At 72.7% G+C, this 115343-nt stretch carries 105 protein-coding genes and 1 pseudogene (1 of these 106 running past the window's edge); 30 read left to right on the top strand and 76 right to left on the bottom strand.

Features of this window, described 5'->3' with window-relative positions; translation table 11 throughout:
- Positions 1–39: 39 nt before the first annotated feature.
- The 12 genes from coaBC to pyrR all read right to left on the bottom strand — a co-directional run bounded on the left by coaBC (position 40) and on the right by pyrR (position 13314).
- The gene (gene coaBC / locus IGA62_RS23550; RefSeq protein WP_145818821.1) at positions 40–1248 is read right to left on the bottom strand and encodes a bifunctional phosphopantothenoylcysteine decarboxylase/phosphopantothenate--cysteine ligase CoaBC; all 1209 of its coding nucleotides are present in this window, start codon (positions 1246–1248) and stop codon (positions 40–42) included.
- 12 nt (positions 1249–1260) lie between these two features.
- Positions 1261–1524 (bottom strand): DNA-directed RNA polymerase subunit omega, encoded by a 264-nt coding sequence (rpoZ, locus tag IGA62_RS23545; RefSeq protein WP_091462737.1) that lies wholly within the window; start codon positions 1522–1524, stop codon positions 1261–1263.
- 49 nt (positions 1525–1573) lie between these two features.
- Positions 1574–2107: a guanylate kinase gene (locus tag IGA62_RS23540; RefSeq protein WP_145818822.1), complete on the bottom strand. Its 534-nt coding sequence runs from the start codon at positions 2105–2107 to the stop codon at positions 1574–1576.
- Positions 2108–2132: 25 nt separating this feature from the next.
- On the bottom strand, positions 2133–2450 hold the full coding sequence (gene mihF, locus IGA62_RS23535; RefSeq protein ID WP_088984943.1) for an integration host factor, actinobacterial type: 318 nt from the start codon (positions 2448–2450) through the stop codon (positions 2133–2135).
- Positions 2451–2599: 149 nt separating this feature from the next.
- Positions 2600–3466 carry an orotidine-5'-phosphate decarboxylase gene (gene pyrF / locus IGA62_RS23530; RefSeq protein WP_145818823.1) on the bottom strand — a complete coding sequence of 289 codons (867 nt, stop codon included), beginning with the start codon at positions 3464–3466 and terminating at the stop codon, positions 2600–2602.
- Positions 3467–3550: 84 nt separating this feature from the next.
- Positions 3551–4825: an adenosylmethionine--8-amino-7-oxononanoate transaminase gene (locus tag IGA62_RS23525; protein ID WP_145818824.1), complete on the bottom strand. Its 1275-nt coding sequence runs from the start codon at positions 4823–4825 to the stop codon at positions 3551–3553.
- Positions 4826–4951: 126 nt separating this feature from the next.
- On the bottom strand, positions 4952–5992 hold the full coding sequence (locus tag IGA62_RS23520; protein ID WP_145818825.1) for a quinone-dependent dihydroorotate dehydrogenase: 1041 nt from the start codon (positions 5990–5992) through the stop codon (positions 4952–4954).
- Positions 5993–6017: 25 nt separating this feature from the next.
- Entirely contained in the window at positions 6018–9365 is a 3348-nt protein-coding gene (gene carB / locus IGA62_RS23515) for a carbamoyl-phosphate synthase large subunit (RefSeq protein WP_145818826.1), read from the bottom strand.
- The gene (gene carA, locus IGA62_RS23510; protein ID WP_145818827.1) at positions 9358–10533 is read right to left on the bottom strand and encodes a glutamine-hydrolyzing carbamoyl-phosphate synthase small subunit; all 1176 of its coding nucleotides are present in this window, start codon (positions 10531–10533) and stop codon (positions 9358–9360) included. The genes carB and carA overlap by 8 nt, the downstream gene beginning before the upstream one ends.
- Positions 10533–11810, bottom strand: a complete 1278-nt coding sequence (locus tag IGA62_RS23505) for a dihydroorotase (protein WP_145818828.1) — start codon at positions 11808–11810, stop codon at positions 10533–10535. Before IGA62_RS23505 ends, carA begins: the two co-directional genes overlap by 1 nt.
- Complete coding sequence (locus IGA62_RS23500) at positions 11807–12733, bottom strand: aspartate carbamoyltransferase catalytic subunit (protein WP_091462746.1); 927 nt, start codon at positions 12731–12733, stop codon at positions 11807–11809. Before IGA62_RS23500 ends, IGA62_RS23505 begins: the two co-directional genes overlap by 4 nt.
- Positions 12730–13314, bottom strand: coding sequence for a bifunctional pyr operon transcriptional regulator/uracil phosphoribosyltransferase PyrR (pyrR, locus tag IGA62_RS23495; RefSeq protein WP_145818829.1), 585 nt, complete (start codon positions 13312–13314; stop codon positions 12730–12732). The genes IGA62_RS23500 and pyrR overlap by 4 nt, the downstream gene beginning before the upstream one ends.
- Positions 13315–13602: 288 nt before the next feature.
- Between pyrR and bldD the strand changes: the two genes are divergently transcribed.
- Positions 13603–14091 carry a transcriptional regulator BldD gene (gene bldD, locus IGA62_RS23490; RefSeq protein WP_018253136.1) on the top strand — a complete coding sequence of 163 codons (489 nt, stop codon included), beginning with the start codon at positions 13603–13605 and terminating at the stop codon, positions 14089–14091.
- Between the two features lie 112 nt (positions 14092–14203).
- On the opposite strand, the gene nusB is transcribed toward bldD, so the two are convergent.
- The 4 genes from nusB to aroB form a co-directional block, all read right to left on the bottom strand.
- Positions 14204–14614 (bottom strand): transcription antitermination factor NusB, encoded by a 411-nt coding sequence (gene nusB, locus IGA62_RS23485; protein WP_186500300.1) that lies wholly within the window; start codon positions 14612–14614, stop codon positions 14204–14206.
- Between the two features lie 23 nt (positions 14615–14637).
- Positions 14638–15195, bottom strand: a complete 558-nt coding sequence (gene efp / locus IGA62_RS23480; RefSeq protein ID WP_091462749.1) for an elongation factor P — start codon at positions 15193–15195, stop codon at positions 14638–14640.
- Between the two features lie 377 nt (positions 15196–15572).
- The gene (gene aroQ / locus IGA62_RS23475; protein WP_145818831.1) at positions 15573–16004 is read right to left on the bottom strand and encodes a type II 3-dehydroquinate dehydratase; all 432 of its coding nucleotides are present in this window, start codon (positions 16002–16004) and stop codon (positions 15573–15575) included.
- Entirely contained in the window at positions 16001–17080 is a 1080-nt protein-coding gene (gene aroB, locus IGA62_RS23470) for a 3-dehydroquinate synthase (protein WP_145818832.1), read from the bottom strand. The genes aroQ and aroB overlap by 4 nt, the downstream gene beginning before the upstream one ends.
- Positions 17081–17219: 139 nt before the next feature.
- Between aroB and IGA62_RS23465 the strand changes: the two genes are divergently transcribed.
- Entirely contained in the window at positions 17220–17735 is a 516-nt protein-coding gene (locus IGA62_RS23465) for a DUF2243 domain-containing protein (protein ID WP_145818833.1), read from the top strand.
- Positions 17732–18547, top strand: coding sequence for a cytochrome c oxidase assembly protein (locus IGA62_RS23460; RefSeq protein ID WP_186499926.1), 816 nt, complete (start codon positions 17732–17734; stop codon positions 18545–18547). Before IGA62_RS23465 ends, IGA62_RS23460 begins: the two co-directional genes overlap by 4 nt.
- A gap of 13 nt (positions 18548–18560) precedes the next feature.
- Here IGA62_RS23460 and IGA62_RS23455 read toward each other — a convergent pair whose 3' ends face one another.
- Together IGA62_RS23455 and aroC are read right to left on the bottom strand one after the other, a co-directional pair.
- Entirely contained in the window at positions 18561–19073 is a 513-nt protein-coding gene (locus IGA62_RS23455; RefSeq protein ID WP_145818834.1) for a shikimate kinase, read from the bottom strand.
- Positions 19070–20248: a chorismate synthase gene (gene aroC / locus IGA62_RS23450; protein WP_145818835.1), complete on the bottom strand. Its 1179-nt coding sequence runs from the start codon at positions 20246–20248 to the stop codon at positions 19070–19072. Before aroC ends, IGA62_RS23455 begins: the two co-directional genes overlap by 4 nt.
- Before the next feature lie 225 nt (positions 20249–20473).
- On the opposite strand from aroC, the gene IGA62_RS23445 reads away from it, so the two are divergent.
- Both IGA62_RS23445 and metK read left to right on the top strand, forming a co-directional pair.
- Positions 20474–21394, top strand: a complete 921-nt coding sequence (locus IGA62_RS23445; protein WP_145818836.1) for an FAD-dependent monooxygenase — start codon at positions 20474–20476, stop codon at positions 21392–21394.
- A 21-nt stretch (positions 21395–21415) separates the two neighbouring features.
- On the top strand, positions 21416–22609 hold the full coding sequence (metK, locus tag IGA62_RS23440) for a methionine adenosyltransferase (protein WP_145818837.1): 1194 nt from the start codon (positions 21416–21418) through the stop codon (positions 22607–22609).
- A gap of 58 nt (positions 22610–22667) precedes the next feature.
- Here metK and IGA62_RS23435 read toward each other — a convergent pair whose 3' ends face one another.
- From IGA62_RS23435 to IGA62_RS23395, 9 genes are all read right to left on the bottom strand, one after another.
- Positions 22668–23486 carry a shikimate dehydrogenase gene (locus IGA62_RS23435; protein WP_145818838.1) on the bottom strand — a complete coding sequence of 273 codons (819 nt, stop codon included), beginning with the start codon at positions 23484–23486 and terminating at the stop codon, positions 22668–22670.
- Positions 23486–24682: an endolytic transglycosylase MltG gene (mltG, locus tag IGA62_RS23430; protein ID WP_145818839.1), complete on the bottom strand. Its 1197-nt coding sequence runs from the start codon at positions 24680–24682 to the stop codon at positions 23486–23488. Before mltG ends, IGA62_RS23435 begins: the two co-directional genes overlap by 1 nt.
- Positions 24682–25140 (bottom strand): Holliday junction resolvase RuvX, encoded by a 459-nt coding sequence (gene ruvX, locus IGA62_RS23425; protein ID WP_145818840.1) that lies wholly within the window; start codon positions 25138–25140, stop codon positions 24682–24684. The genes mltG and ruvX overlap by 1 nt, the downstream gene beginning before the upstream one ends.
- A gap of 102 nt (positions 25141–25242) precedes the next feature.
- Positions 25243–27921: an alanine--tRNA ligase gene (alaS, locus tag IGA62_RS23420; RefSeq protein WP_145818841.1), complete on the bottom strand. Its 2679-nt coding sequence runs from the start codon at positions 27919–27921 to the stop codon at positions 25243–25245.
- Positions 27918–28223, bottom strand: coding sequence for a hypothetical protein (locus IGA62_RS23415; protein WP_091462760.1), 306 nt, complete (start codon positions 28221–28223; stop codon positions 27918–27920). The genes alaS and IGA62_RS23415 overlap by 4 nt, the downstream gene beginning before the upstream one ends.
- Positions 28224–28246: 23 nt before the next feature.
- Positions 28247–28708, bottom strand: a complete 462-nt coding sequence (locus IGA62_RS23410; RefSeq protein ID WP_088984965.1) for a DUF948 domain-containing protein — start codon at positions 28706–28708, stop codon at positions 28247–28249.
- A 148-nt stretch (positions 28709–28856) separates the two neighbouring features.
- Entirely contained in the window at positions 28857–29489 is a 633-nt protein-coding gene (locus IGA62_RS23405) for a hypothetical protein (protein ID WP_145822047.1), read from the bottom strand.
- 1916 nt (positions 29490–31405) lie between these two features.
- Positions 31406–32908, bottom strand: a complete 1503-nt coding sequence (locus IGA62_RS23400) for a replication-associated recombination protein A (RefSeq protein WP_145818842.1) — start codon at positions 32906–32908, stop codon at positions 31406–31408.
- Between the two features lie 75 nt (positions 32909–32983).
- Positions 32984–33205, bottom strand: coding sequence for a hypothetical protein (locus tag IGA62_RS23395; RefSeq protein WP_145818843.1), 222 nt, complete (start codon positions 33203–33205; stop codon positions 32984–32986).
- Between the two features lie 106 nt (positions 33206–33311).
- On the opposite strand from IGA62_RS23395, the gene IGA62_RS23390 reads away from it, so the two are divergent.
- On the top strand, positions 33312–34052 hold the full coding sequence (locus tag IGA62_RS23390) for a GNAT family N-acetyltransferase (RefSeq protein ID WP_145818844.1): 741 nt from the start codon (positions 33312–33314) through the stop codon (positions 34050–34052).
- A gap of 203 nt (positions 34053–34255) precedes the next feature.
- Here IGA62_RS23390 and IGA62_RS23385 read toward each other — a convergent pair.
- From IGA62_RS23385 to IGA62_RS23355, 7 genes and pseudogenes are all read right to left on the bottom strand, one after another.
- Positions 34256–35527 (bottom strand): annotated as a pseudogene (locus IGA62_RS23385) (MFS transporter); the annotation flags it as partial.
- The gene (locus IGA62_RS23380) at positions 35524–36114 is read right to left on the bottom strand and encodes a winged helix-turn-helix domain-containing protein (protein ID WP_145818846.1); all 591 of its coding nucleotides are present in this window, start codon (positions 36112–36114) and stop codon (positions 35524–35526) included. The pseudogene IGA62_RS23385 and the gene IGA62_RS23380, both read right to left, overlap by 4 nt.
- A 106-nt stretch (positions 36115–36220) precedes the next feature.
- Complete coding sequence (locus IGA62_RS23375) at positions 36221–37036, bottom strand: SDR family oxidoreductase (protein WP_145818847.1); 816 nt, start codon at positions 37034–37036, stop codon at positions 36221–36223.
- The gene (locus IGA62_RS23370; protein ID WP_186499928.1) at positions 36933–37733 is read right to left on the bottom strand and encodes a 4'-phosphopantetheinyl transferase family protein; all 801 of its coding nucleotides are present in this window, start codon (positions 37731–37733) and stop codon (positions 36933–36935) included. The genes IGA62_RS23375 and IGA62_RS23370 overlap by 104 nt, the downstream gene beginning before the upstream one ends.
- A gap of 38 nt (positions 37734–37771) precedes the next feature.
- Entirely contained in the window at positions 37772–39616 is a 1845-nt protein-coding gene (locus tag IGA62_RS23365; RefSeq protein ID WP_145818848.1) for an acyl-CoA dehydrogenase, read from the bottom strand.
- A gap of 33 nt (positions 39617–39649) precedes the next feature.
- Positions 39650–41116 (bottom strand): MFS transporter, encoded by a 1467-nt coding sequence (locus tag IGA62_RS23360; protein WP_145818849.1) that lies wholly within the window; start codon positions 41114–41116, stop codon positions 39650–39652.
- Between the two features lie 178 nt (positions 41117–41294).
- Positions 41295–41936 (bottom strand): hemerythrin domain-containing protein, encoded by a 642-nt coding sequence (locus IGA62_RS23355; RefSeq protein ID WP_232624754.1) that lies wholly within the window; start codon positions 41934–41936, stop codon positions 41295–41297.
- 510 nt (positions 41937–42446) lie between these two features.
- Here IGA62_RS23355 and IGA62_RS23350 point away from each other — a divergent pair.
- Both IGA62_RS23350 and IGA62_RS23345 read left to right on the top strand, forming a co-directional pair.
- Positions 42447–43469: an acyl-CoA desaturase gene (locus tag IGA62_RS23350; RefSeq protein WP_145818850.1), complete on the top strand. Its 1023-nt coding sequence runs from the start codon at positions 42447–42449 to the stop codon at positions 43467–43469.
- A gap of 37 nt (positions 43470–43506) precedes the next feature.
- Entirely contained in the window at positions 43507–45132 is a 1626-nt protein-coding gene (locus tag IGA62_RS23345) for an AMP-binding protein (protein WP_145818851.1), read from the top strand.
- 76 nt (positions 45133–45208) lie between these two features.
- On the opposite strand, the gene IGA62_RS23340 is transcribed toward IGA62_RS23345, so the two are convergent.
- The 3 genes from IGA62_RS23340 to IGA62_RS23330 are packed head-to-tail and all read right to left on the bottom strand — an operon-like array spanning position 45209 to position 48571.
- Positions 45209–46219: a 3-oxoacyl-ACP synthase III family protein gene (locus IGA62_RS23340; RefSeq protein WP_145818852.1), complete on the bottom strand. Its 1011-nt coding sequence runs from the start codon at positions 46217–46219 to the stop codon at positions 45209–45211.
- Positions 46216–46878, bottom strand: coding sequence for an SRPBCC family protein (locus IGA62_RS23335; protein WP_145818853.1), 663 nt, complete (start codon positions 46876–46878; stop codon positions 46216–46218). The genes IGA62_RS23340 and IGA62_RS23335 overlap by 4 nt, the downstream gene beginning before the upstream one ends.
- Complete coding sequence (locus tag IGA62_RS23330) at positions 46850–48571, bottom strand: thiamine pyrophosphate-binding protein (protein WP_145818854.1); 1722 nt, start codon at positions 48569–48571, stop codon at positions 46850–46852. The genes IGA62_RS23335 and IGA62_RS23330 overlap by 29 nt, the downstream gene beginning before the upstream one ends.
- Before the next feature lie 237 nt (positions 48572–48808).
- On the opposite strand from IGA62_RS23330, the gene IGA62_RS23325 reads away from it, so the two are divergent.
- Genes IGA62_RS23325 through IGA62_RS23305 form a run of 5 tightly spaced genes read left to right on the top strand, consistent with a single transcriptional unit; the run spans position 48809 to position 53276 of the window.
- On the top strand, positions 48809–49057 hold the full coding sequence (locus IGA62_RS23325; protein ID WP_091462768.1) for an acyl carrier protein: 249 nt from the start codon (positions 48809–48811) through the stop codon (positions 49055–49057).
- A gap of 3 nt (positions 49058–49060) precedes the next feature.
- On the top strand, positions 49061–49972 hold the full coding sequence (locus IGA62_RS23320; protein ID WP_145818855.1) for an SAM-dependent methyltransferase: 912 nt from the start codon (positions 49061–49063) through the stop codon (positions 49970–49972).
- A 37-nt stretch (positions 49973–50009) separates the two neighbouring features.
- Positions 50010–51329 (top strand): NAD(P)/FAD-dependent oxidoreductase, encoded by a 1320-nt coding sequence (locus tag IGA62_RS23315; protein WP_145818856.1) that lies wholly within the window; start codon positions 50010–50012, stop codon positions 51327–51329.
- A complete protein-coding gene (locus tag IGA62_RS23310) occupies positions 51326–52330 on the top strand; it encodes an SDR family oxidoreductase (protein WP_145818857.1) in 1005 nt (334 codons plus the stop codon). The genes IGA62_RS23315 and IGA62_RS23310 overlap by 4 nt, the downstream gene beginning before the upstream one ends.
- Entirely contained in the window at positions 52323–53276 is a 954-nt protein-coding gene (locus tag IGA62_RS23305; RefSeq protein WP_190289201.1) for an SDR family NAD(P)-dependent oxidoreductase, read from the top strand. Before IGA62_RS23310 ends, IGA62_RS23305 begins: the two co-directional genes overlap by 8 nt.
- Positions 53277–53350: 74 nt before the next feature.
- Here the strand turns inward: IGA62_RS23305 and aspS are convergent, their stop codons facing one another.
- A complete protein-coding gene (gene aspS / locus IGA62_RS23300) occupies positions 53351–55156 on the bottom strand; it encodes an aspartate--tRNA ligase (RefSeq protein ID WP_145818858.1) in 1806 nt (601 codons plus the stop codon).
- A 170-nt stretch (positions 55157–55326) separates the two neighbouring features.
- Between aspS and IGA62_RS23295 the strand changes: the two genes are divergently transcribed.
- Positions 55327–55914, top strand: a complete 588-nt coding sequence (locus IGA62_RS23295; RefSeq protein WP_145818859.1) for a DUF6892 domain-containing protein — start codon at positions 55327–55329, stop codon at positions 55912–55914.
- Between the two features lie 60 nt (positions 55915–55974).
- Here IGA62_RS23295 and IGA62_RS23290 read toward each other — a convergent pair whose 3' ends face one another.
- Positions 55975–57564, bottom strand: coding sequence for an MFS transporter (locus IGA62_RS23290; protein ID WP_145818860.1), 1590 nt, complete (start codon positions 57562–57564; stop codon positions 55975–55977).
- A 119-nt stretch (positions 57565–57683) separates the two neighbouring features.
- Positions 57684–58736: a S1 family peptidase gene (locus tag IGA62_RS23285; RefSeq protein ID WP_145818861.1), complete on the bottom strand. Its 1053-nt coding sequence runs from the start codon at positions 58734–58736 to the stop codon at positions 57684–57686.
- Between the two features lie 238 nt (positions 58737–58974).
- Here IGA62_RS23285 and IGA62_RS23280 point away from each other — a divergent pair, with 238 nt between their 5' ends.
- The gene (locus tag IGA62_RS23280) at positions 58975–59805 is read left to right on the top strand and encodes an SGNH/GDSL hydrolase family protein (RefSeq protein WP_145818862.1); all 831 of its coding nucleotides are present in this window, start codon (positions 58975–58977) and stop codon (positions 59803–59805) included.
- Between the two features lie 45 nt (positions 59806–59850).
- Here IGA62_RS23280 and IGA62_RS23275 read toward each other — a convergent pair whose 3' ends face one another.
- The gene (locus tag IGA62_RS23275; protein ID WP_145818863.1) at positions 59851–60327 is read right to left on the bottom strand and encodes a winged helix-turn-helix transcriptional regulator; all 477 of its coding nucleotides are present in this window, start codon (positions 60325–60327) and stop codon (positions 59851–59853) included.
- 56 nt (positions 60328–60383) lie between these two features.
- Here IGA62_RS23275 and IGA62_RS23270 point away from each other — a divergent pair, with 56 nt between their 5' ends.
- Complete coding sequence (locus IGA62_RS23270) at positions 60384–60920, top strand: PaaI family thioesterase (protein WP_145818864.1); 537 nt, start codon at positions 60384–60386, stop codon at positions 60918–60920.
- Between the two features lie 18 nt (positions 60921–60938).
- Here the strand turns inward: IGA62_RS23270 and IGA62_RS23265 are convergent, their stop codons facing one another.
- From IGA62_RS23265 to IGA62_RS23255, 3 genes are all read right to left on the bottom strand, one after another.
- The gene (locus IGA62_RS23265) at positions 60939–61883 is read right to left on the bottom strand and encodes an acyl-ACP desaturase (protein ID WP_091462774.1); all 945 of its coding nucleotides are present in this window, start codon (positions 61881–61883) and stop codon (positions 60939–60941) included.
- A 72-nt stretch (positions 61884–61955) separates the two neighbouring features.
- On the bottom strand, positions 61956–63287 hold the full coding sequence (hisS, locus tag IGA62_RS23260; RefSeq protein ID WP_145818865.1) for a histidine--tRNA ligase: 1332 nt from the start codon (positions 63285–63287) through the stop codon (positions 61956–61958).
- Between the two features lie 41 nt (positions 63288–63328).
- A complete protein-coding gene (locus IGA62_RS23255) occupies positions 63329–64042 on the bottom strand; it encodes an MBL fold metallo-hydrolase (protein ID WP_145818866.1) in 714 nt (237 codons plus the stop codon).
- 249 nt (positions 64043–64291) lie between these two features.
- Between IGA62_RS23255 and IGA62_RS23250 the strand changes: the two genes are divergently transcribed.
- Positions 64292–65179: a peptidylprolyl isomerase gene (locus IGA62_RS23250; protein ID WP_145818867.1), complete on the top strand. Its 888-nt coding sequence runs from the start codon at positions 64292–64294 to the stop codon at positions 65177–65179.
- Positions 65180–65237: 58 nt separating this feature from the next.
- Positions 65238–66068: a peptidylprolyl isomerase gene (locus IGA62_RS23245; protein WP_145818868.1), complete on the top strand. Its 831-nt coding sequence runs from the start codon at positions 65238–65240 to the stop codon at positions 66066–66068.
- Between the two features lie 87 nt (positions 66069–66155).
- Here the strand turns inward: IGA62_RS23245 and IGA62_RS23240 are convergent, their stop codons facing one another.
- The 8 genes from IGA62_RS23240 to ruvC all read right to left on the bottom strand — a co-directional run bounded on the left by IGA62_RS23240 (position 66156) and on the right by ruvC (position 75546).
- The gene (locus tag IGA62_RS23240) at positions 66156–68636 is read right to left on the bottom strand and encodes a RelA/SpoT family protein (RefSeq protein ID WP_186500303.1); all 2481 of its coding nucleotides are present in this window, start codon (positions 68634–68636) and stop codon (positions 66156–66158) included.
- Positions 68637–68907: 271 nt separating this feature from the next.
- Positions 68908–69471, bottom strand: coding sequence for an adenine phosphoribosyltransferase (locus tag IGA62_RS23235; RefSeq protein WP_145818870.1), 564 nt, complete (start codon positions 69469–69471; stop codon positions 68908–68910).
- Positions 69472–69577: 106 nt separating this feature from the next.
- Positions 69578–70765 carry a protein translocase subunit SecF gene (secF, locus tag IGA62_RS23230; protein ID WP_145818871.1) on the bottom strand — a complete coding sequence of 396 codons (1188 nt, stop codon included), beginning with the start codon at positions 70763–70765 and terminating at the stop codon, positions 69578–69580.
- Between the two features lies 1 nt (position 70766).
- Positions 70767–72662 carry a protein translocase subunit SecD gene (secD, locus tag IGA62_RS23225; RefSeq protein WP_186499931.1) on the bottom strand — a complete coding sequence of 632 codons (1896 nt, stop codon included), beginning with the start codon at positions 72660–72662 and terminating at the stop codon, positions 70767–70769.
- Positions 72663–72877: 215 nt separating this feature from the next.
- Positions 72878–73222, bottom strand: coding sequence for a preprotein translocase subunit YajC (gene yajC / locus IGA62_RS23220; protein ID WP_145818872.1), 345 nt, complete (start codon positions 73220–73222; stop codon positions 72878–72880).
- Positions 73223–73358: 136 nt separating this feature from the next.
- Positions 73359–74423: a Holliday junction branch migration DNA helicase RuvB gene (gene ruvB, locus IGA62_RS23215; protein WP_145818873.1), complete on the bottom strand. Its 1065-nt coding sequence runs from the start codon at positions 74421–74423 to the stop codon at positions 73359–73361.
- Positions 74420–75022 carry a Holliday junction branch migration protein RuvA gene (gene ruvA, locus IGA62_RS23210; RefSeq protein WP_145818874.1) on the bottom strand — a complete coding sequence of 201 codons (603 nt, stop codon included), beginning with the start codon at positions 75020–75022 and terminating at the stop codon, positions 74420–74422. The genes ruvB and ruvA overlap by 4 nt, the downstream gene beginning before the upstream one ends.
- The gene (gene ruvC, locus IGA62_RS23205; RefSeq protein WP_091644911.1) at positions 75019–75546 is read right to left on the bottom strand and encodes a crossover junction endodeoxyribonuclease RuvC; all 528 of its coding nucleotides are present in this window, start codon (positions 75544–75546) and stop codon (positions 75019–75021) included. Before ruvC ends, ruvA begins: the two co-directional genes overlap by 4 nt.
- 172 nt (positions 75547–75718) lie before the next feature.
- Here ruvC and IGA62_RS23200 point away from each other — a divergent pair, with 172 nt between their 5' ends.
- Both IGA62_RS23200 and IGA62_RS23195 read left to right on the top strand, forming a co-directional pair.
- Positions 75719–76501 carry a 3-hydroxybutyrate dehydrogenase gene (locus tag IGA62_RS23200; protein WP_145818875.1) on the top strand — a complete coding sequence of 261 codons (783 nt, stop codon included), beginning with the start codon at positions 75719–75721 and terminating at the stop codon, positions 76499–76501.
- 14 nt (positions 76502–76515) lie between these two features.
- Complete coding sequence (locus IGA62_RS23195; RefSeq protein ID WP_145818876.1) at positions 76516–78435, top strand: helix-turn-helix domain-containing protein; 1920 nt, start codon at positions 76516–76518, stop codon at positions 78433–78435.
- An 86-nt stretch (positions 78436–78521) separates the two neighbouring features.
- Here the strand turns inward: IGA62_RS23195 and IGA62_RS23190 are convergent, their stop codons facing one another.
- The 8 genes from IGA62_RS23190 to dnaE form a co-directional block, all read right to left on the bottom strand.
- Positions 78522–80060, bottom strand: a complete 1539-nt coding sequence (locus IGA62_RS23190) for an MFS transporter (RefSeq protein WP_145818877.1) — start codon at positions 80058–80060, stop codon at positions 78522–78524.
- A 161-nt stretch (positions 80061–80221) separates the two neighbouring features.
- A complete protein-coding gene (locus tag IGA62_RS23185) occupies positions 80222–81232 on the bottom strand; it encodes a branched-chain amino acid ABC transporter permease (RefSeq protein WP_145818878.1) in 1011 nt (336 codons plus the stop codon).
- Complete coding sequence (locus tag IGA62_RS23180) at positions 81229–82110, bottom strand: branched-chain amino acid ABC transporter permease (RefSeq protein ID WP_145818879.1); 882 nt, start codon at positions 82108–82110, stop codon at positions 81229–81231. The genes IGA62_RS23185 and IGA62_RS23180 overlap by 4 nt, the downstream gene beginning before the upstream one ends.
- Before the next feature lie 4 nt (positions 82111–82114).
- Positions 82115–83365, bottom strand: coding sequence for an ABC transporter substrate-binding protein (locus tag IGA62_RS23175; RefSeq protein WP_145818880.1), 1251 nt, complete (start codon positions 83363–83365; stop codon positions 82115–82117).
- 38 nt (positions 83366–83403) lie between these two features.
- Positions 83404–84096 (bottom strand): ABC transporter ATP-binding protein, encoded by a 693-nt coding sequence (locus IGA62_RS23170; RefSeq protein WP_091462791.1) that lies wholly within the window; start codon positions 84094–84096, stop codon positions 83404–83406.
- Entirely contained in the window at positions 84083–84868 is a 786-nt protein-coding gene (locus IGA62_RS23165) for an ABC transporter ATP-binding protein (RefSeq protein ID WP_145818881.1), read from the bottom strand. The genes IGA62_RS23170 and IGA62_RS23165 overlap by 14 nt, the downstream gene beginning before the upstream one ends.
- Before the next feature lie 224 nt (positions 84869–85092).
- On the bottom strand, positions 85093–86130 hold the full coding sequence (locus tag IGA62_RS23160) for an aminotransferase class V-fold PLP-dependent enzyme (RefSeq protein WP_145818882.1): 1038 nt from the start codon (positions 86128–86130) through the stop codon (positions 85093–85095).
- 71 nt (positions 86131–86201) lie between these two features.
- On the bottom strand, positions 86202–89732 hold the full coding sequence (dnaE, locus tag IGA62_RS23155; protein ID WP_145818883.1) for a DNA polymerase III subunit alpha: 3531 nt from the start codon (positions 89730–89732) through the stop codon (positions 86202–86204).
- Between the two features lie 221 nt (positions 89733–89953).
- Between dnaE and IGA62_RS23150 the strand changes: the two genes are divergently transcribed.
- Both IGA62_RS23150 and IGA62_RS23145 read left to right on the top strand, forming a co-directional pair.
- On the top strand, positions 89954–90517 hold the full coding sequence (locus IGA62_RS23150) for an RNA polymerase sigma factor (RefSeq protein ID WP_145818884.1): 564 nt from the start codon (positions 89954–89956) through the stop codon (positions 90515–90517).
- Positions 90514–91095 carry a hypothetical protein gene (locus IGA62_RS23145; RefSeq protein ID WP_232624753.1) on the top strand — a complete coding sequence of 194 codons (582 nt, stop codon included), beginning with the start codon at positions 90514–90516 and terminating at the stop codon, positions 91093–91095. Before IGA62_RS23150 ends, IGA62_RS23145 begins: the two co-directional genes overlap by 4 nt.
- A gap of 10 nt (positions 91096–91105) precedes the next feature.
- On the opposite strand, the gene IGA62_RS30645 is transcribed toward IGA62_RS23145, so the two are convergent.
- Positions 91106–92464, bottom strand: a complete 1359-nt coding sequence (locus IGA62_RS30645) for a serine/threonine-protein kinase (RefSeq protein WP_145818885.1) — start codon at positions 92462–92464, stop codon at positions 91106–91108.
- A 117-nt stretch (positions 92465–92581) separates the two neighbouring features.
- Here IGA62_RS30645 and IGA62_RS23135 point away from each other — a divergent pair, with 117 nt between their 5' ends.
- The 4 genes from IGA62_RS23135 (at position 92582) to IGA62_RS23120 (ending at position 95985) form a co-directional block, all read left to right on the top strand.
- The gene (locus IGA62_RS23135; RefSeq protein WP_145818886.1) at positions 92582–92923 is read left to right on the top strand and encodes a PadR family transcriptional regulator; all 342 of its coding nucleotides are present in this window, start codon (positions 92582–92584) and stop codon (positions 92921–92923) included.
- Positions 92920–93867, top strand: a complete 948-nt coding sequence (locus tag IGA62_RS23130) for an HAAS signaling domain-containing protein (RefSeq protein WP_145818887.1) — start codon at positions 92920–92922, stop codon at positions 93865–93867. The genes IGA62_RS23135 and IGA62_RS23130 overlap by 4 nt, the downstream gene beginning before the upstream one ends.
- A 330-nt stretch (positions 93868–94197) precedes the next feature.
- Complete coding sequence (locus IGA62_RS23125) at positions 94198–95034, top strand: nitroreductase/quinone reductase family protein (RefSeq protein ID WP_145818888.1); 837 nt, start codon at positions 94198–94200, stop codon at positions 95032–95034.
- A 237-nt stretch (positions 95035–95271) separates the two neighbouring features.
- A complete protein-coding gene (locus IGA62_RS23120; protein WP_145818889.1) occupies positions 95272–95985 on the top strand; it encodes a class I SAM-dependent methyltransferase in 714 nt (237 codons plus the stop codon).
- Between the two features lie 39 nt (positions 95986–96024).
- Here IGA62_RS23120 and IGA62_RS23115 read toward each other — a convergent pair whose 3' ends face one another.
- From IGA62_RS23115 to pgsA, 10 genes are all read right to left on the bottom strand, one after another.
- Positions 96025–96591: a GNAT family N-acetyltransferase gene (locus IGA62_RS23115; RefSeq protein ID WP_145818890.1), complete on the bottom strand. Its 567-nt coding sequence runs from the start codon at positions 96589–96591 to the stop codon at positions 96025–96027.
- A 40-nt stretch (positions 96592–96631) separates the two neighbouring features.
- Complete coding sequence (locus tag IGA62_RS23110; protein ID WP_145818891.1) at positions 96632–97120, bottom strand: S1 domain-containing protein; 489 nt, start codon at positions 97118–97120, stop codon at positions 96632–96634.
- Between the two features lie 412 nt (positions 97121–97532).
- The gene (locus IGA62_RS23105; protein WP_145818892.1) at positions 97533–97838 is read right to left on the bottom strand and encodes an Imm32 family immunity protein; all 306 of its coding nucleotides are present in this window, start codon (positions 97836–97838) and stop codon (positions 97533–97535) included.
- Positions 97839–98063: 225 nt separating this feature from the next.
- Positions 98064–98813, bottom strand: a complete 750-nt coding sequence (locus IGA62_RS23100; RefSeq protein ID WP_145818893.1) for a YebC/PmpR family DNA-binding transcriptional regulator — start codon at positions 98811–98813, stop codon at positions 98064–98066.
- A 300-nt stretch (positions 98814–99113) separates the two neighbouring features.
- Entirely contained in the window at positions 99114–99719 is a 606-nt protein-coding gene (gene pdxT / locus IGA62_RS23095; protein ID WP_145818894.1) for a pyridoxal 5'-phosphate synthase glutaminase subunit PdxT, read from the bottom strand.
- A 4-nt stretch (positions 99720–99723) separates the two neighbouring features.
- A complete protein-coding gene (gene pdxS, locus IGA62_RS23090; RefSeq protein ID WP_091462800.1) occupies positions 99724–100641 on the bottom strand; it encodes a pyridoxal 5'-phosphate synthase lyase subunit PdxS in 918 nt (305 codons plus the stop codon).
- Positions 100642–100790: 149 nt separating this feature from the next.
- Positions 100791–101294 (bottom strand): hypothetical protein, encoded by a 504-nt coding sequence (locus IGA62_RS23085; RefSeq protein ID WP_145818895.1) that lies wholly within the window; start codon positions 101292–101294, stop codon positions 100791–100793.
- Between the two features lie 83 nt (positions 101295–101377).
- Positions 101378–102538 carry a glycosyltransferase family 4 protein gene (locus IGA62_RS23080; RefSeq protein ID WP_145818896.1) on the bottom strand — a complete coding sequence of 387 codons (1161 nt, stop codon included), beginning with the start codon at positions 102536–102538 and terminating at the stop codon, positions 101378–101380.
- 108 nt (positions 102539–102646) lie between these two features.
- Positions 102647–103603: a phosphatidylinositol mannoside acyltransferase gene (locus tag IGA62_RS23075; protein WP_145818897.1), complete on the bottom strand. Its 957-nt coding sequence runs from the start codon at positions 103601–103603 to the stop codon at positions 102647–102649.
- Positions 103604–103724: 121 nt separating this feature from the next.
- Entirely contained in the window at positions 103725–104354 is a 630-nt protein-coding gene (gene pgsA / locus IGA62_RS23070; RefSeq protein WP_145818898.1) for a phosphatidylinositol phosphate synthase, read from the bottom strand.
- Between the two features lie 248 nt (positions 104355–104602).
- Here pgsA and IGA62_RS23065 point away from each other — a divergent pair, with 248 nt between their 5' ends.
- The gene (locus IGA62_RS23065) at positions 104603–106759 is read left to right on the top strand and encodes an elongation factor G-like protein EF-G2 (protein ID WP_145818899.1); all 2157 of its coding nucleotides are present in this window, start codon (positions 104603–104605) and stop codon (positions 106757–106759) included.
- Between the two features lie 57 nt (positions 106760–106816).
- Here the strand turns inward: IGA62_RS23065 and IGA62_RS23060 are convergent, their stop codons facing one another.
- Complete coding sequence (locus tag IGA62_RS23060) at positions 106817–107332, bottom strand: HIT family protein (RefSeq protein ID WP_186500305.1); 516 nt, start codon at positions 107330–107332, stop codon at positions 106817–106819.
- A 284-nt stretch (positions 107333–107616) separates the two neighbouring features.
- Here IGA62_RS23060 and IGA62_RS23055 point away from each other — a divergent pair, with 284 nt between their 5' ends.
- The gene (locus IGA62_RS23055; RefSeq protein ID WP_145822051.1) at positions 107617–108327 is read left to right on the top strand and encodes a D-Ala-D-Ala carboxypeptidase family metallohydrolase; all 711 of its coding nucleotides are present in this window, start codon (positions 107617–107619) and stop codon (positions 108325–108327) included.
- A gap of 63 nt (positions 108328–108390) precedes the next feature.
- On the opposite strand, the gene thrS is transcribed toward IGA62_RS23055, so the two are convergent.
- Both thrS and IGA62_RS23045 read right to left on the bottom strand, forming a co-directional pair.
- Positions 108391–110394, bottom strand: coding sequence for a threonine--tRNA ligase (gene thrS / locus IGA62_RS23050; protein WP_145818901.1), 2004 nt, complete (start codon positions 110392–110394; stop codon positions 108391–108393).
- Between the two features lie 285 nt (positions 110395–110679).
- Positions 110680–111600: an ADP-ribosylglycohydrolase family protein gene (locus IGA62_RS23045; protein WP_145818902.1), complete on the bottom strand. Its 921-nt coding sequence runs from the start codon at positions 111598–111600 to the stop codon at positions 110680–110682.
- Positions 111601–111673: 73 nt separating this feature from the next.
- On the opposite strand from IGA62_RS23045, the gene IGA62_RS23040 reads away from it, so the two are divergent.
- Positions 111674–112363 (top strand): response regulator transcription factor, encoded by a 690-nt coding sequence (locus IGA62_RS23040; RefSeq protein WP_091462808.1) that lies wholly within the window; start codon positions 111674–111676, stop codon positions 112361–112363.
- A gap of 20 nt (positions 112364–112383) precedes the next feature.
- Positions 112384–113787: a HAMP domain-containing sensor histidine kinase gene (locus tag IGA62_RS23035; protein WP_145822052.1), complete on the top strand. Its 1404-nt coding sequence runs from the start codon at positions 112384–112386 to the stop codon at positions 113785–113787.
- A gap of 240 nt (positions 113788–114027) precedes the next feature.
- On the opposite strand, the gene IGA62_RS23030 is transcribed toward IGA62_RS23035, so the two are convergent.
- Entirely contained in the window at positions 114028–115053 is a 1026-nt protein-coding gene (locus tag IGA62_RS23030; protein WP_145818903.1) for an adenosine deaminase, read from the bottom strand.
- Positions 115050–115343 carry the end of a trans-aconitate 2-methyltransferase gene (locus IGA62_RS23025; protein ID WP_145818904.1) on the bottom strand. 501 nt of this gene lie beyond the right edge of the window, so the window shows 294 of its 795 coding nt (coding positions 502–795); its start codon lies beyond the right edge, outside the window — the gene reads right to left on this strand; it ends in the stop codon at positions 115050–115052. The genes IGA62_RS23030 and IGA62_RS23025 overlap by 4 nt, the downstream gene beginning before the upstream one ends.

The following is a 115343-nucleotide window of genomic DNA, read 5'->3' as shown; positions in this document are numbered from 1 at the left end:
TGTAGTCACTACCGCCCGGCCGTGTGGGTGCTCTCCGGGTCAGGCAGGGGTGGTGAGACGGGGCACCACGAGGTCCCAGACGTCGTCGGCCAGGTCTTCCTTCGTCCGTTCCGGAATCACCCGGGTCGAACCGTCCGCGCCGATGACGGTCGCCGCGTTCGTCTCGGCACCGAAGACCTTGTCCACGCCGACCTCGTTGATCACGATGAGGTCCGCCCGCTTGCGGGCGAGCTTCGCCCGCCCGTTGGCCTCCGCGTCACCGGTCTCGGCCGCGAACACCACCAGCACCTGTCCCGGCCGGCGACGCCCACCCAGCTCCGCGGCGATGTCCGGGTTCGTCACCAGCTCGATGGTGGGCGCGCCGCCGTCCTCCGACTTCTTGATTTTGCCAGGCGCGTAGGTCGCCGGACGGAAATCGGCCGGAGCCGCCGCCATCACCACCACGTCGGCCGTCTCGGCCGCCGCCAGGGTGGCCGTGCGCAGCTCCTCGGTGGTGCCGACGCGGACCAGGTCCACCCCGGCGGGATCGGGCAGCGAGACGTTGGCGGCGATCAGTGTCACCCGGGCCCCCCGGGCGACCGCGGCGCGCGCGAAGGCGTACCCCTGTTTACCGGAGGACCGGTTGCCGAGGAAGCGCACCGGGTCGAGTGGTTCCCGGGTGCCGCCGGCGGTCACCACCACCCGGCGTCCGGCCAGGTCGACGGGGGCGTCGGGGCCCCGGCGCAGCGCGCGCCGCGCCACCGCGAAGATCTCCGCCGGGTCGGGGAGGCGGCCCTTGCCGCTGTCCGCGCCGGTCAGCCGGCCGACCGCCGGCTCGATCACCAGGACGCCCCGGGCCCGCAGGGTGGCCACGTTCGCCACGGTGGCCGGGTGCTCCCACATCTCGGTGTGCATCGCTGGCGCGAGCACCACCGGGCAGCGGGCGGTCAGCAGGGTGTTGGTGAGGAGGTCGTCGGCGAGCCCGTGGGCCGCCTTGGCCAGCAGGTCGGCGGTGGTCGGTGCGACCACGACCAGGTCGGCCCGCTGACCGAGCCGGACGTGCGGCACCTCGTGCACGTCGGTCCAGACGTCGTCGGCCACCGGTTGACCGGAGAGTGCCGCCCAGGTCGGCGCTCCGACGAAGCGGAGAGCCGACGCGGTCGGCACGACCCGGACCCGGTGGCCCGACTCGGTGAAGAGCCTCAGCAGCTCACATGCCTTGTAGGCGGCGATGCCGCCGCCGACCCCGAGGACGATCCCGGCGGACATCGGCGGGGTGGGTTACGGCTGGTCGGTCGGCTCGGCGGTGAGCAGACCGGCGTTGATCTCGCGCATCGCGATCGAGAGGGGCTTCTCCTGCGGGGTGGTCTCCACGAGCGGGCCGACGTACTCCAGCAGGCCCTCACCGAGCTGGCTGTAGTAGGCGTTGACCTGGCGGGCGCGCTTGGCGGCGAAGATCACCAGCGCGTACTTCGAGGAGGTCTTCTCCAGCAGCTCGTCGATCGGCGGGTTGGTGATGCCCTCGGGGTTGGCGATGGATCCCACGAATTTGAACCTCTGCGTCTGATTGGACCGGCCGCGGCGCGGCGGGCGGTCAACCGCGCGGTCGCGGCTGGACCGGTGCCGGAAAGGACGAACCGAGCAATCCTACCAGCTCGGCCGTGACCCGTTCGAGCAGGTCGTGCCGGAGGGTCAGCTCGAACGCGGCTGCGGTCCGCGCGTCGGGACGGAAGCCGGGCGGGGCCAGCAGTACCAGTCGGGCGTCCGGTTCGACCTCGCGGACGCGCAGCGCGCCGTCCGGGTCGATCGGGAGGAGGACCGGACGCCCGGCGAGGAGCCGGGCCCGTACCGGGCGGTGCGGTGTCCCCCGCCGGTACGGTCCGACCCGGCTCCACTCGAGCAGTCGCCCCTCGGCGACCAGGCGCTCGAATCCAGCCGGGTCCAGGAAGATCCGGTCCACCCCGTGCACTTCGTGCCCGCGTCGCGGCCGGGTGGTGGCCGGTACGGGCGTCCACGTCGCCGGGAAACGCGCCCGGACCGCCTCGACCACACTGGCCCGACCGGCCCCGGAGGGGCTGGCCAGGACAGTGAGCCGAGCCGCCGGGCGCGTCTCGTCAGCCGTGCTCACCGCTTGTTTGTACCCGAATCACGGGTCAGTTCCCGGCGAACTCTCCAAGCAGAGCCTTGCGCTGCTGGTCACCGAGGCCACGCAGCCGGCGGCTGTCGGCGATCTTGAGCTTCTCCATGATCTGGGTCGCCCGGATCTTGCCGATGCCCGGCATGGCCTGGAGGACGGCCGAGACCTTCAGCTTGCCCACGACGTCGTCGGCCTCAGCCCGCTCGAGGACGGAGGCGAGGGTGGTCTTGCCCTGCTTGAGCTGCTCCTTCAGCTCAGCACGGGCCTTGCGGATCTCCGCGGCCTTCTCCAGCGCGGCCGCGCGCTGCTCAGGGGTAAGTGACGGGAGCGGCACCAGTTCTCCTCAGGTCCCTATCGCGGCGGGCGGGACGCACCGCCGCTTCTGTGAAACGTGGTGTCGCTGGGCACCAAAGGGGTCAGTGGTTCCCAGCGCCGGGAAAACTAGCGGTCAGCGGAGCTTTCGGCAACGTGGACGCGCGCCCGTCACCCCGTGGTGACCGACCCGTCAGTCAGTTTCCCCGCGTCGAGGACCCGTCGACAGTCGGTCAGAACCTGTTCGGTCGCCGCCCGCAGCGCGGCCGGATCGGGACCGGCGGAGAGCACCTGGCGCGAGTACGACGGAAGTACCGCGGAGAGTGCGGAACCGAAGACGGTACGCAGATCCGCCGCCGTGCCGCCCTGCGCGCCGAGCCCCGGAGCGAGCAGCGGACCGCCCACCCGGGAGAGGTCGTGACCGGTGTCGCCGACCGTCGCCCCGACCACCAGACCGACGCTGCCGAGCGGCTCCGCACCGGCGTTGAGCTGGGAAATCTCATCGATGACGGCCTGCGCGACGGTTCGCCCGTCGGCGCCCCGCGCGCGCTGCACCGCACTGCCCTCCGGGTTGGAGGTCAGCGCCAGCACGAAGACGCCGCCACCGTGCCGGGCCGCCGTGTCGAACATCGGGGCCAGCGAACCTACTCCCAGGTAGGGGCTCGCCGTCACGGCGTCGACATACAGCGGACTGGATGGATTGAGGTACGCGTCGGCGTACGCGGCGACGGTCGACCCGATGTCGCCACGCTTGACGTCGAGAAGAACGAGCGCGCCGGCTTCCCGCAACTGTCGGATAGTTGACTCAAGCACGGCCACGCCCCGGGAGCCGTACCGCTCGAAGAAGGCCGACTGGGGCTTGACCACCGCAACCCGGTCACCGAGGGCTTCCGTGACGGTCCGGGTGAACCGGTCAAGGCCCGAGACGTCGTCCGGCAGGCCCCAGCGGGCCAGCAGTCCCGGGTGCGGGTCGATTCCCACACAGAGCGGCCCGCGTTCCCGCATCGCCCGGTGCAGCCGGGCTCCGAAGCTCTCCATCTGCTCTCTCTCCCTCTCGTGTGCCGCCCCGCGGCCACCCACCGGGCCGTCGGGGCCTCCGGTGTCCACCGGGGACGGTGGGCGTCAGCCCGCCGCCACCGCGGCGGCGATACCCGCGGTTATCCGGACCAGGTCCGCGTCGTCGGTCAGGTAGGGCGGCATGGTGTAGACCAGGTCGCGGAACGGCCGCAGCCAGACCCCCTCGGCGACCGCTGCCGCGGTCGCCGCCGGCAGGTCCACCTCGTGGTCGAGCTGCACCACGCCGATCGCGCCGAGCACCCGGACGTCCCGCACCCCGACCGCGCCCCGCAACGGCGCCAGACCGCTCCGTAACGCCCGTTCCACCCTGGACACCTCGGCGGCCCAGTCTCCGGCCCGCAGCAGCCCGATGGAGGCGTTCGCGACGGCACAGGCGAGCGGGTTGCCCATGAACGTCGGGCCGTGCGCCAGCACCCCGTCGGCGGAGATGCCCCGGGCGATCTCGGCGGTGCAGAGCGCGGCGGCCAGGCTCAGGTAGCCGCCGGTGAGCGCCTTGCCCACGCAGAGCACGTCCGGGGCGATCCCGGCGTGCTCGGCGGCGAACATCGTCCCGGTCCGGCCGAAACCGGTGGCGATCTCGTCGACTACGAGCAGGACCCCGTGGGCGCGGGTCACCTCGCGCAGCACCCGCAGGTAGTGCGGGTGGTGGAAACGCATCCCGCCGGCCCCCTGCACCACCGGCTCGACGATCACCGCCGCCAGCTCGTGCGCGTGCCGCTCGACCGCGTCGACCAGCGCCGCCTCGTACGCCGGGTCGACCGGGCCGTCGAAGCCGCCGGGCGGGGCCGGGGCGAAGACCTGACGGGGCAGCACGTCGGTCCAGAGATGGTGCATGCCCCCCTCCGGGTCGCAGACGCTCATCGGGTGGAAGGTGTCCCCGTGGTAGCCGCCCCGCCAGGTGCCGAGCCGGTGCCGTTCCGGCCGGCCGGTGGCCCGCTGGTACTGCAGGCACATCTTGACCGCGACCTCGACGGCGACCGATCCGGAGTCGCAGAGGAAGACCCGTTCCAGGCCGGGTGGGGCCAGTTCCACCAGGGTGCGCGCCAGACGGACGGCCGGCTCGTGGGTCAGCCCGCCGAACATCACGTGGCTCATCCGGCCGAGCTGGTCGACCACCGCCGCGTCGAGCACCGGGTGCCGGTAGCCGTGGATGGCCGCCCACCAGGACGACATCCCGTCGACCAGCTCCCGCCCGTCGGCCAGGCGCAGCCGCACCCCCCGGGCGCTCTCCACCACGTACGGCGGCACGGCCGGCGGCAGCGGGGCGTACGGGTGCCACACGTGTTCCCGGTCCCCCGCCAGGATCTCCTCGGGCGTCACGGCCCTGTCCGCCTCTCCGGCTTCTCGCCTCGTGCCCCCGCCGGTGGATCCACCGGCACTCGTCGTCCTGTCGGTCCACCTCGCAGGGCCCCGGACCACCCGCCCGGCGAGGTGGTCGGCACGCGGCTAGACCATCCGGGCCGCGCCGCGGTCCGCCCGGGCGACGGCCCGGACGGCGGCGCGCACCAGGGCCGGGCCGCGGTAGATGAAGCCCGTGTAGAGCTGCACCAGGCTCGCCCCCGCGTCGACCATCCGGGCCGCGTCGTCCGGATCGACGATTCCGCCCACCCCGATCACCGGCAGCCGGCCCCCGGTCTCCCGGTGCACGAAGGCGACCACCTCGCGGGCCCGGGCGGCGAGCGGACGGCCGGAGAGCCCACCGGTCTCCGCCCCCCGGGCCCGGTCGCCCGGAGCCAGCCCGTCGCGGGCCAGCGTGGTGTTGGTGGCGATCACCCCGGCCGCGCCCCGGTCGAGGCAGACCTCCAGCAGTTCGGCGACGGCCGGGTCGGTCAGGTCCGGCGCGATCTTCACCAGCACCGGCTTCTCCCCCACCAGGGCGGCGAGCAGCCCGTCGAGGTGCTCCCGGTCCTGGAGGGCGCGCAGTCCGGGGGTGTTCGGCGAGGAGACGTTGACCGCGAAGTAGTCGCCGTGGTCCCGCAACGCCCGGTAGGAGGTGAGGTAGTCCTCCACCGCCTCCGCCAGCGGGGTCACCTTGGACTTGCCGAGCGAGATGCCCAGCGGTACGCCGAGCGGGCGGGGCAGCGCGGCCAGGCGGGCGGCGAGCGCCCCGGCCCCGGCGTTGTTGAAGCCCATCCGGTTGACCACGGCCTCGCTGTCGCGCAGCCGGAACAGCCGGGGCCGGGGGTTGCCCGGCTGCGGGCGCGCGGTCACCGTGCCGACCTCGACGAACCCGAAGCCCAGCGCCGGCCAGGCCGGCAGCGCCACCCCGTTCTTGTCCATGCCGGCGGCCAGCCCGACCGGGTTCGGGAACCGGACGCCGAAGACGGTGCGCGGCGCGGACACCGCGTACCGCGACCGCACCCCGGCGAGCAGGGTCGGTCGCCCGGACAGCGCGGCGAGCCGCCGCAACGTCCACTCGTGCGCCGTCTCGGCGTCGCCGCCCCCGATCCGGAACAGCCCCGGCCGCACCACCCGCTCGAACATCACGCGGTCGCCTCCCGCCGGCCGGCGGTCATTCCGCGGCCCGCAGGGCGGCGTGGAGTTCCTGGAGGGGACGGACGGTCATGTCGCCCCGGATCCGCGCCTCGATGCCCATCACGGCCGCGGCCGCGCCGGGGACGGTCGTGATGCAGGGGATGTCGGCGGTGACCGCCGCGCTGCGGATCTCGTACCCGTCGGAGCGGGCGCTCGCCCCGGAGCCCTGCGGCGTGTTGATCACCAACGCCACCTCGCCGCCCAGGATCAGCGACACCGCGTCCTCCCCGGCACCGGCCTCGTAGTGCTTGCGGATCTGCTCGCACGCGATGCCGTACCGGCGCAGCACCTCGGCCGTGCCGGTGGTGGCCAGGATCTCGAAGCCCAGGTCGGCCAGGCGCTTCACCGGGAAGATCATCCCGCGCTTGTCCCGGTTCGCCACCGAGACGAAGATCCGGCCGGAGGTGGGCAGCGAGCCGTACGCGGCGGACTGGCTCTTGGCGAAGGCGTGCCCGAACGAGGTGTCGATGCCCATCACCTCGCCGGTGGACTTCATCTCCGGACCGAGCAGCGAGTCCACGCCCTTCCCGGTGGGGGTGCGGAACCGCTTGAACGGCAGCACCGCCTCCTTCACCGCGATCGGGGCGTCCGGCGGCAGCGTGCCCCCGTCACCGGAGGCCGGCAGCAGGCCCTCGGCGCGCAGTTCCGCGATGGTCGCCCCGAGCGCGATGCGGGCCGCCGCCTTGGCCAGCGGCACCGCCGTGGCCTTGGACACGAACGGCACGGTCCGCGAGGCGCGCGGGTTCGCCTCCAGGACGTAGAGCACGTCGTCCTTGAGGGCGTACTGCACGTTGAGCAGGCCCCGCACCCCGACACCCCGCGCGATCGCCTCGGTGTACCGGCGGACCTGCGCCACGTGCGAACCGGCCAGGGTGATCGGCGGCAGCGCGCAGGACGAGTCGCCGGAGTGGATGCCGGCCTCCTCGATGTGCTCCATCACGCCGCCGAGGTAGACCTCACCGTCGGCGTCGCAGAGCGCGTCCACGTCGATCTCGATCGCGTCGTCGAGGAAGCGGTCCACCAGGACCGGGTGGTCCGGGGAGATGTCGGTGGCCCGGCCGATGTAGTCGCGCAGCGTCGGGTCGTCGTAGACGATCTCCATGCCCCGCCCGCCGAGCACGTACGATGGCCGGACCAGCACCGGGTAGCCGATCTCGTCGGCGATCGCCTTCGCCTCCTCGTACGAGGTGGCGGTGCCGTGCGCGGGCGCGCGCAGGCCGGCCCGGGCCAGCACCGCGCCGAACGCGCCCCGCTCCTCGGCGAGGTGGATGGACTCCGGGGAGGTGCCGACCACCGGCACTCCGGCGTTCTTGAGCCGCTGCGCCAGCCCCAGCGGGGTCTGCCCGCCGAGCTGGACGACCACGCCGACCACACCCGGCCCGCCGGCCGCCCGCCCGGAGGTGTCCTCGGCGTGCCACACCTCCAGCACGTCCTCGAAGGTGAGCGGCTCGAAGTAGAGCCGGTCGGCGGTGTCGTAGTCGGTGGAGACGGTCTCCGGGTTGCAGTTGACCATGACCGTCTCGTAACCGGCCGCCCGCAGCGCCATCACCGCGTGCACGCAGGAGTAGTCGAACTCGATGCCCTGGCCGATCCGGTTCGGCCCGGAGCCCAGGATCAGCACCTTCGGCCGGTCCGAGCCGACCACCTCGGTCTCGGAGTCGTAGGAGGAGTAGTGGTACGGCGTGGTCGCGGCGAACTCGGCCGCGCAGGTGTCCACGGTCTTGTAGACCGGCCGGACGTCGAGGCGGTGCCGCAGGGTGCGTACGCCGTCCTCGGCGGCCAGTTCGGGCCGGAGCGCGGCGAGCTGTCGGTCGGAGAGCCCGGCCCGCTTGGCCCGGCGCAGCAGGTCCCCCTCGAGCACCGGAGCGGCGACGATCTCGGCGCGCAGCTCGACCAGGGCGCAGATCTGGTCCAGGAACCACGGGTCGATGCCACCGGAGGCCGTCGTGACCTCGGCGATCGACGCGCCGAGGCGCAGCGCCCGCTCGACGGTGTAGAGCCGCCCGTCGTGCGGCATCCGCAACGCGGCGAGGGTGTTCTCCTTCGTCGCGTCGGCCGGGTCGGGCAGGGTCCAGAACCCGGCTTCCTTCGTCTCCATCGAGCGCATCGCCTTGTTCAGCGCCTCGGTGAAGTTCCGGCCCAGGCTCATCGCCTCGCCGACCGACTTCATCGTGGTGGTCAACTCCCGGTCCGCGCCGGGGAACTTCTCGAAGGCGAACCGGGGGATCTTCACCACGACGTAGTCGAGGGCCGGCTCGAACGCCGCCGGGGTCTTGCGCGTGATGTCGTTGGGGATCTCGTCCAGGGTGTAGCCGATGGCGAGCTTCGCGGCGATCTTCGCGATCGGGAAACCGGTCGCCTTGGAGGCGAGCGCGGACGACCGGGACACCCGGGGGTTCATCTCGATGACGACGATCCGCCCGTCGGCCGGGTTCACCGCGAACTGGATGTTGCAGCCGCCGGTGTCCACGCCGACCTCGCGCAGCACCGCGATGCCGAGGTCACGCAGGCGCTGGTACTCCCGGTCGGTCAGGGTCATCGCCGGGGCGACGGTGACGCTGTCGCCGGTGTGCACGCCCATCGGGTCGACGTTCTCGATCGAGCAGACCACCACCACGTTGTCGTGCCGGTCCCGCATCAGTTCGAGTTCGTACTCCTTCCAGCCGAGCACGCTCTCCTCGATGAGCACCTCGTGCACCGGGCTGGCGGCCAGCCCGCTCCCGGCGATGCGCTCCAGGTCCTCGTCGGTGTGCGCCATGCCGGAGCCGAGGCCGCCCATGGTGAACGACGGCCGGATCACCACCGGCAGGCCCAGCTCGGCGGCGGTGTCCCGGACCTCGTCCATCGAGTGGCAGACCCGCGAGCGGGGCACCAGCGCGGACGGGTCGGCGAAGCCGAGGCGAACCCCGGCCTTGGCGACGATGTCCTTGAACAGCTGCCGGTCCTCACCGCGCCGGATCGCCTCGATGTTCGCGCCGATCAGCTCGACGCCGTACTTGTCCAGGACACCCGCCTCGTGCAGGGCCACCGCGGTGTTCAGCGCGGTCTGCCCGCCCAGGGTGGGCAGCAGGGCGTCCGGCCGCTCCTTGGCGATGACCAGCTCCACGAACTCCGCCGTGATCGGCTCGACGTAGGTGGCGTCGGCGAACTCCGGGTCGGTCATGATGGTCGCCGGGTTGGAGTTGACCAGGCTGACCCGGATCCCCTCACCGCGCAGCACCCGGCAGGCCTGGGTGCCGGAGTAGTCGAACTCGCAGGCCTGGCCGATGACGATCGGCCCGGAGCCGATCACCAGGATGTGCTTGAGGTCGGTCCGCTTAGGCATTCTGCCCGCCTCCACTGTGCTTCCGGTCGGAGCCGCGGCCCTCGATCAGTTCGGCGAAGCGGTCGAAGAGGTAGTCCGCGTCGTGCGGACCGGCCGCCGCCTCCGGGTGGTACTGGACGGTGAACGCGGGCACGTCCTTCGCCCGCAGGCCCTCGACCACGTTGTCGTTGAGGCAGACGTGACTGACCTCGACACCACCGAACTCGGTGTCGACGATCCGGTCCGGGACCACGGCCCCCGGCTCGGCTCCGGGGAACTGCACCGCGAAGCCGTGGTTGTGGCTGGTCACCTCGACCTTGCCGGTGGCCCGGTCCAGCACCGGCTGGTTGATGCCCCGGTGGCCGTACCCGAGCTTGTAGGTGCCGAACCCGAGCGCCCGGCCGAGCAGCTGACTGCCGAAGCAGATGCCGAACAGGGGCACCCGGCGGCGCAGCACCTCGCGGGCCAGGGCCACCGGGACGTCGGCGGTGGCCGGGTCGCCGGGGCCGGGCGAGAGGAAGACCGCGTCCGCGCCGGTGGCCAGCACCTCCTCGATGGTCGAGGAGGCCGGCAGCACGTGGGTGGTGACACCCCGCGCGGCGAGCCGGCGCGGCACGTTGCGCTTGATGCCCAGGTCGAGCGCGGCGACGGTGAACCGGTGCTCGCCCTCCGCCGGGACCACGTACGGCTCGGCGGTGGTCACCTCGGCGGAGAGGTCCGCGCCGACCATCGGCGGCGTCTGGCGGACCCGGGCCAGCAGGGCACGCGGGTCGTCGGAGACACTGGAGACGCCGACCCGCATCGCGCCGCGCTCGCGCAGGTGCCGGGTGAGCGCCCGGGTGTCCACCCCGCTGATGCCGACCACGCCCTCGGCTTCCAGGCGCTCCTCCAGACCGCCGGTGGCCCGCCAGTTCGACCCGATCCGGGCCGGGTCGCGGACCACGTACCCGGCGACCCAGATCCGGCCCGACTCGTCGTCGTCGCCGTTGACCCCGGTGTTGCCGATGTGCGGGGCGGTCTGCACCACCACCTGCCGGTGGTAGGAGGGATCGGTCAGGGTCTCCTGGTAGCCGGTCATGCCGGTGGTGAAGACCGCCTCGCCGAAGGTCTCCCCGACGCTGCCGTAGGCCTCCCCGTGGAACGTGCGCCCATCCTCGAGGACCAGGATCGCGGGCCTGCGCTGGGACATCATTTGACAGCCTTTCCGTCCAGGACCGTCGGCTCGCCGCGCAGGAAGGTCGCCACGATGCGACCCGGCAGCGTCATGCGGGCGTACGGGGTGTTGCGACTACGGCTGGCCAGGTCCGCCGGCTCGATCACGCGTCGGGCGGCCGGGTCGACCAGGGTGAGGTTCGCCGGCACGCCCGCTGCCGGGTCGAGACCGTGGCCGTCCAGGCCGGCGATGCGCGCCGGGGTGCGGGACATCCGCTCGGCGATCAGGTCCCACTCCGGGCCGAGCACCTCCAGGACGATCGAGAGCGCCGTCTCCAGCCCGAGCATCCCGGGTCGGGCGTACGCCCACTCGCACTCCTTGTCCTCCACCGCGTGCGGGGCGTGGTCGGTGGCGACGATGTCGATCACGCCCTCGACCAGGGCCGCCCGCAGGGCGGCGATGTCGGTGGCGGTGCGCAGCGGCGGGTTGACCTTGTAGACCGGGTCGTACGTCTCGGCGCGGGCGTCGGTGAGCAGCAGGTGGTGCGGGGTCACCTCGGCGGTGACCCGGACCCCGCGCGCCTTGGCCTGGCGCAGCACCTCGACGCTGCCGGCCGTCGAGACGTGGCAGACGTGCAGCCGACCGCCGACGTGCTCGGTGAGCAGCACGTCCCGGGCGATGATCGCCTCCTCGGCGACCGCCGGCCAGCCGGTCAGCCCGAGCCTCGTTGCGACCTCACCCTCGTGCATCTGGGCGCCCTCGGTGAGCCGGGGCTCCTCGGCGTGCTGGGCGATGATCCCGTCGAACGCCTTGACGTACTCCAGCGCCCGGCGCATCAGCTTCGGATCCGCGACGCAGTGCCCGTCGTCGGAGAAGATCCGCACCCGGGCCGCCGAGTCGGCCATCGCGCCCAGCTCGGCCAGGCGCTCGCCGGCCAGGCCGACGGTGACCGCGCCGATCGGCTGGACGTCGACCAGCCCGGCCTCCCGGCCGAGTCGCCAGACCTGCTCGACCACGCCGGCGGTGTCGGCGACCGGGGAGGTGTTCGCCATCGCGCAGACCGCGGTGTACCCGCCGAGGGCTGCCGCACGGGAGCCGGTCTCGACCGTCTCGGCGTCCTCCCGGCCCGGCTCGCGCAGGTGGGTGTGCAGGTCGACCAGTCCGGGGAGGGCGACCAGGCCGTCGGCGTCGAGCACGGTGGCGCCCGGCGCGTCCAGGCCCCGGCCGGTCTCCGCCACGACGCCGTCGCGCACCAGCAGGTCGGTGGGGGCGCCGCCGACGACGCTGACCCCCTTGATCAGGTACGTGGTCACTGGTTGTTCCCCCCGAGCAGCAGGTAGAGGACGGCCATCCGGACGGAGACCCCGTTGGTGACCTGTTCGACGATGGTGGAGCGGGGTGAGTCGGCCACCTCGGGCGTGATCTCCATGCCCCGGTTCATCGGGCCGGGGTGCATGACGATCGCGTGCTCCGGCAGGCGGCGCATGCGGGGGCCGTCGAGGCCGTAGCGGCGGGCGTACTCGCGGGCCGAGGGGAAGTAGGAGTCGGTCATCCGCTCCCGCTGCACCCGCAGCATCATCACCACGTCCGCCCCGGGCAGCACGGCGTCGAGGTCGTACGAGACGTCGGTGCCGGGCGCGAGGGCCGCCGCGATGTCCACCGGGATGAGGGTGGGCGGCCCGACCAGGGTCACCTTCGCGCCGAGGGTGGACAGCAGCAGGACGTTGGAGCGGGCCACCCGGCTGTGCAGCACGTCCCCGACCACGGCGACGTGCAGGCCGGCGATCCGACCCAGCCGGGAGCGCATCGTGTACGCGTCCAGCAGCGCCTGGGTGGGGTGCTCATGGGTGCCGTCCCCGGCGTTGACCACACTGCCGTCGACCCAGTTCGCCAGCCGGTGCGGGGCGCCGGAGGCCGGGTGGCGGACCACCACCGCGTCGGCCCCCATCGCCTGGAGGGTGAGGGCGGTGTCCTTCAGGCTCTCGCCCTTGGCGACGCTGGACCCCTTCGCCGAGAAGTTGATCACATCGGCGCTGAGCCGCTTCGCCGCGGCCTCGAAGGAGATCCGGGTCCGGGTGGAATCCTCGTAGAAGAGGTTGACCACGGTCCGGCCACGCAGGGCCGGCAGTTTCTTGACCTCCCGCCCGGCCACGGTGGCCATCTGGGCGGCGGTGTCCAGGACCAGGGTGGCGGTGGACGCGTCCAGGTCCGCGCCGGAGAGCAGGTGCCGGATCATGAGGGGGTACCCCCGTAGAGCTTGACCTCGTCGGTGCCGTCCACCTCGGCGAGGGTGACCCGGACGCTCTCGGCGAGCGCGGTCGGGATGTTCTTGCCGACGTAGTCGGCCCGGATGGGCAGTTGGCGGTGTCCCCGGTCGACCAGGACGGCGAGTTGCACGGAGGCGGGGCGGCCGACGTCGTTGAGCGCGTCCAGGGCGGCCCGGACGGTGCGGCCGGAGAAGAGCACGTCGTCGACGAGGACGACCCGCTTGCCGTCGATGCCGCCGGGCGGCACCTCGGTCGGGCCCACCGCCCGGACGGCGTGCCGGCGCAGGTCGTCGCGGTAGAGGGTGATGTCGAGCACGCCGACCGGTACGGCGACGTCCTCGAAGGCACTGATCCGGGCGGCGAGCCGGCGGGCCAACGGTGCGCCCCGGGTCGGGATGCCGAGCAGGACGGTGTCGGCGGCGCCCTGGGTCTTCTCCAGGATCTGGTGGGCGATGCGGTCGACCACGCGCTGCACGTCAGCGCTGGCGAGGATCACCTTTACCGAGGGTTGCCTCGGCACCGGGGATCGAGCAGCCGACGGGTAGGCCACGGCGGACCTCCTTCCCCGCCTCACGGGACGGGTCGTTAAAGGACGTCTGACTCCCCCGACACCGGCCGCGAACGGCCCCGACCGGGGGCTTCAGGCCACGTTACCAGTGGTCACCGCCGCCCCGGTCGGGCGGCTGCTGATTGGCAGATCAGTCCCGAAATATGGATGGATCGCCCCCGCGTTGCCAACAGGTGTGTCACGAGCACTTGACCACGTGTCGCAATCCCCGTACCGTCACGCTCCGTAGCGATAGCTGGGAGAACCCCGAGCAGCACTGGGAGTGTCCGAATGCCCTCTGAATACGCCAAGTCGCTGGGCGCCCGCCTGCGCTCCATCCGCCAGCAGCAGGGCCTGTCCCTGCAGGGCGTGGAGGAGAAGTCCAACGGCCGGTGGAAGGCCGTCGTGGTCGGGTCGTACGAGCGTGGTGACCGGGCCGTCACCGTGTCCCGCCTGGCGGAGCTGGCCGACTTCTACCGCGTACCCGTCTCCGAGCTGCTGCCCGACGGCAGCGGCGTCCGGCACGAGCCGACCAGCAAGATCGTGCTGGACCTGGAGCGGCTCTACGACGAGGCGTCGGAGGAGTTGGCGTACGTGGCCCGGTACGCCCGCGCCATCCAGCAGCAGCGCGGTGACTACAACGGCCGCGTGCTCTCGATCCGCGCCGACGACCTGCGGGCCCTGGCCATCGTCTACGATGCCTCGCCCTCCGGGCTGATCGAGCGGCTCAACGAGCACGGTGTGCTGGTCGCCGACCCCCGGGCGTTCTTCGCGTCCTGACAACCGCATCGCGCCCGAGGGGCCCGCGCCGGTCGGCGTGGGCCCCTCGGGCTCGTACGGGGTGCGCGACGCCCCGGCGAAACGGCGCGGCGCGGACGGGCTGCCGCGCGGTTCAGCGGCTGGCGTAGTCGGCGATCCGGCCGAGGAGGCCGTTGAGGAAGCGCGGCGAGTCGTCGGTCGACATCTGTCGGGCCAGCTCGACGGCCTCGCTGATGGCCACCGCGTCGTCGATGTCGTCGTGGTAGAGCAGCTCGCAGACGGCGATCCGGGCGAGGTTGCGATCGATCACCGGCATCCGCTCCAGCGTCCACCCCTCGGCGTAGCTGGCGATCAGCTCGTCGATCCGGTCGAGGTGCGCCGCCACCCCCTCGACCAGGCTGACGGCGTAGCCGAGGTGCTCCGGGCGCGGCTTCTCGATCCGCTCGATGTAGCCGGCGAGCACCTCCACCGGCGGCCGGCCACGCAGGTCGGCCTCGTAGAGCACGTCCAGTGCCCGCTTACGCGCCTTCCGGCGCGCGGGCATCTGCTGCTTGGGAGCCTCGGCCATCAGGCGCGGCCGAGGTAACGGCCGTCTCGGGTGTCCACCTTGATTTTCTCGCCGGTGGTGATGAAGAGCGGCACCTGCACGGTCGCGCCGGTCTCGACGGTGGCCGGCTTGTTGCCGCCGGTGGAGCGGTCGCCCTGCAGGCCCGGCTCGGTGTAGGTGACCTCGAGCACGACGCTGGTCGCCAGCTCGACGTAGAGCGGCACACCCTCGTGGGTGGCCACGATCGCCTCCGCCTCGGGGAGGAGGTAGTTCGCCGCGTCGCCCACGGTCGCACCGGGGACGGTGATCTGGTCGAACGTCTCCAGGTCCATGAAGACGTAGTCCTCGCCGTCGGCGTAGAGGTACTGCATGGTGCGCTTGTCGACGGTCGCGGTCTCGACCTTGGTGCCCGCGTTGAAGGTCTTGTCGACGACCTTGCCGGAGAGCACGTTCTTCAGCGTGGTGCGGACGAAGGCCCCGCCCTTGCCGGGCTTGACGTGCTGGAACTCCACGACAGCCCAGAGCCCCCCGTCGAGGTTGAGTACCAGGCCGTTCTTGAGGTCGTTGGTGGTGGCCATTTCCTGCCTTGATCATCAATTGGCGGACGGACCTGGCAAGTCTACTAGCTGCGCCGGAGAGCGCCCGTCGCCGTCCGGGCCGATCCGTCGACGCGATCCGCCCCCCTCATGGCCGGTCACTCTCCGACGTCGACAACGTCCCGCCGATGTCACCGGGTCGACGCTTTGCTCGGCACCCCGGGACGCGACAGCCACACAGAGCGAGGGGCCCGGCGATCGGCTTCCCCGTGCGCGCGGCCAAGAGCCCAGCTCAGCGCGGTGGCGCGTCCGTGGGTGCAGAGCAAAGGACGGCAGGGCGAGGTCGGGCCCGAAGCGAAGTGCAACCCACCGTGACGACAGCCGCGCAGACACTCAGCGTGACTGTTCGGCGGTGGCGTTCAGCCGGAAAGCGCGGCCAGGTGGTGCAGGGCCAGACGGTAGCCGTCCAGGCCCAGGCCACAGATCACCCCGGTCGCCACCGCCGAGACCACCGAGTGGTGCCGGAACTCCTCCCGGGCGTGGATGTTGGAGATGTGCACCTCGACCAGCGGCCCGCGCAGCATCGCGCAGGCGTCCCGCACCGCGATCGAGTAGTGCGACCAGGCCGCCGGGTTGAGCACCACCGCGGCACCCTCGTCGGCGGCGTCGTGCAGCCAACCGATCAGCTCGTGTTCGGCGTCGGTCTGCCGCACCGTCACCTCCAGCCCCAGGTCGGCGCCGGTGCGTTCGCAGAGCGCCACCAGGTCGGCGTAGCTGGTCGCGCCGTAGACGTCGACCTGCCGGGTACCCAGCCGACCCAGGTTCGGGCCGTTCAGCACGTACACCCTCACGCCGCCACCCCCTCGCGGAAGGCCGCGTGCAGCAGGTCGTCGTCCGGATCCTCGAGGATCGCCGGGCGGGCCAGCCCGTCGAGCACCACGAACCGCAGCCGGGATCCGCGCGCCTTCTTGTCCACCCGCATCGTGGCGAGCAGGTCCGGCCAGGCCGCCGCCGGGTAGCGCGTCGGCAGGCCCAGGGCCGTCACGACCGTGCGGTGCCGCTCGGCGGTCGCCGCGTCCAACCGGCCGGCCAGCCGGCCGAGCGTGCCGGCGTAGACCAGCCCGACCGAGACGGCGTGCCCGTGCCGCCAGCGGTACCCCTCCACCTTCTCGATGGCGTGGGCCAGGGTGTGCCCGTAGTTGAGCACCTCCCGGAGCCCCGACTCGCGCAGGTCACCGGAGACCACGTCGGCCTTGACCCGGATCGCCCGCTCGATCAGCTCGCGGGTCACCGCGCCGGCCGGGTCGGTCGCCGCAGCCGGGTCCCGCAGGATCAGGTCAAGGATCACCGGGTCGGCGATGAAGCCGCACTTGACCACCTCGGCGAGCCCGGCGGTCAGGTCGACGGCGGGGAGCGTGTCCAGCACGGTCAGGTCACAGAGAACGCCGGCCGGCGGGTGGAACGCGCCGACCAGGTTCTTGCCGGCAGCGGTGTTGATCCCGGTCTTGCCGCCCACCGCCGCGTCGACCATCCCGAGCAACGAGGTCGCCACCGGCACCCAGCGCACCCCGCGCAGCCAACTCGCGGCGACGAACCCGGCCAGGTCGGTCACCGCGCCGCCGCCCACCCCGACCACCGCGTCGTTGCGGGTGACGTTCGCCGCTCCCAGCCGGTCCCAGCAGTGGGCGGCCACGTCGATCTGCTTGCCGGCCTCGGCGTCCGGCACCTCCATCGGCAGGGGCTCCACGCCGGCCGCCCGCAGCCGGCCGCCGAGCGCGTCGGCCAACCGCCGCAGCGGCCGGGCGTACAGCACCGCCGCGCGGGTCACGCCGGGAAGCAGGCCGGGCAGCGCCTCCCAGAGGCCGCGTCCCACGAGTACGTCGTACGGGCGCTCGCCGCCGACCGGGATCCGGGTCATCTCGTCCATCGCTGCGGAGCCTAGCCGAGCGGCGGTCCGATCCGGCCCGACCGTCCACCTGGTGACCGCATACCGGACAACGGCGTTTAACCGACAGGGACCGGGCAGGTCCCGAGCCGGTCCGAATCGACGACGGTGGAGGTCCCGCATGGCAACCCGCACGATCGAGGACGCCGACATCCGGCTTCCCGCCATCCTGCTCGGCGTCGGCCTGGGCGGGTTCTTCGACGGCATCCTGCTGCACCAGGTGCTCCAGTGGCACCACATGCTCAGCGCCACCGGCAGCGACAACGCCGGCATCCGGGAGTACCCGGTGGACACCGTCCCCGGCCTGCGGATGAACACCCTCTGGGACGGGATCTTCCACGTGGTGACCTGGGTGGCGGTGCTCGCCGGTCTGGCCCTGCTGCACGCCCGGGTGACCCGCTCCCGGAGCCGGCTGTGGCGCTCCCGCACGCTCTGGGGCTGGGCGCTGGTCGGCTGGGGACTGTTCAACCTGGTGGAGGGAGTCGTCGACCACCACCTGCTCGGCATCCACCACGTCCGGGAGGGCGCGCACCGGCTCTGGTGGGACCTCGGCTTCCTCGCGCTCGGCGCGGTCCTGGTCGCCGGCGGCTGGCTGCTCCAGCGCGGTGGCGACGGGTCGCGGGACGACCTGCCGTGAACGTCGGAGCCCACGCCGACGGACACGCCGCGCCGCCCGGCGTGGACCCGACACTGGTCGTACCGCTGCTGCTGGTCGGGGTCTACCTGGCCGGAGTGATCCGGCAACGCCGCGCCGGCCGGCCCTGGAGCACCTGGCGGACCACGGCGTTCGGGACCGGGGCGCTGCTGCTCGGTGTCGGCCTGGCCGTGCCCGCGCACGACCTCGTCGGGCACATGTGGCAGCACCTGCTGCTCGGCATGCTCGCGCCACTCGGGCTGGTGCTCGGGGCCCCCGGGACGCTGACCCTGCGCGTCGTCGACCGGTCCGTCGGGCGGGCCGCGATCCGCTGGCTGGGCCACCCGCTCCCCCGGCTGCTCGCCCACCCGGCCACCGGTCTGCTGCTCACCGTCGGTGGACTCTGGGTGCTCTACCTGACCCCGCTCTACCGGGCGAGCCTCGACCAGCCGGCGGTGCACCACCTGCTCCAGCTGCACTTCCTGCTCAGCGGATACCTCTTCACCTGGTCGATCGCCGGCCCGGACCCGGGCCCGCACCGTCCCCGGGTGCCGGTGCGCCTGGTCGTGGTCGGCGTCGCGGTCGCCGGGCACGCCGCCCTCGCCCAACTCCTCTACGCCGGGCTGCTGGTCGACGTCCCGGCCTCCGTCGCGAAGCTGCGGGCCGGGGCGACGGTGATGTACTACGGCGGCGACCTGGCCGAGATCCTGCTCGCGCTGGCGCTGCTGGCCACCTGGCGACCGGAGGCGCGACCCGCCCGCCGGTTCCGCCCGGCGACGGTGGTGTCGGGCGAGCCGGCCGGCACCCACCCGTAGCGGCGGGCGGTCGTCAGCGGTCGAGCAGCGTCAGCACCTCGGTGACGATGTCGGCGGGGTCGCGCCCGTCGGTGACCACCGTGGCGGTCGCCACCTCCTGGTAGAACGGGCGGCGCTGGTCCAGCAGGTACCGCAGCGTCGCCCTCGGGTTGAGCGCCAGCAGCGGCCGGCCGACGCCCAGGTCGACCCGCTTGATCGCGTCGGTCAACTCGACGCTGAGATACACGACGGTGTGCCCGACCAGGGCGGCGCGGTTCTCCTCGGCCAGGACCGCGCCACCGCCGAGGGCGAGCACGCCGGGACAGGAGGCCAGCGCCGCCGCCACCGCCGCCCGTTCGAGGGCACGGAAGTGCGCCTCCCCCTCGTCGACGAAGATCTCCGGGATCGGCTTGCCGGCCATCCGCTCGATGTCCTCGTCCGTGTCGCGGAACTCCACCTCCAGCGCGCCGGCGAGTGCCCGCCCGACGGTGGTCTTACCCGCGCCCGGGGCCCCCACCAGCACGCAGACCGGCCGGTTCACCGTCATTTGATCACCAGGGCGTCGAGGTAGCCGGCGAGGTTGCGGCGGATCTCGGCCACCGAGTCGCCCCCGAACTTCTCCATGGTGGCCTCGGCGAGCACCAGGGCCACCATGGCCTCGGCGACCACCGCCGCGGCCGGTACGGCACAGACGTCCGACCGCTGGTTGATCGCGGTGGCCGGCTCGCCGGTGGTCACGTCCACGGTGGCGAGAGCCCGGTTCAGCGAGGAGATCGGTTTCATCGCGGCCCGCACCCGCAACGGCTCACCGGTGGTGATGCCGCCCTCCAGGCCGCCGGCCCGGTCGGTCAACCGGCGCACCCCGGTCGCGGTCGGCACCATCTCGTCGTGCGCCTCGGAGCCCCGGGAGCGCGCCTGCTGCCACCCGTCGCCGATCTCGACGCCCTTGATCGCCTGGATCGACATCAACGCGGTGGCCAGCCGGGCGTCGAGCTTGCGGTCCCACTGCACGTGGCTGCCGAGGCCCGGTGGCACCCCGTACGCCAGCACCTCGACCACGCCCCCGAGGGTGTCGGCGGCCTTCTTCGCGGCGTCGACCTCGGCGACCATCCGGGCGCTCGCCTCCGGGTCGAGGCAGCGCAGCGGGTCGGCGTCGATCCGTGCGGCGTCCTCCGGCCGGGGACGCAGCCCCGGCTCGGCCGCGACCGGGCCCAGCTCCACCACGTGCGAGACGATCTCGACGCCCAGGGTCTGCTTCACCAGCGCCTTGGCGACGGCCCCGACGGCGACCCGGGCGGCGGTCTCCCGGGCGCTGGCGCGCTCCAGGATCGGCCGGGCGTCGGTGTGCCCGTACTTCTGCATGCCGGCCAGGTCGGCGTGACCGGGACGGGGGCGGGTCAGCGGCGCGTTGCGCGCCTGCCCGGCCAGTTCCTCGGCGTCGACCGGGTCGGCGGCCATCACGGTGCGCCACTTGGGCCACTCCGAGTTGCCGACCCGGATCGCCACCGGGCTGCCGATGGTCACGCCGTGTCGGAGCCCCCCGATGATCTCGATCTCGTCCTGCTCGAAGGCCATCCGCGCGCCCCGGCCGTAGCCGAGTCGACGGCGGGCCAGCTCGGCGGAGATGTCCCCGGTGGTGACCTCCACCCCGGCGGGGACGCCCTCCAGGAGCGCGACCAGGGCGGGGCCGTGTGATTCACCTGCAGTCAACCAGCGCAACACCGGACCAGTCTGGCACGCCCCGCACCCGTCGCCCCGCACCGGCCACCGCGTCCCGCCCTGCGGACCGTCGGGCACTACGGCGACGCGGCGGGTTCGGCCCTCTGCGGTCTCGCCGGTCGAGAGCACGGTTCGAGTCAGCCTGGAGGAGCGCTCGTACCCGCTGGCCTAGCGTCGGGCCCGAACGACACCGGGGCCGGGGCGACGGGCCCGGAGAACGGACGTGACATGACGAGCAGACGACACCGGACGGACGTGCTGGTGGTGGGTACCGGCCCGGTCGGGCTGACCCTGGAGGCGGAACTGGCCCGGTACGGAGTCGACGCCACCGTCGCCGGACCCGAAGGTCGATGGCACGACCTGTCCTGCCGGGTCGACGCGGTCCGGCCGTACGACGACCGGGTGGAGGCCCGGCTCGTCGACCCCCGCGACGGCGCGGTGACCGTGGTGACCGCCGGCTGGCTGGTCGCCTGCGACGGTGCCGCCGCGCCGCTGCGCCCCACCCCGCGCCCGGCCGACGGCGGTCACCCGGCCCCGGGCGCCGGCCGGGTGTTCCGCTGCGGCGTCGACCGCCCCGGCGCGGGCGGGCACGAAGGCGTCGGCGACGCGGTCAACCTCGGCTGGAAGCTCGCCGCCACCCTGCGGGGCTGGGCCGGCGCGGTGCTGCTCGACAGCTACCACGAGGAACGACGGCCGGCGGCCACGGACGGGCCGGTCGGCCACCGCTACCGCTCGTCGATCGTGGCCGACGACGAGGCCGACGCCCCGCCGGACCCGTTCGACGAGGCGCTGCCCGGGATGCCCGCACCACCCGTCCCGCTGGCCGCGAGGGTCACCGTCCACGACGTCGTACGGCAGGGGTTCGCCCTGCTACGCCTCGCCGACCCCTGGTCGCCGCGCGCCGACGTCCCGAACCCGCCGGGCGTGCCCGCGCTGCGGGCCGCGTTCGCCGCCGCCGGGGTGCCGTTCGCCGTCCACGACTACCGCGACCCGGTGGTCGCCCACCGGTACCGGCAACCGTTCGTCCTGCTACGGCCGGACGGGTACGTGGCCTGGCGGGGCTGGCGCCCGCCGGCCGACCCGGTGGCCCTGGTGGATCTGATCCGGGGCGCGACCCCACGTCCCGCCCCCGTTCCGGTAAGCGTCTGAGTCGAACCTGAGAGGAACACTGTGACACGTCGCCTGTTCACGTCCGAGTCGGTCACGGAGGGCCACCCGGACAAGATCGCTGATCAGATCAGTGATGGGATTCTGGATGCGTTGTTGAGTCAGGATCCGCGTTCGCGGGTCGCGGTGGAGACGTTGATCACGACGGGGCAGGTGCACGTCGCGGGTGAGGTGACCACGAAGGCGTATGCGGATATCCCGTCGATCGTGCGGGAGACGATCCTGGGGATCGGGTACGACTCGTCGCGTAAGGGGTTCGACGGGGCGTCGTGTGGGGTGAGTGTGTCGATCGGGGCGCAGTCGCCGGACATCGCGCAGGGTGTGGACAACGCGTTCGAGTTGCGGACGGGGTCGTCGGAGTCTGCGTTGGATGCGCAGGGTGCCGGTGACCAGGGGATGATGTTCGGGTTCGCGTGTTCGGAGACGCCGGAGCTGATGCCGTTGCCGATCGCGTTGGCGCACCGGTTGGCGCGGCGGTTGTCGGCGGTGCGGAAGGACGGCACGATCCCGTATCTGCGGCCGGATGGTAAGACGCAGGTGACCATCGAGTACGAGGGTCTGCGTCCGGTCCGTCTGAACACGGTGGTGGTCTCCTCGCAGCACGCGGCGGACATCTCGCTCGACGGGCTCCTCGCCCCCGACGTGCGGGAACACGTGGTGAACCCGGAGCTGGAGTCGTTGGGACTCGATTCCGACGGGTATCGGTTGTTGGTGAACCCGACGGGTCGGTTCGAGATCGGTGGGCCGATGGGTGACGCCGGTCTGACGGGTCGGAAGATCATCGTGGACACCTACGGTGGGTACGCCCGGCATGGTGGTGGGGCGTTCTCGGGTAAGGACCCGTCGAAGGTGGACCGGTCCGCCGCCTATGCGATGCGGTGGGTGGCGAAGAACGTCGTCGCCGCCGGTCTCGCGGAACGGTGTGAGACGCAGGTCGCCTATGCGATCGGTAAGGCGCATCCGGTGAGTCTGTTCATCGAGACGTTCGGGACGGAGAACGTGCCGGTCGAGCGGATCGAGAAGGCCGTGAACGAGGTGTTCGACCTGCGTCCCGCGGCGATCATCCGGGACCTGAACCTGCTCCGCCCGATCTACCGGCAGACCGCCGCCTACGGCCACTTCGGCCGCGAGCTGCCCGAGTTGACCTGGGAGAGCACCGACCGGGCCGCCGACCTCAAGTCGGCCGCAGGAGCCTGACGCACCGGTCGAGAAAGCTGACGCCCCGTCCCGTGCTCGCGTCGAGCCCGGGGCGGGGTCAGCGGGGCAGCGGTAGCGCGGCGCGCATCGCCTCGACCGGGGCGGTGACGCCGGTGAAGTGCTCGAACTGGCCGACGGCCTGGGCCAGCAGCAGGTCCAGGCCGGAGACCACCGGGGCGCCGGCCGCCTGGGCGGAAGCGGCGAGCGGGGTCGGCCACGGGTCGTAGATGGCGTCGAAGCAGACCGTCCCGGGCCGCCAGGCGGCCACCTCGGCGAACGGGTCGGCGGCCCCCTTCGGCAGGGTGGAGACCACCACGTCGGCGTCGAGGTGCGCGGCGGCCTCGGCCCACGGGGCGGCGGTCATCGGCACGCCGAGCGCCCCGGCCACCGGCCGTAGCTCCGCCACCGCCTCCGGGCGGCGGGCCAGCACGGTCACCGACTTCGCGGCCAGCCGCGCCGCCGCCGCGACGGCCGCTCGGGCGGTGCCCCCGGCACCGAGCACGGTGACCGTGGCACCCGGGGCCACCCCGGCGGCGGTGAGCACCTCCACCATGCCGACGACGTCGGTGTTGTCCGCGTACCAGGATCCGTCGGGACGGTGGACCAACGTGTTGGCGGCACCGACGGCGGCGGCGACCGGCGAGACCTCGGTCGCCACCGTGAGCGCCACCTCCTTGCCCGGCATGGTCACCGACAACCCGGCCCACTCCGGGCCGAGCCTGGCGACCAGGCCGGGCAGCCCGGCGGCGTCGCACTCGATCCGGGTGTACGACCAGCCGGTCAGCCCGGCCGCCGCGTACCCCGCGTTGTGGATCGCCGGGGAGAGGGAGTGCGCGATCGGCGTACCGACCACCGCCGCCCGACGGGCCTGCGTCATCAGATGATGCCGGCCTCTCGCGCCTTGGCCTCGTTACGGAGCTGCTCCTCGTAGGTCTCGGCGAAGGCGGAGTGCCCCTCCTTGTCGATGGCCACGAAGTAGAGCCACTTCCCCGCCGGCGGGTCCATCGCCCCTTCCATCGCGTCCTTGCCCGGGTTGTTGATCGGGGTCGGGATCATGCCGCGCAGCTTGCGGTTGTACGGGTTCTTCGGGTTGTCCATGTCGGCCGCGGTCATCTCCTTGGAGGACTTGGTCCGCTGACCGGTCGACTCCAGGTAGTAGTTGACCGTGACGTCCATCTCCAGGCAGTTGCAGGGGAACTCACCGTAGGCGCGGTTGTAGGCCACCCGGGCGACCTTGCCGAGGTCGTCCTTGTTACCGGCCTCGGCCTGGGCGAGCGAGGCCACGATCAGGGCCTCGTACGGGCTGATCCCGCCGCGTTCCTTCTCCACCCGCTCGGCGAACTGCATCTTGCCGGTCACCGTGAGGAAGTTCGACACCATCTCCTTGAGGATGACCTCGGCGGTCGCCTTCGGCGGGATCTCGTAGGTGTCCGGGTAGAGGAAACCCTCGACCGACTTCTTGACCGGCTTGCCGTCGGTGCGCTTGAACCACCAGTCCGGGACGCCGAGCGCCTCCGGGTCCTTCGCCGCCGCCTCGAAGTCCTCCACCGGGATCTTGGTCTGCTCCGACAGGAGCTTGAACGTCCGCTTGGCGGTGGTCCCCTCGGGGATGGTGATCCCCTTGACGATCTTGTTCTTCAGGTCGAGGAGCATGCCGAGTGCGCTCTCGCCGCTCATCTCCTTGCGCACCTTGTAGGTGCCGGGCTGGATGTTCTTGCTGCGCGCGTTCTCCTCGGCGGCGTCGATGAACGCCTGGGCGCTCTTGACCACACCCGCCTCGTACAGCACGTTGGCGATGTCCGCGATCAGCGCGCCCTGCTTGACCTCGATGGTCACCTCACCCGTGCCGGTGCCGTCGTAGTCGGGGGTGACGAAGTAGCCCTGCACCCGGTCGAAGCCGTAGAAGGCGCCACCGCCGATCGCGCCGAGCAGCACGAGGGCCAGCATCAGGGCGAGGACCGTACGGCCACCACCGCCGGACTTGCCCTTGCGCTTACGCACGGCGCTGCGCCGGTGCTTGCCCTTGTCGCCCCGGTCGCGTTCGTCGAAACCGAGGTCCAGGTCGTCGATCATTACGTCCGCCTCCGCTGCGCGTCTAGCCAGCTCTGCAGAATCTCCACCGCGGCGGCCTGGTCGACCACCGCGCGTTGCCGTTTACCCCGGACGCCCCGCTCGGCCAGCCTACGAGAAGCCACCACGGTCGACATCCTCTCGTCCGTCAGCGTCACCGGAACAGGCGCTATTACATCAGCCAAACGGGTCGCGTACGACGTGGCGTGTACGGCGGCCGGGCCGTGCCGTCCGGCCAGGTTCACCGGAAGACCGACCACCACCTCGACCGCCCCGTGCTCGGCCGCGAGCCGGTGCAACTCGGCGATGTCGGTGGGCACCCGGTCGTCCTCGCTGGTCAGGTCACGGGCGAGGGTGACCAGCGGGGTGGCCAGGATGCCGTCCGGGTCGCAGATCGACACGCCGACCCGGACCTGTCCGACGTCCACCCCGAGGCGGACGCCCCGGACGAATTCCCTCACTCGGGTTCACTCCTCCACCGGCCCCACGTCGGGCCTTCCGCACCGCAGGAACGCGCCAGGGCGGACCGTCCGGCCCGCCCTGGTACCCCATCGACGGGGACGTCACGCCTCGCTGATCGCCTTTTCCACCGTCAGCAGCAGATTCGGCGCCTCGGCCGCCGGCAGGCCACCGCCCTGCGCCAGGTCGGGGCTGCCCCCGCCCCGGCCGGAGAAGGCCGCCTTGACCAGGTCGTTCGCGGCCAGGCCCCGGCTGCGGGCCGCACCGTTCACCGCCACCACCAGGGACGCCTTGCCGCCCGCCCGGGCCGCCACCGCGACCACCGCCGGCCGCGCCGCGTCGATCCGGCCCCGGATCTCCTGGGCGAGGGTCCGCACGTCGTTGCCGGCCGCGCCCTCCGGCGCCTCGGTGCCGACGTACGCGACACCGCGCACGTCCTTCGCCTGCGCGGCGAGCGCCGCCGCACCGCCGAGCACCAGCTGGGCGCGGAGCTTCTCCAGCTCCTTCTCGGCGTCGCGGAGCTGGGTGACGGTCTGCTCGACCCGGTCGGCAACCTGGTCGCTGGGCACCCGGTACAGCTCCGCCAGCCGCGCGACGAGCAGGTGCTCCTTGGCCAGGAAGCGGAACGCGTCCATGCCGACCAGCGCCTCGACCCGGCGCACGCCGGACCCGATCGACGCCTCGGAGAGGATCTTCACCAGCCCGAGCTGCCCGGACCGGTCGACGTGGGTGCCGCCGCACAGCTCGCGGGCGTAGTCGCCGACCTCGACGACCCGCACCTCGTCGCCGTACTTCTCGCCGAAGAGCGCCATCGCGCCGAGCCGGCGGGCCTCCTCCAGCGAGGTGATGAAGGCGTGCACCTCCAGGTCGGCCAGGAGCACCTCGTTGACCTGCTGCTCCACGTCGTGCAGCACGCTCGGCGCGACCCCGGTCGGGGTGTTGAAGTCGAACCGCAGCCGGCCCGGTGCGTTCAGCGAACCCGCCTGGGTGGCCGACTCGCCGAGGAAGTTGCGCATGGTCTGGTGCACCAGGTGGGTCGCGGTGTGCGAGCGGGAGATCGCCCGCCGCCGGGTCACGTCGATCTCGGCGAAGCCCGTCTCCCCGGCCCGTACCTCGCCCCGGCGCACCTTCGCCCGGTGGACCACCAGGCCGGGTACCGGCTGCTGGACATCGAAGATCTCGATCTCGCCGCCGCCGACGGTGACCAGGCCCTGGTCGGGCTGCTGCCCGCCGCCCTCGGCGTAGAACGGGGTCGCGTCGAGCACCAGCTCGATGGTGTCCCCCTCGACCGCCGCCGCGACCGGGGCACCGCCGGACAGCAGCGCCCGGACTCTCGCCTCGCGCTTGGTCTCGGTGTACCCGGTGAAGGTCACCGGGCCGCCGCTGTCCAGCACCGACCGGTACGCCGACAGGTCGGTGTGCCCGGTCTTGCGCGCCTTCGCGTCGGCCTTGGCGCGGGAGCGCTGGTCGGCCATCAGCCGGCGGAAGCCCTCCGCGTCGACGGTCAGCCCCTGCTCGGCGGCGATCTCCAGGGTCAGGTCGATCGGGAAGCCGTACGTGTCGTGCAGCTGGAACGCCTTGTCGCCGGAGAGCGCCGGCTTCCCGGCCTGTTTCGTCTCGCTGATCGCGGTGTCCAGGATCGTGGTGCCGGCCCGCAGGGTGGAGAGGAAGGCGTCCTCCTCCGCGTACGCGTACTGCGAGATCCGGTCGAACTCGGTGGCCAGTTCCGGGTACGACGGGGACATGCAGTCCCGGGCCACCGGCAGCAGCTCGGGCAACGCCCGGTCCTGGTAGCCCAGCAGCCGCATCGCCCGGATCGCCCGGCGCATGATCCGGCGCAGCACGTAGCCGCGCCCCTCGTTGCTCGGGGTCACCCCGTCGCCGATGAGCATCAGCGCGGTCCGCACGTGGTCGGCGACCACCCGCAGCCGGACGTCGTCCGGGTGCGACTCGGCGGCCACCTGCCCGGACCGGGCACCGTACCGCTTGCCGCTCAGCTCGGAGGCGCGGTCCAGGATCGGCCGGACCTCGTCGATCTCGTAGAGGTTGTCGACGTCCTGGAGGATGGAGGCGATCCGCTCCAGCCCCATGCCGGTGTCGATGTTCTTCTTCGGCAGCTCGCCGACGATCCGGAAGTGCTCCTTGCTGGTCACGTCCGCGATCTCGTACTGCATGAAGACGAGGTTCCAGTACTCCATGTAGCGGTCCTCGTCGACCTCCGGACCGCCCTCACGCCCGTAGGCGGGGCCCCGGTCGTAGAACAGCTCGGAGCACGGGCCGGCCGGGCCGGGGATGCCCATCGACCAGTAGTTGTCCTTCTTGCCGCGCCGGACGATCCGCTCGGCCGGCACGCCGACCGACCGCCAGATGTCGTACGCCTCGTCGTCGTCGAGGTAGACGGTGGGCCAGATCCGCTCCGGGTCGAGGCCGAAGCCGCCCTCGGCGACCGGCTTGGTGGACAGCTCCCAGGCGAGCGGGATCGCGCCGGCCTTGAAGTAGTCACCGAAGGAGAAGTTGCCGTTCATCTGGAAGAACGTGCCGTGCCGGCTGGTCTTGCCGACCTCGTCGATGTCCGGCGTCCGGATGCACTTCTGGACGCTGACCGCCCGCGGGTACGGCGGGGTCTGCTGACCCAGGAAGTACGGGACGAACTGCACCATGCCAGCGTTGACGAACAGCAGGTTCGGGTCGCTGATGGCGGGCAGCGGAGCGGACGGCACCACGGCATGACCGTTCGCCTCGAAGTGGGCGAGATACCGCCGCTTGATCTCCGCCGTCTTCATCGCTGGGGTTCCTCCGGAAAGATCTCTCGGTCGCCGATGCGCGGGTCCTCCCGCAGCTCGGCGAACTGGTCGTCGAACGCCTCGCCCCGGGCGAACGCCTCGTGGATCTCCTGCTCGCGTTCGGCCATCCCGATCCGGACGTCCTCCACGAAGCTACGCAGCGACTCCATCAGTCCGCCAGCCGATTCCGCCAGCGAGCCGGCGATGCCCTGCGGGGTGTACGCGTGCGCGGTGCGGGTGGCCTTGCGGACCACCATCACGCCGGCGGCGAGCCCGATACCGAGCCAGAACAGACGCCTCATGCCCTCTTCCTCCCGCTACCCGCTCAGCGGTCGCCGCGCTTGGCGGCGCGGCGCTGCTGCTTGATGGTGTCGCGCACCTCGCGCTCGGTCTCGGCGTGCCGGCGGGCGGAGGCGGCCTTGCGCACGCCGTACCCGAAGGCGGCGACCTTGACCAGCGGGTTGGCGGCGGCCGCGGAGACCACGGTGGCCAGGTTCGCCACGTTGGCGGTGACGTTCTGGGCGTGGCTGGTCATGGTGTCGACCTTGGCGAGCTGGAGGTTCACCCCGTCGAGCGAGGTCTGCACCTGGGTCAGGGCGGTGTTGACGTTCTCCACCGTCGTGTTGACGTTGCCGAGCAGCGGCCTGGTCTGCTCGTTGAGGTCGTTGATCATGCGGGTGGTGGCGTCCACGGTGTGCCGCAGTCGCAGGATGGGCAGCGTCAGGATCAGCACCAGCATCGCGAACGCGATCGCCGCCACCAGCGCCGCGACCTCTCCAAGCTCCACGCGTGTCCTCCTCAAGCAGTGTCCCGCCGACCCGTCGTCGGCGGGACGTGCGACCCTCGTACCCATTCCGGCACGTCGGCACCGACCTGGTCGGTGACGACGCCCGGTCCGCCAGCCCCAGACCCTACCGTCAGTGATGGACGCCGGCTCAGGACGGTGACGGTGCCGGTGTCAGATCGTCGAGCGGGTCGTCGGTGAAGGTGGGGAAGGGATCCTCGCCGGTGAGCGACGGGTCCGTGCTCGGCTGTGGCCGGGTCCGGTCGTCGTCGATGGCGTTGCGGACCTTCAACGACACCAACGAGCCGGCGCAGTCCCCGGCTGCGGCGGGAGACGGCAGTGGCGACGGCGGAACCGCCGGTTGGTCGTCGGCCGGCGGCGGCACACACGTCGGTGGACGGACCCACAGGTCGAGGGTCAACTCGTCCCGCCGCCAGCAGGTGTACGCCCCGGGGGCGGGCTGCTCCGGGCAGCGGTCGACCCGCCACCGCTGCCAGCCGGCGGCGGCCAGCGCCCGCTCGTACTCCGGCGCGGTCTCCTCCGGGGCGCGTTCCGAGGAGGCACTGCGTTCCCGCAGCCGACAGTCCTGGATGCACCAGCGGCTGCCGCTGACGTTGTCGACCGGGTCCTGGGCGGCCCAGGTCGGCACCGCCAACTCGTCCAGGGAACCGAAGACCGGGTCGCGGCTCAGCGTCCGGATGGCGAAGAAGGCCGGCACCGCGCCGAGCAGGAGCACGCTCACCGCGACCAGCACACCGAGTCGGAGCCGACGGCGCTCCCGCATCTGCCGCCGCAGTTCGGAGCGGGCCACGCGGAGCGGCCCGCCGGTGCGGGCACCGTCGTCGGACGGTGCGTCCCCGCCGGCGCTGCGCAGCGGCGGTGGTGCGTCCGGCGGCACCGGCGGCGCCACGGCGGCCCGGGCCACGGTCGGCGGACCGGACGGCGGCGCGGCCGTGGCACGCACCGGACCGGCCGGCGGTGCCGCCGGGGCGTGGGCCGGACCTGCCGGCGGACGGACCGGACCGGAGGACGGGCCGACGGACGGCGGACCGGACGGGTCGACGGGCGGTCCCGGGACGGCAGGAGCACCCGGACCGGACCCGGGGCGGGCCGCGCCCCGGGCACCCGGCTCGACCGGGGCCGGAGGACGGGCCGTTCCCCGCGGACCCGCGTCGACCGGGGCCGCGTGGCCGGCTGTCCCCCGTGGGGCCGACTCGACCGGAGCCGGCGGCCGGGCCGCACCCCGCACCGGGCCGACGGCCGGTTCGCCCGGCGTCACCCGTGGTCCGGGGACAGGGGCGCCCGGTGCCGGCCGGGCGGCGGTGCCCGGTGCGGACGGCGGCCCGGCACCCGGACCGGACGGCGGCACGAGGCCCGCTCCATACGGCGGCCCGACACCCGGACCGGACGGCGGCACGACGCCCGCTCCGTGCGGCGGCACGACGCCCGCTCCATGCGGCGGCACGACGCCCGGACCGGACCCGGCAGCCGGTCCGGACGGCCGGACCGGACCCGGCACGGGCGGAACCTGACCCGGGACCGGTGACGCCGGTCCCGGGCGGGCCGCGCCGCGCGCCGGGGCGGCCGGCTCGGGCCCGGGACGGGGTGGCGGGGCGACCGGGCCGGGCCGGGCGGTGCCCCGGGCCGGTGGAGTGGTTCGCGGGTCCGGAGCCGGCCCGGCCGGGCCGGGTACCGGAGGACGGGCCGAACCGGTCGCCGGTCGGCCGGGCTCGGTCGGATCGGCGGCCCGACGACGCCCGACCGGCCGGTCGTCGTCCGGCGTGGTGTGGCTGCGACGTCCCCCCGCACGCTCGTCGTCGTGGGCGCCGGCGCCATGTCGCCGGCCGAGGGCGGACGGTGGTTCCGGCCGGTCACCCGGACCGGGAGCCACCGGACCGGGAGCCACCGGACCGGGAGCCACCGGACCGGACGCGGCCGACGCCGGAACCGGCGGGGCGTTACCCGACAACGGAACCGGCGGGGCGTTACCCGACGCCGGCACTGCCGGGACGTCCTGCTCCGGTACCCGCCGCCGGGCCACCGGGCGCTCGTCCGGGGCGGGGGGACGCGCCACGCCGGCCGCGCCTTCGACGGGCACCCGTCCGGCGGGACGCGGCCCACCGGGCACCGTCCGCGGATCCGGTTCGGGCGCACCCGCCGGACGGCGCGCGCGGTCCACCGCCGGCGGGAGCCCGTGCCCGGGGCGGACCGGTGGCTGGGCCTCCGGGCCGGGACGGACCGGCGGTGCGACCTCGGGGCCGGGACGCGGCGCGGGGCCGGCGGAACCCGGCCACGGGCCGTCCGGACGGCCCGGCCGACGGACGGGGGCAGCAGGTGGGACGGTGGATGGTGGGACGGCCGTCGGACCACCGGGGCGGGGCGGGGCGGCGGGTCCAGGCACGGAACCGGCAGGCGGGGGCGGCGCGACGGGTGGCCGGGGGCCGGCGGGCGGGGGCGGCGCGACAGGTGGCCGGGGACCGGCGGGCGCCGGGTCGGACGCCTCCCGGACACCGGTCTCCGGGCCGATTTCGGTGCGCTGCCGCTTGGCGGTGCGCAGGTCGTCGATCCAGCCGAACTCCTCACCGGCGACCGGCTCCTCCGGCTCCGCCTCGGACCGGCTGCGCCCCCAGCGGCGTCCCCTGGCCTTGGGGTCCCGACGCTCGTCGGGGCCCTCCTCCGGCCGCTCCGCACCACGAGGTCTCACTGGTGACCCTTCCTGGCGGCGTCCGCGCCGCCCTCATCCGCCGGGACGCCGGTCGCGTCCGTCGTGCTCCGTCCGGCCCCCACCGGCGCGTCGGCGGTCGGGGGGGTCCGGCCTCTGACGATGCGGCGCAGCAGGGGCAGCCGGGCGGCCACCGTACGCTCCGCGCCGTGTTCGGTGGGCCGGTAGTAGTCGGTGCCGACGAGGTCGTCCGGGACGTACTGCTGGGTGACCACGCCCCGCTGGTCGTCATGTGGATAGCGGTAGCCGGTGCCGTGCCCCAGTCCCCGGGCACCGGCGTAGTGGCCGTCGCGCAGCGAGCGGGGCACCGGCCCGCCCCGGCCGGCCCGGACGTCCCGGATCGCCGCCCCGATCGCGGTGGTCGCCGAGTTGGACTTCGGGGCGCTGGCCAGGTGGATCACCGCCTGGGCGAGGTTGAGCTGGGCCTCGGGGAGCCCGACGTACTCCACGGCGTGCGCGGTGGCGGTGGCCACGGTCAGCGCCAGCGGGTCGGCCATGCCGACGTCCTCGCTGGCGAAGATGACGAGCCGGCGGGCGATGAACCGGGCGTCCTCCCCGGCGACCAGCATCCGGGCCAGCCAGTGCAGTGCCGCGTCGACGTCGGAGCCGCGCATGCTCTTGATGAAGGCGCTGGTCACGTCGTAGTGGGCGTCACCGGCGCGGTCGTACCGGACCGCGGCCACGTCCACCGCCTGCTCGGCCGTGGCCAGGTCGATCCGGTCGGCCCCGAGCGCCGTCGCGGAGGCGGCGGCCGCCTCCAACGCGGTGAGCGCCTTGCGGACGTCACCTGCGGCGAGGCGGACCAGGTGGTCCTCGGCCTCGGGGGCGAGGGTGGGCGCGCCGCCCAGGCCCCGCTCGTCGGTGACCGCGCGGCGCAGCAGGCCCCGCACCGCGTCCTCGGTGAGCGGTTGCAGGGTCAGCAGCACGCACCGGGACAGCAGCGGCGAGATGACCGAGAAGTACGGGTTCTCCGTGGTCGCCGCGAGCAGGGTGACCGTCCGGTCCTCGACCGCGGCGAGCAGCGAGTCCTGCTGGGTCTTGCTGAACCGGTGCACCTCGTCGATGAAGAGCACGGTGGGCGGACCGCCGGAGCGGCGTTGCCGGCGGGCCGTCTCGATGACCGCGCGGACGTCCTTCACCCCGGCGGTGAGCGCCGACATGGCGACGAAGCGGCGATCGGTGGCCCGGGCGACCAGGTGGGCGATGGTGGTCTTGCCGCAGCCGGGCGGTCCCCAGAGGATCACCGACATCGGGGTCGCGCCGCCGACCAGCTGCCGCAGCGGTGAGCCGGGGGCGAGCAGGTGCTCCTGACCGACCAGCTCGTCGAGGTTCGCCGGGCGCATCCGTACCGGCAGTGGGGCGTCGGCGCCGACGGTGTCGAAGCCGTCGACCCCGGACCCGGCGGGCGCGCCGCCGAATCCCGCGGGCGCGCTCGGCGCTGCGGCGGGATCACCGAGAGTGAACAGGGCGTCGGACTCCATCACGAGAACAGTACCGGCCCGGCCCCGTGCCGCCGGAAGCGCGGCAGGGGACGGGCCGGTGATGATCGGAAGCGGTCAGCCACGCCCCGGTCGGCGGCCCCGGTACCACCGGCCGCCGCCCCCGCCGCCCCCGCCGCGCGGACCCCGGCCGACCCCGGCCAGGTAGAGCGAGAGCAGGAGCAGGCCGATCAGGACCAGGGTGTTCCAGTTGAACAGGTCGGGTGCGCCGAAGTTGGTGTTGAGCAGGTCGATGAGCAGGGCGAAACCGAAAACGATGGCCGCGGCGATGGCGAGCATGTCGGTCCTCCGGTAGGGGTCGGGTACGTCGACCGTGATGTACCCGATCGGTCCGGCCGCCAATCTCCAGCATGGACGGCATCCACGCCCCGACTAGGCTGGCCGCGTGATCGGGACAGCGCGGGCGGCACACGGGCGGGCGGCGGTACTGGCGGCCACCGGTCACCACCCGTACGCCCGGCACGTCCTCGGCCGGGACGACGAGCCGCAGGCGTGGCTGCTCGACGGCACCACGGCGTGGCTGCTTCCGGCCGAAGGGGGTCCGGCCGGCGGGGCGTTCGGCGCTCCCGGGCCGGCGGTGGAACTGTTCGCGGCGCTCCTGGCCCGGGGGGTCGTCCGCTCCGGACAGTGGCTGCACCTGCCCCGGCTGGGCTCCGCCGACCTGGCCGGGCCGCTGCCGATCGCCCGGCACCACGACTGGGACTTCCTCTGGGCCACCGCCGCGCCCCCGCATCAGCCCGGCGAGGAGCGGGTGGTACGCCTCACCGCGTCGGACCTGCCGGCGCTCACCGCGTTGGTCGACGAGGCATTCCCCACCAGCACCTCACGCCCCGGCGACCCCCGGGTGGTCGACTGGTACGGCATCCGCACCGGTGACCGGCTGGTCGCTGCCGGCGCGGACCGCAGCCGGGGCGAGATCGGTTTCCTCGCCGGCCTGACCGTCGCGCCGGCCGAACGGGGACGGGGCCTCGGCGCGGCGCTGACCGCCGGCATGACCCGTGCCCTCTTCGCCCGGTACGACCACGTGGCGCTCGGCGTCTACACCCACAACGTCGGCGCCACCCGGCTGTACCGCCGGCTCGGCTTCACCGGAACCCTCGAGCGGACGTCCCTGGGCATCGGCTGATCCGGCCGAGGGCGCTCGGTCGATCCGGCTGAGGTGCAGGGGCTGGGGTGGTAGGAGGGGTCCCCTGTTACCGCTTTTTGATGAGGAGGGGTCCCCTCCTACCACCCGACGCACCCCGACGCACCGCGACGCACCGCGATGCACCCCGGCGCGGCCGGGCGCAGCCCGACGCAGTCGTCCGGCGAGGGGCGACGTCACCCGCTGGTGGCGGAGGCGGAGGCGGGTGCCGTGCTGGCCGGGGCCCGGCGACCGGCCCGCCACGCGGGCAGGTAGAGCGGGGCGGCGACGGCCAGCACCACCGCGCCGACCAGCATCGCGGCGCGCACGCTGGTGGCGTCCGCCAGGGCGGTGAGGACGACGCCGCCGAGCGCGCCGGCGGGCATGGCCACCATCGAGTTGAGCGACAGCACGCTGGTCCGGTACGGGCCGTCGACCTGGCGGTGCAGCAGTCCGGAGTGCAGCGGGTTCGACGCGCCGTGCACGGTGTAGCAGGCCAGGTAGGCGAGCAGCACTCCGACCGGCCCGGCGAACAGCCCCATCCCGACCACGGTCAGCCCCTGCACGACCCGCAGCAGCGCGGCCGCGGGTGCCGCACCCCACCAGCGCGTCAGCAGCGGGGTGAGCGCGGCGCCTCCGGCCGAGGCGAGCCAGGCCACCGAGCCGGCCGGCCCGAGCAGGGCCGCCGCCCGGTCGGCGTCACCGGCCACCTCGGCGAGGCGCACCGGCAGCAGGGTCTCGAAGGTGGTCATGCCGAAGCCCCAGAAGAGTTCCACCGCGACCAGGGCGAGCAGCACCCGGGATCGCCGCAGCAGCCCGAACGCCTGCCCGACCATGCCCGGGGCGGCGGCGATCGACGACCGCAGCGCGTCCCGGCTCCGGGACGGGCCGGGCTCGACCAGGAGCACCGCGAGCGCCACCAGGACGGCCACCTGCCCGACGACGGCCAGCAGCAGCGGCGTGGTCAGCGCGCTCACCGGGCCGATCGGGCCGAGTGCGACCAGCCCGCCGCCGAGTAGCGCGCCGGCGCTGATCGAGACCCCGAGGACGGTGCCACCCTGACCGAGCCCCTTCTCGTACGCCGCGTCGGGGTCGGCGGCGAGGCTGGCGTCGACGTACCAGGACTCCAGCGGACCGCTGTCCAGCGCCCGGTACACGCCTTGGAGCAGCCAGACCACGACGAAGACGGCGAACGCGTCGGCGACGGCGAAGAGCGCCAGTGAGACGAGATTGACCGCGGCGGCCGTGAGGAGCACCGGTCGCCGGCCGAGGGCGTCGGCGAGTCCGCCGGTGGGCAGCTCCAGCAGGAGCACGACGATTCCCTGGGCGGCGGTGACCAGCCCGATCTGGGCGAGGGTGAGGCCGCGCTCCTGCATCAACAGGACGAAGACCGGGATGAGCAGGCCGACCGGAAGCCACCGGAGCCCGTGCAGGAGCAGGAACCGGTGGCGGACCTGGCGGACGGTGAGGGCGTTCACCGAACCTGCTCCTGGGCGGGAAAGGCGGCGTGGATGAGGTTGACCGGTCGCGCGTCGGCCTCGTCGGGCGTCGACGCCTCGCGGTAGCGGAGGACGAGCTGCGAGATCTCCTGGTTGAGCGCGGCCAACCGGGCGGGGCCGATGACCAGGAACGCGTCGCTCATCCCGGCGGCGTCCCGCCACTGCGGCGAGTACGTCGCCCGCTCGGTGAGCCACCGTTCGGCCTGTTCGGTCATCCACCGCACGTGCTCGACCTGCATCCACTCCACGGCGGCCTGGGTGTCCGGGTCGTCGTCGTAGTCGCTCGGGTCCCAACTGCTCGTGTCGTGCGCCGCACGCCACCAGCGCTGCCGGGCGGTGCCCCGGTCGGGCTCCTCGGCCACCAGCCCGACCTCGGCGAGCTGCCGCAGGTGGTAGCTGGTGGCCCCGGTGTTGGTGCCGAGCGCCACGGCGAGCGAGGTGGCTGTCGCCGGGCCGTTGGTGCGCAGCGCGCCCAGCAGCCGCATCCGGAGCGGTTGCGCGAGGACGCGGATCTGCCGATGGTCCAACCTGACCGAGCGGACCTTCCCGCTCTGCTGGTTCGTCATGTCTGCACAATAAGTGTGCACAGATGTTATGCACAAGAGTTGTGCATTGCCCGCCCGCCGACACCCGGTGCCGGGGTTCGGACCGCCCGCGCGGGGCGACGGGTTGTCAGGGGGCGAGGAACTCGCGTACGCCACGCAGGCGGGTCGGGAGCAGGTGTGCCGCTCGGGAGCTGTCGAGGCGTACCACGCCGGGGCGGCGCAGCCCCGCCTCGGCGCTGGTCGTGGTCCTCATCCTGGCCGGATCGATCCCGTACCGGAGGGCGACCAGCAGACCCAGGTCGACCCGGCTGACCGCTTCCGGCCCGGCCACGTTCAGCGCACCGGAGTGGTCGGACGCGACGACCGCGAGCAGCGCGTCGGCCAGGTCACCGACGTGCACCGGGCAACGGACCTGGTCGGTGAAGAGGGCGGCCCGGCCGGCGAGCGCGTCCCGGCAGAGGCGGATCTGGCTGCTCCGCTCGTCGCCGAGGATCAGCGAGGTCCGGATCAGCGCGGCGGTGGGGTGGACCGCCCGGACCGTCGTCTCGGCCGCCGCCTTCGCCGCCCCGTACGGGAAGACCGGGCTGGGTGGCTCGTCGTCGCCGTACGGCTCGGGGCGCCCACCGTGCACGGAGTCGCTGGAGACGTGCACCAGCCGGGCGCCCACCTCGGCGGCGGCGACGGCGACGTGGGCCGCCCCGTCGGCGGTGACCGCCCAGTCGTCGTACCGGTAGCTGGTGCCGACGACCGCGTCGGGGCGTACCGCGGAAACGAGCGCGCGGACCGCCTCGCGGTCGCGGACGTCGAGCCGACGTGGCTCCACACCGGGGAGGGCCGGCTCACGGGAGTGGTACGTGCCGACCACCCGCTCGCCCGCCGCCACCGCCCGCCGGCACAACTCGCCGCCGAGATGACCGCTCGCGCCCACCACCAGCAGGGTCACCGGTCCGCCTCCCGTCTGCTCGTCGAGTGCGACGTCCGGACGACCGTACGGCGCGGTGCCCGGCCACCGGCCACCGACCGTCCCCGGTGAGCAGGTGGGACGCCGTCCGCTCGGCGATCCGCACCCGCGCCGGCAGGGGTGCCGGGGTGACCAGCGTCGCCGCCGCCAGGTATCCGGGTCCGGGGCGCAGGTCCCAGAGCCGGGCCCGCAGGCCGGGCCGCCCGGGGTACCCGAGCAACCGGGGCGGATCGGAGGGCGGGCTGATCCGGACGTCCCGGATCCGCACCCGCAGCCCGTCGCCGGTCGCCTTCACCACCGACTCCCGCCGGCACCACTGCGCCAGTTCCGTGGACGGGTGGTCGGCCCCGAGGCGTTCCACGTCCACGCCGATCTCCCCCCGGCCGGCGACCGCCACCACCACCCGCCGACCGGAGTGGGAGACCGAGACCGAGAGCCGGTGCCCGGGCAGTCGGGGCCGGCCGTGCGGCCCGGCGCAGGCCGGGCACTCCCGCACCACCCGGACCCGGTCGGCCGGTACGCCCCGGTGGTGGGCGACCACCAGCCGCAGCAGTACCGCGCCGAGGGTGGACTGCCGACGGTGGCGGGGATGCCCGATCGCGGCGAGCCGCCGTCGCTCGGTGTCGTCGAGCAGCCGGCCGTGCCAGCGGCGCAGCATCCCCAGGTCGGCCCACCACACGGTGCCCACCACGACGGGCCGGCGGGTCCGCCGGTGGATCAGAACGCCTCCTCGGGGACGTCCATCAGGTCGAGCTGGGCCCCCTGGACGATCTTGCGGTCGGCGGTGAGCCGGGGCAGCACCTCGCGGGCGAAGAACCGGGCCACCGCCACCTTGCCGGCGTAGAAGGCCCGTTCCCCGGCGGGGTGGTCGCCGCCGGCCAGGGCGCGCGCCGCGACCTCGGCCTGGACGAGGAGGAGCCAACCGACGAAGAGGTCACCGAGGGCCAGCAGGACCCGGCGGCTGTGCAGGCCCACCAGGTAGAGCTGCCGGGGCTCCCCGCCCTGGGCCGCACCCAGCCACTCCAGCATCGCGCCGAGGGCGCCCTGCACGTCGGTCACCGCCCGGCCGAGGGCGGTCCGCTCCGCCGCCAGCGGGTCGTCCTCGACCTCCGCGCCGACGAACTCGCCGATCTCGGCGGCCACCGCCATCAGCGCGACGCCCTGGTCCCTGGCGATCTTGCGGAAGACCAGGTCGAGGCTCTGGATCGCGGTCGTGCCCTCGTAGAGGGTGTCGATCTTGGCATCCCGGACGTACTGCTCCAGCGGGTAGTCGGTGAGGTACCCCGAGCCGCCGAGGGTCTGCAACGACTCGTGGCCGAGGATCTCGTACGCCCGCTCGGAGCCGAACCCCTTGACCAGGGGCAGGAGCAGGTCGTTGACCCGGGCGGCCAGCTCGGCGTCCGGTCCGAGGACCGTCCGGTCCTGCCAGCGTCCGGTGTAGACGAGCAGGGCGCGCAGCCCCTCGGCGTACGCCTTCTGCAGCATCAGCGACCGGCGGACGTCGGGGTGGGCGATGATCCGTACCCGTGGGGCGGTCTTGTCGGCCATCCGGGTCAGGTCGGCGCCCTGCACCCGATCCCGTGCGTACGCCACCGCGTTGCGGTAGCCGGTGCCGAGGGTGGCGATGGCCTTGGTGCCGACCATCATCCGGGCGTACTCGATGATCCGGAACATCTGCCGGATGCCGTCGTGCCGATCCCCCACCAGCCAGCCGACGGCCGGCACGCCGTGCTGGCCGAAGGTCAGCTCGCAGGTGTTGGAGACCTTCAGCCCCATCTTCTCCTCGACGCCGGTCGCGTAGACGCCGTTGCGCGCGCCGACCTCCCCCGTGGTCGGGTCGAAGTGGAACTTGGGGACGACGAAGAGGGAGAGCCCCTTGGTGCCCGGCCCGCCCACGCCGGGTACGCCGACCGGTCGGGCCAGCACGTAGTGGACGATGTTCTCGGTGAGGTCGTGCTCGCCCGAGGTGATGAACCGCTTGACCCCCTCGATGTGCCAGGAGCCGTCCGGCTGCGGGACCGCCCGGGTGCGCCCCGCGCCGACGTCCGAACCGGCGTCCGCCTCGGTCAGGGCCATGGTGGAGCCCCACTCGCGGTCCACGAATATCCGGGCCCACCGCTTCTGCTCCGGCGTCCCCTCGTGCCAGAGCACGTTGGCCAGGGGCGGGCCGGAGGCGTAGATCCAGACCGCCGGGTTGGCCCCCATCACCAGCTCACCGATCGCCCGCCAGAGCATCCGGGGCGCGGGCGTGCCGCCCAGCTCCGGGGCCAGGTCGCCGAGCCGCCAGAACCCGGCGTCCAGGAACGCCCGGTACGCCTTCGCGAAGCCCGCCGGCAGCGGCGCGGTGTGGGTCGCCGGGTCGAAGACCGGCGGGTGCCGGTCCCCCTCGGTGAACGCCTCCGCCAGCTCCTCCCGGGCGGAGCGGTCCACCTCGGCGAGGATCTGACGGATCGTGTCGACGTCCAGGTCGGGGTACCCGTCCGGGCCGAGGAACCGGTCGACGCCGAAGACCTCGAAGAGGTTGAACTCCAGGTCCCGCAGACTGCTGCGGTAGTGGCCCATCTGTGCGTGCTCCTGTCTGCTGACCGTGGCGACTCAGCCGCCGTGGATGGCCGCCATGTCGACCTTGGCGCGGTTGTTCGGAAGCAGGAAGGTGACCAGGACGGCGAGGGCGGTGAGGATCGCGGCCACCAGGAACGCGGCGTGCAGGCCGTCCAGGAGCGCCGACCCCTGGACCGCGCCCTCGCTGATCCGCCCCGACAGCCGCTCGTTGGCGACGGTGACCAGGACCGCCAGGCCGACCGCGCCACCCACCTGCTGCGAGGTGTTCATCAGGCCGGAGGCGATGCCGCTCTCCTCCCGGGCGACACCGCTGACCGCGGCGACCACCAGCGGCACCAGCGCCAGACCGAAGCCCGCGCCGGAGAGGATCAGGGTGGGCAGGAGTTCGCTGACGTACGACCCGTCGACCGTGCTGCGCAGCAGCAGCACCTGGCCGACCCCGACCAGCAGCAGACCGGCCATGATCAGGTTGCGGGTGCCCAGGCGGGGGGTGAGCTGCATGGCCGCCCCGGCGAAGACCGCCATGGTGAGGCCGAGCGGGGCCCAGGACAGGCCGGCTCGCATCGGCGACCAGCCGTTGATCACCTGCATGTAGAGGCTGAGGAAGAAGAAGGTGCCGTAGAGCGCGGAGGCGGCCAGCACGGTGAGGATGTTGGCCACCGCGATCTGCCGGTTGGCCAGGATACCGAGGCGTAGCAGCGGCTCCGGGGCGCGCTTCTCCCACCAGACGAAGACCGCGATCAGCACGACCGCCCCGGCCAGCCCGCCGATGGTGCGCGGGTCGCTCCAGTCACGGTGCGAGGTGTTCAGCATGGTGTAGACGAGCAGGAGCAGACCACCGGTGATGGTCGCCGCACCGAAGCCGTCCAGTCGGCGCGGGCCGCCGACCGTCTCGATGCTGGCGCCCCGGCGCAGGCCGGCCACGGTGAGGACGAGCAGCACCACGCCGACCGGGACGTTGATGAAGAAGACCCAGCGCCACCCGATCGTGTCGGTGATCAGCCCGCCGAGAAGCACGCCGGTGGTGCCGGCGATGCCGGAGAGGCCGCCCCATACGCCCAGCGCCTTGCCCCGCTGCTCGGCATTGGTGAAGGCGCTGACCAGGATGCTCAGCGCGGCCGGGCTGAGCAGCGCCGCGCCGAAGCCCTGCACGCCCCGGGCGATGATCAGCGCCGTGTCGGACTGGGCGAGCCCACCCGCCAGCGACGCGCCGACGAAGACGACGAGGCCGACGAGGAACATCCGCTGCCGGCCGAAGAGATCCGCGCCCCGCCCGCCGAGCAGCAGGAAGCCGCCGAAGAGCAGCATGTACGCGTCGACCACCCAGGCCAGGGAGGAGGTGGAGAACTCCAGGTCGGTCCGGATCGACGGCAGAGCCAGGTTGACCACCGTCTCGTCGAAGATGACGAGCAGTTGGGCGCCACAGGTGATGGCGAGCAGGAGCGCGACCCGCCCCCGGCTCAACATCTGGTCCCGTCGGGGCACGGCGGCTTGCACCATCACGACTCCTCAGCAGTGCTCGGTGGGTGGCGGGGGTGACGCCCGGCGGTCCGGGGCGGCACCGGCCGGGACAGGCGGTGGGGCCGGCACGCATGGTCGTCGGGTCCGGCCGGCACCGGTCGGACCGGACGGTCTCCGGAGCGACCCGCCCGGCTCGCGTGGCCCGCTCCGGCGCGGGTCAGTCGCCGAAGGCGCGCTGCTGGCGGCGGCGCAGCGAGCCGGCCATCAGCTTGGCCACCGGGCGGGCCGGCACACCCGCCCGTTCGGCCGGCTCGGCGACCGAGTCCAGCCAGGGCGGCATGAACCCGAGTGTCCACTTCGGCGCGGTCCTGAGCATGTTCCGCTCGAACCGGCTCCACGCGGACGCGTCCAGGGCCGGGGCCAGCCGGTCGGTCAGCTCGCGCTCCTCGTCGGCGCAGTGCGCGGCGAGCGAGTCCCGCAGCCGCTGCACCGCCACGCCGAACTCGGCCCACGCGGTAGCCGGGGCGCCGTCGAGGGCGACCAGCCGCCCCCGGACGTCCTTGAGATGACCGAGCAGCTCGGCATGCTCCTCCGTCATCAGGGTCAGCACGTCCTCGCCGGCACCGCGCTCCCGCAGCATCGGCCAGAAGAACTCGTCCTCGCCCTCGTGGTGGTGCTCGATGATCTGGAGGATCCGGTCGGCGTAGTCGGTCAGGGCCGCCGCGCGCGCCGGGTCGGCGGCGCGGGACAGGCCGGTGGCCGTGGTCGCGATACGACCCAGATCGCGCAGCATCGCCCGGTGTGCGAGCCGCATCGTGAGGTGACCGGAGGGAAGTCCGACGGCTGGCTGACTGGACATGATCAACTCCTTGCTGCGGCGGCGCTGAACGCACGCCGACCGTATCAGTTATTGACCCACACCGGCGTCACAATCCCCTAAGGCCTGACCGGAGCGTCGCATGTGGACCGATTGCCGGCGACCCTGATCGAGGCTGGCCTTTCTGACAGCACATATTGAATCGGACGGATCAGACGTTGAACGGTGAATCCAGAGTGGATTGTCGGCTCCGCAAACCATGGCCAATGCGATCCACTTTCGATAAAGTGCGGTACTGGTTTGCTGCGCGAGCCGTGGACGGGGACCGCCAGATGACAGTGCGTACACCACTCCGTTACCCAAACGGCATCGTCGGTGGTTCCAATCACCATTCCGTCAGACCCGTCGACCGCATTCCCCGCCCCGGGCCCGTCCGTTGCGCCGAGCGGCCCCGGGGCCGGCCCGGCACGCGTCCCTCGCCGACGACCGGCCCCGGAAACGGGGACGCGCCGCGATCGCACCGCTCGAACCCATAGATCAAGAGGTAGGTACATGGACGGCAGAGAACACCGCTGGTTCATCCTGACCGCGTCCGTGGCGCCGCTGATCGGCGTCGTGGTGGCGATGGTCCTGCTCTGGAACAGGCTGTTCGGCTGGTCGGATCTCGTGGCCCTGGTGGTCATGTACACGATCTGCGCCTTCGGCATCTCCACCGGCTACCACCGGCTGCTGACCCACCGGTCGTTCCGGACGACCCGTCCGATGTACCTCGCCCTGGCCACGGCCGGGGCGATGGCCGGGCAGGGCCCGCCGATCATCTGGGCCGCGCACCACCGCCGGCACCACCGGGTCGCCGACCGGGAGGGCGACCCGCACAGCCCGCACCTGGGCTTCGAGCCCGGCGTCAAGGGCATCCTGCGGGGACTCTGGCACGCCCACCTCGGCTGGCTCTTCGACGTCGACCTGCGCTCGGAGCCGATGCGCTACTGCCCCGACCTGGTCCGGGACAGGGCCCTGCGCTGGATCAGCGAGAAGTTCGTCCTGGTCGTCCTCGCCGGCATCGTCCTGCCCGGCCTGATCGGGCTCGCCCTCACCGGCACCCTCACCGGCGCGCTGACCGGTGCCCTCTGGGGTGGTCTGGTCCGGCTGTTCCTGGTCAACCACATGACCTACGCGGTCAACTCGGTCGGGCACTACTTCGGCCGCCGCCGGTTCGGCACCCTGGACCACTCCCGCAACGTGGCCTGGCTGGCCATCCCCTCCTTCGGCGAGGCCTGGCACAACAACCACCACGCCTTCCCCCGCTCGGCCCGGCACGGCATGAAGTGGTGGGAGGTGGACCTCAGCGCCATCTTCATCTGGTCGCTGGAGAAGGTCGGCCTGGCCACCCACGTGATCCGGATCGACCCGGAGCGGCTGGCCATGCGCGAGGGCGGGGTGAGCCTGGTCGGCAACGTCAAGCCGGACCAGACCCCGGCCACCACCGCGGAGGAACTGCTGACCGCACCGGCGGCCCCGCCGCTGTCCGAGCGCCGGTCCGCCTCCGAGCTGGTCTCGGTCACCGACGTCGAATGAGGACACCGACCGCCGTACCGGCCCGGAGGGGGACGCCATGCAGCTGTGGGAGCGACTGACCGGAGCCGGAAACCAGGGCCGGTTGCACGCCTGGGCCGGCAACCGCTTCACCGCGACGCCCTGGTCCGAGGTGGTCGCCGACGGCCGGGGCGCGGCGGCCACGCTCCGCCGGGCCGGGGTGCGCCCAGGCCGGCAGGTGGCCGCCGTCCTGGACAACTCCCCGGAGGCGGTGCGCGGCCTGCTCGGGGTCTGGCTGGCCGGCGGGGCCGTCGCGTCACTGCCGGTGCCCACCCGGGGCATGGACCGGCAGGAGTACGCGCGGCACCTGGAGACCCTGGTCGGTAACCTGGACGCGCCGGTGCTGCTGGCCGACGAGAAGCTGGTGCCGCTGCTGCCGGAGTCGGTGCACCGCCGCCTGGCGGTGCGGTCCTGGCAGTCGCTCGCCAGCGACGGCCGGATCGACGAGAGCCCGCCGGAGGCCGACGGGCTGGCGTTCGTCCAGTACTCCTCGGGCAGCACCAGCGTGCCCAAGGGGTGCGCGCTGACCACCCGGGCCATCGGCCGCCAACTGGAGATGATCCTGGCCATGGCCGGCGGGGTGCCCGGCGAGGAGACGGTCGCCTCCTGGTTGCCGCTCTCCCACGACATGGGCATGTTCGGCTGCCTGCTCTACGCCTGGGCGCACGACTTCGGCCTGGTGCTGTCCACCCCGGAGCGGTTCATGATGTCGCCCCGGACCTGGTTCCGGGACATGGCCGAGTACGGCGCCACCATGACCGCGGGCACCAGCACCGCGCTGCACCTGGCCGCGCGGGGGCAGGGCAGTGGCGCGCTGTCCGCCCCACTGAGGCTGCGGGTCTGCGTGGTCGGGGCCGAGCGGGTGGAGTGGGAGGCACTGCGGCGCACGGTGGCCGCGTTCGGGCCGCAAGGGCTGCGGGCGGAGGCGCTGATGCCGGCGTACGGGCTGGCCGAGGCGACCCTGGCGGTGACCGCCTGCCCGCACGACGAGGCACCGCGCTTCCTCGACGTCGACGGCAACCGGCTGGCCGACGGCGAGGTGGTGGCGTGCGCCGCCGACGACCCGGCGGCGACCCGGGTGGTCTCCACCGGCCGGCCCTGCGCCGGAGTCGAGGTGGACGTCGCCGAGCCGGGACGCCTCTCCGAGATCCGGATCGCCTCGCCCAGCCTCGCCAGCGGCTACTTCGCCGACCCGGAGCGCACCGCCGACCGGTTCGTCGACGGCCGGCTGCGCACCGGCGACCTGGGCTTCCTGCACGACGGCGAGCTGTACGTGGTGGGCCGCTCCGACGACCTGCTCCAGGTCGGCGGACGCAACGTCTACGCGCGGGAGATCGAGAGCACGATCGACGGGTTGGAGTCGGTCCGCAAGGGCTGCGCGGTGATCGTCGACGTGGCCGAGGGCGGCCGGAGCGAGTTGGTGCTGCTCGTGGAGCTGCGCAGCCGCAGCAACGACTACCGGGCCTTCGCCGACGAGGCAGCGGCGATCGCGATGACCAAGGCCGGGGTGCCGCTGGCCGAGTGCGTCTTCCTGGAGAAGGGCACGCTGCCGAAGACACCCAGTGGCAAGATCCAGCGGTTCCGGTGCCGGACGCTGCTGGCGTCCGACGCGTGGCGTCCGCTGGCCCGGGTCACCGTGGGCTGAGGACCGCTGTCCGCAGACGACGGAGCCGGGGTGGGGATGTGCTCCCCACCCCGGCTCTTCCGTCGGGCCCGGTCGGCTACCCGCCGGCCCCCCAGCGGACGGCGGCGGCGCCGGCCATGTCCCCGGCGTGCGCGAAACCGGCCAGGACCAGCAGGTCGCCCGGGCGCACCCGGCCGTCCCGGACGGCCTCGGTCAGCGTGATCGGCACGGCGGCCCCGAAGAGGTTGCCGTACTCGTCGAAGGTGTCCAGGTGTCGCTCCGGCTTGAGCTGCAACGCCTCCCGCCAGTTGCGCAGGAACATCCGGTTCGGCTGGTTGGTGATCAGCACGTCGATGTCCGGCGTACGGGTGCCGATCCGGTCGCAGAGCGCGGTGACCACCTGGGGAACGAGCTGGTTGCCCCGGCCGATGATCTTCGCGACCTTGGAGTCGGTGAAGCTGACGTCCATCTCGCTCTGCCCCGGCTGCCAGTACTTCCGGTCGTCGTCGAAGGCCAGGCCCACGTCGGTGGCGTACTCGACGTACTGGCGGACCTCCACGTCGAGGATCGGCGACTCGTCCCCGATCCTCAGGTAGCCGACCCCGCAGCCGTCGCCCGGGACGGGCGCGTGCGACCTGGTGCGGATGGTCGGCTGGGTGAAGACCTGGCCGGCGCTGTTCTGCACGTTGCACAGCAGCGCGGTCCTGGCCCCGCCGGACTGCATGATCTGCTTGGCGAGCTTCAGCATGTAGACGAAGGAGACGCAACCACCGTTGTGCACGTCGAGCACCCACTCCGGGCGCTCACCGAGCCGGTGGGCCACCTCCGCCCCGGCTCCGGTGAACGGCAGGTCGGGCAGGAGCACGTTGGTGATGAGCAGGTCCACCGGCCCGTCGCCACGCTCGCGCGCCCGCTCCAGCACCGGCCGGGCCGCCCGGACGATCAGGTCGGCCGCGGTCTCGTCCGGCCCGATGTGCCGGCGGTACTTCGGCGACTTGAACATCACGCTGTCGTCGAGCGCCGCGTCCGCGCCCCGGTAGAACTCGGTGCCGACCCGGTTCTCCGGCAGGGCGCTGGCAACGTCGACCAGGCTGACCGGGGTGGTCATACCGACGCTCCCGCCCGCACCACGTGGCCGGTCACCGGGATGCCCCGGCTGTGCCGGTACTCCAGGATCGACTTGAGGTTGTCCAGCTCGGCCCGGTGCCCGGCGTAGAACAGCGGCCACATGTCCCCCACCCAGACCCGGTTCGGGTCGGCGACCAGGTGCCGGTTCGGGTTGTCGTCGTAGTACGGGTGCCGGCAGTTGGTCCAGACCAGCACCGAGCCCGGCTTCTTGAGCACCAGCTCGGCGGGGATGATCCGGTTGATGTAGATCATCCACAGCTCGTCGCCCTGGTCCCAGGCGCAGTGGTAGTCGACGGTCAGCGCCTCCCGGTTGGCGACCACCTTCGCGTAGATGCGGGTGTCGTCGGCCAGCGTGTCCCAGCCGACGTGCAGGCCGTCGGTGGCACCGGGAACCGGCTCGAAGTGCCGGGTGCTGTACGTCCACTCGTCGAGGTTGCGCAGGTCGGCGAGGTAGTCGAAGACGTCCTCCGGCGGGCAGTCGATGTAGTCCTGCACGGTGCAGAACTGCCCGTACACCGCGTCGTGCGGGTAGACCGCGTGGGTCATCTCCGCGGCCTTGGCCAGCGCAGCCTCCCTGGGGGTGGTCTCGCAGCGCAGCAGGTTCGGGATGTCAGCCAACGGCGACGACGGGCTGGTCATGAGGTGCTCCTTGGGGACTGACGGTGTCGAGATGGTTGAGGAACGGTACGAACGGCGGGATCTCCCGCGGACTCACGTCGACGCAGACCACGGCCGGCGACCGGGTCGACCGGTGCGCGACCAGGGCCTGCCGCAGTTCGTCCGCCGTCCGGGCGTGGGTGACCGGCAGCGTCGGGAACATGCCCCGGATCCCGGCGGCCAGGTCGGTCGGTCGGAACTCGTTGAACGTGTACGCGTCGTCGTAGTAGAGCTGTTCGCGGGTGACGCACATGCCGTGCGCGTTGTTGTTGACGACCACGAACGTCACCGGCAGGTCGTGCTCGACCGCGGTGTGGATCTCCATGCCGTGCATGAGGAATCCGCCGTCGCCGATCACCACGTAGCTGCGCTCGCCGGTGGCGAAGGCGGCCCCGATGCCCGCGCCGAGGCTGTGCCCCATGCCGCCCATGCCCAGCGCGACGACGAACCGCCCGTCGCGCGGCGTGGCCACGTAGTGGATGACGCCCGCGGCGGCGTTGCCGGCGTCGGCGACGACGGTCGCCCCGTCCGGCACGGCCGCGCCGATCGCCTCCACCGCGTCGCGCAGGCGCACGCCCTCCCCCTCGAACGGCGGCACGCTGAGGAAGCGCAGGTCCGCCCGGTCGGGTGGTGGTGGGGCCGGACGGGCGGCGCGCAGCCGCGCGGTGACCGCCCGCAGTTCGGCGCGCAGGTCGCCGTCCACGTGCAGGGCGTCCGGGTCGCAGAAGGCCGGCTCGGCCCCGAAGCAGACCAGCTCGGTGCCGGCGAGCAGGGCGTCCAGGCCGCCGCGGGCCATCACCGGCAGTCGGGTGCCGACCAGGACGCAGAGCCGGGCCCGGCGCAGGGCGTCGGTGACGCTCGGGTGCCCGATCACCCCGGCGACGCCGACGAAGCGGGGGTCGTGGTTGGAGAAGACGTCCTTGCCGTCGGGCACCACGGCGACCCGGGCGTCCAGCGCGGCGACGAACTCGGCCAGCTCGGCGCGGGCACCCCGGCGGGCCACCTCGTCCCCGGCGATGACCAGCACCGGTTCGCCGGCCAGCTCCGCCAGCCGGTCGGCGGCGCGTTCCCGGGCCGCCGCGGCGGCGACCGGCACCCGCCGGGCGGCGAGCAGTTCCTCGATCGGCGGCGGGTCGGCGAGGACGGCCTGCTGCACGTCCTTCGGCAGCAGCAGCACCGCCGGCCCACCGGGCAGCGCCCGGGTGGCGGTGAGCGCGTCGGCCAATGCCGGGGCGAGGTCCGCCGGGTCGTCGACCCGCGCGCAGTACCGGCTGATCGAGGAGAACAGCTGGTACGCGTCGAACGAGCCGGCCAGTCCGCTGGTGTCCTGGAAGGCCCCCCGACCCTCCAGCGGGCGGGGCGGCTGCCCCACCACGGCCAGCAGCGGCACCCGGGAGGCGTACGCCTCGGCGATCCCCGGGACCAGGTTCATCGCCCCCGCCCCGGAGGTGGAGACGGCCACCGCGAGCCGCCCGGTGGTGCGGGCGTACCCGTCGGCCATGGCGGCGGCGGAGTACTCGTGCTTCGCCACCACCGCGCGGACCGCCCCGTCGCAATGGTGCGCCGCGTCGTACAGATCTTCAATGTTGGCGCCGCCGACGCCGAAAATGTGCCGCACCCCGACTCGATGCAACGATCTGATCAGATAATCGACTACCCGGTACGGTCTGTCCATTATGGATGGCCCCCGCGCGGCACCTCGAAACCTATGTCCCCCCAGAGTTGCTCATCATGCCCCGGCCCATCGTCCACACACAAGGTCGCAATGGAGGGTCGCCCGAACTCATCCACTGTGGCATGATCCAGCGGACCGACCTTCCGAGGGTTGGCGATACGCATTCTCGATGCGGCGGTCAGTGACACCTCTCGCTGTCGAATGCGCAATCACACCACGTGTACGAGGAGTGACGCAGTGATTACTGTTGAACAGGTCTGCGAAATGGTGCAGAAGAAACTGCGTGGAAAGAACGCCGACGAGATGTCGCTCGGCGCCCAGACCGCCTTCGACGACCTGGGACTGTCCAGCCTCCAGGTGGCCGACATCGTCTACGGCATCGAGGACCAGCTCGGCATCGAGTTCGACCCGTCCCGCGCGGCGGACGTGAAGACCATCGGCGACCTGGTGGACCTGGCCAACTCCACGGCCCAGCTCCAGGCGTAGGTCATGTCCGTCCACGCACCGCTGGCCGACGCCCCGGCGGCCGGAGCCGACAACGGCCGCTACGACGGCGCGTCCATGGACGCCATCCAGCAGCACTACGACCTCTCGAACGACTTCTACGCGCTCTGGCTCGGCCGGTCGATGGCCTACAGCTGCGCGATGTGGTCGGGGCCGGAGGACGACCTCGACGCCGCCCAGCTCCGCAAGTTCGACTACCTCATCGAGGGGGCGCGGGCGACCGGCGCGCGCCGGGTGCTCGACGTCGGGTGCGGCTGGGGCGGGTTGATGGAGCGCCTGGTGGGCGCGCACCGGGTGGAGCAGGTCGTCGGGTTGACGCTCAGCGACTCGCAGGCCGAGTGGGTCCGGGCACGCGCGTCGGACGGGGTCGAGGTGCACGTCCAGAACTGGCTGGACCACACCCCGACCGAGCCGTACGACGCGGTGATCTCGATCGGCGCGTTCGAGCACTTCGCCCGGGAGGGGCTGACCCGGGCGGCACGCGTCGCCGCGTACCGCGAGTTCTTCACCCGGTGCCGTGGCTGGCTGCGCCCCGGCGGGCGGATCGCCATCCAGACCAACATCAAGGGCAACAACGTCCGGATGGACCGGCAGACCGTCTCCGACCTGCTCTTCATCATCGAGCGGATCTTCACCGAGTCCGAGATCCCGGCGCTGTCCGAGGTCATTCAGGGCAGCGAGCGGATCTTCGACGTGGTGTCGGTCCGCAACGACCCCGACCACTACGCGCGGACCTGCGCGCAGTGGCTGGACGGCCTCCGGCGCAACCGGGAGCGGGCCCTGGAGCTGGTGGGCGAGGAGCAGGTCGCCGAGTACGAGCGGTACCTCTCCGCCACCGTCGGACACTTCGAACGCCGGCACCTCGGGCTGGCCCGACTGGTCCTCGAGGCGGTCTGAGACGTCGCTGCCGCGACGGATCAGCGATTGGAGCGCTGTGCCGAACTATCGACATGAGGTCTACTGGCAGACCACCGAGGCCGCCGAACCGCAGGACGCCCTGACCGGCGACGTCGAATGCGACGTCGCCGTCGTCGGTGCCGGGTTCACCGGTATGTGGACCGCGTACTCGCTGAAGAAGGCGCGCCCGGAGCTGTCCATCCACCTGCTCGACGCGGGGCTCGCCGGGGGCGCGGCCTCCGGCACCGCCGACGGCTTCGTCACCCCCACCCTCGGCAAGGACCTGGACCAGTTGATCCGGGTCTACGGGGCGGAGGCGGCCGGCCGGGCGTCCGCGATCGTCGGTCGGTCCATCCTGGAGATCGGCCGGTTCTGCCGCCGGGAGAAGGTCGACGCCGAGTACGAGGCGAACGACTACCTGATGGTGGCGCTCAACGACGGGCAGCTCGCCCGCCTGGAACACGACCGGCGGCTCGCCCTCAAGCTGGGCAGTGACACCAAGATCATGGACGCGGCGGAGGCCCGCGCCTACGTCGACTCCCCCGAGATCAAGGGGGCGGTCCGGGTCGGCGGGGCGCTGGTCAACCCGTTCAAGCTGGCCCGTGGCCTGGTCCGGACGCTGCGCGCGGCGGGCGTGGCCATCCACGAGCGCACCGCCGTGCAGCGGGTGGAGCCGGCGGCGACGCCGGGTGCCGCGCACACGGTGGTGACCGCCGCCGGACGGGTCCGGGCGCCACAGGTGGTGCTGGCCACCAGCGCGTCGCAGTACACCTTCCCGGAGTTCCGGCGCACCGTGCTGCCGATGTGGAGCTACGTGCTGATCAGCGAGCCGCTCAGCGAGGAGCAGCTCGGCCGGGTGCACTGGCCCGGACGGGAGGGCCTGGTCGAGGCGAAGACGTTCCTCCACTGTGGTCGGTTTACCGCCGACAACCGGTTGATGTGGGCCGGCGGACGGGCCTACTACTACCCGCGCAGCCCGTTCGACCGGGCCCACCAGGAGAATCCGGCGATCTACCGGGAGCTGACCGAGTCGTTCGCCCGGTTCTTCCCGGCCTGGCGGGACGTGCGGTTCGAGTTCGCCTACGGCGGGGTCATCGACATCACCCGCGACATGATGCCGCACTTCGGCACGCTCCGGCCCGGCCTGCACTACGGGTACGGCTACTGCGGCAACGGCATCGCCGCCACCCACACCGGGGGGCGGATCCTGCGTGACCTGGTCCTCGGCGAGAAGACCGACTACTCGACACTGGCCCTGGTCGACGCGCCTCGACCGACCTTCCCGCCGGAGCCGATCAGCTTCGCCGGCTACCAGGTGCTGTCCCGGGTGTACGAGTGGAAGGACCGGCGCGGATGAGCCGGCAGAAGATGATCGTCCTTACCGGGGCGTCCGGAGTGGTCGGGCAGTCGATCGTCCGGGAGCTGGCCGGTCGTCCGGTGCTCTGCCTGGTCAACTCGGGCAGCGTGGCCGGTCCCGGAGTGGAGATGCTGCGGGTCGACCTGTCCCGCCCGCAGCTCGGCCTCGACGACGACAGCTACGCCGACCTGGTCGCCCGCACCGGCGCGGTCATCCACTCCGGCGGGCTGACCGACTGGGGGCAGTCGCCCGAGCGGTACCAGCGCACCAACGTGGACGGCACCCGCGAGGTGATCGAACTGGCCCGCCGGGCCGACGCGTCGATCTACCACCAGAGCACCTCCTTCGTGCACGCGCTGGCCGCCTCCGCCCCGCTGCCGCTGCGCCCGACCAACGTGGTCACCGCGTACGTCCGCTCCAAGCTCGCCGCGGAGGAACTGCTGCGGGCCTCCGGCGTGCCGTACGTGATCTTCCGGCCGACGAACCTGATCGGTGACGCGGCGACCGGGCTGACCTCGCGCGGGCAGATCGTGCAGCTCATGTCGGACTGGATCTGCCGGGGCCGGGCGAAGCTCTTCCCGGCCCACCCCGGCAACCTGGTGGACATCGTCCCGCAGGACACCCTGGCCCGGGCCACCATCGCCGCGATGGACGCGGGCGACCACGGCCAGGAGTACTGGGTGACCTACGGCAAGGAGGCGATGACCGTCGACGAGGCGGTGGAGATCTGCGTCGAACACGCCCGCCGACGCGGCAAGGAGATCACCCGCCCCCGCGTGATCCACCCGGACGACCTGACCGAGGCGGAACTGGCCGCTTTGGCCCCGATGTCCCGCCGGTACGTGGAGGTCCTCGCCGATGTCAGCGAGGTGACCGCGTGCTCGGGCGGGGCCCTCCCCTCCTCCCTGGACGAGCTGCGCAGCCGCTACGGCCTGCCGCACGTCTCCGACCGGGACGCCTACCGACGAAGCCTCGAGTACTGGAGCGAGCAGGGTGCCTGACGACACGGAGCACACGTCCACCGACGGCCGGTGGGAGCCGCCGGCGCTGGCCGGCAGCGTCGCCGTGGTGACCGGCGGCAGCCGGGGGGTCGGGCGCGGCGTCGCCCTGGCCCTCGGCGACGCCGGGGCGACGGTCTACGTCACCGGGCGCAGCACCCGGGCCGACGGGCGCACCGAAGGGCTGCCCGGCACCGTCGACGACACCGCCGACGAGGTGACCCGGCGCGGCGGGCGGGGCATCGCGGTGCGCTGCGACCACCACGACGACGCACAGGTCGCCGCGTTGTTCGCGCGGATCGCCACCGAGCAGGACGGCCGGCTCGACCTGCTGGTCAACAACGCCTGGAGCGGGTACGAGCGCTCCGACGAGGCCCGCTTCGACGCCCCGTTCTGGCAACAGCCGATGTGGCGGTACGACGCGTACGCGGCGTCGGTGCGGGCGCAGTTCACCGCCAGCCGGCACGCGGTGGAGCTGATGCTCCCCCGGGACGCCGGCCTGCTGGTCACGATCAGCTACACCGACGGGGACACCTACCTCGGGCAGGCGGCGTACGACATGTTCAAGGCCGCCTCCGACCGGCTCAGCCGGGCGATGGCCGGTGACCTGCGCAAGACGAAGATCACCTCGGTCGGGCTGCACCCCGGTTTCGTCCGCACCGAGCGGGTCGAGGCGGCCTGGTCGGCGCTGGGCAGCGGCCCGGCGGCCGTGGTCCACTCCGCCGAGTACGTCGGTCGGGCGATCGCCCACCTGCTGGCCGACCCGTCCGTGCGGGAGGAGTCCGGACAGGTCCTCGCCTGCGGTGACCTCGCCCAGCGGTACGGCTTCTCCGACGTCGACGGCCGCCGCCCCCCGGCGTTCAAGCTGGAGGGCATGATGAGCCTGGCCACCCGGATGGAGCGGCTGAACAAGGTCATCGCGGCCCAGAGACGCACCGCCGAGGGCTGAGGCGGCGCCGGATCCGACAGAGCCGGGGTGGACGGTGAGGCGTCCACCCCGGCTCTCGTCGTCCGGGCGGTGGATCAGGTCGGGTCGGCCACCGGGGCGGCCGGGCCGGCGGTGCCGGTGTGCGCGGCGGCCGGCGCCTTCGGCTTGGCGTCGATGCCCGCCTCGGTGCGCTGCTGGGCGGTGATCGGGGTCGGTGCCCCGGTCAGCGGGTCGAAGCCGCCCCGGGTCTTCGGGAAGGCGATCACCTCGCGGATCGAGTCCGCTCCGGCGAGCAGCATGCAGACCCGGTCCCAGCCGAACGCGATGCCGCCGTGCGGGGGCGGGCCGTACTTGAACGCCTCCAGCAGGAAGCCGAACTTGTCCTGCGCCTCCTCCGGGGTGATGCCGAGCAGGTCGAAGACCCGTCGCTGCACGTCGCCCCGATGGATACGGATCGAGCCGCCGCCGATCTCGTTGCCGTTGCAGACGATGTCGTAGGCATACGCCAGGGCCCGGTCGGGGGCCTGTTCGAACCGGTCCACCCACTCCGAGTTCGGCGAGGTGAACGGGTGGTGCACCGCCGTCCAGCCGCCCTCGTCAGTGCGCTCGAACATCGGCGCGTCGACCACCCAGCAGAACGCCCAGGCGCTCTCGTCGACCAGCTTGGCCCGCTTGGCGATCTCCACCCGGGCCGCGCCGAGCAGCTCCTGCGCCTCGCGGGTGTTCGTGCCGGCGGCGAAGAAGACCGCGTCACCGGGCTTCGCGCCGACCGCGTCGGCCAACCCGGCGAGGTGCTCGGCGGAGAGGTTCTTCGCCACCGGGCCGCGTGGCTCGCCGGTCTCGGCGTCGAGCACCACGTACGCCAGGCCCTTCGCGCCGCGCGCCTTGGCCCAGTCCTGCCAGCCGTCCAGCTCCTTGCGGGTCTGCGCGGCCCCGCCCGGCATGACCACCGCGCCGACGTACCCGCCCGCGTCGATCGCGCCGGCGAACACCCGGAACCCGGTGCCGCGCAGGTAGTCGGTCAGCTCGGTCAGCTCGACGCCGTAGCGCAGGTCCGGCTTGTCGGAGCCGTACCGGGCCATCGCGTCGTGCCAGGTGATCCGGGGGATCGGCCGGGAGATCTCGTGGCCGGCGAGGTCCCGCCACAGCTCCGCGACGATCGCCTCGCCGAGGTCGATCACGTCGTCCTCGGTGACGAAGGACATCTCGATGTCGAGCTGGGTGAACTCCGGCTGCCGGTCGGCGCGGAAGTCCTCGTCGCGGTAGCAGCGGGCGATCTGGTAGTACCGCTCCATGCCGCCGACCATGAGCAGCTGCTTGAACAGCTGCGGGGACTGCGGCAGGGCGTACCAACTGCCCGGCTGGAGCCGGACCGGCACCAGGAAGTCCCGGGCGCCCTCGGGCGTCGACCGGGTCAGCGTCGGCGTCTCGATCTCCAGGAAGTCCCGCTCGTGCAGCACCTTCCGGGCGAGCTGGTTGGCCCGGGAACGCAGCCGCATGGCGTTGGCCGGGCCACCCCGGCGCAGGTCCAGGTAGCGGTAGCGGAGCCGGACGTCGTCGCCCGCCTCGACCTGGTCGTCCACCGGCAGCGGCAGCGGCGCGGCCTCGGAGAGCACCTCCAGGCCGGTGGCGGTCACCTCGACGTCGCCGGTCGGCAGCTCCGGGTTCTCGTTGCCCTCGGGGCGGCGGGTCACCTCGCCGGTGACCTTGACACAGAACTCGTTGCGCAGCGCGTGCGCGTCCTCCTCGCGGAAGACCACCTGGACCACGCCGGAGCCGTCGCGCAGGTCGACGAAGATGACGCCGCCGTGGTCGCGCCGGCGGGCGACCCACCCGGCGAGCGTCACCGTGGTGCCGGCGTCCGCCGCGCGCAGGCCGCCGGCGTCATGGGTACGGATCACGACTTGCGTCTCCTCATCTGCGGTCCAGCTTTACCCCTCGCATTGTGTCAGGGGCACCCGGTGCGGACCGGCACCGGGCGGCTCCCGGCCGGGAGCGGCACCGGTGCGGCCCCGGCCGACGACCCGCTCCCCGTCGGGGGCCACCCCCGCGACGGGATACGGTCGAGATCATGACCATCGTCTTCGCCGACCGCGGCCTGCACCTCGGCGTCCTGAACGCCCTCCTGACCAACGGTGTGATCGCCGCCGCCGACCTCGGCGCGATCGTCGAGTCGACCGGCCCGGACGGCCCGGACGACGGCTATCCGGGCCCGGGCCCACGCCTGGCGGCGTCGCTGGACCTCCTGCACGCCGTCACGGTGCCGTCCGCCGCGGCTGCGGCGATCAGCCACCTGGACTTCGACGGCGGCAACGAGATCTACATGCTCGTCGAGCAGACCCTGGACATCGACACGGGCGGCGAGTCCGACGACTACAACGTGACGTCGCTGGAGGGCATCCAGGCGCTGTCGGGCCTTCAGTCGTTGGATCTGGACGGCCACGGCTACCACCCGGAGCCGCTGGACCTGACCCCGCTGACCGGCCACCCGACCCTGTCGGAGCTGTTCCTGACCGGCGACTGCACCGGGGCGGGGGCGCTGGAGTCGCTGCCGGCGCTGCGCAATCTGGACATCACCCTGGCGCACCTCGACGACCCCGACGTCCCGACCCGCCTGGAGGCTCGCGGGGTGACGGTCCACCACCGCGGGCGCCGTTGACCACACCGCAGCAGGGGCCGGTCGAGCGCGCCGGAGCAGCGGTACGGATCGCCGGCCCGGTCAGTCCGGGTCGGCCGGAAGCAGGTGGGTGACCTCGGGGTCGCCGTCGACGAGGCCCCGGGCGCGTTCCTCGACCACCCGGTCGGCGCCGGTGAGCCGGCCCGTGTGCTGGCGCAGGTGCTCCGCCCAGGACGGGACCTGGTAGACCTCGACGAACCCGTGCTCCCGCTCACCGGCCCGGAACAGTCCCCACCGGATCGCTCCGGTGCGTCGCCGCGACCGCCCCACCGCCCGCATCGCCTCGACGAACGCCTCCTGCCGCTCGGGCGGCACGGTGTACGCGACGGTCACCACCACCGGCCCGGTACGCGGGTGCGCGGGCAGCGTCAGGTGCGGCTCCGGCCAGTAGACCGCCGGCTCCCGGTTCACGCCCCGCGTGTCGCGCAGCGGCCAGACCAGCACGGTCAACGCGCACAGCGCCATCACCGCGCCGGCCGCCGCGAGCGCGGTCACCAGCCCGGCCAGCTCGCTGAGGGCGCCCCAGGCGAGGGCGCCGAGCGCCTGACCACCGGCGAAGACCATCTGGAACACCGACAGCCCCCGGGCGCGCACCCAGCCGGGGAGGAAGAGCTGCATCGCCGCGTTGACGCTGGACATCACGGTCATCCAGGCCAGTCCGGCGGGGGCCAGCGCCACGACGACCGGCAGCGCGCGGGGCACCAGGGCGAGCACCAGCAGCGCGCCACCGAAGATCAACCCGGCCAGGAGCAGGAGCTGACTGTCGGAGAGCAGGCGCCGTAGCCGGGGCAGGACGACCGCGCCGGCCACCGCGCCCAGGCCGAGGGCGGCGAGCAGGACGCCGTACCCGCTGGAGTCCAGGCCGAGCCGGCGGCTGGCGACCAGTGGCAGCAGGGCCCACAGTGCGCTGCCCGGCACCACGAACAGGGCGGCGCGCAGCAGGATCCGGCGGACCACCGGGGAGTGCCGGACGTACCGACCGCCGGCACGCAGCGCGGCGGTGAACCGCTCCGGATCCGGGTCGCCCCCGGGGTGTTCCGGCCGCCACCGCAGCAGGGCCACGGCGAAGACCGCGAAGGAGAGGGCGTTCAGACCGAAGACCGCCGCGACACCGGCCTGCGCGACCAGCACACCGGCGATGGCGGGCCCGACGGCGCGGGCCAGGTTGACGCTGATCGAGCCGAGTGCGGAGGCCGGGACGAGCTGTTCCCGGGGCACCAGTTCGGGGATGACCGCCTGCCAGGCCGGCAGGGTCAGCGCCTGTCCGACGCCGATGGCGAACGTGAGGGTGAGCAGCAGCGCCGGGGGCATCCGGTCGGCGGCGGTCAGTCCGGCGAGCAGCACGCCGGTCACCGCCAGGAAGCACTGGACGGCGATGAGCAGGCGGCGGCGGTCGAAGATGTCGGCCAGCGCGCCGGCCGGCAGGGCGAGCAGGAGCACCGGCAGCATGCTCGCGGTCTGCACCAGGGCCACCAGGGTGGCCGCTCCGGGTTGGTCGACCAGGAGCCACTGCGCCCCGACGGTCTGCATCCAGGTGCCGATGTTGCTGGCCAGCACGGCGAGCCAGAGGCTGCGGAAGGCGGCCAGGCGCAGCGGGGCCCAGGCCGGGGTGCTCGGTGCGGAGAGGCTCACCGGCCGGACGGTACCCCGTCGGCGACCAGGCAGTCCCGGCGTCCCGACAGACGGAAGCGGGCCGTCGGTGTCCCGACGGCCCGCTCGCGCTCCGTACTACCGGATCGTCCGGGTCCGGATCAGAAGACGGCGACCCCGTAGCGGCTCAGGGCCTCGGTCACCGGCTGGAAGTAGGTGGTGCCACCGAAGGAGCAGTTGCCGCTGCCGCCGGAGGTCAGGCCCAGGGCGGTGCTGCCGCTGAACAGCGAGCCGCCGCTGTCGCCCGGCTCGGCGCAGATGTTGGTGCGGATCAGGCCGGAGACGGAGCCCTCGGCGTAGTTGACCGTCGCGTTGAGGGCGGTCACCGAGCCGCTGCGCAGGCCGGTGGTGCTGCCGGAGCGCTGCGCCGACTGGCCGACGTAGGCGTTGCCGGCGGCGGTGATGTCCCGGTAGGTGCCGTTGTACAGGGAGACGTTGCCGGCCGCGTTGGCGCTGTTGTTGTGCCGGACGATGCCGTAGTCGTTGCCCGGGAAGCTGGTGCCGGTCCGGCTGCCCAGCAGGTTGGTCTGGGCGGAGTTGCTGTACCAGCTCGACGAGATGTTGGTGCAGTGGCCGGCGGTCAGGAAGGAGTAGGTGGTGCCGCTGCGGACGTTGAAGCCCAGCGAGCAGCGGCCGCCGCCGCCGGCGTAGATGGCCTGGCCGCCGGAGATCCGGGTGCTCAGCACACCGGCCTCCTGCTCGATGCGGACCGCGCCGTTGAGCTTGGTGGCGACAGCCTGGACCTTCTCCAGCTTGGCGCCGGTGACGGTGCTGTCGACGGACACCACGACCTGGTTGCTGACCGGGTCGGTCCACCAGGCGGTGCCCGGGATCTTGGCGAAGCGGTCCAGCTCGGCGGTGGCCCGCGCGAGTTCGGCGGCACCGCGCTTGACGATCTTCGGGGTGGCGCCGGCGGCGGTGACCTGGCGGGCGGCCGCGGCGTCGGTGACGGTGACGACCATCTTCCCGGTGGCGTCGGCGTAGACACCGGCGGACCGGTCACCGAGGCGTTCGGCCAGGCTGGCCGCGCTGTCGGGGGAGGCAGGCGAGACGGGGGCGGCCTGCGCGGGCGCGCCGAGGAGTGAGCCGGCGACCAGGGTGCCGGCCATCGCGACGGTGGCGGCGCGGCGGAGCGTTGACCTCGTGGGGCGCATGAACATCCTCCAAAGAGGGGGCGGGGGCAAGCCGTTCGGCGCTGCCCGGGAGCACCAGGCCGACCTGGGGGGAGCCGGTCGGATGAGCTGAAGTATTCACATATCTAAGTTCATCTGCAAGGGTTCCCGCACCGTTCAGATACGTCATAACACGGCAACATTGTCGATATAGACACACATCTATAAGCTCTGGTCACCGCAGGCATCCCCGTCGGAACCCGTGATCCGGAGGCCCCCGATGACCCCCATCCGCCGCGTACTCACCGTCCTCACGGCACTCGTCGCCACCGTTCCCCTCCTGGCCGCCCCGGCCGCCGCCGACCCCGGCCCACCACCCTCCTCGATGGCCAGTCTGGGCGACTCCATCACCCGGGGCTTCAACGCCTGCGGCTGGTACGTCGACTGCACGTCGCGCTCGTTCAGCACCGGCGACGACTCCGGTGTCAACAGCCACTACCTACGGATCCGGGCGGTCAACCCGGCGATCAACGGCCGCAACCACAACGACGCGCGCACCGGCGCGAAATCCGCCGACCTGCCCGGCCAGGCGGCTACCGCGGTCAGCCAGGGCGTCGGCTACGTGACCATCCTGATCGGCGCGAACGACGCCTGCACCAGCTCGGAGTCGAGCATGACCCCGGTCGCCACCTACCGGGCGAACATCGACGCCGCGCTCAGCCGGATCAAGTCCGGCCTGCCCAGCGCCCGGGTCGCACTGATCAGCGTCCCGGACATCCAGCGCCTCTGGTCGGTCGGCAAGGGCGACCTGGCCGCCCGTACCGCCTGGTCGCTCTTCGGCATCTGCCAGTCGATGCTGGCGAACCCCACCTCGACCGCGCAGGCCGACGTCGACCGGCGGGCCCGGGTCCGGCAGCGGGTGATCGACTACAACCGGCAGCTCGCCGAGGCGTGCGTGGCGTACGGCAGCACCTGCGACTTCGACGACAACGCGGTGTTCAACTACCCGTTCGCGCTGAGCCAGCTCTCCGGCTGGGACTACTTCCACCCGAACACCAGTGGCCAGCAGGTGCTGGCGAACGTCTCGTACGCCGCCGGTTTCCGCTGGTAGCACGGTCCTCCTCCGGGCGGACGGCGACGGCCGCCCGCCCGGTCCTCACTCCCTGCGGCGGCGCGCCCCCGGACCGGGCCGCGGCACCAGGTCACGCGGCTCGGTCACCTCGTGTCCGGCCGCGCACCGCAGCTGCACCCGCACCGGCTCGTCGCAGTCACGGTGGCGCACGCTGAGCGGGGAACCCTCCGGGTCGGCGAGGTGGCGGTCCCCCCAGTCGAGCACCGCCACCAGCACCGGCCACAGGTCGAGGCCCATCGGGGTCAGCCGGTACTCGTGCCGCGCCCGGGCGCCGGGTTCCCGGTACGGTTCGCGCCGTAGCACCCCCTGCTCGACCAGCGTGGCCAGCCGGTTGGTGAGCACCTGCCGGGGGATGCCGGTGCGCACCCGCATGTCGTCGAAGCGGCGCACACCGTTGAACACCTCGCGGAGCACCACCACCGTCCACCGCTCGCCGAGGATCGCCATCGCCCGGGCGATGGTGCAGTTCTCCACCGACCAGTCCAGTGCCACGGGTCTCATGCCGACCAGGCTAGGTCTCGTTGACAGACGCAGCAACGCGCTGCCAGGCTGGGTCCGTGACACAGACCCAGGATCCGACACGCAGCCGCACCTTCTCCTGGTCGGACCCGGCCGCCAGCGTCGACCACCTCGGCCGCCGCGGCGGGTTGGACCTGATCCAGGCGATGATCACCGGCGAGGTGGCCCCGCCGCCGGTGATGCAGCTGATGGGCATGGCCCGGATGGAGGCCGACCAGGGGTGGGTGGCCGTCGAGCTGACCCCGCAGGAGTTCCACTACAACCCGCTCGGCACCGTCCACGGCGGAGTCATCTCGACCCTGCTCGACACCGCCGCCGCGTGCGCCGTGCACACCACCCTGCCGGCCGGGGTCGGTTACACCTCGCTCGACCTGAACGCGAGGTTCCTGCGCCCGGCCACGGTCGAGTCGGGCCTGCTGCGCTGCGAGGGCACCGTGCTGCAACGCGGTCGCCGCACCGCCCTGGCCGAGGCCCGCCTGACCGACGCGGCGGGACGCCTCGTCGCCCACGCCACCTCCACCTGCCTCCTGTTCGACCTGCCCGGCGCGCCGGCGGCCCCGCCACCGAGGGGCTGACCACCGGCGCGCGACGGGTCAGGACGAGGCGGCGAGACGGGCGGCGCGGGCCGCGCGCCGCTCCTCGAACCGGGACGCCTGGCGCTCCAGCGTGTCGAGCTGGGCGGCGATCTGGTCGCGGGCCGCCTCGCCGTCGGCGTCGAGCCCGGAGACGTTGAACACGTCCCACTGCCGCAGCACCGGGACCACCACGTCGTCACGGTGCTGGCGCAGGTCGTAGATGCCGGCGAGGGCGATCGCCACCGACTTGCGGGCGAAGCCGTCGATGCCGGCACCGGGCATCTGGAAGTCGGCCAGCACGTCGGCCACCGCGCGCATCGCCTGCCCCGGGGCCAGCTCGAACGCCGCGGCGAGCAGGTTGCGGTAGAAGACCATGTGCAGGTTCTCGTCGGCGGCGACCTTGGCCAGCAGCGCCTCGCACGCCGGGTCGCCGGTCACCCGTCCGGTGTTGCGGTGCGAGATCCGGGTCGCCAGCTCCTGGAACGACACGTACGCCAGCGTGTGCAACACCTCGCTGTCGTGGGCGTTGGAGTAGCCGGCCGTCATGTGCGTCATCCGGGCCCGTTCCAGGGCCACCGGGTCGACCGCCCGGGTCACCGTCAGGTAGTCCCGGATCGCGGTGCCGTGCCGTCCCTCCTCCGCGGTCCAGCGCCCCACCCAGGTGCCCCAGGCCCCGTCCGGGCCGAACAGCGTGGCGATCTGGTGGTGGTACGAGGGGAGGTTGTCCTCGGTGAGCAGGTTGACGACCAGCGCCGTGCGCGCCACCTCCGACATCGTCGAGTCCGACTCCGACCAGGCGTCGCCGCCGAGCGGGCCGTCGAAGGTGCGCCCCTCGCTCCACGGCACGTACTCGTGCGGGAACCACTCCTTCGCCACGCTCAGGTGGCGGTTCAGGTTCTTCTCGACGACGGGCTCGAGCTCCAGGAGCAGGGCGGTCTGGCTGAGAGCGGTGCTAGCGGTCACGGGTTCTCCCTACGGTGGCGTAACCTACGCCACCGTAGGGACTTTATCGCGTACGCGCCAGTAACGTCCCGGCTAGCTGACCAGCGGTTTGAGGTCGGCCCGCGGCGGGGTCCACTCCCCCGCGTCAGCGGTCACCTGCTCGCCCGAGCGGATGTCCTTGACCTCGTCCGGAGCCCCGTCGACGCCCGGGAACCAGACGTACGGGATGCCGCGTCGCTCGGCGTACCGGATCTGCTTGCCGAACTTGGCGGCGGTCGGCGACACCTCGCACGGAATGCCCCGCCCGCGCAGCGCCTGGGCGATCCGGTCGGTGGCCGCCCGCCGTTCCTCGGTCGGCACCGCCACCAGCACACACGTCGGCACACTCCGCGAGACGGTGAGCCGGTCCGTCCCGAAGAGCAGGCCGAGCAGGCGGCTCACCCCGATCGAGATACCCACCCCGGGGAAACGGCTCGCACCCGAGCTGGCCAGGTTGTCGTACCGGCCGCCGGAGCAGATCGAGCCGAACCTCTCGAAGCCCACCAACTGGGTCTCGTAGACGGTGCCGGTGTAGTAGTCCAGCCCGCGCGCGATGCGCAGGTCGGCCACGCAGAGACCGGGCGCGTGCGCGGCCGCGGTCTCCACCACCCGGGTCAACTCCTCGATGCCCTCGTCGAGCAGCGGGTGGGACACCCCGAGGGCACGCACCTGCGCGGCGAACGCCGCGTCCGGCGCGGAGATCCGGGCCAGGGCCAGGCACGCCCGGGCCTGGGTCTCACTCGCCCCGGCGGTGTCGGCGAGCAGTTCCGCCACCCGGTCCGGGCCGATCTTGTCGAGCTTGTCCACCGCGCGCAGCGCCGCCTCCGGGTCGGTCAGCCCGAGACCCAGATAGAAGCCCTCACAGACCTTGCGATTGTTCACCTGGATCCGCACCGGCGGGATCGGCAGGCCGCGCAGGGCGTCCCCGATCACCAGCGGCATCTCCGCCTCGTGGTGCGCGGCCAGGGTGTCCCGGTCGACGATGTCGATGTCGGCCTGGAGGAACTCGCGGTAACGGCCCTCCTGCGGACGTTCCCCCCGCCACACCTTCTGGATCTGGTAGCGGCGGAACGGGAACTGGAGCCGGCCGGCGTTCTCCAGCACGTAGCGGGCGAACGGCACGGTCAGGTCGAAGTGCAGGCCGAGGGTGTCGTCGGCGGCGGGGGCGGTGCCCTCCTCCTCGTGCAGCCGCCGGATCACGTAGACCTCCTTGGAGGTCTCCCCCTTGCGCAGCAACTGGTCCAACGGCTCGACCGCGCGGGTCTCCAGCGGGGCGAAGCCGTACAGCTCGAAGGTGTCGCGGAGCCGGTCGAGGACGTACTGCTCGATCATGCGCTGCGACGGCGTCCACTCCGGGAAGCCGGAGATGGGCGTGGGCCTGCTCATTGGGCGCTCCTTGACCTCCCGCGCGTCGCGCAGGTGCGGGACTACCAGCCTCGGGTGGGGGCGACCGGGCTCGCGCCGCCACCCGCCTCGATGAGGTACGGGTTGCTCAGGCGCTCGCGACCGATGGTCGTCGCGGGGCCGTGGCCGGGCAGCACGACGGTGTCGTCGGCCAGCGGGAGGATCTTCTCCCGGAGGCTGGTCACCATCGCGGGCATGCTGCCGCCCGGCAGGTCGGTGCGACCGATCGAGCCGGCGAAGAGCACGTCACCGGAGAGGCAGATCTGCTCGGCCTCCCAGGGTGAGCCGGCGCCGGGCATCCGGAACAGCACCGACCCGCCGGTATGGCCCGGGGCGTGGTCGACGGTGATCTCCAGACCGGCGAGGGCCAGGGTCGCGCCGTCGGTCAGCTCGGCGACGTCCTCCGGCTCGGTGTACGGCAGGCGACCGCCGAAGAGCTGGCGCAGGTCCATGGAGAGGCCCTTGGCCGGGTCGGCGAGCAGCTCCCGGTCGTCCGGGTGGACGTACGCGGTGATGCCGCGCGCTCCGCAGACCGGGGCGACCGAGAAGGTGTGGTCGAGGTGCCCGTGGGTGAGCAGGACGGCGGCCGGATGCAGGCGGTGCTCGGCGAGCAGCGCGTCGAGGCGGTCGAGCACGCCGATGCCCGGGTCGACCACCACGCACTGCTCCCCCGGCGCGGTGGCGACCACGTAGCAGTTGGTGCCGAAGGCGTCCGCGGGAAAGCCGGCCACGAGCACGTCCGCTCCCCTTTCTCGTCGATGCGTTACCGCTTCGCAGCCTAGCGGCGCGGGCCTGCGCGGCCACCCCGGGTGGGCGGGGCCGTACGGCCAGTGAAAGATGACGATAGAACCCTTACCCGACCTGGTACACCACATTCCCAGCCGGTACCCGTACACTCTGGCGGGCGTGTGGCGTGGCGCACTTGCGCCCGGCGGCGCCCGGCGCCCGTCCGCCATGACGACCAGGGTAGAGGAAGGGGAGCGCGGGTGGCTTCCAGCAGGGACCGGCAGCGCAGACTCGCACGGGAAAAGCTCGACCGGCAGATGGCCCGCCGGGCCGCCCGGGCCAAGCGCCGCCGCCAGATCCAGGCGGGTGTCGGCGCTTCAGTGGTGCTCGCCCTCGTCGTGGTCGGTTCGGTCTGGGCGCTCGGCGGCTTCGACCGGGACCCGGAGGAGAACCGGGCCGAGCCGGACGTGTGCGCCTGGACACCGCAGAACGCCGAGGGCAACGGCGACCTCAAGGACGTCGGAACCCCGCCGACCAAGGGTCTGCCCACCTCCGGCACCCGCCCGATGACGGTGACCACCAACCAGGGTGCCCCGATCACCGTCGAGCTGGACCTGGCCGGCGCGCCGTGTGCCGCCGCGAGCATCGCCCACCTGGCGGGCCGCTCGTTCTACGACAACACCAAGTGCCACGAGATCACCGCCGAGGGGGCGCTGCGCTGCGGCGACCCGAGCGGCAGCGGTCTCGGCGGCCCGACCTACTCGTTCTACGACGAGAACGTCCCCGACACGCCGTCGCCCAGCCCGGCCGCGGACCAGCCGCCCGCGTACCCGAAGGGCACCGTGGCGATGATCGCCAGCCCGCCGGGTGCCAACAGCAGCCAGTTCCTGATCTTCTTCAAGGACTTCAACCCGACGGAGCCGGCGTACTCGGTCATCGGAAAGGTCACCGGCGGGCTCGACGTGGTGGAGAAGGTCGGCGCCCTGGAGACCGTGGACAATGGGTCGGGGGCGAAGGTCAAGCCGAAGACCGACGTGGTGATCCAGAGCCTGACCGTCGGCGAGCCGGCAACGACGCCGGCGGTGACGCCGGCCCCCGCTCCGAGTAGCCCGGCCGCTGCGCCGTCGGCGACTCCGAGCGCCGGCTGACCGCCGGCCCACACCACATCAGCGGCAACTGACCGCCGAAACATGACGAGGAGTGACCGTGACGTCCACCAGAGAGCGGCAGCGCGCGGCGGCGCGGGCCCGACTCGAGCGGGAGATGGCCGAGCGCGCGGCCAAGGCCCGCAAGCGCCGGCAGATGCAGGCGATCGTCGGGGCGGGGGCGGCCCTGCTGCTCGTGGTCGCCGGCACGGTATGGCTCGTGACGAGCCTGGGCGACGACGAGACCGACACCACGGCCACGTCCGGCACCGCCCTCTGCGTCTGGAACGAGTCGCCGGCCGAGCAGCGGACGCCGCAGACCAAGGATGTCGGCCTGCCCGGCACGCAGCAGCCGAAGGTCGGCACCCAGACCATGACGATCGACACCAACCTGGGGCCGATCACCGCCAAGGTCAATCTCGCCGACACGCCCTGCACGGCGGCCAGCTTCACCCACCTGGCCAGCAAGAACTTCTTCGACAACAGCAAGTGCCACCGGCTGGTCACCGAAGGGCTGAAGGTGTTGCAGTGCGGTGACCCGAGCGCCACCGGCAAGGGCTGGCGGGAGACCGACGGCACCGGCGGCCCGCACTACCGCTTCGCCGAGGAGAACCTGCCCACCGACAAGCGGCCGCCGTACCCGGAGGGCGTCATCGCGATGGCCAACTCCGGTCAGCCGGGAAGCACGGGCAGCCAGTTCTTCATCGTGTACGGCGACTCGCAGCTCGACGCGAACTACACCGTGCTCGGCACGATCACCTCGGGGATGGACATCGTCAAGCAGGTCGGCGCGGCCGGGCACGACAACGCCTTCGGCCAGCAGGCCGGTGGCGGCCACCCGAAGAAGGAGGTCGTCATCAAGAAGCTGACCATGAGCGCGGCCCAGGGCTGACGCAGCCTCCGCTCCGCCACGAGAACGCCCGCCGGCCCTGCCGGCGGGCGTTCCGCGTACGTCGGCCGGCAGGGCCGGGACGCAGGGTCAGGCGCCGGATGTCACCCGGTACGCGTCGAAGACTCCGTCGACCTTGCGGACGGCGGCCAGCAGGTGACCGAGGTGCTTCGGGTCGGCCATCTCGAAGCTGAACCGGCTCACCGCCACCCGGTCCCGGGTGGTGGTGACGGTGGCGGAGAGGATGTTCACCCGCTCCTCGGAGAGCACCCGGGTCACGTCGGCGAGCAACTTGTGCCGGTCGAGGGCCTCGACCTGGATGGCGACCAGGAACGTGGAGGCGGAGGTGAGCTTCCAGCTCACCTCGACCACCCGCTCCTGCTGCTCCTTCAGGTCCTCGGCGTTGGCGCAGTCGTCCCGGTGCACGCTGACCCCGCCGGAGCGGGTGACGAACCCGAAGACCGCGTCCGGCGGAACCGGCGTGCAGCAGCGGGCCAGCTTGATCCAGACGTCGCTGACGCCCCGGACCACCACCCCGGGATCGTGGCTGCTGGCCCGGCTGCGCGGCGGACGGGTGGCGACGGCGGTCTCGGCGATGTCCTCGACCGCGCCCTCCTCGCCGCCGTACGCGGCCATCAGCCGCTGCACCACCGACTGCGCGGAGACCTGGCTGTCCCCCACGGCGGCGTAGAGCGAGGCCACGTCGGCCAGGTGCAGGTCCCGGGCGATCGTCATCAACGCGTCCGAGGTGAGCATCCGCTGCAACGGCATGCCCTGCTTGCGCATCGCCTTGACGATCGAGTCCTTGCCGGCCTCGATCGCCTCCTCGCGCCGCTCCTTGTTGAAGTACTGCCGGATCTTCGTCCGTGCCCGGGGGCTCTTGACGAAGCCGAGCCAGTCCTGCGTCGGGCCGGCGGTGTCGGACTTCGAGGTGAAGATCTCGATCACGTCGCCGTTGGAGAGCGTCGACTCCAACGGCACCAGCTTGCCGTTGACCCGCGCCCCGATGCACTTGTGCCCCACCACGGTGTGCACCGCGTACGCGAAGTCCACCGGTGTCGAGCCCGTCGGCAGCGGGATGACGTCGCCCTTGGGGGTGAAGACGTACACCTCCTGGCTGGACAGGTCGAAGCGCAGCGCGTCGAGGAACTCGCTCGGGTCGGCCGCCTCCCGCTGCCAGTCCAGCAGCTGCCGCAGCCAGGTCATCTCGTCGATGTGCGCGGGCGGGCCGACGATCTGGGTGCCCTTGTGCTCCTTGTACTTCCAGTGCGCCGCGATACCGAACTCGGCGGTGCGGTGCATGGCGTACGTGCGGATCTGCATCTCGACCGGCTTGCCGGTCGGCCCGATGACCGTCGTGTGCAACGACTGGTACATGTTGAACTTGGGCATCGCGATGTAGTCCTTGAACCGGCCCGGCACCGGCTGCCAGTTCGCGTGGATCACACCCAACGCGGCGTAGCAGTCCCGCACCGTGTCGACCAGGATCCGCACGCCGACCAGGTCGTAGATGTCGTTGAAGTCCCGCCCCCGCACGATCATCTTCTGGTAGATCGAGTAGAGGTGCTTCGGCCGGCCGGTGGTCTCCGCCTTGATCTTGGCGACCTTCAGGTCGGTCTGGACCTTCTGGGTCACCTGGCGCAGCAGCGCCTCCCGCTGCGGCTGGTGCTCCCCGATCAGGCGGTTGATCTCCTCGTACCGCTTCGGGAAGAGCGTGCCGAAGGCCAGGTCCTCCAGCTCCCACTTGATGGTGTTCATACCGAGCCGGTGGGCCAGCGGGGCCAGGATCTCCAGCGTCTCCTTGGCCTTCTGCTCCTGCTTGGGGCGGGGCAGGAAGGTGAGGGTACGCATGTTGTGCAGCCGGTCGGCGAGCTTGATGACCAGCACCCGGGGGTCTTTCGCCATGGCGACCACCATCTTGCGGATGGTCTCCGCCTTGGCGGCGTCGCCCAGCTTGACCTTGTCGAGCTTGGTGACCCCGTCGACCAGGAGCGCGACCTCGCCGCCGAAGTCGACCTTCATCTGGTCCAGGGTGTAGGCGGTGTCCTCGATGGTGTCGTGCAGCAGCGCCGCCACCAGGGTGGTGGTGTCCATGCCGAGGTTGGCCAGGATGGTGGCGACCGCGAGCGGGTGGGTGATGTACGGGTCGCCGGACTTGCGGTACTGCCCCGAGTGCCAGCGGGCGGCCATGTCGAAGGCGCGCTGGAGCAGACGGGCGTCGGCCTTGGGGTGGTTCTCCCGATGGGTGGAGATCAGCGGCTCCAGCACCTCGCTGACCTGCGAGGTCTGCCAGGGCGCGTTGAACCGGGCCAGCCGGGCCCGGACCCGCCGGCCGGTGGGCGCGTCAGCCAGGGCGAACCCGCCGGACGTGAGGTCGGACGGGTCGTCAGCCACCAGCGGACCTGGCAGGGAAGGCGTCCCGTCGCCGTTGCGCGGCACCGGGGTCGCCGGGACTCCGGCCCCGCCGGTGCCGGCCGGAGCACTGCCGCCGGGGAGCCGGGCCGGACCGACACCGGTCCGGTCGGTCGCCGAGCTGTCCGCGTCGCCTGTCGGATGCACCGTGCCCTCCACCGGAGGAACGACATCGTTGGACACCGGCCTCCTCACCCTTCGCCGGAACAGGCCGACCGTGACCGGTCGACCCGGGTACGCCGCCGGCCTGGGCCGGCGGTTCTGCTCTGCTCGCGCCACCGTCGTCGGCCACCGCCTCCCGGGCGGGTGCCGCGCTGGTGCCACCGGCGGGTCACCCCGCCCGGTCAGCAAAGGGCAATGCTACCCGCCGGGGACCTGGTGTGCCGCTCCGCCGGACGGCCCGCGTCGGGTCCGTCCGGCGGCCGCCGGATCAAACGGTCAGCAGGGCATGGACCGGACGCGGGGCCAGTCGCTGCCGGCCGCCGAGGAAAGCCAGTTCCATCAGGACCGTGAAGCCGGACACCGTGCCACCGGCCCGCTCGACCAGGTCGAGGGTGGCCCCGGCGGTGCCCCCGGTGGCGAGGACGTCGTCGACCACCAGGACGCGGTGGCCGGCGGTGAACGCGTCCTGGTGCACCTCCAGGGTCGCCTCGCCGTACTCCAGGGCGTACGAGGCCGAGTGGGTGGCCCGGGGCAGCTTTCCCGCCTTGCGCACCGGCACGACGCCGACACCGGTGGCGTACGCGATGGCGGCGGCGACCACGAACCCGCGGGCCTCGATGCCGGCCACCACGTCGAAGGACTCCCGCCCGTGGTGGGCGACGATCCCGTCGACGACCTCACGGAAGACCGCACCGTCGGCGAAGAGCGGCATCAGGTCCTTGAACACGATCCCGGGCTTCGGGAAGTCCGGTACGTCGAGCACCCGACCGGCCACCAGCTCGGCGACGGCGGGACCGCTGTCCCCGCGTACCCCGGTGTGGGTCTGCGTCACGATTGCCCCCTAAACGACACGGCGTCCTTCATGCTGTGCGCACAGCATGAAGGACGCCGCGGCGTCGATCGTCGGCGGGTGGGGCGGTGTCGCCCCACCCGTTGGTTCAGCGGCGCTTGCCGCCGGGTCGGTTGCCCCCGCCGCCAGCGGGGCGACCGCCCCGCGCGCCGGTGGGCCGCTTGCCGGCCGGCCGGGCACCGACCTTCGGGGCCGAGCCCGCCAGCGCTGCGGCGTCCGAGTCGATCGGCTCCTCGCCGTCCTCGGCGGAGCGCGGGGTCCCCTTCGGGGTGATCTCGCCCCGGGCGATCGCGCCCCGGCGGGCCAGGATCCGCTTGTTGTGCGCCTGGATGCGGGGCTCCTGGTTCTTCAGCACGACCAGCAGCGGGGTGGCCACCAGGATCGAGGTCAGGAAGGCCACCGCCATACCGACGAAGAGCACCAGGCCGAGGTCCTTCAGGGTGCCCGCGCCGAGCAGGCCGGCACCGATGAAGAGCAGACCACCGACGGGCAGCAGCGCGACCACCGAGGTGTTCAACGACCGCATCAGGCTCTGGTTGACCGCCAGGTTGGCCGCCTCGCCGTACGTCTGGTTGTTGTTGGCGGTGATCCCCCGGACGTTCTCCTGCACCTTGTCGAAGACGACCACGACGTCGTACAGGGCGAAGCCGAGGATGGTGAGGAAGCCGATCACCGTCGAGGGGGTCACCTCGAAGCCGATCGCCGAGTAGATGCCCGAGGTGAGCACCAGGTTGAGGAAGAGCGAGCCGACCGCCGCGGCGGCCATCCGCCACTCGAAGCGCAGGATCAGGTAGACCGTCACCAGCGCGACGAAGATGACCAGGCCGAGGAGGGCCCGCGAGGTGACCTGGCCACCCCAGGCCGAGCTGACCCGGTTGGCGCTGATCTGGTCGGCGTTGAGACCGAACTCCTCGGCCAGGGCGACCTTGACCGCCTCGGCCTCCTCGGCGTCCAGCTCCGAGGTGCGCATCTCGTAGAAGTCACCGCTCGGGCCGCCGACCTTCTGGGCCGTGACCAGTTCGGCGCCGCCACCGGCGCTGGCGAGCGCCTCCTCGGCAACGATCTCGGCCCGCTCCAGCGTGCCGACGCTCGCCGGGACCTGGTACGAGTTGCCGCCGCTGAACTCGATGCCGAGCTTGAAGCCGCTCACCAGGAAGCTGAGCACCGCGAGCAGGACGAGCACCCCGGCGATGCTGAACCAGAGCTTGCGCCGGCCGACGACGTCGAGACCGGCCTCGCCCCGGTACAGCCGGGTGGCCAGACCACTACGAGCCATCTCAGGCCTCCTTGACACGCGAGTTGCGGGCGGTCGGCTGGTCGGTGCCCTTGGCGGGGAGCACCCGGCCGAGGCCGCTGACCCGGGGCGACAGGAACGCCCGGGTACGGGCGAACATCGCCATGATCGGGTGCCGGAAGAGGAAGACCACCACCAGGTCGAGCACGGTGGCCAGCCCCAGGGCGAAGGCGAAGCCCTTCACCGCGCCGACCGAGACGATGTAGAGCACCACGGCGGACAGGATGGTGATGGCGTTCGCCGAGATGATCGTCCGGCGGGCCCGGACCCAGGCGCGGGGCACCGCGCTACGCGGGCTGCGTCCCTCCCGGATCTCGTCCTTGAGCCGCTCGAAGTAGATGACGAAGGAGTCCGCCGCCACACCGAGCGAGACGATCATGCCGGCGATGCCGGCGAGGGTCAGCGTGAAGCCGATCTGTCGACCGAGGAAGACCAGCGCACCGAAGACCAGCAGCGCCGACAGCACCAGGCTCAGGAAGATCACCGAGCCGAGCAGCCGGTAGTAGAAGAACGCGTAGATGATGACCAGCAACATGCCGATGCCGGCGGCGAGCAGACCGGCCCGCAGGTGGCTCTCGCCCAGGGTGGCGGAGACGTTCTGGGCCTCCTGCGGCTCGAAGGTCACCGGCAGGGCGCCGTAGCGCAACGTGCTGGCCAGGTCGCTGGCGGTGCTGTTGTTGAAGCTGCCGGTGATCTGCGAGTCACCGGTGAGCACGCCCTGGATCTCCGGGGAGGAGATCACCTTGTTGTCGAGCACCACGGCCACCCGGCACTTGCCGTCCTGGCCGAGCGCGGTGGCGTCGCAGGCCTGTCCCTCGTTGTTGAAGGCCTCCCGGGTCAGCGCGGTCCACTTCTCCTGGCCGGGGCCGGTGAAGTCGAGGCTGACCACCCACTGGCCGGTCTGGTCCAGGGCCGGGTCGGCGTCCTCGACGTCGGTGCCCTCCACCTTGGCGATGTCGAGCAGGTACTTCGCGCCGGCCTCGCAGGCCACTTGCGGCTGCTTCGGGGCGCTGATCGAGCCGGCCGGCCGCGTGTCGAGCTGCGCGCAGGTGATCGTCGGCACGTTGAACTGCATCTGCGCCGGGAGCACCGCGACCTCGCGCGAGGTCAGGGTGCCGAAGGGCTTGAGCCGCTCGGCCAGCGCCGGGTCGGCGCTGACGTCGGCCGGGGCCTGGAGGCCGCTGGCGGCCTGCCACGCGGCAGCGCCGACCTTCTGCTCGACGGCCTTGCGCTGCTCCTCGATGCCCGGCGGCACCGGCTCGGCGCTGGCGCTCGGCGAGGCCGGCGCGCTCGGGGCCGGGCTCGCGCTGGCGGAGGGGACGGGCGCGCCGCCGCCCTGGCCGCCGGTGCTCGGCGAGGCGGTGGCCTTCGGGGCCGCACTGCCGGACGGAGCCGGGGCGGCACTGCCGGACGGGGCGGGCGCCGGGCTGCCGGACGGGGCCGGGGTGGCCGGCGGCGGGGTGGCGGAGGCGCCGCTGCCGTCGGCGACCTTGAGCACCTTGCGGAACCGCAGCTCGGCGGCGGTCCCCACCTCGCTCAGGTCCCGGTTCTCGCCGGGGAGCGAGATGACGATGTTCCGGTCGCCCTCGGTGACCACCTCGGCCTCGGCGACACCGAGCGCGTTGACCCGGTTCTCGATGATCTGCCGGGCCCTTTCGAGGCTCTCGGCGTTCGGCGGCCGGCCGTCGACGGTATTGGTCGCCTCCAGCGTGAGCCGGGTGCCGCCGACCAGGTCCAGGCCGAGCTTGGGCTCGAGCCGGTCCTTCCAGCCACCGCTGGCACCGCCCGCGAAGAACACCAAAAGATAGAGGACGACGAAGATGACGCCGAGCACGGCGAGCTGCCGTCCCGGCCGCATCTGTCCCTGAGGTGGTGCCACGGTTGTCCTGTCTCCCTGTGCGGTCGCGCCGCTGGTGGTAGGCGGCGGGGGTCAGGCCGGGAATCCGGCCACACGTGTCGAGGGTGGACGTCGGTGCCGTCCCGGGCGGGCACGAAGCTGGCCGAGGCCCGTCGTCACGTCCGTCCGGGTCGACACCGACGTCGACCTACTATCCACTTATTTCGATCCGCGCGCTGCCCCGTCGGGCCCGCGGGTCACTCCTTGACGTCGACGTCCTCGACGACCTGCTCGGTCGACTCGCTCCGGTCGGCCCGGCTGACCACCCGGGCGATGGCCGGGCGGGCGTAGCGGGTCTCGACGCCGGGGGCGACCTCGAGCAGGACGGTGTCGTCGTCGACGCTGGTGACCGTGCCGTACAGCCCGCCGATGGTGACCACCTCGTCACCGGGGCCGAGCGCGGACTGCATCGCCTCGGCCTCTTTGCGGCGCTTCTGCTGGGGGCGGATCATCATGAAGTACATGACGCCGAAGAGCAGAGCGATCATGAGGATCGGCGTCAGACCGCCGGCTCCCCCACCGCCCTCTGCTGCGTAAAGCACGGTAAAGACCTTCCCATTGGCCACCGGCCCGACGGGGGGCGCCGGAGCGGAGGCATGTTCTCACGTCCTGTACAGACCGCGGCGAGTCTAATCCCTGCACCTGAGAACGCCGAACGCCGCACGGATCACGTTCGCATCACGGCTGATCGGGCTCGACGGAGAAGAGATCGGGCACGGAAGGGGCGCTGCTGCCAAATGTACCATTCGGCGGGGTACGCCCCAGATGGTGCCAGGCCGCCTCGGTCGCCACCCGGCCCCGGGGTGTCCGGGCCAACAGGCCGGCCCGGACCAGGAACGGCTCGCAGACCTCCTCGACCGTGTCCGGCTGCTCGCCGACCGCGACCGCGAGGGTGGAGAGCCCGACCGGCCCGCCCCGGAACGAGTCGACCAGGGCGGTGAGCACCGCCCGGTCCAGCCGGTCCAGGCCCAGGGCATCCACGTCGTACACGGTCAGGGCGGCCCGGGCGGTCTCCAGGGTGACCACGCCGTCGGCCCGGACCTCGGCGAAGTCGCGTACCCGGCGGAGCAGGCGGTTGGCGATCCGGGGCGTGCCCCGGGAGCGGCCGGCGATCTCGGCCGCGCCGTCGTCGGTGATCGGCACCCCGAGGATGCGCGCCGAGCGGTGCAGCAGGGTCTCCAGGTCCGCCGGGGAGTAGAAGTCGAGGTGCGCGACGAACCCGAAGCGGTCCCGCATCGGCCCGGTCAGCAGCCCGGACCGGGTGGTCGCGCCGACCAGGGTGAACGGCTCCACGTCCAGCGGGATCGCCGTCGCACCGGGCCCCTTGCCGACGATCACGTCGACCCGGAAGTCCTCCATCGCGCTGTAGAGCAGCTCCTCCGCCGGCCGGGCGATCCGGTGGATCTCGTCGATGAAGAGGACGTCGCCCTCGGCGAGGCTGGTCAGGATCGCCGCCAGGTCCCCGGAGCGCTCGATGGCCGGGCCGCTGGTCACCCGGATGCCGGAGCCCAACTCGGCGGCGACGATGTTCGCCAGGCTGGTCTTGCCCAGGCCGGGCGGCCCGGAGAGCAGGATGTGGTCGGGCGGGGAACCGCGCCGCATCGCCCCCTTGAGCAGCAGGTCGAGCTGGTCGCGGACGCGGTCCTGGGCGATGAACTCGTCGAGCCGCTTCGGCCGGACGCTCACCTCCAGGTCCCGCTCCGCGTCCTGGACGTACGCCGAGACGAGGTTCCCGTCGCTCATCGGGTCCGGCCCAGCAGCCGGATCGCCTGCTTGAGCAGGACCGGCACCGGCGGGGTCGGGCCGTCCACGGTCTCCGCCACGGCGGCCACCGCCTGGTCGGCCTGGCCCGCCGTCCAGCCCAGCCCGACCAGCGCCTGACGGACCTGCTCGGGCCAGGCACCGCTGGTCACCCCGGCCGCGCCGTCGGGGCCGACGGCGACCGGACCGATCCGGTCCCGCAGTTCCAGCACCAGACGCTCGGCGCCCTTCTTGCCGATGCCCGGCACCCGGGTCAGCGCGGCGGTGTCGCCGTTGGCGATGGCCTTGCGCACCGCGTCCGGGGTGTGCACGGCCAGCACCGCCTGGGCCAGCCGGGGACCGACCCCGCTGGCGGTCTGGAGCAGCTCGAAGAGCGCCTTGGCGTCGTCGTCGGCGAAGCCGTAGAGGGTGAGCGAGTCCTCCCGGACGATCAGGCTGGTGGCGAGCCGGGTCTCCTGGCCGACCCGCAGCTCGGCGAGGGTGCCGGGGGCGCACTGCACGGCGAGGCCGACCCCGCCGACCTCCACCACCGCGTGGTCCGGGCCGGTCGCGGTCACCGTGCCGCGCACGCTCGCGATCATCGTGCTCCTCCTCGTCGTACCCGGTCGGCGGCGGCGGCCAGCTTCGAGCGGGTGCCGCCACGCCAGATGTGGCAGATGGCCAGGGCGAGCGCGTCGGCCGCGTCGGCCGGCTTCGGCGGCTCGGCCAGCCGCAGCAGCCGGGTCACCATGGCGGTCATCTGCGCCTTGTCCGCCTGGCCGGAGCCGGTGATCGCCGCCTTGACCTCGCTCGGCGTGTACGTCTGCACGGGCAGCCCGGCCCGCGCCCCGGCGAGCACGGCGATCCCGCTGGCCTGGGCGGTGCCCATCACGGTGCGGACGTTGTGCTGGCTGAACACCCGTTCCACGGCGACGCTCTCCGGCCGGTGCTCGGCCACCAGCTCGGTCAACGCGCGGTCCAGCAGCAGCAGCCTGCGCGGCAGCTCGTCGTCCGGGTCGGTGCGCACGACGTGGTACGCCACCAGGGTGCAGGGCCGCCCCGGCACGCCCTCGACCACGCCGACCCCGCACCGGGTCAGCCCCGGGTCGACGCCCAGCACCCGCACGCCGCCTCCTCCCCGAGCCCGCCGGCAGTACGTGTGTTCGACACCCTACTGCTCCCCGCCGACGGCCACCGCCGGGGACACGCCGGACACCGGCCGGGCCACATAGTCCGCCGGTGGAGTATGTGCGGGCCGCCCATGTGCCGCCGGGCACACAGCTCGTAACTTCTGCGCCATGACGGCTGAACCCGTGGCGTTCACCCACGTAGTCCAGGTCGACCTCACCGGTCGTACCGCGCTGGTCACCGGTGGTGGCAGTGGTATCGGCCGGGCGTGCGCCCTCCGGTTGGCGGCGGCCGGGGCGGCGGTCCGGGTGGTGGACCGCGACGTCGAGGCGGCCGAGGCGGTCGCCGCCGAGACCGGCGGGCGGGCCGAGGGTGTCGACCTGGCCGACCCGGAGGCGGTCGCCCGCCTGGACGCCACGGTCGACATCGTGGTCAACAACGCCGGCCTCCAGTACGTCGCACCGGTCGCCGAGTTCCCCGTCGAACGCTTCTCCCACCTGCACCGGGTGATGGTGGAGGCGCCGTTCGTGATCGTCCGGCGGGCGCTGCCGCACATGTACGCCCGGGGCTGGGGGCGGATCGTCAACATCTCCTCGGTGCACGGGCTGCGCGCCTCGCCGTACAAGTCGGCGTACGTCTCGGCCAAGCACGCGCTGGAGGGGCTCTCCAAGGTCGTCGCGCTGGAGGGGGCGCCGCACGGGGTCACCGCCAACTGCGTCAACCCGGCGTACGTGCGCACTCCCCTGGTGGAGAACCAGATCGCCGAACAGGCGGCCCGGCACGGCATCGGCGAGGACGAGGTGATCGACAAGATCATGCTGGCCCGGGCGGCGATCAAGCGGCTGATCGAGCCGGAGGAGGTCGCCGAACTGGTCGTCTACCTCTGCTCCCCACCGGCGGCGTTCATCACCGGATCCTCGATCGCCCTCGACGGGGGCTGGACTGCGAACTAGGGGTGACCAGCACAATGGCGCTCATGTCGTCGCCGATCGAGTTCCTGGAGCTACTGGCGCGGGAGGCCGCGTCCGTCGAGTTCGAGGGGCCGTTGATCGCCGCGCGCTCGGCCGGCCTGCCCGCCGACAGGATCGCCGAGTTGGAGCAGGCGAAGGTGGTGGCGCTGCGGGTCCGCGCGCTGTTGGAGCGCCGCCGTCGCCGCGAGACCGAACTCTCCGGTCTCTACGACACGGCCAGCGACCTGGCCGGGCTGCGCGACTCCGACGACGTGCTGCGGGCCATCGTGCACCGGGCCCGGAACCTGCTCGGCGCGGACGTCGCCTACATGACCCTCAACGACGACGACCGGGGTGACACGTACATGCGGGTCACCGACGGGTCGGTCTCCGCCCGGTTCCAGCGGCTGCGGCTGCCGATCGGAGCGGGGCTCGGCGGGCTGGTGGCCCAGTCCGGCACCCCCTACGTGACCGCCAACTACTCCGAGGACGAGCGCTTCCACCACACCGGCGAGATCGACGCCGGGGTGCGCGAGGAGGGCCTGGTGGCGATCCTCGGCGTGCCGCTGCGCCTCGGGTCGACCTCGATCGGGGTGCTCTACGCGGCGAACCGGTCCGCCCGGCCGTTCGCCCGGGAGGAGGTGGCGCTGCTGGTCTCGCTCGCCGCGCACGCCGCGGTGGCCATCGACACCGCCCGGCTGCTCGCCGAGACCCGGGCGGCGTTGGCCGAGCTGTCGGCGGCGAACACCACCATCCGCGCGCACAGCGCCTCGGTGGAGCGGGCGGCGGCCGCGCACGACCGGATGACCGCGCTGGTGCTGCGCGGCGGTGGGGTGGAGGACGTCGCGGCGGCGGTCACCGACGTGCTCGGTGGGGCGCTGCTGGCACTGGACGCCGAGGGGCGGCTGCTGGCCCGGGTCGGTGAGATCGACGAGCCGGACCGCGCGGACATGGTGGAGGCGGTGGCCGCGTCACGGACCGAGGGCCGCAGCGTACGGCGGGGCCGGCTCTGGTACGCCGCGGTGGTGGCCGGCGCGGAGAACCTCGGCGCGCTGGTGCTGCGCCCGGAGGACGAACTGGTCGACGCCGACCAGCGCATCCTCGAACGGGCCGCCCTGGTGACCGCGCTGCTGCTGCTGTTCCGGCAGACCGTCGCCGAGGCGGAGGGCCGGGTCCGGGGCGAGCTGCTCGACGACCTGATCGCCCGGCCGTTGGCGGACGCGGAGGCGCTGCGCAGCCGGGGCCGGCGGCTCGGCGTCGACCTGGACGCCCCGCACGTGCTGGTGGCGGTCGGCGACGACGTGATCGCCGCCACCGGGTCGGCGCGGCAGCGGGTGGTCTCCTGGGCCACGACGTACGCCTCGACCCGGGGCGGGCTGGCCGCCGCGCGCGACGGCCGGGTGGTGCTGATGCTGCCCGGACAGGACGCGGGTGCCGCGGCCCGCGCGGTGGCCCGGGACCTGTCCCGGGTGACCGGCCGGCCGGTGACCGCCGGAGGCAGCGGACCGGCGCGCGGGCCCGCGTCGCTGGCGGCGACGTTCCGCGAGGCGGACCGCTGCCTGACCGCCCTCGGCGCGCTGGGCCGGACCGGTCAGGGGGCGAGCACCGCCGAGCTGGGGTTCGTCGGGCTGCTCCTCGGCGCGGTCGGCGACCAGGGCGACCGGGACGTGGCCCGGTTCCTCACCGACACCGTCGGCCCGGTCGTCGACTACGACGCCCGCCGGGGCACCGCACTGGTGAAGACGCTGGAGGCGTACTTCGGGGTCGGCGGGAGCCTGGCCCGGGCGGCGGAGCAGCTGCACGTGCACGTCAACACGGTCACCCAGCGTCTGGAACGGGTCGGGCAGCTGCTCGGCGCGGACTGGCAGAAGCCGGAACGGGCGCTGGAGGTGCAGCTCGCGCTCCGCCTGCACCGGTTGCGCGACCCGGACCGCTGAGCCCGGACCGCACCCCGGCGGGCGACCCGGACCGCTGAACCCGGACCGCGACCGGGCGGGCGGCCCGGACCGCCCGTGCAGGACGACTACCGTGGCCGCCCGCTCCCGGTCGACGTGGGGCGGCCGGGCATCCAGCGCAGCACCCCGAGCAGCCCGAGACCGGCCACGGCGGCGGCGAGCAGCGCCACCACGTGCATGGCGGTGACGAAGGCGCGGTCCGCCGTGGCCAGCAGGGCGGCGGCGTCCGGGCCGAGCCGGGGTGCCACGCCGTACGCGCCGGCCAGGGAAGCCTCGGCCGGTTCCCGGACCCCGTCGGGCAGCGCCTCGGTCGCCGGGGCGACCCGGACCCGGTAGACCGCGCCGAGCACCGCGCCGAGCACCGACACCCCGAGGGCCGCGCCCACCTGCCGTACCGTGTTGCTGACCGCCGAGCCGACCCCGGCCTTCTCCCGGGGCAGCGCCGCCAGGACCGACTCGGTGGCCGGGGCGGTGATGTGCGCCATCCCGGCACCCTGGACGCCGAGGAGCACGGCGATCACCCAGGTCGGGGTGACCGCGTCGACCAGGGCCCAGCCCGCCAGCGCGATCCCGACCAGGCCCAGCCCGCCACCGCAGACCACCCGGGTACCGTACCGGCGGACCAGCGTGGCGCTGCGCGGGGCGAGGACGAGCTGGGTCAGGGCCAGCGGCAGGAAGAGCAGGCCGGTGTGCAGGGGCGAGTGGCCCCGGACCAGTTGCAGGTGGAAGGCGCTGACGAACATCACCCCGGCCCCGGTGAAGAAGACCAGGCCGACCAGGGCCACCGGGACGGCGAACCCGGACACCCGGAACAGCCGTACGTCCAGCGCGGGGTGGGCGGTGCGCCGCTCGTGCCAGCCGAACGCGACCAGCACGGCCAGGCCGGTGAGCACCGCCGCCCAGACCAGCGGCCGGTCGAAGCCGTGCTCGCCACCGTCGATCACGCCCCAGGTGAGGGTGACCAGGCCGACCACGGAGAGCGCGACGCCGGGCAGGTCGATCCGGCCGGGGCGGGGGTCGCGCGACTCGGGCACCAGCAGCGCTCCGGCGACCAGCCCGGCGAGCGCCACCGGCACGTTGACCAGGAAGACCGATCCCCACCAGAAGTGGGCCAGCAGGACCCCGCCGAGGACCGGGCCGGCCGCCACGGCCAGCCCGACCGAGGCGGACCAGTACCCGATCGCCCGGGGCCGCTCCCGGGGGTCGAAGACGCCAGCGATGACCGACAGGGTCGCCGGCATGATCGCCGCACCGCCGAGCCCCATCACCGCGCGGGCCAGGACCAGCTGCGTCGGGTCCCGGGCGTACGCCGACAGCAGCGAGCCCAGCCCGAACACGGCGAGCCCGGCCAGCAGGAACCGCCGCCGGCCGTAGCGGTCGCCGAGCACGCCGAGACTGAACAGCAGCCCGGCGAAGACCAGCGTGTACGAGTTGACCGCCCACTCCAGCTCGGCCTGGCTCGCGCCCAGGCCGTGCACCGGGTCGGCCAGGGTGCGCAGGGCGACGTTGAGGATGGTGCTGTCCATGACCACCAGGAGCAGGCTGACCACGGTCACCCCGAGGATCGGCCACCGCCTCGGGTGCCCGGTGTTCGCGTACGCCGGCACGGCACGCCCTCCCCTGCGATCCTGCCGGGGGTGGGGCGGTGGGATCCCGCGCCCAGCCTAGGGCGAACCACCCCCGGCAGGGAACCGGCAAGGGGAGCGTTTTGGCTGGTCAGGCACGTTTTGCTGGTCAGGCACGGTGTCCCGGCGAGGGGACGGCCGGGTCACCCGCGACGTCCGGGGCGCCAGCGGGCGGCCAGCGCCGCCACGGTGCCCCAGATGCCCCGCCGGAACAGCAGCACGACGAGGACGAAGATGCCACCGGTGACCAGGCCGATCGCCTCGAAGCCGGAGAAGGACAGCCAGTCCTCCAGCCGGACCAGGACGGCCGCGCCGAGCACGCCGCCCCAGAGGGTGCCGATGCCGCCGAGCACCACCACGATCACCGCCTTGCCGGAGGTGGTCCAGTGCAGGGTGTCCAGCGAGACGAACCGGTGCCCGACGGCGAACAGGCCGCCGCCCAGCCCGGCGATGAAGCCGGAGAGGACGAACGCGGTCAGCTTGTACCGGCGGACCGGGTAGCCGAGCGCGCGGGCGCGGGCCGGGTTGTCGCGGATGCCGACCAGCACCCGACCGAACGGCGAGTGCACGATCCGCCAGGCGGCGGCGAGACCGAGCAGCGCGATCGGCAGCGCCGTGTAGTAGAAGTAGTAGTCGTCGGTGAGGTCGAGCCCGAAGAGTTCCCGGGGCACCCCCTGGAGGCCGTTCTCGCCCCGGGTGACCGAGCGCCACTCGTTGGCGACGTAGTAGACCATCTGCGCGAACGCCAGGGTGACCATGGCGAAGTAGATGCCGGTGCGGCTGACCGCCAGGTAGCCGATGGGCACCGCGAGCACGGCGGCGGCGAGCGCGCCGAGCAGCACGGCCACCGGGAAGGGCAGCCCGGCGTGGATCGCGACCAGCCCGGTGACGTACGCCGAGGTGCCCCAGAAGGCGGCGTGCCCGAAGGACATCAGCCCGGTGAAGCCGAGCAGCAGGTCGACCGAGACGGCGAAGAGCGCCCAGCAGAGGATGTCCACCGCCACCGCCGGGTAGAGGCCGTTGGGCAGCCAGAGGGCCACGGCCAGGCCGGCGGCGAGCAGCGCGTACCGCAGCCAGCGCGGCGAGGCGGCGACGGCGGCCAGCGCGGAGGGGGTGCGCTTCGCGCCGGGCTCGGTGTCGACCACGGTGGTCATGCGGGTGCCTCCTCACGGCCGAACAGCCCGGCCGGACGCCAGAGCAGCACCACGGCCATCACGATGAACACGGCGGTCTGGGCCAGGATCGGCCAGTCCGACAGGTACGCCTCGCCCCACGCCTGGATCAGCCCGATGCCGAAGCCGGCGGCGACCGAGCCGAAGATGGAACCGAGCCCGCCGATCACCACCACCGCGAAGACCACGATGATCAGATCCGCCCCCATCAGTGGGTTGACCGCCCGCATCGGCGCGGCCAGCACCCCGGCCAGGGCGGCCAGGGCGATGCCGAAGCCGAAGACCGGCGTGATCCACCGCCCGACGTCGATGCCGAACGCCCGGGTCAGTTCGGGGCGCTCGGTGGCGGCCCGGACGACCATGCCGACCCGGGTGTGGCCGAGCAGCCACCAGGCCCCGACACAGACGGCCACCGCGAAGCCGAGGATGAACACCCGGTACGTGGGGAAGTCGAACAGCCCGAAGTCGACCGATCCGGACAGCTCGGCCGGGGTGGCGTACGGGCTGGACTGCACGCCGTACCGGAGCTTGACCAGGTCCTGGAGGATCAGCGTCAGCCCGAAGGTGAGCAGGAAGTTGTAGAGCGGGTCGAGCCGGGTGAGCCGGTGGATGAAGGCTCGTTCCAGGGCCATGCCGAGCAGGCCCAGCCCGACCGGCATGATCACCAGAGCCGCCCAGAACGGCACCCCCGCCTCGGTGAGCAGCACGTACGCCCCGAACGCGCCGAGCATGTAGAACGCGCCGTGGGCGAAGTTGACCACCCGCAACATGCCGAAGATGACCGCGAGCCCGAGGGCGAGCAGGGCGTAGAACGCCCCACTCACCAGCCCGTTGAAGGTGTTCTGGAGGAAGCCGGTCACGGCGTCACATCCGGCAGTCCGGGGACGGGGCGCGGAACGCCTCCGCCGCCGGGATGGTCTTGAGGACCTTCACGTAGTCCCACTCCTCGGTGACCTCGGCGGCCGGCTTGACCTGGGCCAGGTAGGCGTCGTGCACGACCCGGTGGTCCTCGGCGCGGATCTTCCCGTTGCGCAGGAAGACGTCGTCGACGGTCTTGCCCTCCAGGGCCTTGACGATGGTGTCCGCGTCGTCGGTCCCGGCGGCCTGCACCGCCTCCAGATACTGCGTGGCGGCGGAGTAGTTGGCCGCGTGGGCGAACGTCGGCCGGGTGCCGGTGGCGGCCTTGAACCGGTCGGCGAACTCCCGGTTGCGCTGGTCGAAGTTCCAGTACCAGGCGTCGGTGTAGGTGGTGCCGGCGAGCGCGTCCGGGGTGAGCGAGTGGATGTCGGTGAGGAACATCAGCCCCACCGCCAGGCCGACGCCCTTCTCCCGGAGCTTGAACTCGTTGTACTGCTTGACCACGTTGACCAGTTCGGCCCCGGCCTGCATGGTGCCGAGCACGTCCGGCTTCGGGTTCAGCGTCGGGGCCTTGAGCAGGTACGTCGAGTAGTCGCCGCTGGTGTTCGGGAACGGCGCGGCGTCCTTCGCCACCACCCGGCCGCCGGCCGCGGTGATCGCGTTGGAGAAGCTGCGCTCCATGTCCTGCCCGAACTGGTAGTTCGGGTAGAGCACGTACCAGTTCTTCGCGCCCTGCTCGGTGGTGTTGCGTCCGGTGCCGTTGGCCAGCATGTACGTGTCGTACGCGTAGTGGAAGGTGTACTTGTTGCACTTCGCGCCGGTGAGCGTGGTGGTGGCGGCACCGATGTTGAAGTAGAGCTTCTTCTTCTCCTTCGCCACGTCGGCCACCTTCTCCGCCGCCGACGAGGTGGGCACGTCGAGGATCAGGTCGACGTTCTTGCGGTCGTACATCTCGGCCGCTTTGGTGTTGGCGATGTCCGGCTTGTTCTGGTGGTCGGCGGTCTCCACGGTGATGTCCTTCGTCACCGCGTCGTCGCCGTACTTCTTCTTGAAGTCGGCGATCGCCATCTCGACGGCCTTCACCGAGTTCTTGCCGGACAGTTCGAGGTAGACCCCGGACTGGTCGTTGAGCACGCCCAGCACGATCCGGTCACCGCTGAGCTTCCCGTCGCCCGAGGACTGCGGCCCTCCCCCGCCGCAGCCGGCCACCAGCAGCGCGGCCGCCGACCCGGCGGCCATCAACATGGTCCTGCGCATGGTCTTCCCTCCATCCGCGCGCGGTGCGCGGGTCGTCGTCAGATGCCGAGGTACGACAGCAGCTCGCGCTCCCGCGAGCGCACCTCGGAGTTGTCCATCGCCTCCACCACCCGTCCCTCGGCCAGCAGGTAGTGCCGGTCGGCGACGCCGGTGGCGAAGTGCAGGTTCTGCTCGACCAGCAGCACGGTCACCCCGTGCTCCTTGGCCTGCCGCAGGATGTCGCCGACCTGTCCCACCAGCAGCGGCGAGAGCCCCTCGGTCGGCTCGTCGCAGAGCAGCAGCCGCGCGCCCATCCGCAGCACCCGGGCCAGGGCGAGCATCTGCTGCTCCCCACCGGAGAGGGTGGTGGCAGCCGAGTCGCGGCGGGCGTACAGGGCGGGGAACGCCTCGTAGACCCGCTCCAGCGGCCACGGGTCGGGGCCGACCGTCGGTGGCAGCGTGAGGTTCTCGGTGACGCTGAGCGTGGCGTACGCGCCCCGGTCGTCGGGGACCCAGCCGAGGCCGAGCCGGGCCCGCCGGTGGGCCGGCAGCCGGCCGACGTCCCGGCCGTCCAGGGTGATCGTGCCGCTGCGACCGGGGTGCAGCCCCATCACGCAGCGCAGCAGGGTGGACTTGCCGGCCCCGTTGCGCCCGACCAGGGTGACCACCTCGCCGGCGTCGACGGTGAGGTTCACCCCGCGCAGCACCCGCGCCTCGCCGTACCAGGCGGACAGGTCGTCAACGCGCAGCATCGGTCGCTCCGTCGGTGGCTCCATCGGCGGCTCCCAGGTAGGCGGTGATCACGCGTTCGTCGGCCCGGACCTGCTCGTACGGGCCCTCGACGAGGACCTTGCCGGCCTGGAGCACGGTGACGGTGTCCGCCAGCCGGCCGACCACGCTCATGTTGTGTTCGACCATCACCACCGTCCGGCCGGCGCGGACCCGGGCGATCAGCTCGACGGTGCGGTCGACGTCCTCCAGCCCCATCCCGGCGGTCGGCTCGTCGAGCAGCAGCACGCGGGGTTCGAGGGCGAGGGCGATGGCCAGTTCCAGGGCCCTCTTGCGCCCGTACGCGAGGGCGTCGGCGGGGGTTTCGGCCAGTTCGGCGAGACCGACCTCGGCGAGCAGTTCGTCGGCGCGGGCGGTGTAGCGGCGCATCAGGCGGGCCGAGCGCCAGAACCGCCAGCCCAGCCCGCTGGGGCTCTGCAACGCCAGCGTCACGTGTTCGCGGGCGGAGAGCTGCGGGAAGAGGCTGGTGATCTGGAAGGACCGGGCGACGCCGAGCCGGGCGACCCGCTCCGGAGGCAGGCCGGCGATGTCCCGTCCGTCGAGCAGGATGTGCCCGCCGCTGGGCCGCAGGAACCCGGTGAGCAGGTTGAACAGGGTGGTCTTGCCGGCACCGTTCGGGCCGACGAGGGCGTGCACGGTGCCCTCGACCACGTCGAGGTCGACCCAGTCCACGGCCCGGAAGCCCCGGAAGTCCCGGGTCAGCCCTCGCGCCGACAGCAGTCCCTGCCCGACCATCGCCACACCCTCCGCAGGTCGACGGCGACGACCGGTTCGGTGACCACGGTCACAGGATCGTCGCGTGCAGGAAACCTACGGCGCGGCGGCAACGCTGAACTATGTCGATGTCACATACATTCGGGTACGACCACCCGGGCCCGTCCACCATGGGGGAACGGACCCGGATCGTCGCCGCACCGGCGGGCCACCCCGTGGACATGTGGTGGCGCCACCGGTACCCATCAGCCGGTAAGCGCGTTCAGGGCGAGGTCCACGTCCTCCTCGGACGTGTAGACGTGGAAGGACGCCCGGACCCGACCGGCGCGGACGGCGGCCCGCACCCCGGCCCGCTCCAGCTTCTCCTGCGCCCCGGGGACGTCGACGGTGACGATCGCGCTCTCCCCCGGCGGTCGCCCGAGACCGGTGAGGAACCGGTTGGCCAGGGCCACGTCGTGGTCCCGGATCGCGGGCACTCCGATCTCGGCGAGGAGTTCCAGCGCGGCTGCCGCGCCGACGTAGCAGAACCAGGCCGGGGAGATGTCGAAGCGCCGGGCGTCGTCGGCCAGCCGCAGCGGTGGCCCGTAGTAGGAGTCGTACGGGTCCCGACCCGCGAACCAGCCGGCGGCGTCCGGTCGCATCCGCTCCCGCAACCGCGGCGCCAGGTAGCCGAAGGCCGCACCGCGCGGCGCGGCCAACCACTTGTACGCCCCGACCACCACCGCGTCGGCCCGGCTGCCGTCGAAGGGCAGCCAGCCGCAGGCCTGGGTGGCGTCGACCGACACCAACGCGCCGTGCGCGCGGGCGGCGGCCACGATCTCGTCGTACGGGGCGATCCGGCCGTCGGCGGACTGCACCAGGCTGAACGCGACCAGGTCGGTGCGCTCGTCGATGGCGTCGACCAGCCCTTCCAGCGGCACCGTCCGCACCTCGACGCCCCGCTCGGCCTGCACCAGCCAGGGGAAGAGGTTGCTGGTGAACTCGACCTCCGGCACCACCACGGTCGCGCCCGCCGGCAGCGCCGCCGCGACGGGGGCCAGCAACTGGGACACCGCGCTCCCCACCGCCACGTCCCCGGCCGGTACGTCCACCAGCCGGGCGAACGCCGCCCGCGACCGGTCGGTCGTCGCGTTCCACAACTCGACGGCGTTGCGTCCGGCCCGCCACTGGCCCAGCGCCTCCTGGAGCGCCGCCCAGGTCGGCTCGGCCGGCAACCCGTAGGTGGCGGTGTTCAGCCAGCCGGGCTCCGGCTGCCACAGCTTGCGTGCGTCGTCCAGATCCATGGGTCCGACGCTAACCGCGCGGTCACGACTCGGTCACAGCCAATTCCCGGTCCCTGGCTCCCGGTCGGCGGTCAGCTCACGTTCGCCGGGCCGAGCACGCTCTTCAGGTCACCCATCAGCGCGGTGGTCGCGGCCACCCGGAACGGCCCGAGCCGCAGCGTGGTGACCTTGCCGCCGTTGAGGAGCTTGACGTGCACCTCGGTGTCGCCGGGATGCAGCACCAGGGTCTCCTTGAGCCGTTCCACCAGCGGCGGCGTGCACCGGTGCACCGGAATGGTCAGGGTGACCGGCTTGCTGCCCGGATTGCTGGTGACGTCGGGCAGTTGCATGTCCATCGCCATGATCCTGGGGGTGTCGTCCCGGCGGTCCACCCGGCCCTTGACCACCACGATCGCGTCCTCGGCGATGTACTGCCCGATCACCTCGTAGGTGTTCGGGAAGAACAGCGTCTCCACCCCGCCGGCCAGGTCCTCCAGGGTGGCCGACGCCCAGGCGCGGCCCTGCTTGGTCACCCGGCGCTGCACCCCGGAGAGGATGCCGGCGAGGGTGACCACCGCACCGTCGGGCACCGAGCCCTCCTCCGACAGTGCGGCGATGGTGCAGTCCGCCGCCGCGCCGAGGACGTGTTCCAGCCCGAACAGCGGGTGGTCGGAGACGTAGAGGCCGAGCATCTCGCGCTCGAAGGCGAGCTTGTCCCGCTTGTCCCACTCGCCGTCGCCGATCACCGGCATCACGGTCGTGCTGGTGGTGTCGGCGTCACCGAAGCCGGCACCGAAGAGGTCGTACTGGCCGACCGCCTCCTTGCGCTTGACGTCGGCGTACGCGTCGATCGCCTCGGCGTGCACGGCGAGCAGGCCCTTGCGGGGGTGCCCCAGCGCGTCGAACGCCCCGGCCTTGATCAGGGATTCGATGGTCTTCTTGTTGCAGACCACCGCGTCGACCTTCGACAGGAAGTCGTAGAAGTCGGCGTACTCGCCCTTCTCCTCCCGGCAACGCATGATCGCGGCGACCACGTTCGCGCCGACGTTGCGGACCGCCGCGAGCCCGAACCGGATGTCCTTCCCGACCGGGGTGAACGGCCCGGCGGAGGTGTTCACGTCCGGCGGCAGGACCTGGATCCGCATCCGGCGGCACTCGGAGAGATAGAGCGCCATCTTGTCCTTGTCGTCGCCGACCGAGGTCAGCAACGCGGCCATGTACTCGGCCGGGTAGTGCGCCTTGAGGTACGCCGTCCAGTACGACACCAGCCCGTACGCCGCGGAGTGCGCCTTGTTGAAGGCGTAGCCGGCGAACGGGACCAGCACGTCCCACACCGCCTGGATCGCCTCGTCGGAGTAGCCGCGCTCGCGGCAGCCGTCCCGGAACGGGATGAACTCCTTGTCGAGGATCTCCTTCTTCTTCTTGCCCATCGCCCGCCGGAGCAGGTCGGCCTGGCCGAGCGTGTAGCCGGCGAGGATCTGCGCGGCGCGCTGCACCTGCTCCTGGTAGACGATCAGGCCGTGGGTGGGGGCCAGGATCTCCCGGAGCGGTTCCTCCAGCTCCGGGTGGATCGGGGTGATCTCCTGGAGGCCGTTCTTGCGCAGCGCGTAGTTGGTGTGCGAGTCCACGCCCATCGGGCCGGGCCGGTAGAGCGCGAGGACGGCGGAGATGTCCTCGAAGTTGTCCGGCTTCATCAGCCGCAGCAGCGACCGCATCGGCCCGCCGTCGAGCTGGAACACGCCAAGCGTGTCGCCCCGGGCCAGCAGCTCGTAGGCGGCCTTGTCGTCCAGCTCCAGGCCCAGCAGGTCGAGGTCCTTGCCGTGGTTGAGCTGGATGTTCTTGACCGCGTCGTCGATGATCGTCAGGTTGCGCAGGCCGAGGAAGTCCATCTTCAACAGCCCGAGCGACTCGCACGTCGGGTAGTCGAACTGGGTGATGATCACCCCGTCGGAGTCCCGGCGCATCAGCGGGATGTGCTCGATGATCGGCTCGGCCGACATGATCACGCCGGCCGCGTGCACACCGGTCTGCCGGATCAGCCCCTCGATGCCCTTGGCGGTGTCGATCACCTTGCGGACGTCCGGGTCGGACTCGTACAGGCCCCGGATCTCGCCGGCCTCGGCGTACCGGGGGTGCTTCGGGTCGAAGATGCCGCCGAGCGGGATGTCCTTGCCCATCACCGCCGGGGGCATCGCCTTGGTGATCCGGTCACCCACCGCGTACGGGTACCCGAGCACCCGGGCCGAGTCCTTGATCGCGGCCTTCGCCTTGATCGTGCCGAAGGTGGCGATCTGGGCGACCTTGTCCTCACCCCACTTGTCGGTGACGTACTTGATCACCTCACCGCGCCGACGCTCGTCGAAGTCGATGTCGACGTCCGGCATGGAGACCCGCTCGGGGTTCAGGAACCGCTCGAAGATCAGGCCGTGCGGGATCGGGTCCAGGTCGGTGATGCCGAGCGCGTACGCGACCAGCGAGCCGGCCGCCGAGCCACGGCCCGGACCGACCGCGATGCCCTGGTTCTTCGCCCACTGGATGAAGTCGGCGACCACGAGGAAGTACGACGGGAAGCCCATCTGGATGATGACGCCCAACTCGTACTCGGCCTGGACGACGTGCCCCTCCGGGACACCGTTCGGGAAGCGGCGCGCCAGTCCCTTGAAGGTCTCCTTGCGGAACCAGGACTCCTCGGTCTCCCCCTCCGGCACCGGGAACCGCGGCATCAGGTTGTGGAACTCGAACATCCCCGCCGGGTCGACCCGTTCGGCGACCAGCAGGGTGTTACGGCAGCCCTCCAGCCACACGTCCGAGCCGTCGACCGCGCGCATCTCCTCGGCGGACTTGATGAAGTAGCCGCTGCCGCCGAACTTGAACCGGTTCGGGTCGGCGATGTTGCTGCCGGTCTGGACGCAGAGCAGCACGTCGTGCGACTCGGCCTGCGCCTCGTGGGTGTAGTGCGAGTCGTTGGTGACCACCGGGGGGATGGCCAGCTTCTTGCCGATCTCCAGCAGCCCGTCCCGGACCCGCTTCTCGATGTCCAGGCCGTGGTCCATCAGCTCCAGGAAGTAGTTCTCCCGGCCGAAGATCTCCTGGTACTTCGCCGCCGCCTCCAGTGCCTGGGCGTCCTGGCCGAGACGCAGCCGGATCTGCACCTCACCCGACGGGCAGCCGGTGGTGGCCATCAGGCCCTCGGCGTGCGCGGCGATCAGCTCGGTGTCCATCCGGGGCCACTTGACGAAGAATCCCTCGGTGTACGCCTTCGAGGTGAGCGTGAAGAGGTTGTGCAGCCCGGTCCGGTTGCGCGCCCAGATCGTCTTGTGGGTGTAGCCACCACTACCCGAGACGTCGTCGCTCTTCTGCTCCGGACGACCCCACTTCACCCGCTGCTTGTGGAAGCGCGACTCCGGCGCCACGTACGCCTCGATGCCGAGCACCGGGGTGATCCCGGCGGCCATGGCCTGCTTGTAGAAGTCGTGCGCGCCGTGCATGTTGCCGTGGTCGGTCATCGCCACCGCCGGCATGCCCAGTCGGCTCGCCTCGGCGAAGAGGTCCTTGAGACGGGCCGCACCGTCGAGCATCGAGTACTCCGTGTGCACGTGCAGATGCGCGAACGAGTCGGCCATGCAGAGCGCCCCCCGGGTCTGATCTTTGGCAGTCGGCCTAGCCTAGTCCCGTCCCGAGGGCCGCTTCCACGGCGCCGCGCGGGGCGCCACGGGTGGCGCTGGTCGCGTCCACCGGCGGTGGGCGTCGGGTCGACAGTCGGTTGCCGGACTCGACCGGGCCCGCCGGGCGGCGGCCGTCGTAGCCTGGGCCGGACAGCACCCGGCGAGCATGGGACGACCCGATGGCCCTTCCGGACGGTATCGAGGAGCTGGCCGGCGCGGCGTCGCGGGGCGACCCGGCGGCGCGGGACGCGCTGCTGGCCGCGGTACGCCCGGAGGTGCTGCGCCTCTGTGCCCGGCTGCTGCCGCACCGGGAGGACGCCGAGGAGGCGTGCCAGGACGCTCTGCTGGCGCTGGCCCAGGGCATCGGCCGGTTCGAGGGGCGGTCGTCGTTCCGCACCTGGCTCCACCGGCTGACCGCCAATCGGGCCCGCTCGACCTACCGGGTGCTGCGCCGACGGTGGCTGGTGGAGGCCGGTGGCCTGCCGCTGCCGGAGCGACCCGACCCGCGCCGGACGAGCGTGGTCGCCGGCACCCGGCTCGATCTGCTCGACGCGCTCGACGCGGTCCGCCCCGAACTCGCCGAGGCGGTGACCCTGCGCGACGTCCTCGGGCTGGGCTACCGGGAGATCGCCGAGCTGCTCGGCCTGCCCGAGGGGACGGTCAAGTCGCGGATCCACGAGGCCCGCCGGCAAGTGCGGGCACGGCTGTCCGGAGAGCCCTCGACCGCCGAGGGGCGGCGGTGAGCGTGCCGACCCACCGGGGACCCAACGGCCGCCGGGGCCGGGTGGGCGGCCGGCTGGCCCCGGTCACGGTGGTCGTCGTGGCGGTGGCCGGGATGGTCGCGGCGTGCGGCGGCGACGTGCCCGTCTCGCCGCTGCCCGTCCAGCCACCGTCCGCGGTGGCCACCCGCACGCCCACTCCGCCGGTGACGTCCACGCCGTCGGCCTCCCCGCCGCCGGGTACGCCGGTCGTCGTCCCCACGTCCCGCCGCCCCGCGCCGGTGACGTCGACGTCCGTGCGGACCCCGCCCGCGACCCGGTCGCCGAGTGGGTTGCCCGGCACCTGCCACGGTGCGGTGCGGTACGACCTGGTGCTGGCCGAGACCGAGTTGGCGCTGCTCACCTCGCTCTGCTTCGCCACCGGCGGGGTGCTGCGGATCATCGGGATCGGGCCGGGCGAGGTGACCGTGGACCGGGAGGACCTGGTCTCCCGCAGCTACGAGGGTGGGGTGGTGGACGTCCGGTTCGTCCGGCCGGGCACCGTGGTCGTGCGGATCCCGCAGGGCGGTACGACGTACCCGATCACCGTGGTGGTGCGGTAGCCGGCGGGGTCTACCGCACCCGCACCCCGGCGAGCAGCCGGTCGACGAAGTCGGCCGCGCCGCCATCCGGGGGCACGACCTGCACGTAGACCAGACCGGTACGGCCGGGGCCGAGCCCGGCGGCCTCGACGACCACCGGCCGGCCCCGGTCGCAGGTGAACCGGGCCACCACCCAGTCCACGCCGGCCTGCCGGGTGCGCCGCAGGGGCGCGGCGACGCAGGCCGCGTGCGGTCGTTCGGCGACGAAGCCGGCGGGGGTGGTCCGCGCGGCGGTGCTGGCGGAGAGGCCGACGAAGGCCCCCGGCACGGTCGGGTCGGCCGCCCACCGGTGCGGGTCGGGTGACATCACCAAGGCGGGTTCGAGGGTGCCGTCGGCACCGTACTGGCCCGCCCAGCCGGTGCCGACGGCTCGCCATCCGGGCGGCAGCGCGACGGTGATCGGTCCGTTCGTCCCGGTGCCGGCGTCCCGGCCGGCGGTGGCGGTGTCCCCGGCCAGGGTCCCGACGGCGACGAGCACCGCCACGCCCACCGCCGTGGCCCCGAACCGCCGCTCGCCGGCCGGCCGCGCCCCGGACCGTCCGGTACGGGGCGCGGCGGCGTGCCGCAGGGCCGCGCGGAAGGCTGCGGCGTCGGGGTGGCGGTCGGCGGGACGGGCTGCGGTGGCCCGGCGCAGCACGTCCGCCACCTGCGGCGGGACGCCCTCCCGGAGCCGGACCGCTCCGGCCGGGTCCGGGCGCGGCGGCGGGACCGCGCCCAGCAGCCGGACGCCGAGGCGACCCAGCCCGTAGACGTCGGCACGGGTGTCGACGACCGCGAGCGGGTCGTCCTGTTCCGGCGCCATGTAGCCGGGGGTGCCGGCCCGGGCGGTGAGGCCGGAGGCGGCGGCAAGCGCCTTGGCCAGTCCGAGATCGGCGACCAGTACGCGCTCGCCGTCGGGGTGGGACCGGAAGAGGATGTTGCCGGGCGTCAGGTCACGGTGCACCACGCCGTGCCGGTGCAGCACAACGACGCCGGCGGCGATCTCGGCCAGCAGGTCCAGGGCGACGGGCACGGGCAGCGGACCGGCCGCCAGCCGGTCGCGCAGGCTGCCACCGTCGGCCAGGGCCATCACCGAGTACGGTCGCCCGTCGGGCAGTTCCCCGACCCCGTGGACCCGGACCAACCGCTCGTCGTCGAGTCGGCGCAGCAGGCGGGCCTCGTCGAGGAACCGTTCCCGGACCCGCAGGTCGTGGTGCCAGTTCTCGGCCAGCACCTTGATCGCCACCGGGGAGTCGAGCCCCGGGTCGTGGCCCAACCAGACCGTCGCGAACGAGCCCGTGCCGAGCAGCCGCTCGATCCGGTACGGCCCGATCCGTTCCGGACTGGTCACCCACACCACCCCCGCCGCCGGCCCCTCCACCTCTGGTGCGCCGGAACACACTGATCCTACACGGCACGATGATGCGTCAGTGGACAATGGTGTGTGGCACACAGTATCGTGTGACGCATGGTCAGCGATGAGATCCTGCGAACGCACCTCCAGGAGCTGCGTCGGGGCACCGTGGTGGTGGCGAGCCTGGTCGCCCTGCGCCGCCCCAACTACGGCTACGCGCTGCTCCAACGCCTCTCCGACCACGGGTTCCCGGTCGACGCCAACACGCTCTACCCGCTGCTGCGGCGGCTGGAGGAGCAGGGGCTGCTGACCAGCGAGTGGAACACCGAGGAAAGCCGGCCCCGCAAGTTCTACCGAACCAGCGAGGAGGGCGCGGCGGTGCTGGGCCGCCTCCTGGACGACCTCGCCACCGTGCAGACCTCCCTCAACGGCCTGATCGAAGGAGCCGACCGATGACCTCCCTGACCGACCGCTACCTCGCCGCCACCCTGCGCTCGGTGCCGGTGGCACGGCGCGAGGAGATCGCCACCGAGCTGCGCGCCTCGATCGACGACATGATCGAGGCACACACCGCCGACGGGCAGGACACCGCCACCGCCGAGCGGGAGGTGCTCACCGAACTGGGCGACCCGGCCCAGCTCGCCGCCCGCTACGCCGACCGTCGGCTGTACCTCGTCGGCCCGAGGTACTACCTGGCCTGGGAGCGGCTGCTGAAGCGGCTGCTCACCTTCCTGCCGGCGACGGTCGGCATCGTCGTCGGCCTCCTCGAGGCCCTCGACGGCAACGCCGGCGGGGCGATCGGCACGGGCATCACCACCGCCCTCTGGGTGGCGGTCCAGCTCGCCTTCTGGGTCACCCTGGTCTTCGCGGTGCTGGAGCGCACCAACGTCGACCTGAACCTGCCGGGGTGGAGCGTCGACCGGCTGTCGGAGGAGCGGGCCGACCGGCATATTCCGTTGACCGACACGTGTGCGTCGATCGTCTGGCTCCTGCTCGTCATCGCGTACCTGCCGTGGCAGCACTACCGGTCCTTCGTCCCCGACGGTACGGGCGGCGACGTACCGGTCCTCGACCCGGCACTGTGGAACTTCTGGCTGCCGATCCTGATCGCCGTACTGGTCCTCTGCATCGGCCTGGAGATCGTCACGTACCGGGTCGGCCGCTGGACGTGGCCGCTGGTCGCGATGAACGCGGTCCTGAACCTGGCGTTCGCCGCACCGGTGGTCTGGCTGCTGTCGACCGACCGGCTGATCAACCCCGAACTCGTGCAGCGCGTCGACTGGCTCGCCGAGGGCGACAACCTGGACACCGTCACCGCGGCCGTGGTGTCCGGCACGGTGCTGGTCGCGCTCTGGGACGTCGTCGACAGCGCCGTCAAGGCGTACCGCAGCCGCACCTGACCCCACCACGTCCGGCCCGGCACGTCACGGGGCGTGCCGGGCCGGACGCGCACCTGAGCCGGCCCCGCCGCGCCGTGGTGGTCTAGAGTCACCAGGGTGACTGCCGGGTCGGCCGTGGGCCATGAACGAGTGGGGTTCCCGGCCCTGGCGTGACCGCCGGGTCGGCGAGAGGGCCGCCTCTCCCCCGTTTCCTTCGTCTTCTCCACCACGACGGCTCCGCCCTGCCCCGAGGCCGGGAGTACCGGCGGAGCCCTCCTCCTCTCGCCGCGCCGGTGTGCGATGTGCACCGGCGGCCGGCGACCCCTGACGCGGAAAAAGAAGGAACAGGAATTGCCGAACCACTTCAACGACGCCATCATCGACGAGTTCCGGGCCAACCACGGACGGGTCGGCGGCCCGTTCGCCGACAGTCGCCTCCTGCTGCTCACCACCGTCGGAGCGCGCACCGGACGGCCGCACACCACTCCGCTGGGATACCTGCCCGACACCGGCGACCGGCTCCTGGTCGTCGCCTCGGCCGGCGGGACGCCACGGCACCCGGCCTGGTACCACAACATCCGGGCCAACCCGCTCGTCACCGTCGAGAACGGCGCCTTCACCTACCAGGCCGAGGCGACCGTCCTCACCGGCGCGGAACGGGACCGGATCTTCGCCCGGATCGTCGAGGTCGCCCCGGGGTACGCCGACTACCAGGCGCAGACCACCCGCGTCATCCCGGTGGTCGCACTGACGCAGGTCGCCCCCGGACCACCGAACGCCTCCTCGTTCGGCGAGGGACTACGAGTCGTCCACGACGCGTTCCGGCTGGAACTCGCCGCGATCCGCCGCGAGGTCGCCGACTCGGGCCCGGCCCTCGGCGCCCAGCTGCGGATCAACTGCCTGAGCCTCTGCCAGGGGCTGGGGTACCACCACCGGATGGAGGACAACGGGATCTTCCCGGCCCTGGCCGGACAGCCCGGCACCGCCGCCGTCCTGGACCGGCTCCGGGTCGAACACGAACGGATCGCCGCCCTCCTCGCCCAGCTCCAGCACCTCATCGCCGACCCCACCGCCGACGCGGCGCGGCTGCGCGCCGAGGTCGACCGGCTCACCGGTGAGGTGGAGGAGCACCTGGCGTACGAGGAGGAGCACCTCATCCCCCTGATGGAGGGTCCCGGACAGGGCTGACCGTCCGACGTGGTCCCGGAGTCCGACCGGTCCCGGTCGGACTCCGGGGCGTGACCGCGCCCTCGGTCATGGGGATCGACGGCCGCGGCGCCACCGCCCGACCGGTGGCAATTCCTGACCGGGTGGACAGGCCGAACACTCTGGACAGTGGCCGGACGCCGCCCAGATCATGAAGCCAACCGGTCGGGTGGCGTGTGGGGCTCCACCGACTCCGTCACACCCCTGAGCAGGTGAAGAGTGCTGAGCATCGCCGAACTACGCACCGACTGGAAGATCTTCCGGCAGACCATGCGGGACTCCACCCTCAAGGAGGCCCTGGTCGACAGTGCCGAGTACATCCGGATCCGTCGCCACGAGCGGCGGGAGCGCTTCGACGAGCGGTTCGGCACCGAGACCAACGGCATCGTCGGCCTGGCCGACATCGACGGGATCGGGCCGCACCTGGAGGAGGCCAGCCACTACCTGCCCACCCGGAAGCAGGAGTTCGACCGGATGATGGCCACGGTCGGCGAGATCGACCACACCGAGCACGTCTTCGTCGACCTCGGCTGCGGCAAGGGGCGGGTCGTGCTGCTCGCGGCGGAGCAGCCGTACAAGAAGGTGATCGGGGTGGACTTCTCCCCCACCTTCATCGGGCAGGCCAAGGAGAACGTGGAGCGCTACACCGGGCCGATGGCGACCCGGGAGATCGAGCTGCTCGCCATCGACGCGGTCGACTTCGTCGTCCCGCCGGAGAACCTGATCGTCTACCTGTTCTCGCCGTTCGGGCCGCCCGTCTTCGACACCGTGATGCGGAACCTGGTCGCCGCGACGAAGACGCGGAAGCAGAAGATCACCATCGTGTACTACTCGCCGGACTACGACGACGTGGTCCGGGAGGCGGGCTTCACGCTCGTCGCCCAGGGCAAGGGCGACCACTGGCCGTGGAGCATCTACTCCGTCGGGGAGTGAGCCCGCCCCGCACTCGCACCCGGCCGCCGGTCGGCCGCGCTACGCCGGCCGGCGGGACTCCCACTCGCGGGCGAGCATCGCGTAGACCACCTCGTCGGTCCACTCGCCCTTGACGAGCTCGCTCTCCCGCAGGTGCGCCTCGCGCCGCATGCCCAGCCTCGCCAGCACCCCCGCCGAGGCGGCGTTGCGGGCGTCCAGCCGGCCGACGATCCGGTGCAGGCCCAGCAGGTCGAAGCCGATCTCCAGCATCATCCGGGCCGCCTCGGTCGCGTACCCCCGACCGCCGTGGTCGGGGTGGAAGACGTACCCCACCTCGCCCTGACGGTGCTCCACGCTGACCCAGCAGAGCAGGACGTCCCCGACGAGCTGCCCGGTCTCCCGGACCACCACGGCCAGGTTGAGCACGTCGCCGGAGTTCCGCAGGGCGGTACGGCGGCACTTGCGCGCCAGCGCCTCCCGGGTGGCCTGCTCGTCGTGCGGCTCCCAGTAGAGGTAGCGAGCGACGTCGGCCCGGGACTGGTAGGCGTGCAGCGCCGCGAAGTCGCCCTCCGTGAACGGGCGCAGGTCGAGCCGCTCGGTACGGATCGGGAAGTCGGGAATCAGCACCCCGGCAGGGTACGCCCCGCGCCGTCGAGCCGAGCCACCGCTACTCCGCCCCGCTCCGAAGGGGCAATCTGTCGACCAACCAGCCGGGTGCTTCCGCGACGATCTCGACCACGCGCGAGTGATCCACCGACCCGACAGGTCGACGCAGCGCCCACCGGAGAGTGGCTTCCGCGTCCCGCGGCGCAAGGAAGTCCTCCACCTCTGCACGCCCGACTCCCTCGTCGCGCACCTTCCGCCAGAGCGTGAGCGCGGCTTCGAGATCGCTCACGGCGGCTGCGTACGCCACGTCACGGGGACGGCAACTCAGGCGGAGTCTGCCATCGCGCAGGTGGTCGAGAACGACGCACGGAATCACGTCTCCCACGCCCGGCCACCGCTCTTCCGGAACGGAGGGTTCATCGGATATTGCGATTCTGTCGACGTATCCGGGACTACCATCAGCAACAACGCACATCACCAGGCCGTAATGCTGATGGCGCACCACCCGACACTCGATCAGCGAGTATTTGGGATCCTTGACACCACGCACGTAGCGCCACCCTCACGCCACAATTCATCGAATTTTCGCAGAGCGAGCAATCCGCCGTCAGTCGAGTGGCGGGCGATGCTCCGCGATCCAGCGCTCCACATCCTCCGCGAGCCACACGTTGCCCATCTCCAGCTTTGCCACGGGTTCCGGGAAGTCACGTCGCGCGAGAACGTTGTTTCTTCGACAGCCTGCGGTGACGGCAACCGCGACGGCAACGTAGGTCGACTACTACGCACCACCTCCACCGGAAACGACCGTCGCCCGCCGATGCACGCTTCAGGCGGCCGAGAGCCGCCACACAGGCACACCCCACGAGAGCCAGCGTCGGAGATCACTCACCCGCCCGAAACAACCTCCGCGTAAACCGAGTCGCACGGATCTGGATCAACGACCAGGCGTTGACGGAAAACCGCTACTCCAGTTCGATCCGGACCCCGAACGAGCCTTCCTCGAACCAGCCGCAGTAGTCGTCAAAGTCCAGGTGTGACCCGGCCGGCGCACTGGGCTGCGCGAGGGTGAGCAGGTGACGGGCGAGCGAGGTGAGCCCGGCCGCGTTGCCCGAGATGAGGATCGTCTTCGCCGTCGTCTCGAGCACCTCTATCCGCAGCACGGTGTCGTCGTCCCAGTCGCTGATCAGGCCACGCCGGGGGTCGTACGGGATGACTCCGACGACGACGGGCTCCTTCGGCGGCTCGTCGGGGTCGTTCACAGCTGGCATACCTGACACGGTTGCCACCCTTTCTCCTCCGGTAGATAGACGTGATGGCTGCTCACGGGAACGGTCGCCGGCCGGATCGCGACGACCCGGGCGACGGGTGGCCGATCACGGTGAAATTTCGTTACTGGACGGCAGCTCGACGACACAAAAAAAGACGGCGGCGGCACCGATCACGGTGCCGCCGCCGTCGAGCAGGAGGAGCGAGTCGTCGACGATTGGCGGGAATCAGTCGACGGCGGCCATGACCTCGTCCGGGACGTCGAAGTTGGCGTACACGTTCTGCACGTCGTCGCAGTCCTCGAGGACGTCGATCAGCTTGAAGACCTTGCGCGCGCCCTCCTCGTCCAGCGGCACGTTCACGCTGGGGATGAGGGAAGACTCGGCGGACTCGTACTCGATGCCGGCGTCCTGGAGGGCGGTGCGGACGGCGATCAGGTCGCCCGGCTCGGAGACCACCTCGAATGCCTCACCCAGGTCGTTGACCTCCTCGGCACCGGCGTCGAGGACGGCCATCATCACGTCGTCCTCGTTGGTGTCGGCCTTGGGCACGATCACCACGCCCTTGCGGGAGAACATGTACGACACCGATCCGGCGTCGGCGAAGGAGCCGCCGTTGCGGGTCAGCGCGGTCCGCACCTCGGTGGCCGCGCGGTTGCGGTTGTCGGTCAGGCACTCGATCAGCAGCGCGACGCCGTTCGGGCCGTACCCCTCGTACATGATGGTCTGGTAGTCGGCACCGCCGGCCTCCAGGCCGGAGCCGCGCTTGACCGCGCGGTCGATGTTGTCGTTCGGTACGGAGTTCTTCTTGGCCTTCTGGATGGCGTCGTAGAGGGTCGGGTTACCGGCCGGGTCGCCGCCACCGGTCCGCGCCGCCACCTCGACGTTCTTGATCAGCTTGGCGAACATCTTGCCGCGCTTGGCGTCGATGACGGCCTTCTTGTGCTTGGTGGTCGCCCACTTTGAGTGGCCGGACATCTCGTACCTCCGTCTGTTGACCCACGCCTGCGTCGACTGCCCGCGCCTGCTCCACGACACCTCGACGCCGGCGGCGGGGGCGGCCGGTCGGCTCCGCGTGGAGGGCTACGGCGGGCGATGGCCCTGCCGAACCGCGGCAATCCTACCGAGCTTCGGCAGGTCGGTGTCACACCACCACCACGGGGCGGGTCGACACCCGGAACCGACGACGTCGCGGTGCCCCTCGCAGGGGCACCGCGACGTCGTCGGAACACCATCGGTCCGGGGCCGAAGCCACCCGACCCGGCCAGGGACGCCCGGTCAGGCGGCGGCGCGGACCAGGTCGACGAAGTAGGCGTGCAGCCGCAGGTCGCCGGTCAGCTCCGGGTGGAACGAGGTGGCCAGCAGGTTGCCCTGCCGGACGGCGACGATCCGCCCGGCGGCCGGCCCCTCGGTGACCGTGCCGAGCACCTCGACGCCGTCGCCGACCCGCTCGACCCAGGGGGCGCGGATGAAGACCGCGTGGAACGGCTCCCCCTCGATGCCGGTCAGGCTCACCGGCGCCTCGAACGAGTCGACCTGCCGGCCGAACGCGTTGCGCCGGACGGTCATCTCGACCGCTTCGAAGCCGCGCTGGTCGGGGCGGCCGTCGAGCACCTCCCGGGCCAGCATGATCATGCCGGCGCAGGAGCCGTAGACCGGCATGCCGGCGGCGATCCGCTTGTCGATCGGCTCGCGCATCTCGAAGATGTCGGCGAGCTTGCTGATCGTGGTGGACTCCCCGCCGGGGATGACCAGTCCGTCGACCGCGTCCAGTTCCTCGCGGCGTCGGACCGGTCGGGCGTCCGCGCCGCAGCCGGCGATAGCGTGCAGGTGCTCGCGGACGTCACCCTGGAGCGCGAGCACCCCGATCGTGGGTGCCGTCACCTGGTCACCAACCCCGCTCGGCCAGGCGGTGCGGCTGCGGGATCTCGTCGACGTTGATGCCGACCATCGCCTCGCCCAGGCCCCGGGAGACCTTGGCCAGCACGTCCGGGTCGTCGTGGAAGGTGGTGGCCTTGACGATCGCGGCGGCCCGCTGCGCGGGGTTGCCGGACTTGAAGATGCCCGAGCCGACGAAGACGCCCTCGGCGCCGAGCTGCATCATCATCGCGGCGTCGGCCGGGGTGGCGATGCCACCGGCGGTGAAGAGCACCACGGGCAGCTTGCCGGTCTCGGCGATCTCCTTGACCAGCTCGTACGGGGCCTGGAGCTCCTTCGCCGCGACGTACAGCTCGTCCTCGGGCAGCGACTGGAGCCGACGGATCTCCTGGCGGATCTTGCGCATGTGGGTGGTGGCGTTGGAGACGTCACCGGTGCCGGCCTCGCCCTTGGAGCGGATCATGGCCGCACCCTCGGTGATGCGCCGCAGCGCCTCGCCGAGGTTGGTCGCGCCGCAGACGAAGGGGACGGTGAACGCCCACTTGTCGATGTGGTTGGCGTAGTCGGCGGGGGTGAGCACCTCAGACTCGTCGACGTAGTCGACGCCGAGGGACTGGAGGATCTGCGCCTCGACGAAGTGGCCGATCCGGGCCTTGGCCATGACCGGGATGGAGACCGCGTTGATGATGCCGTCGATCATGTCGGGGTCGCTCATCCGGGAGACCCCGCCCTGGGCGCGGATGTCGGCGGGCACCCGCTCCAGGGCCATCACCGCGACCGCGCCCGCGTCCTCGGCGATCTTGGCCTGCTCGGCGTTGACCACGTCCATGATCACGCCGCCCTTGAGCATCTCGGCCATGCCGCGCTTGACGCGCGCGGTGCCGACGACGGGCGTGGCGGTGGCGGGCTGGGAGGTGGATTCGGACACGGGTGATCGCTCCTCGGCGGGTCGGGGGGTGCTGGGTCACGGAAATGCTACGTCCGGGTCAACACCCGACCGACAGCCAATCACGCCCCGGGTGGCCTGCTCTGTGACGACCGTCACCGCCGATTCCCGCCCCCGGTGAGGCGGACGGCTCAGCCGGCCGGGACGTCCGTCGGCAGGGCCAGGGTGGGGTCGTCCACGTCGAAGTAGCGCGGGCGGTCGTGTCGGCGGGCCATCCGCAGCAGGCGCACCAGCGGCCGGCGACGGGCGGTGAGCGCGTCCCGGACGAGGTCGGTGTGGACCTGCCTGGCCAGCGCCAGACGCCGGCTCGCCGCGATCACCGCCTCGCAGGCCGGGTCGGCCGGGTCGAGCCGCACCGCGCGCAACTGCCGGGTGAGGTCGTTCTCGGCGGCCTCGCGCTCCTCGGGGCCGGCGTCCAGGGCGATCCGCGCGGCGGCGTAGAGCTCCACGCCGTACCGCTGCTCGGCCAGGACCGCCGCGGCCGCCGCGCGGCGCAGCAGGTGCGCGTCGAGCGCCCGCGCGGCCGACTCCGCGCGCAGGTGCAGCCGCTCGACCCGGGAGGCCGTCCAGACCAGGTACGCCGACACCAGCACGACGAACGCGACCGCGCCCACCACCCACCACATGCCCGGCATCGTAGTGCTGCTCCCGTTCCCGTCCGCCCGGACGCGGAGGCCGTCGTCACGCAGGCCACCCGCGCACCACCGTCACCACACTGTCAGCCGAGCCCCACCCACTCCTGGTCGATCACCCGCCCGTCGGTGGCCTCGATCGCCGCCGCGTACACCTCCAGGACCCGGCGGGCGACCACCGGCCAGTCGAAGGTTGCCACCACCTGGTCCCCGCAGGCGGTCAGCTCCGCCCGCCGCGCCGGGTCGTCGAGCAGGCCGGCCATCGCGTCCCGCAGCGCCCCCGCGTCCCCGGTGGGGAAGAGCTGCCCGGCCCGCCCCCCGTCGAGTACCCGGCGGAACGCGTCCAGGTCGCTGGCGACCACCGTCGTCCCGGCGGCGAGCGCCTCGGTGAGGATCATGCCGAACGACTCGCCACCGGTGTTCGGCGCGACGTAGAGGTGCGCGCTGCGCAGCATGCGCGGTTTGTCCGCCTCGGAGACCAGGCCGAGGAAGGTGACCCGGTCGCGCAGGTCGTGCGGGAACCGGGCGTACAGGTCGTCGGCCTCGCCCGGGCCGGCGACCAGCAGCCGCAGGCCGGGACGGCGCGGGGCCAGTTCGACGAAGGCGTCCCGCAGCACCGGGAAGCCCTTGCGCGGCTCGGTGAACCGGCCGAGGAAGCCCAGCGTGCCACCGGTGCCCGCACCGCACTCCCCCGGCCAGCCGGGCAGCGGCTCCGCGCCGGTGAACCGGGCGACGGTCACCCCGTTGGGGATCTCCACCGCACCGCCGTCCATGTGCTCGACCTGCACCTTCCGGGCGAGCGCGCTGACCGCGATCCGGGCGGTGATCCGTTCCAGCACGATCTGGAGCACGCCCTGGGCGGCGGCGAGCGCCCGCGAGCGGGTCATCGCGGTGTGGAAGGTCGCCACCACCGGGCCCCGGGCGGAGAGCACGGCCAGCAGCGACAGGCTCAGCGTCAGCGGCTCGTGCACGTGCAGGACGTCGAAGTCGCCCCGGGTGATCCAGCGGCGGACCCGGGCGGTCGAGACCGGCCCGAAGGCGATCCGGGCCACCGAACCGTTGTACGGCAGGGGGATCGCCCGGCCGGCCGGCACCACGTACGGCGGCAGCGGCGAGTCCTCGTCGGCGGGTGCGAGCACGCTCACCTCGTGCCCGAGGCCGATCAGCGCTTCCGCGAGATCGACGACGTGGTTCTGCACGCCCCCGGGCACGTCGAAGGAGTACGGGCAGACGATGCCGATTCGCACAGCTGTGGCCTTTCGTTCACTGCCGCGGGGCTCCGCTCCGCTGCTCCTCGCACTCCGGCTCGCGTCACCTGCCGCCTCGCTCCGCACACTCCCGCGGGGCCGTACCCGTCAGACCGGCCCGGAGGCCGCTGGCGGCCGGCTCTCCCGCCGGGGCCGTGGCGACGGGTTCCCCGGGCTGCCCTCCTGGTCCAGCCACATCCGCTGCAACATGTGCCAGTCTTCCGGATGACGGGCGATGCCCGCCGCCAGACCGTCGGCAATCCGCTGGGTCAGCAGCCGGGCCCGCTGGTCGAGCGGGCCGCTGTCCGGGTCGGGCAGGTCCAGCGGCCCTTCGATGGACGCGCACGGCGCATCCGGTTCGTACCACATCGTGGCGACGTAGAGGGGTGCGCCGGTGCGCAGGGCGAGCAGGGCCGGGCCGGCCGGCATCCGGGTCCGCCCCCCGAAGAAGGTGACCTCCACACCCCGGGCGGAGAGGTCCCGGTCGGCCAGCAGCGGCACGACGTGCCCGGCGGCCAGCCGCTCGACCAGGATCTCGAAGGGGGGACGCTCGCCACCGTGGGTGGGCAGGATCTCCATGCCGAGGCCCCGCCGGAACGCGAGGAACCGCTCGTACACCGCCTCGGGCCGGAGCCGTTCGGCGACCGTGGTGATCGGCCAGCCCTGGGCGGCGACCCAGGCACCGGCGGCGTCCCAGTTGCCGGCGTGGGGCAGCGCCACCACCGCGCCCCGACCGGCCGCCACGTCGGCGGCGAGCAGTTCGTGGCCGTGGGTCAGCCGGAACCCGGCGAGGATCTGCTCGCGGCTGCGCGAGGGCAGCCGGAACGCCTCCAGCCAGTACCGGGCGTAGGAGCGCAGCCCCCGGCGGACCAACTCGTCCAGCTCCGCCTCGGGCAGTTCGGGGCCGACCACCCGGCGCAGGTTCGCGGCGAGTCGGGCCGTACCGGCGCCGCCGGCGCGGTGGGCCCGGTCCGCACCGGCGCGGAAGATCGTGGCGGCGACCGGTCCGGGCAGCGCGCGGACCAGCCGCCAACCGGCGACGTAGCCCAGTTCGGTGAGGTTCACCCCGGTTGTCCTCCGTCGTCGGCCGGCGCCGGGTCACCGGCGGTGGCCGCCCGGACCGACCCGGCCGCCCGGACGGCGGACGCGGCCCGGCCACGACGGCGCGGCACGCCGGTCGGGCCGGTCACCCCGGCACGCCCGCCCGGGCCCGCTGGGCCTGTCGGTACACGTGGGTCATCCGCTGGCCGACGGTGAAGATCGACACGGCGGCGAGCAGCCAGAGCGCCACGACCAGGGCCCGGTCGATCCCGACCCCGGTGAGCAGCCCGCCGACCCCGACGATGAGCAGCCGTTCGGTGCGCTCGGCGATACCCACGTTGCAGGTCATGCCGAGCCCCTCGGCGCGGGCCTTGACGTAGGAGACCAGGCCCCCGGCGGCCAGGCAGATCAGCGCCGCGGCCACCCCGCCCCGGTCGCCCTGGGTGGCGAGGTGGTAGGCCACCGCGCCGAAGACCGCACTGTCGGCGATGCGGTCCATGCTCGAGTCGAGGAACGCGCCGAACTTGGTCGACCCGCCGCTCATCCGGGCCATCGTGCCGTCGAGCAGGTCGGTCAGCGCGAAGAGCGTGACGATCAGGGCACCGGCGACCAGGTGCCCGCGCGCACCGAAGCCGAGCGCGCCGACGAGCACCCCGACGGTGCCCGCGACGGTTACCGTGTTGGGGGTGACGCCCGCGCGGAGCAGGGTACGTGCGACGGGCTCGACGACACGGGTCATCCCCGCTCGGGCCGACACTTGGAAGATCTTCGCCATGGCGGTCCCCACGATAACGGTCCGCCGGTACGGGCGGTACGGCCGGTCGTACCGACCCGCCGACGGGGTTGTGTCGGATCGGTAACGGGTGTGAGATCGAGGCAGGGGACGTGAGTCAGCTCACCCGCCCGCCCGTCACGTTCCCGGTAGGCAGCAGTCCACCGGAGGATATCGCCGCGCACACGCCCGGGCCGCTTCCCCGTCACGCGGCGGTCGCCATCACACCACCGGCACAGGGAGGTGCGCCCATGGCGCAGAGGAGTCACGACAAGGGTTCCACCGGCGGCGTGCCGGTGGCGGACCAGCCGCTCCGGGTCCGCAACGTGGTGCTGGTGGGCCACTCCGGGGCCGGCAAGACGACCCTGGTGGAGGGGCTGCTCGCGGCCAGCGGCGCGATCACCCGGCCGGGCACGGTCGGCGACGGCACGACGGTCTGCGACCACGACCCCGCCGCGGTACGCCAGCAGCGCTCGGTGAGCCTGGCCTGCGCGCCGCTGTGGCACAACGACGTCAAGGTCAACCTCCTGGACACGCCCGGCTACGCCGACTTCGTCGGTGAGCTGCGCGCCGGGTTGCGCGCCGCCGACGCCGCCCTGTTCGTGGTCTCCGCCGTCGACGGCATGGACGCGGCCACCGCCGCGCTCTGGGAGGAGTGCGCCGCCGTCGACATGCCCCGGGCGGTGGCCGTGTCCCGGCTGGACCACCCGCGCGCCGACTTCGACGAGACGGTGGCGCTGTGCCAGCGGGTCTTCGGCGACAACGTGCTTCCGCTCTACCTGCCGATGCTGGGCGACGACGGGATCTCGGTGGTCGGGCTGATGGGGCTGATCACCCGCCGGGTCTTCGACTACACCGCCGGGCTGCCGGCCGCCATCCGGCAGCCCGACCCGGAGCACCTGCCGGCCATCGTCGAGGCCCGCGACGAGCTGATCGAGGGGGTCATCGCCGAGAGCGAGGACGAGACCCTGATGGACCGCTACCTCGACGGCGAGGAGATCGGCACCGACATCCTGGTGGCGGACCTGGAGAAGGCGGTCGCCCGGGGGCACTTCCACCCGGTGGTGCCGGTCTGCGCGCAGACCGGGGTGGGACTCGACGTCCTGCTGGAGGTGCTGACCGCGGCGTTCCCGTCGCCGCCGGAGCACACCCTGCCGGCGGTGACCGGGCTGGACGGCTCACCCCGCCCGCCGCTGACCTGCGACCCGGACGGGCCGCTGGTCGCCGAGGTGGTCCGCACCACCGTCGACCGGCACGTCGGCCGGGTCAGCCTGGTCCGGGTCTTCTCCGGCACCCTGCGACCGGAGCAGACCGTCCACGTCTCCGGGCACGGCCTGGCCGACCGGGGGCATCCGGACCACGACGCCGACGAGCGGGTCGGCCACGTCTACAGCCCGCTCGGCGCGACGCTGCGCGAGGTGCCGTACTGCGTGGCCGGCGACCTCTGCGCGGTCACCAAGTCGGGCAGCGCGGAGACCGGTGACACCATCTCCGCCAAGGACGATCCGCTGCTGGTCGCCCCGTGGGAGATGCCCGAGCCGCTGCTGCCGGTGGCGGTGGTGGCGCGCAGCCGGGCCGACGAGGACGCGCTGGCGCGGAACCTGGCCCGGTTGGTCGCCGGGGATCCGACCCTGCGGCTGGAACGCAGTCCGGAGACCCACCAGCTGGTGCTCTGGTGCATGGGCGAGGCGCACGCCGACGTGGTGCTGGACCGGCTGCGCGGCGGCGGGGCGGACGTGGCGACCGAACCGGTGCGCGTGCCGCTGCGGGAGACGTTCGCCGCCGCCGCCACCGGGCACGGCCGGCACGTCAAGCAGTCCGGCGGGCACGGCCAGTACGCCGTCTGCGACATCGAGGTGGAGCCGCTGCCCCCGGGCACGGGGTTCGAGTTCGTCGACCGGGTGGTCGGCGGCGCGGTACCGCACACCTACGTCCCCTCGGTGGAGAAGGGGGTCCGGGCCCAGATGGAGCGGGGTCTGGTCGCCGGCCACCCGGTGGTCGACCTGCGGGTGACGCTGGTGGACGGTAAGGCGCACAGCGTCGACTCCTCCGACGCGGCGTTCCAGACCGCGGGCGCCCTCGCGCTGCGCGACGCCGCCGGCAAGGGTCGGGTGGCGCTGCTGGAGCCGGTGGACGAGGTGGTCGTCCAGATCCCCGACCGGTACGTCGGGGCGGTGCTCAGCGACCTGTCCGGCCGGCGTGGCCGGGTGCTCGGCACCGAGCCGGACCCCGCCGGCGTGGAACGCACGCTGGTCCGCGCCGAGGTGCCCGCCACCGAGCTGCTGCGGTACGCGGTGGAGCTGCGCGCGACGACCTCCGGCACCGGCACGTTCCGCCGGTCCTTCGCCCGCTACGAACAGCTCCCCGCCCACCTGGCCGACGAGGCCCGCGCCGCACACACCCCCTGACCGTGCCTCCCCGCCCCGGCACGCCGGGGCGGGGACAGCGACGGGCCGGAGCACCGCTCAGGCGGACGGCCAGGCCTTGGCGAGCAGGTCACGGGTGTCGGTGAGCAACTGGGGCAGGACCTTCGTCTGCCCGATCACCGGCATGAAGTTGGCGTCCCCGCCCCAGCGGGGCACCACGTGCTGGTGCAGGTGCGCGGCGATGCCGGCCCCGGCCACCCCGCCCTGGTTCATGCCGAGATTGAACCCGTGGGCGTTGCTGACCTGGCGTACCACCCGCATCGCGGTCTGGGTGAAGACCGCCAGTTCGACGGTCTCGGCCGGGTCGAGGTCGGTGTAGTCGGCGACGTGCCGGTACGGGCAGACCAGCAGGTGACCCGGGTTGTACGGGTAGAGGTTCAGCACCGCGAAGACGTGCTCGCCCCGGGCCACCACCAGGGTCTCCTGCCCGACCAGCCCAGGGGCCCGGCAGAACGGGCAGCCGGCGGGCTTCTCGTACCCGCCCTCGGGCCGGTCCTCACCGGAGATGTAGGTCATCCGGTGCGGAGTCCAGAGCCGCTCCAGGCCGTCGGCCATGCCGTTGTCCGTGTGCCGTTCCGCCCCTGTCACGCCTCCGATCCTACGTTCCCGGCCGGGCGTGCCCGAGCGACCCGCTGCCGCCACCTCGGGTTGGCACGCTCCCACGACAAATGGCCATCTATGCCTCATCGCCACCCCGGGTCAGATTAAGAATGCGTGAAGGATGTTGACGAGCAGGCCGCGGTCGATGAAACTTCCATCCCGGTCTATTGCGATGATCGTCGATGGGAGTGTGTGTCGTGAACCGACGTACCACCGTTCTGCGCCGTCTCGGCCGTGCCATGGCCGCCTGCGCGCTCGCCGCCGTCACCACCCTGGTGGGCGTCACCGTCACCAGCAGCGCGGCCCAGGCCGACGGCTGCTACACCTGGGGGCGCTCGCTCTCCTCCGGCATGAGCGGTGAGGACGTCCGGCAGCTCCAGATCCGCGTCTCCGGCTACCCCGGCTACGGCGCGCGGATCGCCATCGACGGGGCCTTCGGCCCGGCGACCCGGTCCGCGGTGATCCGCTTCCAGCAGGCGTACGGTCTCTCCGCCGACGGCATCGCCGGCCCGCAGACCTTCAACCAGCTCTACGCCCTCCAGGACGACGACTGCACCCCGGTCAACTTCACCTACGGCGAGTGGAACCGGTGCAACGGCGACTGGTCCGGCGGCGCGGTCTCGGCGAGCAGCGCGCGGTTCAACGCGCTGGTCTCGATGTGGAAGCTCCAGGCGATGCGTCGCGCCCTGGGCAGCGTGCCGCTCTACATCAGCAGCGGGTTCCGTAGCTACTCCTGCAACAGCGCGGTCGGTGGGGCGTCCAACAGCCGGCACCTCTACGGCGACGGCGTGGACCTGACCGGCTCGCCCTCGTTCTGCCGGCTCGCCCAGCAGGCCCGCTACCACGGCTTCAGCAACATCCTCGGCCCCGGCTACCCGGGCCACGACGACCACACCCACCTGGGCAACACCCCGAGCCAGTCCTGGTCGGCCCCGAGCTGCGGGATCTGACCCCCGCCACCCGAACGACGAAGGCCCCCGCCACCCGGCGGGGGCCTTCGGTTCGTCCGCGGGTCAGGCGGCCGACGGGCCGGCGTTGGTGCGGGAGCGGACCACCTCGGTCACGTGCGCCACCGCCTCGGCCAGCGGCACCCCGTTGCGCTGGGAGCCGTCCCGGTAGCGGAAGGAGACGGTGCCGGCGGCCACGTCGTCGTCCCCGGCGATCACCATGAACGGGATCTTCTGCTGCTGCGCGGTCCGGATCTTCTTCTGCATCCGGTCGTCGCCCGCGTCGACCTGGGCGCGGATGCCCTCGCCGCGCAGCGTGTCGACGAACGCCCGCAGGTAGTCGGTGTGCTCCTCGCGGATCGGGATGCCGACCACCTGCACCGGGGCCAGCCAGGCCGGGAACGCGCCCGCGTAGTGCTCGGTGAGCACCCCGAAGAACCGCTCGATCGAGCCGAAGAGCGCCCGGTGGATCATCACCGGCTGCTTCCGGGTGCCGTCGGCCGCCTGGTACTCCAGCCCGAACCGGGCCGGCTGGTTGAAGTCGACCTGGATGGTGGACATCTGCCAGGTCCGGCCGATCGCGTCCTTGGCCTGGACGCTGATCTTCGGGCCGTAGAAGGCCGCGCCGCCCGGGTCGGGGACGAGTTCCAGCCCGGAGGAGGCGGCGGCGGTGCGCAGCGCCTCGGTCGCCTCCGCCCAGTCGGCGTCCTCGCCGATGAACTTCGGCGAGTCGTCCCGGGTCGACAGCTCCAGGTAGAAGTCGTCCAGACCGTAGTCGCGCAGCAGGTCGAGCACGAAGGTCAACAGGGTGGTCAGCTCACCGGGCATCTGCTCCCGGGTGCAGTAGATGTGCGAGTCGTCCTGGGTGAGCCCCCGGACCCGGGTCAGGCCGTGCACCACGCCGGACTTCTCGTACCGGTAGACCGTGCCGAACTCGAAGAACCGCAGCGGCAGCTCCCGGTACGACCGCCCGCGCGACCTGAAGACCAGGTTGTGCATCGGGCAGTTCATCGCCTTGAGGTAGTACTCCGCGCCCTCGAGCTGCATGGGCGGGAACATGGTGTCCGCGTAGTACGGCAGGTGGCCGGAGGTCTGGAAGAGCTGGGCCTTGGTGATGTGCGGGGTGTTGACGAACTCGTACCCGGCCTGCTCGTGCTTGATCCGGGAGTAGTTCTCCAGCTCGCGGCGGATGATCCCACCCTTGGGGTGGAAGACCGCCAGGCCCGAGCCGATCTCGTCGGGGAAGCTGAACAGGTCGAGGTCCGCGCCGAGCTTGCGGTGGTCTCGCCGGGCGGCCTCCTCCAGCAGCTTCAGGTACGCCTTCAGCTCGTCCCGGGTCGGCCACGCGGTGCCGTACACCCGCTGGAGCTGTGGGTTCTTTTCCGACCCCCGCCAGTACGCGGCGGCCGAACGCATCAGCTTGAACGCCCCGATCAGCCGGGTGTTCGGCAGGTGCGGGCCCCGGCACAGGTCCGACCAGCAGACCTTCTCCTCGTTCGCGGCGAGGTTGTCGTAGATGGTCAGCTCGCCGCCGCCCACCTCCATCACCTCGGAGGAGTCCAGCCCCTCGCCCTTGACGTCGATCAACTCCAGCTTGTACGGCTCGTCGGCCAGCTCCGCCTTCGCCTCGTCGAGGCTGCCGAAGCGCCGCCGCCGGAACCGCTGCCCGGACTTGACGATCTCCTGCATCCGCTTCTCGATCTTCGCCAGGTCGTCGGGCTGGAACGGCTTGTCGACGTCGAAGTCGTAGTAGAACCCGTTCTCGATCGGCGGGCCGATGCCGAGCTTCGCCTCTCCGAAGACGTCCTGCACCGCCTGGGCGAGCACGTGCGCGGTCGAGTGGCGCAGCACGTTCAGCCCGTCCGGGGAGTCCAGGCTGACCGGCTCGACCTCGGTGTCCTCGGCCGGAGACCAGTCCAGGTCGCGCAGCTGGCCCTGCGGGTCCCGGACCACCACGATCGCCTTCGGCCCGGTCGCGGGCAGTCCGGCCGCCGCCACCGCGTCGGCCGCCGTCGTCCCGGCGGCGACGACGACGGGGTCGGCCACTGCGGGGGTACGGGGTGCGGACACGATGACTCCTCCAGAACGTCACGGAAACGGCCGAGCTACGGCCCTTGCGCCGATGCTATCGGTCGCCCCCGCCCCCACCACCGCCGGGAAAGGAGGGGACCCCTGTTACCGCTTTCTGTCGAGGAAGGGCCCCCTGCAACCACCTGAGCACAGCGGGTGCCGACCGGGCGACGCGCAGTGGGGCGGCGCGGTCGGAGCGGCGCCGCCGTGCGGGCGCTGCGGTGAGGGCGGTGCGGTCGGTCCCAGCGGCGCGGTCGGTCCCAGCGGCGCGGTGGGGCGGTGTGGTCAGGCGGACCAGTCCGGCAACGGCTCGCGGGCGGCCAGCCAGTCGGTGGGCACTCCGCCGGGCGTGCCCACCCCGGTGTACGCGGCGACGACGCCCCCGACGATCGCCGCCGTGGTGTCCACGTCGCCCCCGGCCTCGACGCACGCGCGGATCGCCGCCGGGTAGTCGGCCAGGTGCCGGGCGGCCACCCAGAGGGTGAAGGGCACCGTGTCCTGCGCGGTGACCCGGGAACCGTTGCCGAGCGCGTCGACCGCCTCGGCCAGCGGCCGGTCCCGCAGGTCGGCCGCCCGGCGGACGCCCCGGCACACCTCGCCGGCCGGGTCGAGGGCTCCGGCGACCCCGGCGAGCAGCCAGGCGGCGTCCGGCCGGTGCCCGTCCAGGCGGCCCCGGGCGGCCAGCGCGGCGGCGACGGCGACCGCCACCGCGCCGGCGATCCCCTCGGGGTGGGCGTGGGTGACCTCGGCGGAGGCGCGGGCCTGCGCGGCCGCCCGGGCGGTGGAGTCGGCGAAGTACGCGCCCAGCGGCGCGACCCGCATCGCCGCCCCGTTGCCGCAGGACCCCTGCCCGTCGAACGCGGCGGCGGCGGCCACCGGCCACGGGGTGCCGGTACGGATCAGCCGCAGGATGGTCACCGCGCCGGGCCCGTACCCCCGGTACGGCTCGGCGCGTTCGGCGAAGGCCAGGGCCAGGGCGTCCCGGTCGATCCGCCCGTCGGTGGCCAGGGCATGCACCACCGAGCAGGCCATCTCGGTGTCGTCGGTCCACTGCCAGGGCGGAGCGGGGAGCCGGCCGGCGGCCAGGCCGGTCGGGGTGTTGCCGGGGACGAAGTACTGGGAGCCGAGCGCGTCGCCGACGGAGAGCCCCGCGAGGGCGTCCCGGGCGAGCACGAGTCGGGTGTCGGTGAAGATCGTGAAGGACATCGCTGGACCAGCTTGCCCCGCCTGCGGGTATGCCGCAACGCGACCCGCTTGCCCGGGGCAGTACCGTCTTGGCGTGGCCACCGTGCTCCTGGTCGAAGATGACCACGTCGTCCGCGGCGCGATGCTGCGCTCCCTGTCCGACCGGGGGCACGCCGTGCACGCGGTCGGCACGGCGCTGGAGGCGCTGCGCCGGGTCGCGGCGGAGACCCCCGACCTGGTCGTACTCGACCTGGGTCTGCCCGACCTCGACGGCTCCGACGCGCTGCGGATGCTGCGCGGCATCACCGACATCCCGATCATCATCGCCACCGCCCGCGACGACGAGCAGTCGGTGGTCCGGCTGTTGCGGGCCGGCGCGGACGACTACATGGTCAAGCCGTTCACCGGCGCGCACCTGGACGCCCGGATCACGACGGTGCTGCGTCGGGCCGGGCGGGCCAGCCGCAGCATCCAGCCGGTGGTGCACACCGTGGGCGGGCTCCGGGTGGACGTGGGCGAGCGCAGCGCCCACCTCGACGGCGAGCCGCTGGCGCTGACCCGTAAGGAGTTCGACCTGCTGGCCTATCTGGCGGCGCGTCCCGGACGGGTAGTGTCCCGCCGGGAACTCCTGGAGGAAGTATGGCGTCAGCCGTCGGTCGGCGAGGACCAGACCATCGACGTTCATCTGTACTGGCTGCGTCGAAAGATGGGCGAGTCCGCGGCGAAGCCGCGCTACCTGCGCACCGTGCGGGGGGTGGGCTTCCGGCTGGTGGCACCGGACTGAGGGTGGCGCTGGCGTCCCTGGTGGCCGGAGTGGGCACCCTCGTGGCGCTGGCGTTCCTGATTCCGCTCGGCACGACGCTGCAGGACCGCGCCCGGGACGAGACGCTGGCCGACGCCGCGCGCCGCGCCGCCCTGGTCACCGGCACCCTCGCGGTCAGCACCAAGGCCGAGGACGTCGCCCGTGCGGTGGAGGCCACCGGAGGCGACCCGGACACCCGACCCGTCGTTCACGGGCTCGGCGGCGATCCGGGCGGCCGGGCCGACCAGTCGGACGTGGCGCGGGCCGGCCTGGAACGGCACTCACTCGTCGTCGAGGTACCCGGTGGGCTGGCCCGGCTGGACCCGGTGGTCCTCGGCGACCAGGTCGCGGTGGTCGAGGTCTTCGTGCCGGCGTCGGCGGCCCCGGGTGGCGGCACCCGCACCTGGCTGCTGCTCGGCGGGGTGGCGGTGGCCCTGGTGGGCGCCGCGGTGGTCGTGGTCGACCGGTTCGCCGCCCGCACCGCCGACGCGGCCCGCGGCCTGGTCCGGGCGGCGGGCGCGATCGGGGAGGGCGACCTGGCGGTCCGCGTCGAACCCAGCGGCCCGCGCGAGCTGGCCGAGGCCGGGTACGCCTTCAACCGGATGGCCGACCGACTGGTCGCCGCCCGCACCGACGAACGGGAACTGGTGGCCGACCTGTCGCACCGGCTGCGCACCCCGCTGACCGTGCTGCGACTGGACGCCGAGGCGCTGGACTCCGACGACACCAGCGTCGGCACGTTCAGCGAGGACGAACTGGACCGACGGCGGAGCATCCGGCGGATCCGGCAGGCGATCGTCACCCTCGAGGGCGAGGTCGACGTGCTGATCAAGACCACCCGCAAGGCGGTCGCCCAGGAGACCGGACCGGCCGTGTGTGACGTCAGCGAGGTGGTCCGGGACCGGATGGTGTTCTGGTCGGCGCTGGCCGGTGACCAGAACCGCCCGCACCGGGTGACCGGAGCGCAGATGCGCATCCCGGCACCGGTACCCCGGGCGGAACTGGCCGCCGCGCTCGACGCGGTGATCGGCAACGTCTTCCGCTACACCCCGCAGGGCACCGCTTTCGAGGTGGCGGTCTCCCGCCGGGACGGCTACGTCGCGCTGCGCATCGACGACGCCGGCCCGGGGATCGCCAACCCCGACCGGGCGCTGCGTCGGGGGGCCAGCGACCAGGGCTCCACCGGTCTCGGGCTGGACATCGCCCGGCGGGTCTCGTTGCAGGCCAACGGCTCGGTGAGCATCGACCGGGCCCGGCTGGGCGGGGCCAGCGTGGTGATGCTGCTGGCCGACCCGGAGGCGACGCCCCGGCAGGTCAGCCGGTTCGGGCTGGTCGGCCGGATGGCCCGGGAACGGGAGCCCGGCGGCCGTCGCCGCTGGCCCCGCCCCCGCCCGTCGGACGACTGAGATCCCGGCGGTACGGCGGTTCCGCGAACGATTCGCTTTCGGCCGGTTCAGGTCTTCCTTAGATCCGGCTTAACGAGTCGCCGAACCGGCGCACCGGCTGGCAGGCTCGGGGACGCGAACCCATCAGTTCCACCGGTCCACGCCCCGGGAGTCCTTTCCCACCGGCCGGTGGAGCCGTACGCGCGGCGGGGGCGCGGTCCCCCACACCAGGCCCCCGTCGCGCGTGCCCCAACCGACGACTCAGCCGACCGCCGCGGCGAGGTAGGCGTCGATCTCGGCGGTGAGCCGCCGCTTCTCGGTCTCGGGCAGGAAGGCCGCGGTCACCGCGTCGCGGGCCAGTCCGGCCACCCCCGCCGCGTCCAGCCCGAGCAGCCGGGCGGCGACGGCGTACTCGTCGTTGAGGGTGGTGCCGAACATCGGCGGGTCGTCGGAGTTGATGGTGACCAGCACCCCGGCCTCGACGAGGCGTCCGAGCGGATGCTCGTCCAGGCTCGCCACCGCCCGGGTCCGCAGGTTGGAGGTGGGGCAGACCTCCAACGCGATGCGCCGCTGCGCGAGATGGGCGAGAAGTTCCGGGTCCTGCGCGGCGGAGATGCCGTGCCCGATCCGCTCCGCGCCCAGGTCCCGCAGCGCGTCCCAGACGGTCTGCGGCCCGGTGGTCTCCCCGGCGTGCGGGGCGGAGCGCAGCCCGGCCGCCCGGGCCTGGTCGAAGTACGGCTTGAACTGCGGCCGGGGCACGCCGATCTCCGGGCCACCCAGGCCGAACGAGATCAGCCCGTCCGGACGCTGGTCGAGGGCGATCCGCAGGGTCTCCTCGGCAGCCGGCAGCCCGGCCTCGCCCGGGATGTCGAAGCACCAGCGCAGCTCGATGCCGAAATCCGCCTCGGCCCGCTTGCGGGCGTCCTCGATCGCCTCGCAGAAGGCCGGCGCGGGAATGCCCCGCCGCACGTGCGAGTAGGGCGTGATGGTCAACTCCGCGTAGCGGACCTGCTGCCGGGCCAGTTCCCGGGCCACCTCGTGGGTGAGGATCCAGACGTCGGTGTCGTCCCGGACCAGGTCGACGACGCTGAGGTAGACCTCGATGAAGTGGGCGAAGTCGCGGAACTCGAAGTAGGCGGCGAGCGCCTCCGGGTCGGCCGGCACCGGGCTGCGCCCCTCGTGCCGGGCGGCCAGCTCGGCGACGATCCGGGGCGAGGCGGAGCCGACGTGGTGCACGTGCAGCTCCACCTTGGGCAGTCCGGCGATGAACGAGGGCAGGTCGGTCACAGGTTCTCCTCTGCGCAGGCAGGAGTGCGGGCCACGAAGAAGACGCGGCGGAACGGGAAGTACACCTGGCCGTGCCGGACCGGGTACTGCTCGGCGAGCCGCCCACCCAGCGCCACGCGGAACCGGTCCCAGGTGGCGTCGTCGAGGACCGCCCGAATCGGACGCAGGGCCGTCCCCTCCAACCAGGTGAACACGGGATGGTCGGCGTCCGCCGGGGCCGGCAGGAGGTGCACGTACGTAGTCTCCCAGGCGTCCACCGTGCACCCGGCGTCGGCCATCAGCTCGGCGTA

The organism is Micromonospora sagamiensis, assembly GCF_014680085.1.
GTDB lineage: Bacteria > Actinomycetota > Actinomycetes > Mycobacteriales > Micromonosporaceae > Micromonospora > Micromonospora inyonensis.
Note: the sequence above shows the minus strand (reverse complement) of the source record. Positions and strands in the feature narration are given on the sequence as shown.

Excerpts from the sequence above, each read along its gene's own strand:
- coaBC (WP_145818821.1), bottom strand. The coding sequence starts at position 1,248 with ATGTCCGCCGGGATCGTCCTCGGGGTCGGCGGCGGCATCGCCGCCTAC.
- pyrF (WP_145818823.1), bottom strand. The coding sequence starts at position 3,466 with ATGGAGAGCTTCGGAGCCCGGCTGCACCGGGCGATGCGGGAACGCGGG.
- carB (WP_145818826.1), bottom strand. The coding sequence starts at position 9,365 with ATGCCTAAGCGGACCGACCTCAAGCACATCCTGGTGATCGGCTCCGGG.
- carA (WP_145818827.1), bottom strand. The coding sequence starts at position 10,533 with ATGTCCCAGCGCAGGCCCGCGATCCTGGTCCTCGAGGATGGGCGCACG.
- IGA62_RS23500 (WP_091462746.1), bottom strand. The coding sequence starts at position 12,733 with ATGATCCGGCACCTGCTCTCCGGCGCGGACCTGGACGCGTCCACCGCC.
- bldD (WP_018253136.1), top strand. The coding sequence starts at position 13,603 with ATGCCCTCTGAATACGCCAAGTCGCTGGGCGCCCGCCTGCGCTCCATC.
- nusB (WP_186500300.1), bottom strand. The coding sequence starts at position 14,614 with ATGCCCGCGCGCCGGAAGGCGCGTAAGCGGGCACTGGACGTGCTCTAC.
- efp (WP_091462749.1), bottom strand. The coding sequence starts at position 15,195 with ATGGCCACCACCAACGACCTCAAGAACGGCCTGGTACTCAACCTCGAC.
- aroB (WP_145818832.1), bottom strand. The coding sequence starts at position 17,080 with ATGGACGAGATGACCCGGATCCCGGTCGGCGGCGAGCGCCCGTACGAC.
- IGA62_RS23465 (WP_145818833.1), top strand. The coding sequence starts at position 17,220 with ATGGCAACCCGCACGATCGAGGACGCCGACATCCGGCTTCCCGCCATC.
- IGA62_RS23455 (WP_145818834.1), bottom strand. The coding sequence starts at position 19,073 with ATGACGGTGAACCGGCCGGTCTGCGTGCTGGTGGGGGCCCCGGGCGCG.
- IGA62_RS23445 (WP_145818836.1), top strand. The coding sequence starts at position 20,474 with ATGACGAGCAGACGACACCGGACGGACGTGCTGGTGGTGGGTACCGGC.
- IGA62_RS23435 (WP_145818838.1), bottom strand. The coding sequence starts at position 23,486 with ATGACGCAGGCCCGTCGGGCGGCGGTGGTCGGTACGCCGATCGCGCAC.
- mltG (WP_145818839.1), bottom strand. The coding sequence starts at position 24,682 with ATGATCGACGACCTGGACCTCGGTTTCGACGAACGCGACCGGGGCGAC.
- alaS (WP_145818841.1), bottom strand. The coding sequence starts at position 27,921 with ATGAAGACGGCGGAGATCAAGCGGCGGTATCTCGCCCACTTCGAGGCG.
- IGA62_RS23415 (WP_091462760.1), bottom strand. The coding sequence starts at position 28,223 with ATGAGGCGTCTGTTCTGGCTCGGTATCGGGCTCGCCGCCGGCGTGATG.
- IGA62_RS23405 (WP_145822047.1), bottom strand. The coding sequence starts at position 29,489 with ATGCGGGAGCGCCGTCGGCTCCGACTCGGTGTGCTGGTCGCGGTGAGC.
- IGA62_RS23400 (WP_145818842.1), bottom strand. The coding sequence starts at position 32,908 with ATGGAGTCCGACGCCCTGTTCACTCTCGGTGATCCCGCCGCAGCGCCG.
- IGA62_RS23395 (WP_145818843.1), bottom strand. The coding sequence starts at position 33,205 with ATGCTCGCCATCGCCGCGGCCATCGTTTTCGGTTTCGCCCTGCTCATC.
- IGA62_RS23380 (WP_145818846.1), bottom strand. The coding sequence starts at position 36,114 with ATGACGAACCAGCAGAGCGGGAAGGTCCGCTCGGTCAGGTTGGACCAT.
- IGA62_RS23365 (WP_145818848.1), bottom strand. The coding sequence starts at position 39,616 with ATGGGCCACTACCGCAGCAGTCTGCGGGACCTGGAGTTCAACCTCTTC.
- IGA62_RS23360 (WP_145818849.1), bottom strand. The coding sequence starts at position 41,116 with ATGGTGCAAGCCGCCGTGCCCCGACGGGACCAGATGTTGAGCCGGGGG.
- IGA62_RS23355 (WP_232624754.1), bottom strand. The coding sequence starts at position 41,936 with ATGTCCAGTCAGCCAGCCGTCGGACTTCCCTCCGGTCACCTCACGATG.
- IGA62_RS23350 (WP_145818850.1), top strand. The coding sequence starts at position 42,447 with ATGGACGGCAGAGAACACCGCTGGTTCATCCTGACCGCGTCCGTGGCG.
- IGA62_RS23345 (WP_145818851.1), top strand. The coding sequence starts at position 43,507 with ATGCAGCTGTGGGAGCGACTGACCGGAGCCGGAAACCAGGGCCGGTTG.
- IGA62_RS23340 (WP_145818852.1), bottom strand. The coding sequence starts at position 46,219 with ATGACCACCCCGGTCAGCCTGGTCGACGTTGCCAGCGCCCTGCCGGAG.
- IGA62_RS23335 (WP_145818853.1), bottom strand. The coding sequence starts at position 46,878 with ATGACCAGCCCGTCGTCGCCGTTGGCTGACATCCCGAACCTGCTGCGC.
- IGA62_RS23330 (WP_145818854.1), bottom strand. The coding sequence starts at position 48,571 with ATGGACAGACCGTACCGGGTAGTCGATTATCTGATCAGATCGTTGCAT.
- IGA62_RS23320 (WP_145818855.1), top strand. The coding sequence starts at position 49,061 with ATGTCCGTCCACGCACCGCTGGCCGACGCCCCGGCGGCCGGAGCCGAC.
- IGA62_RS23310 (WP_145818857.1), top strand. The coding sequence starts at position 51,326 with ATGAGCCGGCAGAAGATGATCGTCCTTACCGGGGCGTCCGGAGTGGTC.
- IGA62_RS23295 (WP_145818859.1), top strand. The coding sequence starts at position 55,327 with ATGACCATCGTCTTCGCCGACCGCGGCCTGCACCTCGGCGTCCTGAAC.
- IGA62_RS23285 (WP_145818861.1), bottom strand. The coding sequence starts at position 58,736 with ATGCGCCCCACGAGGTCAACGCTCCGCCGCGCCGCCACCGTCGCGATG.
- IGA62_RS23280 (WP_145818862.1), top strand. The coding sequence starts at position 58,975 with ATGACCCCCATCCGCCGCGTACTCACCGTCCTCACGGCACTCGTCGCC.
- IGA62_RS23275 (WP_145818863.1), bottom strand. The coding sequence starts at position 60,327 with ATGAGACCCGTGGCACTGGACTGGTCGGTGGAGAACTGCACCATCGCC.
- hisS (WP_145818865.1), bottom strand. The coding sequence starts at position 63,287 with ATGAGCAGGCCCACGCCCATCTCCGGCTTCCCGGAGTGGACGCCGTCG.
- secF (WP_145818871.1), bottom strand. The coding sequence starts at position 70,765 with ATGGCTCGTAGTGGTCTGGCCACCCGGCTGTACCGGGGCGAGGCCGGT.
- ruvB (WP_145818873.1), bottom strand. The coding sequence starts at position 74,423 with ATGAGCGACGGGAACCTCGTCTCGGCGTACGTCCAGGACGCGGAGCGG.
- ruvA (WP_145818874.1), bottom strand. The coding sequence starts at position 75,022 with ATGATCGCGAGCGTGCGCGGCACGGTGACCGCGACCGGCCCGGACCAC.
- IGA62_RS23200 (WP_145818875.1), top strand. The coding sequence starts at position 75,719 with ATGACGGCTGAACCCGTGGCGTTCACCCACGTAGTCCAGGTCGACCTC.
- IGA62_RS23195 (WP_145818876.1), top strand. The coding sequence starts at position 76,516 with ATGGCGCTCATGTCGTCGCCGATCGAGTTCCTGGAGCTACTGGCGCGG.
- IGA62_RS23185 (WP_145818878.1), bottom strand. The coding sequence starts at position 81,232 with ATGACCACCGTGGTCGACACCGAGCCCGGCGCGAAGCGCACCCCCTCC.
- IGA62_RS23175 (WP_145818880.1), bottom strand. The coding sequence starts at position 83,365 with ATGCGCAGGACCATGTTGATGGCCGCCGGGTCGGCGGCCGCGCTGCTG.
- IGA62_RS23170 (WP_091462791.1), bottom strand. The coding sequence starts at position 84,096 with ATGCTGCGCGTTGACGACCTGTCCGCCTGGTACGGCGAGGCGCGGGTG.
- IGA62_RS23165 (WP_145818881.1), bottom strand. The coding sequence starts at position 84,868 with ATGGTCGGGCAGGGACTGCTGTCGGCGCGAGGGCTGACCCGGGACTTC.
- IGA62_RS23160 (WP_145818882.1), bottom strand. The coding sequence starts at position 86,130 with ATGGATCTGGACGACGCACGCAAGCTGTGGCAGCCGGAGCCCGGCTGG.
- dnaE (WP_145818883.1), bottom strand. The coding sequence starts at position 89,732 with ATGGCCGACTCGTTCGCGCATCTGCACGTGCACACGGAGTACTCGATG.
- IGA62_RS23150 (WP_145818884.1), top strand. The coding sequence starts at position 89,954 with ATGGCCCTTCCGGACGGTATCGAGGAGCTGGCCGGCGCGGCGTCGCGG.
- IGA62_RS23135 (WP_145818886.1), top strand. The coding sequence starts at position 92,582 with ATGGTCAGCGATGAGATCCTGCGAACGCACCTCCAGGAGCTGCGTCGG.
- IGA62_RS23130 (WP_145818887.1), top strand. The coding sequence starts at position 92,920 with ATGACCTCCCTGACCGACCGCTACCTCGCCGCCACCCTGCGCTCGGTG.
- IGA62_RS23105 (WP_145818892.1), bottom strand. The coding sequence starts at position 97,838 with ATGCCAGCTGTGAACGACCCCGACGAGCCGCCGAAGGAGCCCGTCGTC.
- IGA62_RS23100 (WP_145818893.1), bottom strand. The coding sequence starts at position 98,813 with ATGTCCGGCCACTCAAAGTGGGCGACCACCAAGCACAAGAAGGCCGTC.
- IGA62_RS23085 (WP_145818895.1), bottom strand. The coding sequence starts at position 101,294 with ATGCCGGGCATGTGGTGGGTGGTGGGCGCGGTCGCGTTCGTCGTGCTG.
- pgsA (WP_145818898.1), bottom strand. The coding sequence starts at position 104,354 with ATGGCGAAGATCTTCCAAGTGTCGGCCCGAGCGGGGATGACCCGTGTC.
- IGA62_RS23065 (WP_145818899.1), top strand. The coding sequence starts at position 104,603 with ATGGCGCAGAGGAGTCACGACAAGGGTTCCACCGGCGGCGTGCCGGTG.
- IGA62_RS23060 (WP_186500305.1), bottom strand. The coding sequence starts at position 107,332 with ATGGCCGACGGCCTGGAGCGGCTCTGGACTCCGCACCGGATGACCTAC.
- IGA62_RS23055 (WP_145822051.1), top strand. The coding sequence starts at position 107,617 with ATGGCCGCCTGCGCGCTCGCCGCCGTCACCACCCTGGTGGGCGTCACC.
- IGA62_RS23045 (WP_145818902.1), bottom strand. The coding sequence starts at position 111,600 with ATGTCCTTCACGATCTTCACCGACACCCGACTCGTGCTCGCCCGGGAC.